Genomic DNA, 105,473 nt, shown 5'->3' on the forward strand with positions numbered 1-105,473 from the left:
GCGCCCCCCCCCCCCGGGGCGCCCCCCCCACCCGCCCCCTCCTGCAGCCCCGCGGGGGGGGGGGCCCCACCCGAGTGCGGGCCCCCCCCCCCGTCGTCGTGAGTCGGGGTGGTGTTGAGCTCAGATACTCAGCGGAAGTTCACGAACTGGAGGTCAACCTCCACGTCTGAGGACTTCAGCAGGTTGATGGTCTCCTGGAGGTCATCGCGGGACTTGGAGGAGACGCGCAGTTCATCTCCCTGGATGATGGCCTTGACGGACTTGGGGGCTTCATCGCGGATGATCTTGGAGATCTTCTTGGCCTGGTCCTGGGCAATGCCCTCCTTGATGGAGGACTCGATGCGGAACTCCTTGCCGGATGCGTAGGGCTCCCCGGCATCCAAGGACTTCAGGGAGATGCCGCGCTTGACCAGCTTGGACTGGAAAACGTCCAGAACGGCTTCCGCCCGCTCTTGGGAGTTGGCCTTGATGAGGATCTTCTCCCCGGAGAAATCGATCTCAGCGCCAACTCCCCGGAAGTCGTAACGCTGCGCAACTTCCTTCTGCGCCTGATTCAGGGCGTTGGAGACCTCCTGCTTGTCCACCTTGCTGACAACATCGAACGTTGAGTCGCTGGCCACGGGTTTTGCTCCTTTGTAGGGGGTCGGGGCCTGGTAGGTCCCGGGTTTCTCACCAGCCAGTCTAAAGGTGTGATGGATTTGTGATGAGAGTCTGAGGACTTCCGCAGACAGATCCGGCACACTGCATGACATGAGCGAATCGTCGTCAAAGGTGTCGCCGGATCTGCAGCGTCGCTCGCGGATCGCCAGCGGTGTCTCACACCTGAACCGCCAAGCTGCCCGCACGGGCAAAGCTGCTGTTGGCACGGTCCTGGCTGCCGCCCTGCTCTCCGGAATGGGCGCCTCACCGGCTGCCGCCTTGGAGACAACCGGCGAGCTGCCGGTGGTCAGTCCGGACCAAGGTGTCCTGTGGGACAACGCGCCGGTGGCCACAGAGCCAACCGTTACGGAGCGGCTGGGCGGGGTCGCTGAAGAACTGGACCGCGCCGTCAGCCGCGGAGAAGTGACCTTGGACCAGGCCCTGGCGTTCTTCGCCCAGATCCAGGCCCGGGCAATCGGTCAGTGACCCACGGATTTGGCCGATCGGCCGTGATTCAGTAGGGTTGTACCGCTCCCGTCCAGGGGCACGTTTGACTCCACCCACGGTGGATCGAACGGACTCGGCAGATTACCCGAGCGGCCAAAGGGGGCTGACTGTAAATCAGCTGGCACTGCCTACGGGGGTTCGAATCCCTCATCTGCCACAAAATCCCGGAACCACGCGGTTCCGGGATTTTTTCTTGCTACTTCCACTTCTGGTGAACGCACAAGACACCTCCACGCAGGGTCCGTAGGGTGGAGCGCATGGCTACGGTTGAAATCACTCAGGAGAACCTGCAGGAAACCATCACCGGTAATGACATCGTCTTGCTGGACTGGTGGGCTGACTGGTGCGGTCCGTGCAAGCAGTTTGCACCCACCTTTGAGTCCGCCTCGGAGAAGAATCCGGAGATCGTCTTCGGCAAGGTGGACACGGAGGATCAGCAGGCGCTTGCCGCCTCCGCCCAGATCTCCTCCATCCCCACGCTCATGGCCTTCCGTGAGGGCATTCTGGTGTTCTCCCAGGCCGGTGCGCTGCCCGAATCCGCATTGGATCAGGTGGTTGAAGCCGTGAAGAACCTGGACATGGACGAGGTCCGCAAGCAGGTTGCCGAGCAGCAGGCCGGGGAAGCCCAGCAGTGATGCGCTGAGAACGCAAACAACACGTGGGGCGGGTCCGATGGACCCGCCCCACGTGTGTTGATGTGGGCTCAGCCGACTGCTCCGGTGCCCAGCATGGAGCCGATGGCGAAAGTGGCAGCCAGAGCCAGCGCGCCGCCGATCACCAGGCGAAGTGCTGCCCGCATGCGGTGAGGGGAGCCACCCAGCAGTGCCCCCAGCCACCCCGTGATGGCCAACGCCACCAAGACCACGCCGAAGGTGAGGGGAATCGCGATTCCCGCAGGCGGGAGCAAGATGGCCAGAATCGGCAGCATGGCCCCGGCCACAAAGGCCAGGGCGGAGGCGATGGCAGCGCCCATGGGGGAGGGGATGTCGTCCTCGTCGATCCCCAGCTCAAAGGACAAATGGGCCTTGAGGGCGTTGTGTTTGGTCAGATCAACTGCAGCAGCACGAGCAATGTTGGGTGACATTCCCCGTTCCTCAAGAATCTCCACCAGCTCTTCAAGCTCTTGTTCCGGCATTTCTTCAAGTTCCCGCGTCTCCAATTCGATCAGAGCCTTCTGGGAGTCTTTTTGGGAGGAGACGGACACGTATTCGCCCAGGGCCATGGACAGGGCGCCTGCGGAGAGAGCTGCGGCAGCCACCAGGAAGATGGCTCCACGATCGGCCGAGGCTCCGGCCACCCCCACCACAGTGGCTGCCACGGACACAATGCCGTCATTGGCACCCAGCACGGCAGCACGCAGCTTGTTCAGGCGCTCGCTGTAGTTTCCACTCTGGGGTTCGATGTGCACTCGCTGCTGACGAGTTCGGAAAATGTCCGGGCTGGTGTCCGGAGTTCTGGTTTTTGCGGCGTTCATGGAATGCATTAAACGCCTGTCCGTGAACACTTTCCAGGCAGGAAAGGCTGTGCTTACTTTTGGCAGCTTCCGGGCGGCTCAAAGAAAAGGAAAGCCTCACCTCATTTGTGGCGGTGATCCTCAGGGGTCAGTCGAGGTCCCTTGGCCTGGGAACGCCATCCTGAGGCGTACATCAGCCGCACGGCTCGCTGCCGATTGCCTCGCCACGGCTCCAGCAACTCCATCATGCGGGAATCATCCCCGCGGTGCCCGTCAAAGAACTCCGTGACGTGATGGGCCAGGTGATAGTCGTAGATGCTCACCGAATCGGGGTCACCGTGGGTGATCTGCAGGGTTTCGGCAATGGTCCAGGGCCCCACACCCTTCAGTGATGCCAAGGCGCGGCTCAGATTATTATCCAGCGGAGCACGGTTCCAGCGGTTGAGGCCCGAAGCCCGTGCCACCACTGCCTGCACAGTGGCTGCTCGGGCTGGATCAACTCCGGCGCGGTGCCAGGCCCAGGACGGGATGGATCGGATGGTTTCCGGGGCGGGAAACACTCGCATCCCGCTGGGGGCCGGCCCGGGAGCCGGATCTCCGTGAGATCGGCTCAACCACCGCTGGGCACGCACGGCCTCCCCGCCGGTGACTTTCTGCTCCAGGACCGTACACACCAGCGTGTCCACCAGACGCCCGGTGGCGATCAGCCGTACGCCCGGGTGCTCGCGGTGAGCGCGACGCCAGGATGCAGGCAACTGCTCCCAGGACGGGGATGAGGTGAAGACATCCCAACTGTCCGCCTCGCCGGTCCACAGCGGAGCCTCCTGCAGAAACGCCTGTGCACCCGGGCCCCACGCATGGACCGCAATGTCTCTGTGCAACGTCGGGCCTGGGCCCACACGGGCGAACCGGGCCGTCACCGGAGCTGAACCGACGCGGGTGGTGACCCACACGGCGTCGTCGTCCGTGATGCGTGCTGTGGGATGGGTGGTGCCACGGGTCAGCCCCCGCATGGTGGCACGCAGATTCACCGGGGTGGACGGGGTCCACCGGAGGTGAGCGGGGTTCTGCTGGGCCATGCGGACATTTTTGCACCCGGGGCCGACGCCGCCGTAGGCGACATCAGCCCAAGGGCGCAGCCGTGGTCAGTGGTGAAATGCGCGGTGTGCGTGGTCACCATCCGTACCCACGCCGGTGCCCCTGAGATAGGGTGGGGGTATTCATTCCGGTCCATTCCCTGGATCTTCTTGGCTCAACGGCACACCCGTCCCTGTGTGTGGATGTGGTGGCCTGCGGTCCATTCACTCAAGTTCTGCCGCCTCTGACCAGCTGTGATGCTGAAGCGTTGTGCGGCTCATGACGTTCGAACTCCCGATTGCGGGTGGTTCATGTTGGGGAGCACCGGAGCCACAAGAGCACCGCACCCATCCCTCAAGGAATGGGTGAATCGTGCCCTGAGACCGTAGGGAGCCCCCTGACATGACCGAATTCACACCCAACGAATCCCAACTTGAGACCGAACAGGACCTGCAGGAAGCTCAGTCGGGCCACCAGCAGGAAGCTGCTGCAGCGGAACCGGCCGGTCCCACCTTTGCCGACCTCGGTATTGACGGCTGCGTGTTGGCCGCACTGGAAAACATCGGGTACGAAAAGCCCTCACCCATCCAGGAAGCCACCATCCCTCTGCTGCTGCAGGGCCGCGACGTGGTGGGCCTGGCCCAGACCGGCACCGGCAAGACCGCGGCCTTTGCCGTGCCCGCGCTGTCCCGCCTGGCCGAACTGGCAGACCTCAACGGTCCCAGCTCCACCACCAAGGTCCTGGTGCTGGCACCCACCCGCGAACTTGCCTTGCAGGTTGCTGAAGCCTTCAGCTCTTACGCCGTGAACCTGGAGGACTTCACCGTGCTGCCGGTCTACGGCGGCTCCTCCTACGGGCCCCAGCTGGGTGGTCTGCGCCGTGGCGCCCAGGTTGTGGTGGGTACGCCTGGCCGTGTGATCGACCACCTCAAGCGCGGATCCCTGCAGCTGGAAGACCTCCAGTACGTGGTGCTGGATGAGGCTGACGAAATGCTGCGCATGGGCTTTGCCGAGGACGTGGAGACCATCCTGTCCCAGACCCCGGAGGAGAAGCAGGTTGCCCTGTTCTCCGCCACCATGCCGCCTGCCATCCGCAAGATTGCCCAGAAGTATCTGCGCAATCCGGAAGAGGTCACGGTCAAGGCCAAGACCACCACGGCCAAGAACATTCGCCAGCGCTACCTTCAGGTCATGGGCCCCCACAAACTGGAGGCCATGACCCGGTTGCTGGAAGTCGAGGAGCACGACGGCATCATCGTGTTCGTGCGCACCAAGGCCGCCACGGAGGAAGTGGCCGAGAAGCTGCGCGCTCGCGGTCACGCCGCAGCCGCCATCAACGGTGACATCCCGCAGCAACTGCGCGAGAAGACCGTCGACCAGCTGCGCGAGGGCAAGATCGACATCCTGGTCGCCACCGACGTCGCCGCCCGCGGCCTGGACGTCGAGCGCATCTCCCTGGTGGTCAACTACGACATCCCCCACGACACCGAGTCCTACGTTCACCGCATCGGCCGCACGGGCCGTGCCGGGCGCACCGGGGACGCCGTGTTGTTCATGACCCCGCGGGAGAAGTACCTGCTGCGGGCCATTGAGCGCACCACGCGTCAGCCCGTGGAGCAGATGCCCATGCCCACGGTCGACGACGTCAACGCCACCAGGCGCCAGACCTTTGCCCAGGGCATCACCGATGCCATCGAGGGTGAGGACCTGGGCTTGTTCCGGGACCTGGTGGACTCCTACGTGGCTGAACATGACGTCGACCCCGTCGAGGTGGCTGCAGCACTTGCCGTGATCGCTCAGGACGGACGCCCGTTCTTTGCCGAGGAACTGCCGGAGCTGTCCAAGCGCAAGGACCGCGAGCGTCGTCGTGACGACCGCGACGGCGAGTCCGGTGGCCGCAACCGGGCGCCGCGTTCCGAGGAGGGCAAGGCCACGTACTGGATGGCCGTGGGGCACAAGCACCGCGCTGCCCCCGGGGCGATCGTGGGTGCCTTGACCAACGAAGGCGGATTGGACGGCAGCGACATCGGCGCCATTGAAATCCGTCCGTCCTTCACCCTGGTGGGGCTACCTGATGACCTTTCCCGTGATGACCTCAAGCGTCTGGGCGAGATCAAGATCAACGGGCAGAGCCTGGACATCCGCATGGATCGTGGCCCCAAGGGCGGCGGCGGTTCCGGTGCGGGCCGTCCGCGCGGCGGTGGCTACGGTGACCGTCCCCCGCGTTCTGGTGGCCGCGGCCCCAAGGGCAAGCAGAGCTTCCGCGGCAATGACCGTTTTGGCGGTGACCGCTTTGGCGAGGGCCGTGACAAGCGCAAGCCCAAGTTCAAGAAGAACTACTGAGCCCGGGGTCCTCTGAGCAGGACCTGAGGGCAGCATGAAGCCGCCTGTTCGGCAGTGATCCAGGGATTTTACGCCCCGGTGCAGCTGCTGACAGGCGGCTTCATACTTGTCTCATGACTCGCCAGTACGCTGGCCGTATGGCTGCGCCAGGCTGGTTGACGCGATGGACCACGGTGCGGGCGGGGCTTCAGTCCGTCCGTGCCCGTGTGCTGGCCGCCACCATCATCTGCATGGCGCTGACCCTGACCCTGGTGGGTGGAGTGACCCACTATCTCCGCCTGCTGGACCTTGATGAACAAATCCAGGGGGACATCGAGCAGGAGGTCAGTCAACTCCAACGCCTGGCCGAGCGTGGTCCGTTGGGGCCGGAGACCACTGTCCCGGAAGGCCCCGGCCCCGTGGAGGGTGAGCCGTTCCAGGACGTCGATCAACTGCTCTACACCTACATGACCACTACGGTTCCGGGTGAGTACGAGAACTTCATGGTCATCCTGGACGGACAGCCCGCCTACGAATATTTGGGGGAGTCCCGCTTCCAATTGGACCACCCGGAACGCATCCGCGCGGTCCAGGACCGAGCCCAGGCGCGGCAGACCGTGATCTTTGACCACCAGATGGACGGGGAGAACCTGCGGCTGGGAGTCATTGACGTTTCCCTGCCCACCGATGACCGCACGGCCTATCTGGTCATCGGGACCGACCGGGGTGCCCAGCGGGAACTCATCTACGAATCCTTGTGGCGTTATCTGGGCATCTCCGCAGTGATGCTGGTGCTGGGAAGTCTGATCGCGTTCTTCCTGGTGGGTAGGGTCACCGCCCCCATCACGCGGCTGCGGGAGGCTGCGCAGAAGATCACCGTGGACGACCTCACCCAGCGCGTCCCGGTGGCCCAGGAGGACTCCGACGTCGGTCAATTGGCCCGTCACTTCAACTACATGCTGGACCGCATTGAAGACGGCTTTGACCAGCAGCGGCAGTTCTTGGACGACGCCGCCCACGAGCTGCGAACGCCGCTGACCATCCTGCACGGCAACCTGGAGCTCATGGATGCCGATGACCCCGGGGACGTGGAGGAGACCCGGGCCATGCTGCTGGATGAGATCGAGCGCATGAATCGCCTGGTGGAGGATCTGTTGCTGCTGGCCAAGTCCCAGCGCGCAGACTTCATCCGGGCCGAGTCGGTCAACGTCTGGGAGTTCCTGGAAGCCACCATGGAACGTCTGCCGGCGTTGGGGCAGCGTGACTGGCGGCTGGAAGGTGCTGCCGGCGGACGGGCAGTGGCCGACCGACAGCGTCTGACACAGGCCGTGGTGCAGTTGGCGGCCAATGCCGTGAAGTTCTCCCAAGAGGGGGATGTGATCGCTCTGGGCGCGGCCTGGTCTGCGGCTCCCGACGACGTCCTGGCCGCCACCGGGGCAACCTCCCGTCGCTTCTTGGAGCTGTGGGTGCGTGATACGGGCATGGGGATCAAACCGGAGGACCAGAAACGCATCTTCGAGCGATTTGGTCGCGCGGAGGCCGGGCGCTCGGTGGAGGGCTCCGGGTTGGGGCTTGCGATCGTGACCGCCATTGCCGAGGGCCACGGTGGTGTGGTCAGGCTGCGGTCCCACCCGGGGCGCGGCTCGACTTTCACATTGTGGTTGCCCGAACGGCCGCCGTCGGAATCCGACCGCGCCGTGGCAGGTAGCGCAGAGAACTGAACGAAAGGACCAGCAATGGCCAACATCCTCATTGCCGAGGACGAGGAGCGGATCTCCCGCTTCATCCAGAAGGGGCTGCGTGCCTCCGGGTTCACCACCACCGTGGTGGAGGACGGCGTGACGGCCCTGGACTACGCCGCCACGGGGGAGTTCGACTTGTTGATCCTGGACGTTGGGCTGCCGGGAATGGACGGGTTCAAGGTGCTCTCCGTGCTGCGCAGCATGGGTTCCACCATGCCGGTGATCATGTGCACGGCCCGTGATTCCGTGGAAGACACCGTGCAGGGCCTGGACAAGGGTGCCGATGACTATCTGGCCAAACCCTTCCGGTTCCAAGAACTTCTGGCCCGGGTGAAAGCACGCTTGCGAAACGCCACACCGGCGGTGGCGGAGGAGGAACTGCGCTACGGCACGTTGTCCTTGGACATCGGCAAACGCTGCGCCGTGCTGGCCACGGAGTCCGGGGCCGAGGAGTACGTGGAGCTCTCCGCACGCGAGTTCAGCATTGCCACCGTGTTCCTGGAGAACGCTGGCCAGGTGCTCACCCGGGACCAACTGCTCACCAAGGTGTGGGGTTACGACTTCGACGGCGCCTCCAACGTGGTGGACGTCTACGTCCGGTACCTGCGCAACAAGCTGGGTCCAGAGAGGTTCGTCACCGTGCGAGGGGTGGGCTACCGCTTGGCGGAGGTCTGAGGTCGTCGTCGTGCTGCGGCCGGTGTGGACCGTCGCGGATAGACGACGCCGCCGCAAGGCCTGTTGGTGCGTAGGCAGATGAGAGTCTCCTCATGAACGGCTCATAGGGTCTTCATCCTGCCCCGAGACAGTGGGTGCAGTGCAGCGATGACGACTGAGCGAGGGGACGGGTCATGGAGACCGAAGAGTTGCGGGTGGTGTTCTACTCGCACGACTCCCAAGGGTTGGGCCACACCCGACGCAATGTGGCTTTGGCGCACGCCCTGGTGAATCACCTTCCCGGTCTGACCGGACGGGCGGTGACGGGTCTTCTGCTCACCGGCGTGGACAACGCCACGGCTCATGACAAACCGGAGGGCTTTGACTGGGTGGTGCTGCCCGGAGTGGCCAAGGACACCGGCACTTACGAACCGCGCAACCTGTCCGTGGGCATGGATCATCTGACCAATCTGCGCTCTGGGTTGATCGAGGCCGCGTTGTTGGGCTTCCATCCGCATCTGGTGGTTGTGGACCGCCACGCCTGGGGTGTGCAGCGCGAGCTCCAGGCACCGCTGCTGCGACTGCGTGCCGAGTTCCCGCAGACCCAGATCATTCTGGGGTTGCGTGAAGTCCTGGATTCCCCGGAGGCGGCTGCCCGTGAATGGGAGAATCTGGGAGAGCTGGAGACCTTCCGCGCCGTCTACAACCACATCTGGGTCTACGGTGACCGCGATGTCCATGACCCCGTCAGCAGTGGAGAGATCCCCGCGGAGCTTGGGGACATGATTCAGCACACCGGTTACCTGGCGGCGGGGCGTCCCGTGGGGGAGCGGACCTCTGGCATGAGCCGTCCGTACATCGTGTCCATGGCAGGCGGTGGATCGGACGGTGTGGACCTGCTCACCGCCGCCGCCCGCGCGCGGGTGCCGCACGGGTACCGTCACCTGGTGATCACCGGTCCACAGATGGACCCGGCGCAGGTGCAACGCATTCAGACCGTGGCCAGTGAACGCACCATTGTGGTCAACGCGGTGCCTGATGCCTTGGCGGAGGTCCTGGCGGCTGACGCCGTGATCTCCATGGGTGGGTACAACTCCACCACGGAGATTCTGACCACCAACACCCCGGCCTTGATTGTGCCGCGAGAGCATCCGCGTCAGGAACAGTTGATCCGGGCCACCGCGCTGCGGCAAGTGGGCGCCGTGGATCTCTTGCGGGCCCGGGACCTCACGGCCCAGGCGATCTCAGCGTGGATGCGCCGGGCGGTGGGAACGGTCAGGCTGCGCCACCACCTGAACCTCAGCGGCCTTCAGACCGCTGCCCATCTGGCCGCACAGGCTTTGACCGCAGCACACCCGCTGCCCTCGGGCATCTGCGGTCAAGGGGCTCTGTCCCGATGACCCAGCACAGAATCGGCTACGTCCTCAAGGTTTATCCACGGTTCTCGGAGACGTTCATTGTCACGGAGATCCTGGCCCGTGAGGCCCAGGGGGAGCACCTTGAGATCTTTGCGCTGCGCCACACCACGGACACCCGTTTCCACCCGGAACTGGCCCGCGTCCAGGCCCCTGTGACCTACATCCACCGCCCGTTCAAAGCCTCAGAGGCCTGGGAGGTGATGGCTCAGGCTCAGCGCGTGGTTCCAGACTTCGGCAACCGATGGGCCCAGCTGTTGCCGGATCTGGTGTCCACGGAAGCCTCCGAGGTTCATCAGGGCATCGAGTTGGCCTGTTCCGTGGTCACCCACGGGATTACACACCTGCACTGTCACTTTGCCAACCTGTCCGTGAAGGTGGCGGAGATCGCCTCCCGGCTCACCGGTGTCCCGTTCTCCGTGACCACCCACGCCAAGGATTTGTTCCATGGATCCGTGAGCCACCACCGTTTGCAGCGCACCTTCAGGTGGGCCGAGCACGTGGTCACCATCTCCGAGTTCAACCGGCAGTTCCTTCTGCGCAATTTCCCGCAGTCCTTCACCCCCACGGGCACGCCGTTGCACCTGGTCCACAACGGATTGGAACTGAGCAGATTCCCCTACGCACAACCCGCGGCCCCGGCAGGCCCGTTGCATGTGGTGGGCGTGGGACGCCTGGTGGAAAAAAAAGGTTTTGACGTCTTGATCCGAGCCGCTGCCGCAGCACTGGCTGATGGTTTGGAACTGAAGGTCACCGTGGCCGGGGGTGGTGAACGTGAGGCCTCCCTGCGTGAGCTCGCCGTGGCTCTGGGCATCACGGAACACATCGAGATCTTGGGCCCACGGACCCAGGGTGAGATCGTGGACCTGCTGCGTCGGGCTGATGTGTTTGCAGCCCCCTGCGTGGTGGGCGCGGACGGCAATGCCGATGGCTTGCCCACCGTGTTGCTGGAGGCCATGGCCATGGGGGTGCCGGTGATCGCCACGTCTGTCACCGGCATTCCGGAGGTGGTGCGCAACGGGGAACCGGGGGCAGCCGTACAGACCGGAATCCTGTTGGAACCCGGTGACGTCGACTCCCTGGCACAGGCTTTCCGGACCGTGGCTGAACCCGGGTGGGACCGTGTGGCCGTGACCCGGGCCGGTCGCGACGTCGTGGAGACCCATTTCGATTCGCGCAGACAGGCTCAGCGGCTGGGGGAACTCATGCCGAGTCGTCAGATCGTCCAACCCACTGAGCCCACACAGAGATCGAAGGAAGGTGTTACCTGATGCGTCTGGCCTACATCAGTGCAGACCCCGGCATCCCGGTATTCGGGTCCAAGGGCGCCTCTGTGCACGTGCAGGAAATCATCCGGTGTTGGCGTGCCCTGGGGTGGGAGGTCACCGTCTACGCCACCCGTGTGGGTGATCAGGTTCCCCAGGACCTGGCGGACCTTGAGGTGGTGCACGTTCCCGTGCCCAAGGCGCCGGCAGCCCAGGCTGAGGATCGGATGGAGCGTGTGGCCGCTCGCGAACAGGCACAGCAGAAGGCTGCGCAGGAGATTGCCGCGCAGGTGGTGGCGGCCGGTGCCGATGCCGTGTACGAACGCTATTCGCTGTTCTCCACTGCTCTGGCGGAGGTCTGCCAGACCCTGTCCATTCCGGGTTTCCTGGAGGTCAACGCTCCGCTGATCGATGAACAGCAGACGCACCGTGACCTGATTGACCACCACGGCGCCCATGCCGCGCTGAAGCATCAGGTGAGCCACGCCACGCGCATCGCGTGCGTTTCCGAACCCGTGGCTGACTGGGTGCGCAGCACAGCAGGCGCAGGCCTCACCCCGCAGCAGATGCAGGACCGCGTGGTGGTCACACCCAACGGTGTCAATGTTGAGCGCATCCGCCCCTCCAAGGATTCACAGGGCTGCCTGGAGGCCGGGCGCAGCCCCGTTGTGGTTTTCGTGGGGACTCTGAAACCTTGGCACGGCGTGGAACACCTGGTGGAGGCCCGCGCACTGGCGACCACCTCATGGCGGTTGCGTCTGGTGGGGGATGGTCCCCAAGGGCAGGCCCTGGCCGAACAGGCCACCCGGTTGGGGATTGAGGTCGAGTTCACCGGGGCCGTGGCCCCGGAGCACATCCCCGGCCACCTGGAGGACTGCGCTGTTGCCGTGGCCCCTTATCCGCGCACCGAGCAGAGCGCGGACCAGTACTTTTCACCGCTGAAGATCTATGAATACTGTGCGGCTGCACTGCCCGTGGTGGCCTCCCGCGTGGGGCAGGTTCCCCAGATCATCGACGACGGCGTGACCGGGTTGCTGGTTGAACCCTCCGACCCGGTGGATCTGGCTCGGGCGGTGGATGACCTGGTCGGGGACCCGCGGCGTCGTCGTGCCTCGGGCCGGGCGGCACGTGAGATGGCCGAACGCGAACGCTCCTGGGATCGGGTGCTGGAAGCCATCCTGGACGGCACCGGTGTAGGCACCGCGGACGGTCGCCCATGAGCGCGGTGGCAGATGAATCCCGCGGCGGGGACCGGGACAAGCGCGTCACGGCCAGGACCGCCCGAAAATCCAAGGTCACCAAGATCGAGAAGCAGGCGCTGGGCCGAACCCTGAACCTCATTCGACCCCATCTTGGGGAACACCGCTGGTTGATAGCCGGCGGTGTTGTGGCGTTGCTGTTGGAAGTGGCCTTCCGGGTCTTGGAACCCTGGCCGTTGAAAATCCTGATTGACTCCATCACCCGCTCCCTGGGGGCGGATGCCACAGCGGTGGACCCGTGGATCCCGGAAGCCTCGTGGCAACTGCTTTTGGCAGCCGGTCTGGCCACCGTGTGCATCGTGGGCTTCCGTGCTCTGACCAACTATCTGGCCACCGTGGCCTTCGCCTTGGTGGGCTCACGGGTTTCCACGGTGCTGCGCGGGCGGCTGTTCCGCCATGTCCAAAGCCTCTCCGATCGCTTCCATTCGAGCTCCCGGGCGGGGGACACGGTTCAGCGCATCGTCTCCGACATCGGGAAGTTGCAGGAGGTGGCCGTCACCGCAGGCCTGCCCCTGCTGGCCAACGTGATCACCCTGGTGGTCATGTGCATCGTCATGTTGGTCCTGGACTGGATGTTGGCCCTGGTGGTGGTGGGAGCCATCCTGGCGTTCTGGTTCATCAGCCGCGGGTCATCGGGCAAGATCACGGAAGCCTCCCGCAAGACGCGGAAAGGTGAGGGTGCACTGGCCAACACCGCCCATGAATCGCTGGGTGCCATCCGCGTGGTGCAGGCCTACGGTCTGGAGGATCGCATGGCGGCCTCTTTCGAGAAGTCCAATCAGATGGCCCTGACCCAGGGGGTCCAGTCCCGGCGTCTGGCTGCCGGGTTGGAACGGGCCACGGATGTGATTGTGGGAGTGGCCACCGCCGTGGTTCTGGTGGGTGGTGGCTGGCGGGTGCTTCAGGAGCAGATGACCCTGGGGGACCTGGTGTTGTTCACCACCTACCTCAAGACCTGCATGAAGCCCCTGCGTGACATGGCCAAGTACACCGGACGCATTGCCCGTGCAACGGCCTCCGGCGAGCGGGTGGCTGATCTGATGGAGACCACCCCGGAGATCCGGGACACTGCGGAGAGCACACCGTTGCAAGCCGTGCGGGGTGAGATCGCGTTCCGGCGGGTTGATGCCTCCTACGGTGACCCGGCAGATCCTCACCATGGGTTGGTGCTCCAGGACATTGACGTGGTGATCCGTCCCGGGCAACACGTGAGTGTGATCGGGCCGTCCGGTTCTGGAAAGTCCACTCTGGCCTCCCTGTTGGTGCGGGCCATGGATCCGGTCCACGGCTCTGTGGCGGTGGATGGGCAGGACCTGCGGTTGCTGTCCGTGGCCTCCGTGCGCTCCAACGTGGCGTTGTTGCTGCAGGAATCGGTGCTCTTCCACGGAACCATTCGGGAAAACATCCGGATGGGGCGTGAAGATGCCACGGATGCCCAGGTGGAGGCGGCGGCCAAGGCCGCCCAGGCACATGAGTTCGTGACCGGTTTCCCCCAGGGATACGACACCGTGGTGGCCGAACGTGGCTCCACACTCTCCGGTGGTCAGCGCCAGCGGATCGCCATTGCCCGCGCTCTGCTGCGCGATGCTCCTGTGGTGGTTCTGGACGAGGCAACCACCGGGCTGGATCCCCAATCCACCCAAGCGGTGGTGGATGCCATTGCCGAACTGATCCAGGGCCGAACCTCCGTGGCCGTCACGCACGATGCCGCCATGGCATTGGCCTCGGACCGTGTGTTGTGGGTTCAAGAGGGTCGCATCCTGTTGGACGGCACCCCGGAGGACCTGCTGGCTGATCCCGACGGCGTGTTCGCCGCCTGGGTGGCACAACAACAAGCCCGGGACCAGGCGGAGGTCCACGCTGCGGATTCAACGGAGGGGCAGCGGCCATGAACGTGGACCTCACTGATACCCCGGTCTCAGCCGAGCACCTTCCCGGAGTGAACTGGATCCTGAATCCACACCGATTGTGGGACCTGCCGTTGGCACACTCTGCACCACTTGGCGGTGGGGCTGCCGATGGTCTGCATCTGCGCACCTCTTACTTGCGCTACAAGCCGTCTGTGGCGGCCGTGGCCAGGCTGGATCTTTCCGCGACGGGCCACGGAAACCGGGTCACGGCCGGCGGTGGGCCCGCCCGGAGCCAAGTGCTCTGGGTGGCCACATACTCGCCACAGGCGGGTGGAAAACTGGAAAAGCTGCGCATCACGTTGCAGCAGCTCTACGGGGTGGCCGGGCAGGAGATGGTGGCCACCTGTCAGATTCCAGGCCGCCCTGGGCACGTGCTGGCCGTGGGGTTGCCCGCCGCAGATCCCAAACTGGTCAAGGTGCTGCACAAGGTACTGGGGGCATCGGCTGCCGGGCTGGGCACGGCGCACAGCCCGTGGCGGGTGCTGCGTTTCAACCCTCAGCGTCGGATGGTTTTGGCCGGTGGGCCCGGTGGCTCAGCGCCGGAAACGGTGGTCAAGATCTCCGCGAAAGCCCCTGCCGTTTCCGAATCCACGCTGGCCGTGCTGGCCTCGGACGCGGTGCCGATACAGGTCACCACCACCGCCCCGGGCATCTGCCCGGATCCTCACGTGCGCTGCTATCCCTGGTACGGCGACGGTGACCTCACGGACCACGCCGTGGACACGTCAACCGTTGAGGCTGCCCGGAAGGCTGGCCGCGGCCTGGTGCGTTTGCACTCCTGTGCTGATCGTCTGGCCGAGAAGATCGTGAACCGGATTCCCGATTCACCGGACCCAGTGGCCCGTATGGAGGTCATGGCCACCGACCTGATGGCTGTGGATCCGGACGTGGCAGCACAGTTTCGCGCGGTGGCAGACCGGATCACCGTGAATCTTGAGATCACCGCAAGCCTTGGCACCGGCACCGCGCTGCGTGTGCTCCACGGGGATTTCTCCGCCGATCAAGTCCTGGTTAACAGCACAGCGTTCAGCCCCGGCCACAGCTCCTCCAACCCACACAGCGACGACGACGGCGTGATGATCACGGACTTGGACCGGATGCGTCTGGGTCAGGCCGCAGATGATCTGGGCAATGCAGTGTCATCGGGAATCATGACCCAGCTGGCCCAGATGGCACCATCCCAGGACTGGGAACCGGTCCTGGATTCGGTGACGGCGGCCATGGTGGAGGGGTATCGAGAACTCAGTGGTGCTCCATCCGATCACCAGATCCGCACCTGGGCGGGGTTCCACCTGCTCATGCGGGTCATGACGGCCTTCCGGGACTGCAGCCCGCACTGGCCCCAGCGGATGCACCAGGTGGTCCAGGCAGCTGGCGCGCTGGTGCCGGAAGCCGTGCCCACCACACTCACGGTGCAGCAGCCAGGCGGTGACCTGGAGACTTTCACCGTCAAACGGGCTTGGCCCAAGGCAGACGGTCGACTCAACGCTGAAGTGATCGACTCCACGGGCCGAGTCCGGGCGGCGGCAGCAACACCGAATCCGCACAGGCTGGGCCTCACCGAGTGGAAGGTCAACACCGTTGGCTCGGATCACAAACTGCCGGGACTCGAGGAGTTGTCCCGTCACGGCCAGGTGGTGGTGCACCGGCGGGGCAGGCGAGCTGTGGTGGCAACCGCGGATCGGTACGTTAAGTTGCTGGCCGCGGACAAGGTGCCGGAGACGGCACGGCTCTCCCACGAAATTCACCACCTGGCAACCGCGGCAGGATTCGTCGTTCCGCGCGTTGTGAGCAGTGGTACTGACCGCGTGGAGTTCTCCGTGGTGGCGGGGCAGAACCTGCACAGTGTGGGCGCGGCCGGGCAGGAGGAGAACTACGCGGCAGGAATTCGCGCCTGGGCGCACCGGTGGCCGAATCTGGTGCGCGCCGATTTGGCCTCCAGCACGTTGCCCATCTACACCGCAGCAGATGAGATCCGGACGTTGGAGACCTGGCGGCAGCGTCTGGCCGCTTTCCCCGCAGCGTCGGATGTTGACCCCGCAGCCTGGGCCGATGCCGTCACCAAAGTTCAGCAGATGCTTGCAGATCTTCCCGCGGGTCCGTCCTGGCGGCCCGGTGTCCTGCACCGCGACCTCCATGAAAAACAACTGTTGCTGGATGCCGTCTCCGGCAGCATCGGACTGCTGGACTTCGACACTGCGGCCATCGGTGATCCAGCACTGGATCTGGCCAATCTGGGGGTGCACCTGGACCTGCACAGCGCCCAAGGTGTGCTCAGCGCGCAGCTGCACACCGTGGCCACCAGAACCGTGACAGAGGTGGCCTGTGAGCTGGCGGTCACCGCACAACGCATGGAGGCCTACCGGGCTGCCACCCGCGCACGGCTGGTCTGTGTTTACGCCTTCCGTCCGCAATGGAAGCACCTTGCGCGCACGTGGGCACAAGACCTCATTCGAGACCTGTGAACGGGAGCCCCGGCGCAGTCGTGGAGTTGGTCACGATTCGGTGACATCCACCCCAGGTGACCTCGTTCTCATCTTGGTCTTATCTGGACCGGCAACCATGTGCGGCATGAAGGTTTTGTGGTCGACTCTCAGCTTGGTGGTGGTGGGCGCGCTCGCGGTCTTCTTGTGGATCGCAGCCGCCTCCCCGTCCGATTCCCAGATCCTGCGCGATGGTGTTGTGGTGGAGGGCGGCCCGGCGTCGTCGTCCCCCCGGCCGTCAGGCACCGTGAGCACGCCCTCCGGGGACGACGACGGGGAGGACGAGCAGTCGGCGTCCCCGGACTCGGAGGGAGACACAGAAGCCGGGGGTGATACCGCCCCAGTGGCAGAAGCTCCCGTACCCGCCCCGGCCCCAGAGGCACCCGCGCAGGCCCCGGCAGCCCCCGCCCAGGTGCCCGTTCCGGTCCAGCCGGCACCCAACTACGCCTACAGCGGCGACTGGGACGACGACGACTGGGATGACGATGATTGGGACGACGACCATGACGACTGGGATGACGACTGAGCTCGTTTTTGACTGAGCCTGAACCCCTGTTACAGTATTCCGCGTTGCCCCGATAGCTCAGTGGTAGAGCGCCATCTTGGTAAGATGGAGGTCCCGGGATCGATTCCCGGTCGGGGCTCTCGTGATGAGGGCCCGTGGCTCGCGTTGAAAAGCGCGAGTGCACGGGTTTCCCCATCCGTCCTGGCGGTGTAGCTCAGCTGGTTAGAGCGCACGACTCATAATCGTGAGGTCGACGGATCGAGCCCGTCCACCGCTACGGAATCGAAAGCCCGTGATCCGAGTTCAAGGATCGCGGGCTTTCTGCATTGTGGTTGTTGGTCGAACTGACAAGGAGCACCAGCGTGAGTGTCAATCCTGACGTCGCGGGCCGGACGTATCCGTCCATCCCTCCGTACCAGGTCTCCCGGGAGGCCATCCGGGCTTTTGCCCAGGCGGTCGGCGGAGAGAATCCCATCCACCAGGACCTTGAGGCCGCGCGCGCTGCCGGTCACGCGGATCTGGTGGCGCCGCCCACGTTCGCGATCATCGTGGCCCAGAAGGCCGAGGCCGCCGTGGTCGCCGATGGAGAAGCCGGAATCGACTTCTCCCGCGTGGTCCACGCAGATCAGCGCTTCACTCACCACCGCGCCATCGTGGCCGGGGACAACCTCACAGCAGCCACCACGGTGGACACTGTGCGTGCCGTGGGCACCGGAGCCATGGTGACCTTCCGCACCGAAATCATTGACGACGACGGACAGGCGGTATCCACCGCGTTGTCCTCACTGCTGGTGAGGGGAGAAGACCAGTGAGCACCAACACCACCCGCCCTGAGTTCGAGGCCTTGGAAAAGGGCCAGGAAGTCGCCACCCGCACGGTGGAGCTCTCCCGTGCGGACCTGGTTCGCTACGCTGCGGTCTCCGGGGACTTCAACCCGATCCACTGGAACCAGGACTTTGCCACCTCTGTGGGTCTGCCCAACGTGATCGCCCACGGCATGCTGACCATGGGTGCTGCCATGCAGGTGGTGGTGGACTGGGCAGGGGATCCCTCCGCCGTGATTGACGTCCAGACCCGGTTCACCAAGCCCGTGGTGGTGCCCAACCAGTTCGACACTGAGGTCCGTGCCTCCACGGCCTTGACCGTGTCCGCCAAGGTGGCCGCCCTTGATCCAGAAGCCCGCACAGCACGCGTGGATCTGACCGTGACCGCACCGGATCTCACGGACCCGGAGGCCACTGCCGACTCGGCTGCCGCGCTGAAGGTTCTGGTCAAGGCACAAGCTGTGGTGGCCTGCGCTTGAGGTGACTCGTCGCGGCGTCGTCGGCGCTGGAGGTGGGGCGTAAGTGCAGCGTCCGCTCCAGGCTGACCCGTCACCGGCGCCCACCGTGGCTCGTTAGGATGACGGTCATGACCGCCGAACCCACTGTGACCCTGGCCGAACTCACCACCACCGCTGTGGGCGGCCCGGTGGGCCACTATGTGCGCGCCGAAACCGAGGACCAGATCGTGGCAGCCGTGAAAGCTGCAGACGAGGCCGGTCAGCCCCTGCTGGTGGTGGGCGGTGGCTCCAACCTGTTGGTGGGAGATGCCGGATTCGACGGCACCGTGGTGCACGTGGCCACACGGGGAATCCACGTGGACCACTCCTCCGACTGTGCGGGAACCTTGGTGAGCGTGGCTGCGGGGCATCCGTGGGATCAGGTGGTGGCCTGGGCCGTGGAGAACGACCGCGTGGGCATTGAAGCCCTCTCCGGCATCCCCGGGACCACCGGGGCCACCCCCGTGCAGAACGTGGGTGCTTACGGGCAGGAGGTCTCCCAGACCATTGCCCGGGTCAAGGTCTATGACCGTGAGGCCGGGCGCCGCACCTCCTTTGCCTTTGCGGATCTGAAGTTCGGGTACCGCGATTCCATGCTCAAGCGCAGCACCGTGAACGGATCCCCGCGCCACGTGGTGCTTGAGGTCCAGTTCCAGTTCACCCACGGGGATTCGTCCAAGCCGATTCGCTACGGCCAGCTGGCACAGCACCTGGGGGTGGAGATCAACCAGCGTGCACCCATGACAGCGGTACGGGAAGCCGTTTTGGCGCTACGCGCCGGTAAGGGCATGGTCCTGGACGCCTCCGACCGTGACACGTACAGCACGGGTTCGTTCTTCACCAACCCGATTGTGGAAGAACATCAGGCCGATCAGGTGGTGCCGCCGGAGGCTCCACGATTCCCGGTGGTGGATGCCGCCGGTGAGCCCGTGGCAGGCCGGGTGAAGCTTTCGGCCGCCTGGCTGATCGAGAATGCAGGCTTCACCAAGGGTTTCGGATTGGAGGCCACCACCAACTCACGTCTGAATGTGAGTGGCTCCAGTGTTTCGGACGGGCGATCCTCCCTGTCGACCAAGCACACGCTGGCGCTGACCAACCGAGGTCAGGCCACCTCATCCGACATGGCCGCACTGGCCCGGACCGTGCGGGACGGGGTGCGTGAAGTCTTTGGGGTGGAGCTGGTGCCGGAGCCCGTGACCGTGGGCATGGATCTGTGACAGAACAGGTTGGTCCATGACTGAGCGTGGCCGGGTGGCACCCGATCCTGCAGAGTCTGAGCTTGCCGATGAACTGCGCCGGGGCCAGGACCGCAGTCACCCCATCCGGCGTCGCATTGAACGGTTCCAGGCCTGGTCACACAAGGGAACCAGGCTGCGCCGCGTCATGGTTCGGGGATCCATCGCCCTGATCGGATTCGCCCTGTTCATCGCCGGTGTGGCCATGCTGGTTCTGCCTGGCCCCGGATGGGTGTTCATCTTCCTGGGGATCGGCGTGTGGTCCATGGAATTCGACTGGGCGCATCGCCTGAACCAATGGGCGTTGAGGAAGCTCAGCGTGGTGTGGGCCCGCTGGCAGGCCACCCCGTTGATGCAGTGGTGGCGCTGGTGCCGCTCAGGTCCCCGTCGGCAAGCGGCAGACAACATCCACGGTGCGCAGCTCCAGGCCAGGGGAGAACCCGTGACCTTTTCAGCGCGCAACAGCTTCCCAGGTCACTGAAACAGCCCAGAAAAGTGACGAGATCATGCGTTGATGCACTCTTTCACCGCAAACAGTGCATCAACGCATGATCTCGATGGATCAAAGGGTGGAGCTCAGAGTGTGCCCACCGCGATCTTGAGCATGCGCCGCAGCGGCTCGGCAGCACCCCACAGGAGCTGATCGCCCACGGTGAAGGCGGAGATGTACTCCGGACCCATCTCCAACTTGCGGATACGGCCCACCGGAACCTCCAAGGAACCGGAGGAGGCCACCGGGGTCAGATCCACGGAGGAGGCCTCCTTGGTGTTGGGCACCACCTTGGCCCATTCGTTGTCGGCATCCAGGAGGCGCTCGATCTCCTCCACGGAGATGTCCTCCGTGAGCTTGAGCGTCATGGCCTGGGCATGGGAGCGCATGGTGGCGATCCGCACGCACAGACCGTCAATCGGAATGCGGTTCTCAGCGGTGCGGCCCAGGATCTTGTTGGTCTCGTCCCCGGCCTTCTTCTCCTCCCGGGACTGGCCGTTGCCCAGGTCGGAGTCGATCCACGGGATCAGGGAACCGGACAGCGGGGCGCCGAACTGCGTGGTGTCCAGTTCACCGGAACGCTGCTTGGCCAGGATCTTCTTGTCGATCTCCAGGATGGCGGAGGCGGGATCCGCCAGGCCCTCGGCAACCTCGGTGTGGAGGTCACCGAACTGCTGAAGGACCTCACGCATGTGCCGGGCACCGCCGCCGGAAGCGGCCTGGTACGTCATGGAGGTCGCCCATTCGACCAGTCCGTTGCGAAAGAGCCCGCCCATGCCCATGAGCATGCAGGAGACCGTGCAGTTGCCGCCCACAAAGTCCTTGACACCGGAATCCAGCCCGGCATCAATCACGTTGCGGTTCACGGGGTCCAGCACAATGATGGAGTCGTCATTGCCACGCAAGGTGGAGGCGGCGTCGATCCACAGGCCGTCCCATCCACGTGCGCGCAACTGGCCGTGAACAGCGGAGGTGTAGTCACCACCCTGGGCAGTCACGATGATCGGCAGCGCTGCGAGCTTGTCCAGGTCGTGGGCGTCCTGCAAGGTTCCGGTGTCACCCAGACCCTCAATGGTGGGAGTCTGCGCGCCGGGGGAGGACGTGGTGAAGAAGACCGGGTTGATGTCGGCAAAGTCGCCTTCGGTCTTCATCCGGTCCATCAGCACGGAGCCGACCATGCCGCGCCAGCCGACCAGGCCGACGGAAGGGGTGGAGTTGGCGGTGGAAATCATGCTGTCCAGTCTACGGACCGCATCCTTGGGCTTCGAGGCGTGGTTAACGGATGTGAGACAGCTCGCAATCCGTGTGACCTCCGGCCAGGTTCAGGCCACCAGACCGGCGTACTGGGGAAAGCGTTTGAGGTAGTCCTGGACGTAGGTGCACGTGGGATGGATCAACGTCCCTGAGGCCCGGCAGCTGTCCAAGACCAGGGTGATCAACGTGCGGGCGTAACCCTGGCGGCTGAAGCGTTCGTCAATGATGGTGTGCTGCAGCTCCACGGCACCGTCGTTGCGGCGTTCCACGGCCACAAAACCGATGAACGTCTGCCCGTTCCACAGTTCAACCCGGTTCTTCTCCTGGTTGTCCGTCAGCTTCAGTTCAGGGTCCTCCCGGACCTGGGGCTCGGTGTACTCGGTGTTCTCCGTGCTCATGCGGGCCTCCTGTGTGGATTGTGGTGCATCCCACTCTAAATGGTGCTGCGCCGATCCAAACGGTGCTGCGCCGACAGCTCAGCTGGAACTGGCCTGGTCCTTCACCCATGTCTGCACTCGCCAGGCCACCCCGGTTCGGGACCGCGCCTGGTCCTGGTCCTCCGTCAGACGCCATCCGTTGCCCAGCTGGGGTGCGTGGGTGTCACCGTCAGCTGCGAGCTCCAGCACGGAGACCAAAGCGCGGGTCACCGGGTGCTGCGGGTGCTGCAGCGCGTGCCGGTAGAGCTGGCCTCCGCCGATCACCCAGATCAACTCACCACCATCAGCCGCCTGTGCCCTCTCAACAGCTTCCTCATAAGAGCTCACCACGACGACGTCGTCGGGGCCCACCGCTGCCCTCACGGACTCCGGTGCGGAGGTGATCACAATGTTGGTCCGCCCAGGAAGCGGTCGGAATGTGGGGGGAAAGGACTCCCAGGTGCGGCGGCCCATGATGACCGGATGGCCCATGGTGGTGTCACGGAAGTGGGCAAAGTCCTCCGGAACGTGCCACGGCATGGTGCCGTCGTTGCCGATCACCCCGTCCACGGTCTGCGCCCAAATGGCCGCGATCTGCGGTTGTGCCGATTCTCCGCCCTGCATCAGACCGCAACCGGGGCCTTGATGGTGGGGTGATGCTGGTAGTTCACCAGCTCGATGTCGTCGAGCTCGTAGTCGAAAATGGTCGCCGGCTTGCGCTTGAACTGCAGCTGCGGATACGGGAAGGGCTCGCGGGTCAGCTGCTCGGCCACCTGCTCCTGGTGGTTGTCGTAGACGTGGACGTCCCCGCCCGTCCACACGAACTCCCCGGGTGCCAGGTCCGTCTGGTGAGCCACCATGCGAGTCAGCAATGCGTAGGCCCCGATGTTGAACGGCACCCCCAAGAACATGTCCGCGGAGCGCTGGTAGAGCTGGCACGAGAGCTTGGCCGGGCCGGACTCCTGGGGCTCCACCCAGAACTGGAACATGGTGTGGCAGGGCGGCAGCGCCATGTCATCAACCTCGGCAGGATTCCAAGCGGTCACGATGTGCCGGCGCGAATCCGGGTTGGTTCTGATCTGCTCGATCACCTTGGCGATCTGATCGATCGTGCCACCATCCGGTGTTGGCCAGGATCGCCACTGGACACCGTAGACGGGACCCAGTTGCCCGTTCTCATCCGCCCATTCATCCCAGATGCTCACGCCGCGTTCCTGCAGCCAGCGGACGTTGGAGGAGCCTCGCAGGAACCAGAGCAGCTCCAGAGCAACGGACTTGAAGTGCACCCGCTTGGTGGTGATCAGAGGGAAGGACTCGGAGAGGTCAAAGCGCAACTGGCGCCCGAACACGGAGCGGGTGCCGGTGCCGGTCCGATCTGACTTGTGTGCGCCGGTGGAGGCCACCTGGGCCAAGAGGTCCTCGTAAGGGGTGGGAATGGCTGGTGTGGTCACAGGGGTGCTCCTTGGGTCCGCGTGGTCGCGGCGATGGTTCATGTGCTCTGCTGAGCACAACACCTTGAGGGGGTTGGGTATTCGGCCGGCTCAGGGGTCAAACGGTTTGACGATCTCCAGGGACACAGCACGACGCCGATGCCGACGGGAGACCTGAAGCACAATCATCTGCCCCGGGGCCAGATAAGGGTCCTCACCAGGCAACATGTCCCGCAGCTCGGCGGGCAGATGGTGACACAGAACCTTCAAGGCAGTGGGCAGCACCGGGCGGTGTGTGCAGATAGCTGCTGACTTGTCCTTGTCGAACAACGTTTCCACCACGGCGGCAGCCTTGCGCGGGCTGCGCTTGTGGGAAGCCTCCGTCAGTGCGGGGCGTTCCTTGACTTTGATCCCGGCGTTCTTGGCATACGGCGTCACGGTGGAGAGGCAACGCAGCCAGGGGGAGGAGATGACGCGCCCTGGTGACCAGGTCTGCAGCAGCTTGGTCACAGCCAGCGCCTGGCGTTTGCCGGTGGCAGCCAGGGGCCGGTCACCTTCGGCCCGGGACCAGGAGGAACGCGGCTTGGCCTTGGCATGACGCACCAGCAACACCGGGCGGACGGAAAGATCCCCTGCCTGGTGCAACTCGATCAGCCGCTTGAGTGGCTCGACGTCCGTGGTGTTGGTCAGCATCCGCCCGGCCTGCTCCGGGCTGACCCACCGCAACTCGTCCACTTCGTTGCCATCAGGCCGCCCATTGGTGAAGGCGGGCAGCTCGGCACTCCAGTAGTAGACGTGCTTGACGCCCGCTTTGACCTTGTAGGAGATGGCAGGCAGCGGGACACCCAATCGCACCTTCAGCCCGACTTCCTCCATGACCTCGCGGTACGCCGCCTCGGGGAGGGTTTCGTCGTCGTCAACCTTGCCCTTGGGCCAGGACCAGTCGTCATAGCGAGGACGGTGAATGACCAGCACCTCGATGCTGCCATCGGATGCGGGACGCCAGCAGAGGCAACCGGCTGCGCGGACGTCAGGGGAGGAGTCGGGGACCTGCGCCGAAGTGCGGTAAGCAGATTTGGGCATGAGGTTCCCTGTTTCCTCTCTGCAAGGCGGGCCACCCCGGTTCAGGGTGGGCCGCGCGCGGTTGGCTGGGCCAAGACATGCTAACCCGTCCCGGCGCATCGATCGCGCCCGGAGCGCTGCCCTGGGCCGTCATGAACGGCTGAACATCACGTCCACGTGCCACGGCTGAAAACCCAGGGCGCGGTAAAGGTTGAAGGCCACCGTGTTCTCCGCGTCCACGTAGAGCAAGACCTCATCCAGGCCCTGGTCAGCCAAATGGTGCAAACCTGCCGCGGTCAAGGCTTTGCCCAGACCTCGCCCTTGCTGGTCAGGCGCTGTTCCAACCACATGCACTTCACCCCGGGCCGGTTCCGTTGAGGTGGCCGGGTGGACCTTGGTCCAGTGGAACCCGGCAATGGTGTCCGGATCATCCACGGGGTGAGCCAGCAAGAAACCCTGGGGGTCGAACCAGTCCTCGGACTCCCGCGCTCGCAGGTCCTCAAGGGTCATGCGTCCCTGCTCGGGGTGGTGGGCAAAGGCGGCGGCATTGACGCTCAGCCACGCCTCCTCGTCGCGGCCCACCTCGAAGGCGCGCAGCGCCAGGCCCTCCGGGAGAGTTGCATCGAGTGCCTCCCGCACACCATCCAGCGGCATCAGCAGGCGGTGGAGTTCGCGAACGGGGGTGAAGCCCAAGGAATCAGCCAGTGAGCGGGCAGCTGCGTGGTCACCGTGCGCCCAGGCATCCACGGCCGTGTCCTTGACCGCCGAGGTGGACAGTGCTGCTTCAATCAGCGCCCGCCCCACCCCGGTGCCGCGGTGTTCCGGTGCCACCACGGCTTCCAGGACGGCCGGTTGCCCCCGGTGATCAGCCGACTCATCTGTTGGCCCGGTTTCATCTGCTGCACCGGCACCCGCGTTCCCGTGAATCACGACGGCGGCACCCACCAGTGCGTCATCGCACCCCGGGGCGGCGGATCGGGCGCCGATCAGCGTGACCGTCTCAGGGGCTGAGCGCAGCTGAACCAGCGTTTGATCCGAGAACGGGGGATCGCCGTCGTGATCTGCGGCCTGATTGCCCAGGGCAACCACCGCTTGAACGGTGAGCGGTCTCAGGTCTTCGCGGGCAACGGAAGGGCTGGGGTTGGTGTTCACGGTGGCCTGCCTTCCCCGTGGCCGGGTTCAGGCTTCGCCGCCGAACCTGTGCTCGGAGGAGCGGTCGGCGGACAAGCTGTAACCCACGTTGCGCACGGTGGTGATCATGTGTTCGTGGTCCGAGCCCAGTTTGGAGCGCAGACGCCGAACGTGGACGTCAACGGTTCTGGTTCCACCGTAGTAGTCATAGCCCCAGACCTCGGAGAGCAACTGGGAGCGGGTGAAGACTCGTCCCTGGTTCTGTGCCAAGAACTTCAACAGCTCGAATTCCTTGTAGGTCAGATTCAGGGCTTCGCCGTTGACGTGGGCGGAGTAGGCGGCCTCGTCAATGATCACGGAGCCCACGTGAATGCGCTGGTCATCCGTGTCCTCGGGGACCAGCACACGGGCTGAGGCCAGTCGCAGGCGTGCCTCCACCTCAGCGGGGCCTGCAGAATCCAGGACAACGTCATCCACCATCCAGGTGGAGGCCACGGCGGCCATGCCACCTTCCGTGAGCACCATGATCACTGGAGCTTCCAGGCCCTTTCCCCGCAGCAGTTGGGCAAGGTTGCGTGAGGAGATCAGATCTTTGCGGCCGTCCACCAACACCAGATCCGCAGTCACGGCCTCCACCGGTCCGGAGACCATGCGAGTGGGCTGGACGGAGATCCTGTGGTTCAACAGGTCAAGGGCAGGCAGGACCGTTGCGGAAGGTTCCGTGGAGTCGGTGAGCACAAGGATCTCTAACAACCGGTTCACTCCTGAACTTTTTGGTGAGGCTTGAGGTGCCCGCCGACTGGTGGTGACCAGTATAGAAAACCGTGTTTCCGCCAGATTGCGGGTGGTTTCAACCGGATTGCGCAGGGATGACCCCGGCTGCCGCTATCGTGGGGCAGAACATTTCCGCCTTGCGGCCTCCCATTCGTTCGTGCGCCGCAGGCGCTGCCGTCCAGCTCCCTTGTGGTGGCGGCACCTTCTGCACCCGCTGTCCCCAATCCCTCACCCAGGAATCACTGCATGCGCTACACCAAGATCATCGTCACGTCCGTGGTGGCCCTGATCCTCGCCCTCGTAAGCGCGGCTGTGGGTGGAGCCGCGCCAGTGATCGTGGTGGTGGCCATGAGCGTTGTGATCGGACTGGGCTGGTCCCTGGCGGTGGGAGTGCCCGCGCGTTACCGCCACAACGTGATCATCTTGATCAGCGGCATCCTGGCAGCTCTGCTGTCCTGGTTGCACCCGGAACAGCGGTTCGTGTGGCTGCCGGCCATCGTGGGCGTGGCGCTGATCGCCACGTTCATCGCGGAGCTGGTGCGTGGAGAAGGCGCCAAACACCGGCTGGAGTCCACCATTTCCTCTGTGGTGGCTGTTCTGGCCGTGGTCTCCAGCTCCGGGTGGATTGCGCTGTCCCAGTCCTTGCACGCAAGCGGACAGTCCCCGCTGACAGCTGTGCTGATCTCCGGTTTGGTCAGTTTTGTGGTCATTGGCGTCATCGGGGCCCGCTTGGTGGCCTCAGCGCCCCAGGAAGGACCCAAACGAGGCATTGCATCCTTGGCGGTGACACCCGTGGCCCTGTTGGGCCCGGCCGTTCTGTTCACCTCGCACTGGGTCGGCATCGTGGTAGCTTGAGGCCATGCTTGCTCTTGAGATTTTCTTCCTTGTTCTGCTGGTTCTGGCTTCCCTCTGCATCGCAGGCATCGCCGCGATCGTCCTGAAGGGTCTGTACAAGGGCCAGAAGTAATCGTGCCGGTCGAAATCCCCACAGACCTCACACCTGAACTTGTTCCCTTCGCCTGGTTGTTAGGTGAATGGGAGGGGGACGGATTCCTGGGCTACGCCGATGTTGACCAGCGCCCGTTCCGCCAGCACGTTCACTTTGTTCACCATGGACTGCCCTTCCTGGAGTACCGCGCTGAGACGCACCTGATCGACGACGGCCTTCCCTCGCGTCTGATCGCCGTGGAAAGCGGTTTCTGGCAGCTGGACCGCCGATTCGAGGACGGGGACTTGGGCCCCGGACTCATGCCGCCGGACGTTGTCCCCGTGCTGCGGGACGCCGAATCCGTGGAGCGACTGCGAACAGGCTCAGGCGGTTTCCCCGTGTTGGCCACCATCAGCAGGCCCGGGGGTGTCAGCGAACTCTACGTCGGAGAAATCAACGGCCCGCGGATCCAGCTCGGCACCGATGCCGTGATGCGCGCGGCCGGAGCCATGACGTACACGGCCGCCACCCGCATGTTCGGATTGGTCAACGGAGACCTCTTCTGGGCTTGGGACATGGCTGCTGAAGGCCATGAGCTGGCCACACACGCATCTGCAGAGTTGAAAAAGAAGGACTGATCGCCGTGGCAGAGGCCGCCCAACTCTCGCCCGTGATGAATGCTGTCCACGGTGCCGTGCAGGCCACCGGGGCGGATACAGGCGTGGCAGCCCACTACGGAGATCCCCTGCGTGAACAACGCGCGTTGGTTCGCGGCCAGGCCGTGGTGGACCAGTCCCATCTGGGAGTGCTCACGGTCCAGGGCCCGGACCGTCTCACCTGGTTGACCACGTTGAGTTCTCAGGTGCTGACCGCCCTGGCTCCGGGCCAGAGCGCAGAAACGTTGTTCCTCTCCGTGCAGGGGCGGGTTGAATTCGCTCCGCACGTCCTGGATGACGGAACGCGGACCTGGTTGATCGTCGAAGCCCATGAGCTCCAGCCGCTCAAGGACTGGCTGGAGCGGATGCGCTTTGCCCTGCGGGTTGAGATCGCCGACCGCAGTGCTGACGTGGCCGTTGTTGCTGCCGTTCAGATGCCGGAGCATGTGCGCGCTGCATCTGCACGGCTCTCGGCAGTGGAGGAGGGTCTCCCGGAAACCGAGGCCAATGCGGGCATCGTCCTGATGTGGACGGATCCTTGGCCGGGTGTGCTCAACGGGGGGTGGGCCTACGGGATCACCGACGGGCATCCGGCGGCCGGTCGGTGCTGGCACCAGGCTCTGGTGGCGCGCACGGAACTCGTGGACGTGCTCACAGGACCGGCTGCAGACGGTATGCAGCTGGCCGGATCCTGGGCTGCCGAGGCGCTGCGCATAGAAGCCTGGCGGCCCCGTCCGGGCGTGGACACGGATGACCGTTCCGTGCCCCACGAGCTGGACTGGCTGCGCACCGCCGTCCACCTGGAGAAGGGCTGTTACAAGGGCCAGGAGACTGTGGCCCGTGTGCACAACCTGGGGCATCCGCCACGGCGCTTGACCTTCCTGGACCTGGACGGTTCCGAACACACCGTGCCGCCAGCAGGTTCTGAGGTGCTCCTGGGGGACCGTGTGGTCGGTCGAGTGACGGCAGCACAGTTGCATCACGAAGCCGGCCCCGTGGCCCTGGCCGTCCTCAAGCGGGCCGTCGATCCAACGGCTGACCTGACGGTGCGGGCCGTGCCATCCACATCGGCTCAGCAGCCAGATGACGATTCTCACGACGACGCCCCGCTCGAACACTGGGCGGCGGCGCAAACCGTCGTCGTGCCGCCTGAAGCCGGCCAAACTGTTCAGCGTGAGAAGGGTTTCCTGCGCGGGCCGCGCTGAGGCGGCCACACAAGCCTTGGGGGCGGTCACCACACTGTGGTGACCGCCCCCAAAGCATCTTCGCGACCCTGCTTGAGGACCGCTGCCAACTCAGCGGCCGAAGAGGATCTTGGCCTCGTCGTACCGGGCCTCCGGGACGGTCTTGAGGCCGTCCAACGCCTCGGAGAAGTCCACGCGCTGAACATCGGTGCCGCGCAGAGCCACCATCTGGCCCCATGCGCCATCGCGCACCAGATCCACGGCACCCATGCCGAACCGGGTCGCCAGCACACGGTCAAAGCTGGTGGGGGCGCCGCCGCGCTGAATGTGGCCCAGGATCGTGTTGCGGGTCTCGATCCCGGTGAGGCGCTCGATCTCCTGGGTCACGTAGTCACCGATTCCGCCCAGGCGCGGGCGGCCATCGGCTTCCAGACCCTTGTTGTGCAGAACCTCGTCAAAGCCTTCCGGAATGAAGCCCTCAGCAACCACCACCAGGGGGGAACGCCCGCGCTCGTGGACCTCGGAGACCCAGGCGGCAACCTGTTCCATGGGGACCTCCTGCTCCGGAATCAGAATGGCGTGGGCGCCGGCGGACATCCCGGAGTGCAGGGCGATCCAGCCCACGTGACGTCCCATGACCTCGGCCACCATGCACCGGTGGTGGGAGTCGCCGGTGGTGCGCAGACGGTCCATGGCGTCGGTGGCGATCTGCACGGCGGTGTCGAAACCGAAGGTGTAGTCGGTTGCCTGGAGATCGTTGTCGATGGTCTTGGGCACACCCACCACGGGCAGTCCGGCATCTGCCAAACGCTTGGCACCTGCCAGGGTGCCCTCGCCGCCGATGGCCACAATGGCGTCCACGCCGAGCTTCTCAATGGTCTTGGCAATGTTCTCCGGGCCACCGTTGGGGCCGTCAAACGGGTTGGTGCGGGAGGTACCCAGGATGGTGCCACCCACGCGGGCCAGACCACGCACGGAGGAACGCGGAAGATCCATGATGTCGCCTTCAACAACACCGCGCCAGCCGTCCAGGAAGCCCACCAACTCGTAGTCATAGGACTTGATGCCGTGCAACACGGCACCACGGATCACAGCGTTCAAACCGGGGCAGTCGCCACCGCTGGTCAGCAGACCGATCTTCATGTTTGCTCCTCCATGAGGTTGAGAAAGAGATCGAGGGAGGGGGTCGACCGGCGCTTGACGGCCACCCCGTGGTGGAGTGCCTCTCACGCCCACCCCCAGGTGAACTCCCCACCAGTCTAGGAGTTGATGCAACCTTCACCTTGCTTGTTGGCACCAGATGCCTCGCCCTGCGCAATGGTGCCGTGAACCCGCGGTGAACGGGGCGATCCCGGTGCCCAGGAGCATTAGGATGAGTGGTGAGTCACAGCACGCGGTGGGGGCTCGCCTCCTCACCTGCCTGCGTCATCCCCGCGTCACGCGGACACTGCAAAGGAGTGGTCGATATGGCAGAAGCCCCCAAAGAAAACCTCAGGGAGTTCATCGACAAGCTCGTGGAGCAGGGATACACCGTCCAGGAGGGCCACTCACCTGATCCCGATCTGATCGATCCCGGTGGATCGGCGGTGGAGACCTGGCGTGAGGGCTACCCGTACCAGGAGCGGATGTCCCGGGATGACTACGAGATGGAGAAGTACAAACTCCAGATCGAACTGCTCAAGTTGCAGTACTGGACCCAGGACAACAACCTGCGCCACATCATCGTGTTCGAAGGCCGTGACGCTGCAGGCAAGGGCGGCACCATCAAGCGCTTCATGGAGCACCTCAACCCGCGTGCTGCCCGGACCGTGGCACTGAACGCCCCCACCGAGCGAGAGCGGGGCCAGTGGTACTTCCAGCGCTACATCCAGCACTTCCCCACGTTCGGGGAAATGGTGATGTTCGACCGCTCCTGGTACAACCGCGGCAACGTGGAACGTGTCATGGGTTTCTGCTCGGATGACGAGTACGAAGACTTCATGAACCAGGCGCCGGCCTTTGAGAAGATGCTGGTGGATTCCGGCATCCACCTGACCAAGTTCTGGTTCTCCGTGACCCAGCACGAACAGCGCACCCGTTTTGCCATTCGCCAGATCGACCCGGTGCGCCGATGGAAGCTCTCCCCGAACGACCTCGCCTCCCTGGACCGCTGGGACGACTACACCTTGGCCAAGGAAGAGACCTTCCGGCGCACGGACGCGGACCACGCCCCGTGGATCACCATCAAGTCGAACGACAAGAAGCGCGCTCGCCTCAATGCCATGCGTTACTACTTGAACCAGTTCGATTACGACGACAAGGACACCTCGGTGGTCTATGAGGCCGATCCCTTGATCGTACGCCGGGGCCGGGACGCCGTCGACGACTGACACGAACCCCACCCGCCATGAAGCCGAGACCTCCGTTACGCCCCATCCCACACGGGATTTTGGGCCGTAACGGAGGTGTCGGCTTGTGGGGACGGGGGCTGCAGCTCAGGTGCGGTCGGCCAGTGCCCAGGCGGCTGCGGCGTTCACACCGGTGACCGTGAGCACGGAGGGCCAGGCGCCCATCTTCTTGGCCAACGGGTGGGAGAGGCCAAAGCCCAGCAGGTACGTGGTGCTGAGGGCTGCCGTGGTGATGGGTCCGGACTTGCGCCACCAGTTGTGCGCTGCGGCGGCACCTGCGGCGAACAACACCGCGCCACCCAGCGGGCGCACGCCCGTCCACCGGGCCACACCGTAGCCACCGATCAGCCCCACCGTGACCAGTGCAGATGTGGGGATCTGCTCGGTGGCAGCCTGTGCTCCCGTGTAGAGATCTGTGAGGTCTTCCCGCAGAGTCACCTGCGGGGCCGTGGACTTCTTGGACATGTGAACCTCTTCCGACGTACTGAGATCTGCGGGCGGGATGGCTGTGCTGCCATCCCGCCCCATGGTCACTTGGCTGAGCCCAGGAACTTCTGCAGGCGCTCGATGCCTTCGGCAAGGTCGTCGTCGCCCAGGGCGTAGGAGAGACGGAAGTAGCCTGACGGACCGAAGGCCTCGCCCGGGACCACGGCAACCTTGGCCTGGTTGAGCACCAGCTCGGCAAGTTCCGCCGAGGTCTGGGGCGTGACACCACCGAATTCCTTGCCCAGCAGGTTGCGAACGTCCGCGTAGGCGTAGAACGCACCTTGCGGGGTGGGCACCTCAACGCCCTCAATGGCGTTGAGGCCGTCCACAATCTTTCGACGACGACGGTCGAAGGCCTCCTTCATCTTCCCCACCTGGTCCATCGGGCCCGTGAGGGCTGCCAGGGCTGCACGCTGCGCGATGTTGTTGACGTTGGAGCTCAGATGTGACTGCAGGTTGCCGGCCGCCTTGATGACGTCCTTGGGGCCGATCATCCAACCCACTCGCCAACCGGTCATGGCGTAGGTCTTGGCCACGCCGTTGAGCACGATCACGTTCTCGGCCAGTTCGGGGCAGGCCCCCGCAATGGAGGTGAACTCCAGGCCGTCGTAGACCAGGTGCTGGTAGATCTCATCCGTGATGACCATCAATCCCTTGGCCGCAGCCCAGGCGCCCAGTGCCTTGATCTCCTCTGCCGTGAACACGGAGCCAGTGGGGTTGGAAGGGGAGCACAGCAGCAGCACCTTGGTGCGCTCCGTGACGTGTTCCTCCAGCATCTCCGGGTTGACCTTGTAACCACGCTCGGGGCCTGCGAACACCTCCACGGGCACACCACCGGCCAGGCGGATGGCTTCCGGGTAGGTGGTCCAGTAGGGGCTGGGCAGCAGGACTTCGTCGCCGTCGTCCACCACGGTCTGGAAGGCCTGGTACACGGCCTGCTTGCCGCCGTTGGTCACGATCACCTGGGAAGGATCCACGCTCCAGCCGGAGTCCCGTGCGGTGACATCGGCAATCGCCTGACGCAGTTCGGGCAGGCCCGATCCGGCCGAGTAGCGGAAGTTGGCGGGGTTCTTCAGTGCTTGCGCAGCAGCTTCCACGATGTAGTCGGGGGTGGGGAAATCCGGTTCGCCTGCACCGAAGCCGATCACCGGCTCACCGGCAGCCTTGAGTTCCTTGGCCTTGAAATCCACCGCCAATGTGGCCGACGGTGCAATGGCACCGATCCGGCGCGAAATACGGGATGACGTGGTGGGAGCGGTCTTGGACGTTGGGTCTGACATGACCTTGGGGACCTCCTTGTGCCCTCACAGGCTGGCCGCGTGAGCAGTGCCTCTTTGGGGGCTGTGGCTGTAACAGGCGGGCGTGGCCCATGCTACCCGTGGGCGCCCTTGCCCTGGCATCGGGTGGCGGCCGTTCAATTGCCAGCCGTCGCGCGGTGGCTTATACTCTGGCGCTGGTGTTCAACCACCATTGGTTCGTGATGCCCACAAGCGTTTCGTGATGACTGCAACGTTCAAGGCGTAGCGGGTGGCAACCAGTGGTAAGGTCTTTCACCGGTGTTCGACCCGGAAGCCAGCAATCCGCACGTGTGCGGCGGGGCTACGGGGTGGCATCACCTAGGGCAGTGGCGCAATTGGTAGCGCAGCGGTCTCCAAAACCGCAGGTTGCAGGTTCGAGTCCTGTCTGCCCTGCGTCGCACCATTGCGGGTGTGGCGCCGGAAGAATCGAATGTTCGGTGCTTCGGCCCACGCCCGTGTGGCACATCGACCCACACCGAGGGCAACGCGCGCAGTGCCTGGAGGAGAATGAATGTCGCAGACAACAGCCACCGATCGCCCCGGCGGCGAACCGGACGAAGCCCCCTCGGGGATCTTCGGCCGGATCTTGCTGTTCCTGCGCCAGGTCCTCGGCGAACTGCGCAAGGTGCACACCCCCACGCGCGCGGAACTTGTGCAGTACGTGCTGGTGGTTCTGGTTTTCGTGGCCTTCATGATGGCGCTGATCTCCGTCTTGGACCTCGGCTTCGGACAGCTGGCCATGCTGGTTTTCGGTGAGGGCACGATCGCCAACTAGAGCGCGGTTCGGCCGCACCGGCACCCCAAACAGATGCCTGCGGGAGTGCACTGATTCCATCCGGTCCTCGGAAGTTCAAGAAATCAGGCTCACCCGTAGGACTCACGGAGACCCTTGGGTCTCATACAGAGCAGAGGAAAGCAGGACACCTGAAGTGACCGAGCACCAGGCTGAGAACGACGTCGAACTCAACGCCGACTCCCCGGCCGAACAGCCCGTGGCTGAGCCGGCCGATCAGGCTGCCCAGGAGCCCACTGACTCCCTTTCCGTCCAGGAAGCGGACCTGCAGTTCGCGGATGACGCTCAGGCGTCCCCGGAGGTCGCCGCAGCCCAGGCCCCTGCGCACGAGCAGGACGCTGAGGCCGCCGATCCCCGCGCCGAATTCGCTGCCAAGCTGCGGCGCCAGGAGGGCGACTGGTTCGTCATCCACACCTACGCCGGTTACGAGAACCGCGTGAAGACCAACCTGGAGACCCGCATCCAGTCCTTGAACATGGAAGAGGACATCTTCCAGATCGAGGTCCCCATGGAAGAGGTCGTGGAGATCAAGAACGCCCAGCGCAAGACCGTGCGCCGCGTCCGGATCCCCGGTTACGTGCTGGTTCGCATGAACCTGACCGACGCCTCCTGGGGCGCTGTCCGCCACACCCCGGGTGTCACCGGGTTCGTGGGTCAGGACGCCTACAACCCCAACCCGCTGCGGATCGATGAAGTGGTTGACATGCTCAACCCGGTCTTCGAGACCCCGCAGACCGCTGCCGACGGCGAGGCTCCCGCCGCCGCTGGTGGTGTCCCTGCAAAGGCTGCTCCGGCTGTGACCGTGGACTTCGAGGTCGGGGAATCCGTGATCGTCAAGGAAGGCGCATTCGCAACCCTTCCGGCCACGATCTCCGAGATCAAGGTCGAGTCCCAGCAGCTGGTGGTTCTGGTTTCCATCTTCGAGCGCGAAACCCCGGTCACCATCGCTTTCGATCAGGTCTCCAAGATCTGATCATTCCCGCCGCCTCCTTGATAGGGACGCACCGCGGTCGACGACGACCGCCACGGCCGGCTTGCTGGCCCCAAAACTTCGGCCAGCCCCGGGACACGCTTTGCCCAGGGCTGTGCCGTCCGGTCACCGCGCCACGGTGACCACCCGCCGTCGTACGCTCCTGTGCGGCGGTACGTTCAGCAGAAAAGGACCATCACCATGGCTCCCAAGAAGAAGGTCTCTGGCCTGATCAAGCTGCAGATCCAGGCTGGTGCCGCCAACCCGGCTCCGCCCGTTGGCCCCGCGCTCGGTGCGCAGGGCGTCAACATCATGGAGTTCTGCAAGGCCTACAACGCGGCCACCGAGTCGCAGCGCGGCAACATCATCCCCGTGGAGATCACGGTCTACGAGGACCGTTCCTTCACCTTCATCACCAAGACCCCTCCGGCCGCTCAGCTGATCAAGAAGGCTGCCGGCATCTCCAAGGGTTCCGGCGTCCCGCACACCCAAAAGGTCGGCAAGATCACCTGGGACCAGGCACGTGAGATCGCCACCACCAAGCAGGAAGACCTCAACGCCAACGACGTTGAGCAGGGCGCCAAGATCATTGCCGGCACCGCCCGCTCCATGGGCATCGAGGTCGAGTGATTCGGGTTCTCCCGAACACCTGAGCTCCACCCGCTGGCAACAGCAGACAGACAACACGTGGCAGGGCCGAGCGCGGTCCGTAACGACCACGACTGCACAAGGAGAAGAAGCAGATGGCCAAGCGCAGCAAGGCGTACAAGGCAGCAGCAGCCAAGATCGAAGAGGGCAAGCTCTACACCCCCGCTGAGGCGGTTGCCCTGGTGAAGGAGATCAACTCGTCCAAGGCAGATGCAACCGTTGAGGTTGCCATGCGCCTGGGTGTTGATCCCCGTAAGGCAGACCAGATGGTTCGCGGCACCGTGAACCTGCCCAACGGCACCGGCAAGACCGCCCGCGTGGTGGTTTTCGCCCAGGGTGACAAGGCAGCAGCGGCTGAGGCCGCAGGCGCTGACTTTGTGGGTTCCGATGACCTCATCGCCAAGGTGGCCGGTGGCTGGGTGGACTTTGACGCCGCCGTGGCAACCCCGGACATGATGGGCAAGGTGGGTCGCCTGGGCAAGGTCCTGGGTCCCCGTAACCTCATGCCGAACCCCAAGACCGGCACCGTGACCATGGACGTGGCCAAGGCTGTTGAAGACATCAAGGGCGGCAAGATCGACTTCCGCGTGGACAAGCACTCCAACCTCCACTTCATCATCGGCAAGTCCTCCTTCGACCAGAAGGCTCTGGCGGAGAACTTCGGTGCAGCTCTGGAAGAGGTGCTTCGTCTGAAGCCGTCCTCCTCCAAGGGCCGTTACGTCACCAAGATGACCGTGGCCTCCACCTTCGGCCCCGGCGTCCCGGTTGACCCGAACGCAACTGAGGTTTCGACCGACTGATTTCGGTCGACTCATCGAGCTGGTGGCAGTTCGGTACGGCATCATCACCTGATGGCGTACCGAACTGCCACCAGCTTTTGTGTGCCCTGTGCCGGGTGACGCCGCAGGGCTCGGTCCGGAGTGCGGCCTGCCGGTAGTGTGGACGGACGTCGCAGTCGTCACGAAAGGTCCGTTGTGAGCATCCCGCAGCCGGTGGTCATTCAGCAGGTCCGCATCCCGGACACCTTTGACGACGACGCCGCCCAGGTCTTGGGTGAAATCGCTGAACTGGTGCGCCGCTCCCGCGAGTCCGTGTGGGGCACGGGGGATCTGGTCAACGATGCCGAGGACCTGTTCCGGGATCTGCATGACCCGTGGGAACGGGTGGTGTTGCTGACCGCTCGAACTGACGGACAGTTGGCGGGGCGCGCGGAGGTGCGGCTGCCGTTGATCGTGGAAACACGCAGCGCCCAGATCTTCCTGGCAGTGGACCCGGATCATGAGACCGGGGGAGTGGGATCCGAACTGTTGGCGGCTGCCGAGTCCGTGGCACAGTCGGAGGCCCGCCGCGTGATGGTGATTCATTCCGAACACCCGGGCCCGCAAGACATCCAAGGCGATGGCCGAATCGGCTCGGCCACGGGTGCCTTGCCGATCATTGATCCTGATGCCTGGATTTCAGCAGCTGACGGGTCGGGGCGCTTGCCGGTGGCCAACCGCCAGACACGGTTCGCCGTCAGGTTCGGCTATGAACTGCAGACCGTCAGTGACGTCAGCCGCATCCGCGTGCCGCTGGACCCACACGAGCATGAGCGCCTGAGTTCTGAAGTCGAATCGCATCCAGGCGCTGAGGACTACCGCATCCACACCTGGATGGGTGCAGCACCTCAGAACTGGTTGGACTCCCTGGCCAAGCTCCATGAACGCATCCCGTCGGACTCGTTCGTGCCGCCGCGGTTGTGGGCGGAGGAGCCGTGGGATGCAGACCGCGTGCGTCGCACGGAGGCGCTGCGGGAGGAGAACGGGGACATCTCCCTGATGTCCGTGGTGGAACACGTGCCGAGTAGAGAGCTGGTGGGCATGACCGAGGTTGTGCTGCCGGGCCCTGATGCCAGCATCTGCTTCCAGGACGAAACCGTGGTGCTGCGGGACCACCGGGGCCGCAGGCTGGGGTTGCGCCTGAAGTTGGCCAACCTGGCGGCACTCGAACGGCAGACACCCAACGTGCATTCCATCTACGTGTGGACACACAGCGGCAACATCCGGATGAACTGGGTCAACCGCAGGTTGGGAGCCCAGACCCTGGGCCGTTCGGCCGTCTGGTCACGCCGAGTCGGCATCGAATGAGACATGGGCGGCCTGTCCCGTCGTCGTCGTGATTCGGCCTTTTTGCGGCTGATCGGCGGTGCCAGATGACGCATCTCAAGCCGGTTGCCTCACATCAAGTTGCGTGGCGCGCACATGGCGGTTACTCTTGAGACATCCAAAGACCGTCGGTCGTGGTTCATCATGTATGCAGCACACCTGGTGCACACGTGAGGAACCGCCGTAAGAGCCCGCAAGGGCGTCCAACGCAGGTGTCCTGAACGTTTCTGTTCGTGCTTGATCTCCATGTCAAGTGTGTGCCTCAACGCCCTGGCTCCTGCCGGGGCGTTTTTTGTTGGGATTCGCACGGATGCGACCGGCCCACCAGGAAAGGAGTGCCATGGCGAACCCGGAAAAGGCCGCCGCGGTAGCAGAGCTCAAGGAGCAGTTCTCTGTTTCCAATGCTGCTGTGCTGACCGAATACCGCGGTCTCTCGGTGGCTCAGCTCAAGCAGCTGCGCCGCGCACTCGGTGAAGAAGCCGAGTACGCCGTGGTGAAGAACACGCTGGCCGGCATCGCCGCCCAGGAAGTCGGCATCGACGCGTTCGAGGGCAAGCTCAACGGCCCCTCAGCCATCGCGTTCGTTGCCGGTGACCCGGTCGCCGTCGCCAAGTCCCTGCGTGACTTTGCCAAGGAAAACCCGGAACTGATCCTCAAGGGCGGCTACATGGATGGCGCCGCACTTGATGAAGACGGAATCAAGAAGCTTGCGGACCTCGAGTCCCGCGAGGTTCTGCTGGCCAAGGTTGCCGGTGCCGCACAGGCATCGCTGTCCAAGGCTGCCGCACTGTTCCAGGCCCCGCTGTCCAAGACGGTCCGCACGGCCGAGGCCCTGCGCGCCAAGGTCGAGGAGACCGGCGAGGCTGCCTGACGTCTCTGACGTCCCACACACCGCAAGACCCCAGATCTGAACGGTCCATCACCCACCACGGGTACGGACGCAGACTCAAACCAAGAAGGAGCCATCACCATGGCAAAGCTTTCCACCGAGGAACTGATTGACGCTTTCAAGGAGCTCTCCCTCATTGAGCTCTCCGAGTTCGTGAAGGCCTTCGAGGAGACCTTCGACGTCACCGCTGCCGCTCCGGCTGCTGTTGCTGTTGCTGGCGCTCCGGCTGCCGGCGGCGAGGCCGCTGCTGAAGAGCAGACCGAATTCGACGTCGTCCTCGAGGCTGCCGGCGACAAGAAGATCGGCGTCATCAAGGAGGTGCGCGCCCTGACCTCCCTCGGCCTGAAGGAGGCCAAGGACCTCGTCGACGGCGCTCCCAAGCCGGTCCTGGAAGGTGCCTCCAAGGAGGACGCCGAGAAGGCCAAGGAGCAGCTCGAGGCCGCTGGCGCAACCGTCACCCTCAAGTGAGTTCCGCGGCTTGAGCCGCATCTTGCTGAACGAACCCCGTGCACTTCAGGTGCACGGGGTTCGTTCGTTTGTGCCGTTCTTCCCCGCCGAGCCGCGACTTGTACCGGTGATCTCGGCCGAGCAGTGACTTGTGCCGCCCATGAGCCCTGATGGGCGGCACAACCCACTGCTCGGCGGGTGGGGCGGGGTGCCCGGCGACGACGACGGGCGCGGAAGACTAGCAGGAAGTTCCATCCGGTGGTGGACACGGCGCGTTCTGTGGCCTATTCTGGATCTTTGCGTCGTCCCTGATTTCAGCGTGCCTTCATATAGCGGTGGGCGCCCCTTCGGAACCATCAACCCCGTACTTCCCCCTAGTCAGCATCACTGAGACCCCTGGTCCGGTGCATCGTTGAGCCGGAGTTGATGAGACCGTCACATCGGACGGGAACCGCGCGATTCACTTGCAGATCTGTGGAAGGAATCTCATCTTGGTCGCCTCGAGCACCGATTCGTCCGTCACCGCAAGCACGACAGGGAACAACACCCCGCGTCGTGTCTCTTTCGCAAAGATTCACGAGCCCCTGGAGGTCCCCAACCTCCTGGCGCTGCAGACCGACAGCTTTGACCGTCTGGTCGGCAACGAGAAGTGGCAGGAGCGCCTGCGCCAGGCACAGGACGCCGGCCAGACCGGTGTTCCCACCACCTCGGGGCTCTCAGACATCTTCGAGGAGATCTCTCCGATCGAAGACTTCCAGGGCACCATGTCCCTGTCCTTCACCGAGCCTGAGTTCTACGACCCCAAGTACACGGTCGAAGAATGCAAGGACCGTGACGCCACCTACTCGGCCCCGCTGTACGTCAAGGCCGAGTTCATGAACAACACCACCGGTGAGATCAAGCAGCAGACCGTTTTCATGGGCGACTTCCCGCTCATGACTGACAAGGGCACGTTTGTGATCAACGGCACCGAGCGTGTTGTTGTCTCCCAGCTGGTGCGTTCCCCGGGTGCCTACTTTGAAAAGGGCCAGGACCGGAACTCGGACAAGGACATCTTCTCCGCCAAGATCATCCCGTCCCGCGGTGCATGGTTCGAGCTCGAGATCGACAAGCGCGATCAGGTGGGCGTGCGTCTGGACCGCAAGCGCAAGCAGTCCGTGACTGTTCTGCTCAAGGCCCTGGGCTGGACCGAGTCCAAGATCCTGGAAGAGTTCGGCGAGTTCGACTCCATCCGTGCCACCTTGGAGAAGGACACCACGGAGACCCGCGAGGATGCCCTGCTGGACATCTACCGCAAGCTGCGTCCGGGCGAGCCGCCCACGGTTGATGCTGCCCAGCAGCTGCTGGACAACATGTACTTCAACCCCAAGCGCTATGACCTGGCCAAGGTCGGGCGCTACAAGATCAACCGCAAGCTCGGTATCGACAAGGGCTTTGACGACCCCGATGCCTCGGTGCTCTCCATCGAGGACATCGTGGCCATGATCCGTTACCTGGTCACCCTGCACGCCGGCGGCGACTCCATCCAGGGTGTCCGCGACGGCGAGGCACGCGAGATCCGGATCGACGTCGATGACATCGACCACTTCGGCAACCGTCGCATCCGTGCCGTGGGCGAGCTGATCGAGAACCAGATCCGTACGGGCCTGTCCCGTATGGAGCGTGTGGTGCGTGAGCGCATGACCACGCAGGACGTCGAGGCCATCACCCCGCAGACCCTGATCAACATCCGCCCCGTGGTGGCTGCGATCAAGGAGTTCTTCGGTACATCCCAGCTGTCCCAGTTCATGGACCAGAACAACCCGCTGGCCGGTTTGACGCACAAGCGCCGTCTCTCCGCGCTGGGCCCGGGTGGTCTCTCCCGTGACCGCGCCGGCATGGAGGTCCGTGACGTCCACCCGTCGCACTACGGCCGTATGTGCCCGATCGAAACCCCTGAAGGTTCCAACATCGGCCTGATCGGCTCGTTGGCCACCTACGCGCGGATCAACCCGTTCGGTTTCATCGAGACCCCGTACCGTCGCGTGATCGACGGTGTGGTGACCGACGACGTCGTGTACCTGACCGCCGATGACGAGCGCGGTGTCGTGATCGCCCAGGCCAACGCTCCGCTGACCGACGACCTCCGCTTTGCCGAGGACGCCGTGCTGGCCCGTGCCGCCGATGGTTCCGGTGAAGCTGTGCTGGTTGAGCCCGGTGACGTCGAGTTCATGGACGTCTCCCCGCGCCAGATGGTCTCCGTGGCCACTGCCCTGATTCCGTACCTGGAGCACGACGACGCCAACCGAGCCCTGATGGGTGCCAACATGCAGCGCCAGGCTGTGCCGCTGTTGGTGACCGAGGCCCCGCTGGTGGGCACGGGTATGGAGCGCTTTGCGGCCATGGACGCAGGCGATTCCGTGCTGGCCGTCAAGCCGGGTGTGGTGACCGAGGTTGCTGCCGACCACGTGACCGTGGCCAATGACGACGGCACCACCAAGGACTACGTGGTGGGCAAGTTCGTCCGCTCCAACCCGGGCAACACCTACAACCAGCGTGTGATCGTCTCCGAGGGTGACCGCGTGGAGAACCGTACGGTCATCGCCGATGGTCCCTCCACCGATCACGGTGAGTTGGCGCTGGGCAAGAACCTGCTGGTGGCCTACATGTCCTGGGAGGGCCTCAACTACGAGGACGCCATCATCCTCTCCCAGCGCATGGTCTCCGACGACGTCCTGACCTCGATCCACATCGAGGAGCACGAGATCGATGCCCGCGACACCAAGCTCGGTGCCGAGGAAATCACCCGTGACATCCCGAACGTCTCCGAGGAAGTGCTCTCCGCACTGGACGAGCGCGGCATCATCCACATCGGTGCCGAGGTCCAGGCCGGTGACATCCTGGTGGGCAAGGTGACCCCCAAGGGTGAAACCGAGCTGACCCCGGAGGAGCGCCTGCTGCGCGCCATCTTCGGTGAGAAGTCCCGCGAGGTTCGTGACACCTCCCTGAAGGTGCCCCACGGCGAGTCCGGAACCGTGATCGGCGTGCGTGTGTTCGACCGCGACGACGACGGCGATGACCTCCCCGCAGGTGTCAACCAGGTTGTGCGTGTGTACGTGGCGCAGAAGCGCAAGATCACGGACGGCGACAAGCTGGCCGGCCGTCACGGCAACAAGGGTGTGATCTCCAAGATCCTGCCGGTCGAGGACATGCCGTTCCTGGCTGACGGAACCCCCGTTGACGTGATCCTGAACCCGCTGGGTGTGCCCGGCCGTATGAACCTGGGCCAGGTGCTCGAGGTTCACACCGGTTGGTTGGCCAAGCAGGGCTGGGAGATCGAGGGAAACCCCGAGTGGCTGGATCGTCTGACCAACTTCCCCAAGTCCACGGGACAGGTCAACGTGGCCACCCCGGTGTTCGATGGTGCCCGCGAGGACGAGATCTTCGACCTGCTGGATCACTCCAACACCACCCGTGACGGGGATCGTCTGATCAACCACACGGGAAAGGCCCAGCTGTTCGACGGCCGTTCCGGTGAGCCGTTCCCGGACCCGATCTCGGTCGGTTACCAGTACATCTTGAAGTTGCACCACCTGGTGGACGACAAGATTCACGCCCGTTCCACCGGTCCGTACTCCATGATCACCCAGCAGCCGCTGGGCGGTAAGGCTCAGTTCGGCGGTCAGCGTTTTGGTGAGATGGAGGTCTGGGCCCTGGAGGCTTACGGCGCCGCTTACACGCTGCAGGAGATCCTGACGGTCAAGTCCGATGACGTTCACGGGCGCGTGAAGGTCTACGAGGCGATCGTGAAGGGCGAGAACATCCCCGAACCGGGTGTCCCCGAATCCTTCAAGGTCCTGATCAAGGAAATGAAGTCCCTGTGCCTGAACGTCGAGGTCCTCTCGGCCGACGGCCAGACCATTGAGATGCGCGATGCGGATGACGAGGTCTTCCGCGCAGCCGAGGAGCTCGGCATCGACCTCTCCCACTCCGAGCCCAGCTCGGTCGAAGAGGTCTGAGCCGGCGCCTGCGCCCAGGTGAGCCGCCGTCGTCGTTGTGCACTGAGTCAGTGACGACGACGGCGGGTCACCCCACCGACTTCATCCAGACAAGATTTCAAGAAGAATTCACAGAAAGAGATCAAGGATCCTTATGTCCAACGATTCTTCACTCAACCTCATGCGGATCGGCCTGGCCACGGCCGACCAGATCCGTAGCTGGTCCTTCGGCGAGGTCAAGAAGCCCGAGACGATCAACTACCGCACGCTCAAGCCGGAGAAGGACGGCCTGTTCTGCGAGAAGATCTTTGGCCCCACCCGTGATTGGGAGTGCTACTGCGGCAAGTACAAGCGCGTGCGCTACAAGGGCATCATCTGTGAGCGCTGCGGCGTTGAGGTGACCCGTGCCAAGGTGCGTCGTGAGCGCATGGGCCACATCGAGCTGGCAGCTCCTGTGACCCACATCTGGTACTTCAAGGGTGTTCCCTCCCGTTTGGGCTACCTGCTGGATCTGGCGCCGAAGGACCTGGAGAAGGTCATCTACTTTGCCGCCTACATGATCACCAAGGTGGACGAGGAGGCTCGTCACGACGACCTCCCCAACTTGCAGGCTGCCATCGACCGTGAGAAGAAGGCACTGGAGGACCAGCGCGATTCCGACGTCGTGGCCATCGCCGGTGACCTGGAGCAGGATCTGGCCACGGTTGAGGCCGAGGGCGGCAAGGCCGCTGAGAAGCGCAAGCTGCGTGACGCCGCAGACCGCCAGATGGCCAACGTGCGCAAGCGCGCCGACCGTGAGGTCGAGGCCCTGGAGCGCGTGTGGGACCGGTTCAAGAACCTGAAGGTCAACGACCTCGAGGGTGACGAGGCCCTGTACCGCCAGATGGTGGACCGCTACGGCATGTACTTTGAGGGCTCCATGGGTGCCGAGGCGATCAAAAAGCGCCTGGAGACCTTTGACCTGGCTGGTGAGGCAGAGACCCTGCGGGAGATCATCGCCACCGGCAAGGGTCAGCGGAAGTCCCGTGCGCTCAAGCGCCTGAAGGTGGTCAACGCCTTCCTGACCACGGACAACTCCCCGCTGGGCATGGTCCTGGACGCCGTTCCGGTGATCCCGCCGGAACTGCGCCCCATGGTGCAGCTGGACGGTGGCCGCTTTGCCACCTCCGACCTCAACGACCTCTACCGTCGTGTGATCAACCGCAACAACCGCCTGAAGCGTCTGCTGGATCTGGGTGCTCCCGAGATCATCGTGAACAACGAGAAGCGCATGCTGCAGGAGGCTGTGGACTCCCTGTTCGACAACGGCCGTCGCGGCCGCCCGGTCACCGGACCGGGCAACCGTGCGCTGAAGTCGCTCTCCGACATGCTCAAGGGCAAGCAGGGCCGCTTCCGTCAGAACCTGTTGGGCAAGCGTGTGGACTACTCGGGCCGTTCGGTCATCGTGGTGGGTCCGCAGCTGAAGCTGCACCAGGCCGGTCTGCCCAAGCAGATGGCTCTGGAGCTGTTCAAGCCTTTTGTGATGAAGCGCCTGGTGGATCTCAACCACGCTCAGAACATCAAGTCCGCCAAGCGGATGGTGGAGCGTTACCGCCCGCAGGTGTGGGACGTGCTGGAAGAGGTCATCACCGAGCACCCGGTGCTGCTCAACCGTGCACCAACCCTGCACCGTCTGGGCATCCAGGCCTTTGAGCCCCAGTTGGTGGAGGGCAAGGCCATCCAGCTGCACCCGTTGGTCTGCTCGGCGTTCAACGCGGACTTCGACGGTGACCAGATGGCTGTGCACCTGCCCTTGTCCCCGGAGGCCCAGGCCGAGGCCCGCATCCTGATGCTGTCCTCCAACAACATCCTGAAGCCCTCGGACGGCAAGCCGATCGCACTGCCTTCGCAGGACATGATCATCGGTCTGTACCACCTGACCACCGAGCGTGCCGACGAGGTCGGTACGGCTACCAGCTACTCCTCGGTGGCTGAGGCCATCATGGCTTTCGATGCCCACAAGCTGCACCTCAACGCCAAGGCCAAGATCGTGGTCAACGACTTTGTGCCGTACGCCGGTTGGGTTGCTCCTGAGGGTTTCGAGCAGGGCGATGCTGTCACGCTGGAGACCACGCTGGGTCGTGTGATCTTCAACCAGCAGCTGCCGGCCGACTACCAGTGGGTTGAAGGCGTTGCGGACAAGAAGTTCCTGTCCAAGCTGGTCAACGACCTTGCCGAGACCTACCCCATGGGTGTGGTTGCCCAGACCCTGGACAACCTCAAGGACGCAGGCTTCTACTGGGCCGCTTGGTCCGGGATCACCGTGGCGATCTCCGACATCGCCACGCCTCCCGCCAAGCCCGGCATCATGGAGGGCTATGAGTCTCAGGCCGCCAAGATTCAGGGCCAGTACGACACCGGTTTGATCGACGACGACGAGCGCCGCTCCGAGTTGATCGACATCTGGACCAAGGCCACCGATGAGGTTGCCGAGGCCATGCGGGAGAACCTGGGCGAGTTGAACACCATCAACCGCATGGTTTCCTCCGGTGCACGTGGTAACTGGATGCAGGTCCGTCAGATCGCGGGTATCCGTGGTCTGGTGGCCAACCCCAAGGGCGAGATCATGCCCCGTCCCATCAAGTCCTCCTACCGTGAGGGCTTGTCGGTTCTGGAGTACTTCATCGCCACGCACGGTGCCCGTAAGGGTCTGGCTGACACCGCTTTGCGTACCGCCAACTCGGGTTACCTGACTCGTCGTCTGGTGGACGTGTCCCAGGACGTCATTGTCCGTGAGGCGGACTGTGGCACGGATCGTGGTTTGACTCTGCCCCTGGCGGTTGAGGAAAACGGCGCCCGTGTGCTGCACGAAGAGGTCGAGAACACCGTGCACGGTCGTGTGCTGGCCATCGACGTCGCCGATGCCAACGGTGAGGTGCTGGCAGAAGCCGGTGCTGACATCTCGGATGCCTTGATCGCCTCCCTGTTGAACGCCGGCGTGGACGAGGTTCGTGTGCGCTCGGTGCTGACCTGTGAGTCCGCCGTGGGTGTTTGTGCTGCTTGCTACGGCCGTTCCTTGGCCACCAACAAGCTCGTGGACATCGGCGAGGCCGTGGGCATCATTGCCGCGCAGTCGATCGGTGAGCCCGGTACCCAGCTGACCATGCGTACCTTCCACACCGGTGGTGTGGCTTCCTCTGACGGTGACATCACCCAGGGTCTGCCCCGTATCCAGGAGCTCTTCGAGGCCCGTACCCCCAAGGGCGTGGCTCCGATCTCTGAGGTGGCCGGCCGTGTGAACATCGAGGACACCGACAAGGGTGTGCGCGTTGTGGTCACTCCGGACAACGGGGACGAAGAGTTCGCTTACCCGGTGCTGCGTCGCGCCAAGATGCTGATTGCTGATGGCGATCACGTGGAGGTCGGCCAGCAGCTTGTGGCCGGTGCCGTGGACCCCAAGGAGGTCTTGCGCATCCGTGGCCGCCGCGCTGCACAGAAGCACTTGGTGGATGAGGTCCAGGGCGTGTACCGCTCCCAGGGTGTGGGCATTCACGACAAGCACGTGGAGGTCATCGTCCGCCAGATGCTGCGCCGCAACACCGTGATCGAGTCGGGTGACACCGATCTGCTCCCGGGTGAGTTGGTGGATGACGTGCGCTACCGTGAGGCCAACCTCAAGGCTGTGTCCGAGCAGCAGCGTCCGGCCGCGGGCCGTCCTGAGCTGATGGGTATCACCAAGGCTTCCTTGGCCACGGATTCCTGGCTCTCGGCGGCGTCCTTCCAGGAGACCACTCGTGTTCTGACTCAGGCTGCCATGGAAGCCAAGTCGGATCCGCTGGTGGGCCTGAAGGAGAACGTGATCATCGGTAAGTTGATCCCGGCCGGTACCGGTTTGGCTCGTTACAACAACGTGAGCGTTGAGCCCACGGAAGAGGCCAAGGCGACTCTGTTCACCGATTCCGGTGCCTACGCGGACTTCTCGTACGCGGAGGAGAACTCCGGGTTGGGTTCTGAGTTCCAGGCCATCCCGTTGGAGGACTACGACTTCGGCGCCAACTGAGCGTGCTTGCGTCACTGACCACAGTGACCACGGCTGATGCTTGATCAGCCAGGGTGAGGGCCCTTTCCCCGTTGCTGCGGGGGAGGGGACCTCACCTTTTGTGCTGTCCCCTCGTGTGCGGACAATGCGGGTTCACCTGCATCCAAGGCAGGGTTCCGGGTCTACCATGATGCCCATGAACGCGCGCGCATTCGACAGGGCCGAAACGACATGGAACGTTCCTTCGGTTGACTGTGACGGCGTTGCCGGACCCCAAAGTGGCCACCTGAACCAGGGGGATGGTGTCGACCCGCAGCCCACCCGCAGACAAGTGGGCCAGTGGGGTGTGCTGGGAGTCATGACAGCTGCCACAGCAGGGGCAGCCACCACGGCCTCCGGGTTCACAGCAGCGCAGGCTGCTCCCACCCAGTGGGGCGGTGACCCCACCTTCTTGATCGGCCGTGCAGTCACGGACTGCACGGGACCGGCCGGTGGTGTGGGGTTCTTCGGCTACGGGGACACCCAGCAAACAGGCCGTGGGGTGCACATGCGCCAACGCGTACGCGCGTTCGTGATCGAGGACCAGAGCACCGGGGAACACGTGGCAATCGTGGTGGCGGAGATCCTCTCCCCGTCCAACGCCGTTCGCCAGGCTGTGCTCAGTCGACTCGGCCGGCGGGCACCCGGGCGTTGGTCTCAGGCGCAGGTGGTCATTTCCAGCACCCACACCCATGCCACTCCCGGTGGCGCCACGCATGACCAGTTGCACAACGTCACCACATGGGGTTTCCATCGGCGCAGCTTTGAGGCCCAGGTGGATGCCATGGTTCAGGCTGTTCTGGCCGCGGATGCGGACAAGGCCCCAGGGCATCTGCGCGTGAGCCGATCAGAGCTGACCGATGCCGGGGTGAATCGCTCGTCGGTGGCCTTTCAACGCAATCCCGTGGAACTGCAATCTGCTCTGCCGGGTGGGATTGATCCAGCCTCTGTGACCTTGCGATTCGAGCGGGACGGCCGCACGGACGCGGTCATCAACTGGTTTGCTACGCACTCCACCTCCCTGATGAACACCAACCGGTTGATCTCCGGGGACAACAAGGGCTACGCGCAGTACGCCTTGGAACGTATGGACCACGGTGTGGATCTGATGAGTGGGTCCCGCCCGGTGTTCGTGGCTGCTTTTGCCAATGCCAACTCGGGTGATATCACTCCCAACCTGAACTTGGCACCGGGACAGGGCCCCACCTCTGACCAGTTCGAGAACATGCGGATCATCGGCACCCGGCAGGCTGATGCGGTGCGCTCTCAGTTGGCCTCTGCCGGAGATCCGGTGGGCAGCGGTGTGGAAGCGCGGATCACCTACGTGGACATGCGCGGTTATGCCATCCGCCCGGAGTTCTCCGGGACGGGCAGAACCGAGCGCACGGGATGGGCCAGTCTGGGCACAGCTTTCGCCGCCGGAAGCACAGAAGACGGCGGGGGCGTCTCCATCTTCAGTGAAGGTCTGGGCGGCAACCCGTTGCTTTCCACACTGCAGGCCTGGCGCTACCGGGTGGATCGTTTTGACGCCGCCGTGCAGTCGCCCAAGGTTTGTCTGTTGTCCGTGGGCGCCATGGATTGGGTCCAGCAGCAGGTTCCCGTTCAGCTGATCCGACTGGGCAAGTATTGGATTGCGGCCATGCCGGGTGAGATGACTGCGGCCACCGGGGTGCTGTACCGCCGGGCCGTTGCAGCCGCCACCGGGGCTCAGGAGGCAGATGTCCTGGTGCACGGCACGTGCAACGCCTACACCCATTACGTGACCACGCCGGATGAGTACGATTCCCAGCAGTACGAGGGCGCTGCCACCATCTACGGACGCCACAGCGCCGGCGCTTTTTGTCAGGTTCTGGATCAGTTGGGCCGTGCAATGGTGAACGGGGCACCTGTGAGCCTGGGGTCCATGCCGCCGGACAAGTCCTGGACTGCACTGCCCTCCTTGCAGGGTGAACCTCCCACGGACCTTCCGGAGTTCGGACGGTGGTTCGGTCAGGTCATTGAGCAGCCCACCAATGTTGGCCCGGGCGCCACAGTGCGGGCGCGGTTCGTGGGGGCCCACCCCAACAATGATCAACGCCGCGGCAACACGTACATGGCTGTGGAGCGCAACGACGCCGGGGCCTGGGTTCGGGTGCGCGACGACCAGGACTTTGACACCCGCTTTGAATGGCAGGACCGCGGTCTGGGGGTCTCCCGGGTGACCTTGTCCTGGACCGTGCCGCAGGGTGCTGCAGGAACCTACCGCTTCGTCTACACCGGCAATCGAAAGACGGCCATCGGCACCTACCAGTCGGTGACGGGAACCAGTCGGAATTTCACGGTGGGCGGCTGAGGGCGCCGTCGTCGTGCGGGAGAGTGCCTTCATGGCCAATTCCCGCAGTGGCGAAACCGTGATTGAGCGCGTGGACAAGATTCTGGCGGTGTTCACGGCGCATCGCCCGCGGCTGACGGCAGCCGAGGTGGCAGACAGCAGTGGTCTGCCCAGCAGCACCGCCCACCGGCTGTGCGGGGAGCTGGCCCAACGTGGATGGTTGGAGCGCGACGGCGGGGCCTACGTGGTGGGAACCCGGCTGTGGGAACTGTCCACCCGTTCAGCCCAGGAATCTTCCTTGGCGGCTGTTGCCACGCCGTTCATGCAGGACGCCCACGCCGTGTTGGGACAGCACATTCAATTGGGCCGGCGCCAGGGCAGGGAGGTCTTGATCCTGCAGCGGCTTTCCGCCCGAGGTGCGCGCAGCATCAGTTCCGGTGTTGCGGGCAGACTGCCGTTGCACGTCTCAGCGGTGGGGCTGATCCTGCTGGCCTGGATGGATCCCCAGGCCCGTGAGGGGTACCTCCGGGACCTCCACGCGGCTCAGGAGAGCATTCCGCAGGGCACGGTCACACAGCTGGAACGCATCCTGGCTGCCATTCGGTCGGTGGGCCACACGGTCCAAACGGGCAACGTGGAACCAGACCGGACAGCCATTGCCGTGCCTGTGCGCAACCATCGGGGAGACGTGGTGGCGGGCCTGGGGGCGGTACTGGACCGGGCAGAGGTCTCCGTGGATGCGGAGGTCACCGTCCAGGTGCTGCGGGCAGCAGCCCACGGTGTGGAACGGACGCTGAAACGCAACGGGCGGCCGGTGTGATCGCTTGCACTCCGGTGAAATCCCATTGAACAGGATGTCTGTGGGCCCTGTCATAGCCAAGTGTCACACTGAGCGCACAGTTGTTCGGTAGGCGTTCAGGAGGTCAGCGGGATGGTTCAGCACACCCCAGGTCAAACAATCCAGACTCAGGTGGGCATTGTGGGTGGCGGGCCTGCAGGCCTGATGCTCTCCCACTTGCTGGCTCGGGAAGGAATCGAGTCCGTGGTGTTGGAGACCCGCGATCCGGACACCATCCGCAACACCCACCGTGCCGGCATTCTGGAAGCCGCCAGCGTGTGGATGCTCACGGAGACCGGCGTTCAGGGGCGTGTTCTCACGGAAGGTCACGAGCACCGTGGGACCACTTTGCGTTACGACGGTGAAAACCACCACATCGACTTCCAGGACAACGTGGGGCAGTCCGTGTGGTTGTACCCGCAGAACGAGGTCTTCTGGGATCTGGCTCAGGCGCGGGAGCGTGACGGGGGAGTGGTGTTCTGGTCCGTTGCGGACACGGCGGTGCACGGAATCGAGACCGATTCCCCGCGGATCACGTTCACAGACGCTGAGGGTGCGGGCCGGGAGATCCAAGCCCAGATCGTGGTCGGGGCAGACGGGTCGCGCTCCATGTGCCGCCAGTTGATCCCGGAGGAGGTGCGGACGGACAACTTCATCGAATACCCGTTCGCCTGGTTCGGAATCCTGTGTGAAGCACCTCCCAGCTGGCCGGAACTGATCTACGCCAACTCCGATGCCGGTTTCGCCTTGATCTCCCAGCGCTCGGACACGGTGCAGCGGATGTACTTCCAGTGCGATCCGGAGACCAACGCGGTTGACTGGACGGATGAGCAGATCTGGGCGCGACTGCAGGAGTGCATGCAGGGTCCTGATGGCTTTGAGCTCAAGGAGGGGCGGATCTTTGACGAGACCGTTCTGAAGTTCCGCTCCTACGTGTGTGAACCCTTGATCCACCACAATCTGGTGTTGGTGGGGGACGCCGGACACACGGTTCCGCCGACTGGCGCCAAGGGGCTGAATCTGGCGTTCTGCGACGTACGTGTGCTGGCGCCGGCACTGGTGGCATGGTTGCGTGACGGTGATGAATCCGGGCTGGCGGGCTACTCCGCCAAGGCGCTGGAGCGGGTCTGGAAGGCGCAGAACTTCTCCTACTGGGCCACCAACATGATGCACACCCGCCAGGATGAAAACCCGTTTGCCCAGAAGCGTCGTCGCGGAGAACTGGGTTCCATCACGGACTCGGAGCGCGGACGTGCGTACTTCTCCGAGTGCTACACGGGGTGGCAGGACTGACAAATTTGTGCGCATTGCGTACAAGTGTTCGCAATGCGTGTGATCTGCGCTATTCTCGTATCAGTCGATCAGGGCCGACGACGAGTGGCAGCAGTCGCCTGTGGGCGGGAACACCGGTACGTCCTTGACAAGTGGCCGCGTAGCGGCGCTTGAGCAACATCAAAGGAGATGATCATGGCTGAACCCGTTGTTTCATCGGATGCCGCCGCGAACTCTCAAGCGGAGATCTCTGCTGACATGCAGGAGATCCAGCGCAGTTACGCCGCCTCAGGCGTGCTGGAGACGCAGCCTCGAATCGACTATCCGCCGTATCGCAGTTCCATCCTGCGCCACCCCACCAAGGACCTTCACCACGCAGATCCGGAGACCATTGAGCTGTGGGCACCGGCCTTCGGCCAGCGGGACGTCCATGCGTTGGAAGCTGATCTGACCATCCAAGGTGGTGGTGAGCCGAGCGGTGAGCGCATGACCGTGCGTGGTCGCGTGCTTGATGGTGACGGTCGCCCCGTGCGCAATCAGTTGGTGGAAATCTGGCAGGCCAACGCGGCCGGGCGCTACATCCACAAGCGCGATCAACACCCCGCGCCCATCGATCCCAATTTCACCGGCGTGGGGCGGTGCCTGACGGATGCGGACGGCAATTACTCGTTCACCACCATCAAGCCCGGTCCGTACCCGTGGAAGAACCACCACAACGCGTGGCGTCCGGCGCACATCCACTTCTCCCTGTTCGGCACGGATTTCACGCAGCGGATGATCACCCAGATGTACTTCCCGGGTGACCCGCTGTTTGATCTGGACCCGATTTACCAGGCGATCATGGATCCCAAGGCCCGCGAGCGTTTGGTGGCCAACTACGACCATGACGCCTCTGAACACGAATGGTCCCTGGGCTACACCTGGGACATCGTGCTGACCGGTTCGCACCGCACGCCCACGGAGGATCACACTGATGTCTGATCAGCACACCAACACCTCGACCACTGCACCGGGTGAGCGGTTGATTCCCATCCCCGGTCAGACCATCGGACCGTTCTACGGGTTCGCCCTGCCCTACCCGGGGGGCGAAAACCTGGTGGATCGCTCCCACCCAGATGCTGTGCGCCTGCACGGCACCGTGTATGACGGTCACGGGGATCCCGTGCCCGATTCCATGCTGGAAATCTGGCAGGCGGACGCGCAGGGGCGGGTCTCCCAAGAGCCTGGTTCCCTGGTGCGTGACGGTTACACCTTCACCGGATTCGGCCGGGTGGCCGTGGACAACGTGGGCCATTACGACTTCACCACGGTCAACCCCGGGGCCACAGAGGACGGCAAGGCAGCATTCATCACCATGACGGTGTTTGCCCGCGGACTGCTCAACCGCCTGTTCACTCGGATCTACCTTCCGGAGGACCAGGCAGCACTGGATCAGGACCCGGTCTTGTCCTCCTTGGATCCGCAGCGACGCCGCACTCTGATTGCCCAGCGTGAGGAGGACGGTTCCTTGAGGTTCGACATCCACCTCCAGGGTGACGGTGAAACGGTCTTCCTGTCCTACCCGAACCACCGACTCGACCACTCGGCCTGAGTGGGCAGCTTCACCACATCTGAGTGCACCATGACTGACCACGGCCTCCTGACGCCCGGAACGCACCGTTTCCACAGCCTGACCGACGATGGCGCTTTTCTGCGTTGTCTTGTTGAGGTGGAAGCCGCGTGGGTCCGAGCCCAGGCCGTGGTCGGTTTGGTGCCGCAGGCCCATGCGGATGTGGTGGACGACGTCGTCGCGGGTCCGTTGTGGGTCGGAGGGCTCAACGTCGACGATGTGGCTGTTGCAGCAGAGGCGGGCGGCAACCCCATGATCGACCTGCTGGGGCACGTGCGCGCAGCAGTGCGGGCCGTGGATGCTGGTGCGGCCGGGAGCGTTCACCGTGGTTTGACCAGCCAGGACGCGATGGACACGGCTCTCATGCTGCTGGCCCGGCGTGCAGTGACCGCTGTGCAGGATCACCTTGATGCGGTGTTGCAGGCGCTGGGGAGGTTGGCCGCTGAGCACCGCACCACCAGTTGTGTGGCCAGGACCTTGACCCAGCACGCGGTGCCCTCCACGTTCGGGCTGCGCTGCGCGCGGTGGCTGCACAATGTGCTGGATGCCCGGCAGGCCGTGGCGGCTCTGAGGTTCCCGGTGGCCGTTGGCGGGGCGGCTGGAACGTTGGCCGGCACCTCCGCCCTGTTCGCGGATCGGCCTGCGTCTGAGCGTGCGGCCGCCGTGGATGAACTCAACCAGGCGTGGGCCGCCGAGCTCGGTCTGGACAAGGCGGGCCATGTGTGGCACACCGCCCGTGGTCCGGTTCTGCAGCTCGGTTCCGCCGTGGCGCAGAGTTGTGCAGCACTTGGCATGGTTGCCAACGACGTTCTGGTGCTGGCTCGCCCGGAAATCGGGGAGGTGCGGGAACCGAGCGCCCCCGGGCGTGGGGTCTCCTCTGCCATGCCGCAGAAGCAGAACCCCGTGCTCTCCGTGTTGATCAAACGAACCGCGCTGCGTACTCCGCAGATGCTGGCCCAGCTCTACCTGGCAGCCGGCGCCTTCGTGGACGAACGTCCGGAGGGGGCCTGGCACGCCGAGTGGCCGAGCCTGCGTGAGCTGCTCACCATGACCGGAACTGCTGCCATGCACGCCCGGGAACTCACGGAAGGTCTACGTGTGGACACGGAGGCCATGCGGCGCAATCTGGAACTCAGCGCCCCCGGGTTGGTCTCTGAACGTCTGGTGGCCGAGCTTGCGCCGGCATTGGCAGATCCATCCGATGCCAAGAAGACCATTCAGGCGGCCATCAGCACCGGAGCACAGGATGCAGCATCCGTGATCCAGCGTCTGGTGGAACTGACCAAGGGGCGGCCCCTGCCAGACGGAGGCACCGCGAACGCGGAGGTGATTGCCCAACTGTGCGATCCCGGTGAGTACGTGGGTGAGGCCCACGCCCTGGTGGATCGGGCTCTGAATCGACTGACCGAACTTTGACCATCATCGTTCAGACCAAGATCGCGAGGGAGACACCCATGGCCGTTCCTGAGATTCACATCGTGGGGCTGGGGGAGCCCACCGAGCAGGGCCCGGCAGCCCAGAGTGCGCGGTTGGCTGCTGTGCCGTTGCTGCTGGTGGGGCCCTCCCTGGGGACCTCGGTGACCAACCTGTGGGGGCCCGTTGCCCGTGAACTGGCAGGCAAGGCACGCGTGCTCGGTTGGGACCTGCCCGGACACGGCGTGACCCCTGCAGCTACCGAACAGTTCACCATGGCGGAGCTGGCCCAAGGCGTTGTGCGGGCAATGGACACGGTCCTGGCAGGGGAGAACATTTCAGAAACAGATCGATCGTTCTTTTATGCCGGGTGCTCGGTGGGCGGCTGTGTAGGGCAGCAGTTGCTGGTGGATGCACCCGAGCGGGTTCTGGGTGCAGTTCTGGTCACCACCTCTCAGAAGGTGGGCACCCCAGAGGGCTGGCGGGAACGCGCTGAGCTGGTGGCTCAGGCCGGTACCTCCACGCAGGTGATCGGCAGCGCCAAACGGTGGTTCGCAGAAGGGTTCATTGCCCGGGATGCCCACAGTGGCGCAGGCGTGTCCACCGGTTTGCTCCATGATCTCCAGGATGCAGACCGCCAAGGGTACGCCCAGGTGTGTGAGGCCCTGGCAGGCTTCGACATCCACGGTCAGCTGTCCCATGTTGTGGTTCCGGTGGTCGTCGTCGCCGGTGGGCAGGACGTTGCCACGCCACCGGAACAGCTGCGGGAACTGGCCCAGGCCATTGCCGGTGCCCAATACGTCGTGTACTACGACGTCGCCCACCTTCCCCCTGCCGAAGCCCCCGAGCGTGTGGCTCAGCAGATTGCCACCATCTTGGCCGCTCAGGGAACCGATCAGCGGCTAACGCCGGAGAGGACCGAGGCGTGAGTGCACATCCAGACCGTACTGAGTCCCAAACCCACGCAGACGGCATGGCCGTACGCCGCCAGGTGCTGTCCGATCAGCACGTGGATCGAGCCGAAGCGGGCAAGGACGAGTTTATCGAGGAGTGGCAGGACTTCATCTCCCGCTACGCCTGGGGGGAGATCTGGACCCGACCAGGCCTGGACCGACCCATGCGCAGCGCCATCACACTGACCGCCTTGATCGCAGGTGGCCACTGGGGTGAATTCGAAATGCACGTTCGTGCTGCCCTGCGCAACGGGTTGACGCGTGAGCAGATCAAGGAAGTTCTGCTCCAGTCAGCGATCTATCTGTCAGTACCTTCAGCCAACAACGCCTTTTCGCATGCCCGCGCGGTCTTTGACCGCCTGGATGCTCAGGAGGAGAGCACCTCGTGACTTCGTCCTACCTGTACGACGCCGTACGGACCCCGTTCGCAAAGATCGGTGGTGCCCTCTCCGGCCACCGCCCGGATGACCTGGCCGCCCTGGTGGTGCGCACCATGGTGGAACGTGCACCGGAGTTTGATCCTGCCCGGATCGATGAGGTGATTTTCGGAAACGCCAACGGTGCCGGTGAAGAGAACCGCAACGTGGCTCGCATGGCCACCCTGCTGGCAGGTTTGCCCACCTCCGTGCCGGGCACCACGGTGAACCGTCTGTGCGGATCCTCCCTGGATGCCGCCATGATCGCTTCCCGCCAGATCGAGGTGGAGGAAGCGGATGTGATGTTGGTGGGCGGTGCGGAGTCCATGTCCCGGGCACCGTGGGTCCTTCCGAAAACCGAACGAGCTTTCCCCATGCAGGACATCAAACTGGCCGACTCCACGCTGGGCTGGCGCCTGGTGAACCCACAGATGCCGGGGGAGTGGACCGTATCTCTGGGGGAGGCCACTGAACAACTGCGGGAGAAGCACGGCATCACCCGCGCTGAGCAGGACGAGTTCGCCGCACGGTCCCACCAGCTGGCGGCCGCAGCATGGGATCAGGGCCGCTACCAGGACCTGGTGGTCAGCGTTCCCGCCAACTCCAAACGGGGTACGGAGGTGACTCGGGATGAGACCATCCGTCCGGACTCCACGGCCGAGTCCCTGGGCGGACTGCGCACGGTCTTCCGTGCGGAGAACGGCACCGTGACCGCGGGCAACGCTTCTCCCATGAACGACGGCGCCTCCGCCGCCTGGCTGGGCTCTGCGGCTGGTGGTGACGTGCTGGGCCTTGATCCGCTGGCGCGCATTGCGGGGCGCGGCGCTGCTGCCAATGAACCCCAGTTCTTTGGGGAGGCCCCCGTGGAAGCCGGGAACATCGCTCTGCGGCGCGCTGGAATCACCTGGGACCAGGTTGGTGCCGTGGAGCTCAACGAGGCTTTCGCCGCACAGTCACTGGCCTGTGTCCGCCAATGGGGGATTGATCAGGAGATCGTGAACACCTGGGGCGGAGCCATTGCCATCGGCCACCCGTTGGGAGCCTCCGGCACCCGGGTGCTGGGCACCCTGGCGCGTCGCCTCAAGGCGGAGAACCAGCGGTGGGGTGTGGCCTCCCTGTGCATCGGCGTGGGTCAAGGCCTTGCCGTGGTGCTGGAAAACCAAGACGCGAACTGAAGGACTGCTGAACATGCTCAACGTCGTCGAATGCGCGGCAGCCGCCGTGGCACCCATCAAAAACGGATCCACCGTGATGATCGGTGGTTTCGGGGTGGCCGGTCAGCCGGTGGAACTCATTGATGCCCTGATCGAAGAAGGCGCCACGGACCTGACCGTGGTCAACAACAATGCCGGCAACGGGGATGTTGGGCTGGCCAAGCTCATCAGCCTGGGGCGCGTCCGGAAGATCATCTGCTCCTTCCCACGCCAGGCGGACTCCCATCACTTTGATGCCAAGTACCACGCCGGTGAGATCGAACTGGAAGCGGTGCCCCAAGGCAACCTTGCCGAACGCATCCGCGCCGCGGGGGCAGGCATCGGGGCGTTCTTCACGCCCACCGGTTACGGCACCCCTCTGGCTGAGGGCAAGGAGGTCCGTGAGCTGGGCGGAAAGATGCAGATCTTGGAGTTGCCCATCACCGCTGACTTCTCCCTGACCAAGGCCGTCACCGCAGACACGGCCGGGAACCTGGTCTACCGCAAGACGGCCCGTAACTTCGGGCCCATCATGGCGGCTGCAGCCACCCACTCCATCGTGCAGGTCAGCAACGTTGTGCAGCGCGGCCAGCTGGACCCCGAGGTGGTGGTCACTCCGGGCATCTACGTGGACACCGTGGTGGCCATTGACTCCCCAGCCGTGGGCCAGGCCTGATTCCGGGTACCTGGTGTGCAGATCAGCAACATGTAGGCCGGTCAGCAACATGCAGGCGGACCGAAACCATTGAAAGAGAGCACAGCATGACTCGCATGACTCGGGATCGCGCCCTGAGCCCGGAGGAACTGGCGGAAGTGGTGGCTGCGGACATCCCCGCCGGCGCTTACGTGAACTTGGGCATCGGCCAACCCACTTTGGTGTCCAACTACCTGACTCCGGAGGATGACGTCACTCTCCACACGGAGAACGGAATGTTGGGGATGGGGGCGCAGGCACACGGTGAGGAGGTGGATCCGGATCTGATCAACGCCGGGAAGATCCCCGTGAAGGAAACAGAGGGGTGCTCCTACTTCCATCATGCCGACTCGTTCGCCATGATGCGCGGCGGTCACCTGGACTGTTGTGTGCTGGGGGCCTTCCAGGTGGACCGCAACGGGAACCTGGCCAACTGGCACACGGGCAAACCCGATGCCATTCCTGCAGTGGGTGGAGCCATGGACCTGGCAACCGGTGCCAAGCAGACGTTCGTGATGATGACCCTGACCGCCAAGAACGGTCAGCCCAAGCTGGTGGAGGAGTGCACCATGCCCTTGACCGGCGTGGGGTGTGTCTCTCGCATCTATACTGACCAGGCAGTGTTCCTCATCGAGGGGGACGGGTCAGTGGTGGTCCGGGAGACGTTCGGGTGTGATGTTGAAGCCGTCCAGGAGCTCGTACCTTTTGCCCTTGAGCGCGCTTGATGGTACCTGACGCATCTCAAGGTCCTGAGGCAACCACGCGTGAGGGTGGTGGGTACTTCGTCCAGTCCCTGGCCCGCGGGTTGGCGGTCATCGCCGCATTCGATGACCGCCACCCAGCCATGACACTTTCCGACGTCGCACGGCGTACCGGACTGACCCGTGCCACTGCCAGGCGGTTCCTGCTGACCCTGGAGGAGCTGGGCTACGTGCGCAGCGACGGTCGCCAGTTCGAGCTCACGGCCAAGGTGCTGGAGCTCGGCTACTCCTATCTCTCTGCCCTCAGCCTCCCGGAGCTGGTCACCCCGCACTTGCGCAAACTCTCTGACCAGGTCCAGGAATCGTGCTCGGTGGCAGTGCTGGATGGCCCGGACATCGTGTACGTGGCACGGGTGCAGATGCGCCACATCATGAACGTTGCCATTTCCGTGGGTACCCGCTTCCCGGCGCACGCGACCTCCATGGGGCGGGTGCTGTTGGCGGATCTCAGCAACGACGACGCCGTGGCCCGCTGTGGGCAGCACCTGGGAGAACACCAGCTGGCTCGTACGGTGTCCACGCCGCACGAACTCATCAGGCGTTTGGATGAAGTACGCAGGCGGGGCTACGCCGTCGTCGATCAGGAACTGGAGGCCGGGCTGCGCTCCGTTGCCGTGCCGTTGAAGGATTCTGCGGGCAAAACCGTGGCCGCGGCCAACGTGTCCATGCGGGTGGGTGCAAGTCCCGCAGCCGATGACCCCGTGGGGCAGATCCTGCCCGCTCTGCAGCAGTGCGCAGCGGCAGTGCATCAAGATCTGGTGGCCAGCGCCGTCTGACGTGACCCAGGCGACCTCATGGGCCCGGTTCAAGGGCTGGTGGGCGCCGGTGGACTCTGTTAAGCTGGCTGAGATTGGCTCGATCACCCATGTGGACTTCTTGATGTCATAGTCAAGATCCACAAGATCGCATTCCAGTGGCAACTTGGACACCGTCCCGAGGATCGCAAGATGAACCTCAGTGCCACTTTTTTGTGTGTCTGCAAACCATTCGTCCCAGTGCGGATCACCCGCACGCCACCGGGATGCGTGAACGCCAGGTCCTGAGGCAGGGCACCACGGCGTCGTGGGTGACGAGTAGGCCGTCAAAAGCCGAAGACCAAACAAGAGCGGCGCCGTGTGAGCGGCCCGCCACCACCAGGAGACGAAGTGCCAACAATTCAGCAGTTGGTCCGAAAGGGCCGCAGCCCGAAGGTCGTGAAGACCAAGGCGCCTGCCCTGAAGGGCAGCCCCATGAAGCGTGGCGTGTGCACCCGTGTGTACACCACCACTCCCAAGAAGCCGAACTCCGCCCTCCGTAAGGTCGCCCGTGTGCGCCTCAACGGCGGCGTCGAGGTCACCGCTTACATCCCCGGTGAGGGCCACAACCTCCAGGAGCACTCCATCGTGCTCGTTCGCGGTGGTCGTGTGAGGGACCTCCCGGGTGTCCGCTACAAGATCGTCCGCGGCGCCCTGGACACCCAGGGTGTCAAGGGTCGCGGCCAGGCCCGCTCCCGCTACGGCGCGAAGAAGGAGAAGAAGTAATGCCTCGTAAGGGTCCCGCTCCCAAGCGCCCGCTCGTTGTCGACCCCGTCTACGGTTCGCCGGTCGTCACCCAGCTGATCAACAAGGTCCTCCAGGACGGCAAGAAGTCCACCGCAGAGCGCATCGTTTACGGTGCCCTGGCCGGTGTGGAGCAGAAGACCGGCTCCGAGCCGGTTGCCACCCTGAAGAAGGCCCTGGAGAACGTCAAGCCCGCTCTGGAGGTGCGCTCCCGCCGAGTCGGCGGTGCCACCTACCAGGTGCCGGTTGAGGTTCGAGCAGGCCGCTCCACCGCCCTGGCTCTGCGCTGGCTGGTCGGCTACGCCAAGGCCCGCCGTGAGAACACCATGACCGAGCGTCTCATGAACGAGATCCTCGATGCCTCCAACGGCCTCGGTGCCGCGGTCAAGCGCCGTGAAGACACCCACAAGATGGCTGACTCCAACAAGGCCTTCGCCCACTACCGCTGGTAATACCAGCCCCGCTGGTACCATCGGCCCGGTCTGCCGTCCACACAGCGACCGCTGCAAAGCGGCACGGACGGCAGACCACCGGCCACACCTCAGAAGGGATTCACCGTGGCACTTGACGTGCTTACCGACCTCAAAAAGGTCCGCAACATCGGCATCATGGCTCACATCGATGCCGGCAAGACGACCACCACCGAACGCATCCTGTTCTACACCGGCATCAACCACAAGATCGGCGAGACCCACGACGGCGCCTCGACGATGGACTGGATGGAGCAGGAGCAGGAGCGCGGCATCACCATCACGTCCGCGGCGACCTCTTGCTACTGGCACGACAACCAGATCAACATCATCGACACCCCCGGCCACGTGGACTTCACCGTTGAGGTGGAGCGCTCGCTGCGCGTGCTCGATGGTGCGGTAGCCGTGTTCGACGGCAAGGAAGGTGTTGAGCCGCAGTCGGAGACCGTGTGGCGTCAGGCTGACAAGTACGACGTCCCCCGTATCTGCTTTGTCAACAAGATGGACAAGCTCGGTGCGGACTTCTACTTCACCGTTGACACCATCATCTCCCGCCTGGGCGCCAAGCCCCTGGTTCTGCAGCTGCCGATCGGCGCCGAGTCCGACTTCGTCGGCGTGGTTGATCTGCTGACCATGAAGGCATTCGTCTGGGAGGGCGACTCCAAGGGCGACGTCACCATGGGCGCCAAGTACGAGATCCAGGAGATCCCCGCCGATCTTCAGGACCGTGCCGAGGAGTACCGCAACAAGCTGGTCGAGGACGTCGCCGAAGCCGACGACGACCTGATGGAGAAGTACCTGGGCGGTGAGGAGCTCACCGTGGAGGAGATCAAGGCCGGCATCCGCAAGCTGACCATCAACTCCCAGGCTTACCCCGTGCTGTGCGGCTCCGCGTTCAAGAACCGCGGTGTACAGCCCATGCTCGACTCCGTGATCGACTACCTGCCCTCCCCTCTGGACGTCCCGGACGTTCAGGGTCACGCCGTGAACGATGAAGAGGAAGTCATGACTCGCACCGCGAGCTCGACCTCCCCCTTCTCCGCTCTGGCGTTCAAGGTGGCAACCCACCCGTTCTACGGCACCCTGACCTACACCCGTGTTTACTCGGGCAAGGCCAAGGCCGGCGAGCAGGTGCTGAACTCCACCAAGGGCAAGAAGGAGCGCATCGGCAAGCTGTTCCAGATGCACTCCAACAAGGAGAACCCGGTTGAGGAGATCCAGGCCGGCCACATCTACGCGGCCATCGGTTTGAAGGACACCACCACCGGTGACACCCTGTGCGATCCCGCCAACCCGATCGTGCTCGAGTCCATGTCCTTCCCGGCACCCGTGATCTTCGTGGCCATCGAGCCCAAGACCAAGGGCGACCAGGAGAAGCTGTCCACCGCCATCCAGAAGCTCTCGGCGGAGGATCCCACCTTCACCGTTTCACTCAACGATGAAACCGGGCAGACCGAGATCGGCGGCATGGGCGAGCTCCACCTGGACATCCTGGTGGACCGCATGAAGCGCGAGTTCAAGGTCGAGGCCAACGTGGGCAAGCCCCAGGTGGCCTACCGCGAAACCATCAAGAAGGCCGTGGAGAAGGTCGACTACACCCACAAGAAGCAGACCGGTGGTTCCGGTCAGTTCGCAAAGGTGCAGGTCTCCTTCGAGCCGATCGCTCTGGATGCCGAGGAACTCTACGAGTTCAGCAACGCCATCACCGGTGGCCGCGTGCCCCGCGAGTACATCCCGTCCGTGGATGCCGGTATCCAGGACGCCATGCAGTTGGGCGTGCTGGCCGGTTACCCGGTCGTGGGCGTCAAGGCCACGCTGATCGACGGCGCCTACCACGACGTCGACTCCTCCGAGATGGCGTTCAAGATCGCCGGCTCCATGGTGTTCAAGGAAGGCGCCAAGCGCGCCAACCCGGTGCTGCTGGAACCGCTCATGGCCGTTGAGGTCCGTACTCCGGAGGAGTACATGGGCGATGTGATCGGTGACCTGAACTCCCGCCGTGGACAGATCCAGTCCATGGAGGACGTCACCGGCGTCAAGCTGGTCAAGGCCAACGTGCCCCTGTCCGAGATGTTCGGCTACATCGGGGATCTGCGCTCCAAGACCCAGGGTCGCGCGGTCTACTCGATGCAGTTCGACTCCTACTCAGAGGTCCCGAAGGCTGTGGCCGACGAGATCATCCAGAAGAACCGCGGCGAATGAGCCGTCAGCGGTTGCCTGAGCTGGTCTTAGGCAACCGCCGCCCGGGTCACCACCCGGCTTCCTGAGACTGTGTCCCGCTGCTTGTGGGCAGCGGGACACAATCTCCAATTTCGTTACGTACCACCACATGACTACACTTGCAGAGGTTTCTGTTCGCTTCAGCGCCTCTTCTGCCTGCGCGAGCGGGCAAGCAAGGTTTCCACTCACGTTCTAGGAGGAACAACCATGGCGAAGGCCAAGTTCGAGCGCACCAAGCCGCACGTCAACATCGGCACCATCGGCCACGTCGACCACGGCAAGACCACGCTCACGGCCGCCATCTCGAAGGTCCTGGCTGACAAGTACCCGGACTACAACGAGCAGCGCGACTTCGGCATGATCGACTCCGCTCCTGAGGAGCGCCAGCGCGGTATCACCATCAACATCGCGCACATCGAGTACCAGACCGAGAAGCGTCACTACGCACACGTGGACGCCCCCGGTCACGCCGACTACGTCAAGAACATGATCACCGGTGCCGCCCAGATGGACGGCGCAATCCTGGTGGTTGCCGCAACCGACGGCCCCATGGCTCAGACCCGCGAGCACGTTCTGCTCGCCCGTCAGGTGGGCGTGCCCACCTTGATGGTTGCTCTGAACAAGTCCGACATGGTCGACGACGAGGAGCTGCTCGACCTGGTCGAGATGGAGGTCCGCGAGCTGCTGTCCGACCAGGGCTTCGACGGCGATGAGGCTCCGGTCATCCGCGTCTCCGCTCTGAAGGCTCTGGAAGGCGACGCCGACTGGGTCAAGTCCGTTGAGGACCTGATGGAAGCTGTTGACGAGTACATCCCGGACCCCGTCCGCGAGACCGACAAGCCCTTCCTGATGCCCATCGAGGACGTCTTCACCATCACCGGTCGTGGCACCGTGGTGACCGGCCGTGCCGAGCGTGGCACCCTGCCGATCAACTCCGAGGTCGAGATCGTGGGCATCCGCCCCGTTCAGAAGACCACCGTGACCGGTATCGAGATGTTCCACAAGCAGATGGACGAAGCTCTGGCCGGTGAGAACTGTGGTCTGCTGCTGCGTGGCCTCAAGCGCGACGATGTCGAGCGCGGCCAGGTTGTCTGCAAGCCGGGTTCCATCACCCCGCACACCGACTTCGAGGCGAACGTCTACATCCTCTCCAAGGACGAGGGCGGCCGTCACAACCCGTTCTACTCGAACTACCGTCCGCAGTTCTACTTCCGAACCACCGACGTCACCGGCGTCATCACCCTGCCCGAGGGCACCGAGATGGTCATGCCCGGTGACAACACCGAGATGACCGTTGAGCTGATCCAGCCCATCGCCATGGAAGAGGGCCTCGGCTTCGCCATCCGTGAGGGTGGCCGCACCGTGGGCTCCGGCAAGGTCACCAAGATCAACAAGTGATCACTCACTGATTGATCTGGACCGCAGGTTCGAAAGGGCCTGACCCGGGACAGAGCTGAAGGCCCCGTACCGATCCGTTCGGTGCGGGGCCTTCTGCATGCTCCACCCCACTCCTCCTTGCGGGTGCTGGTGGTAGGGCGGGGGAGACCTCTACCACAGGGACACACCCGGGGTTGCGGGCGTGTGTGCCCGCGTGGCAGGATAGACGCTGTTGTTCGCAAGCCGTGGCATGTCCACGTGCGGTGATTCCGGTTGAATCGGAAGTGAAACCCACGTGAGCGTCGCGGACGAACCCAAGAACAGCCAACCCGTCTCCAGAACACGGCTTCGGCATGTGCAAAGCACATAGACGACACGCCCGAGTTCGGGGACCGGTGCTTCGGTGGGGCGAGGAACCCGGCACAGCCGGATTCGGTCCACGCGAAGGGGCACTGAAAGATGTGCCGAACACAAGGAGCTTCGAGCTCCGTCACAGGGAAGTACTTGAAGAAAGAGAGTCACGACGCCATGGCGGGACAGAAAATCCGCATCCGGCTGAAGTCCTATGACCACGAGGTCATTGACGTCTCGGCCCGCAAGATCGTCGAGACGGTGACCCGTGCCGGCGCGACCGTAGTCGGCCCCGTGCCGCTGCCGACCGAGAAGAACGTGTACTGCGTCATCCGCTCGCCGCACAAGTACAAGGACAGCCGTGAGCACTTCGAGATGCGCACTCACAAGCGGCTGATCGACATCGTCGACCCCACCCCGAAGGCCGTTGACTCGCTCATGCGTCTCGACCTTCCGGCCGACGTCAACATCGAAATCAAGCTCTGATAAGGACCGCAGACGTAATGACTACGACTTACGAACGCCAGATGAAGGGCATCCTGGGCAAGAAGCTCGGCATGACCCAGATCTGGGACGAGGACGGAAAGCTCGTCCCGGTCACCGTCGTGCAGGCCGACACCAACGTTGTGACTCAGCTGCGCACTGCCGAGACCGATGGCTACTCCGCCATTCAGATCGGCTACGGCCAGATCGATCCCCGCAAGGTGACCAAGCCCCTGGCCGGCCACTTCGAGAAGGCTGGAGTTGCTCCCCGTCGTCACGTCGTTGAGGTTCGCACCTCCGATGCCGGCGAGTACCAGCTCGGCCAGGAACTTTCCGTTGAGCTCTTCGAGGCCGGCCAGTTGGTCGACGTCGTGGGCACGACCAAGGGCAAGGGCACCGCTGGCGTCATGAAGCGCCACGGCTTTGCCGGTGTGGGCGCCTCCCACGGTCAGCACAAGAACCACCGCAAGCCGGGTTCGATCGGCAACGCGTCCTTCGCCGCCCGCGTGTTCAAGGGAATGCGCATGGCAGGCCGTATGGGCCACGACCGTCACACGACCATGAACCTCAAGGTCGTCGGCGTCGATGCCGAGAACTCCCTGCTTCTCATCAAGGGTGCCGTGCCCGGCCCCAAGGGTTCGGTCGTCCTCGTCCGCACCGCAGTGAAGGGAGCCTGATAAGTCATGGCAACTGAAACCATCAACGTGGAACTGCCCGCCGAGATCTTCGACGCTCGCACCTCCGTGCCGCTGATGCACCAGGTCGTCGTCGCTCAGCTGGCCGCTGCCCGCCAGGGCACCCACAAGACCAAGCGCCGCGGTGAAGTTTCCGGTGCAGGTCGCAAGCCGTTCAAGCAGAAGGGCACCGGCCGCGCCCGTCAGGGTTCGATCCGCGCCCCGCACATGACCGGTGGCGGCATCGTGCACGGTCCCGTGCCCCGCGACTACTCGCAGCGCACCCCCAAGAAGATGAAGGCAGCTGCCCTGCGCGGCGCCCTCTCCGACCGTGCTCGTCACGATCGCATCCACGTCGTGGCTTCCCTGATCGACGGGGACACCCCCTCGACCAAGGCCGCCAAGGCTGCACTGGCCGGTCTGACCGAGCGCAAGAACGTGCTCGTCGTGATCGACCGTCAGGACGACGTCGCCGCTCTGTCGGTGCGCAACCTGGGCAACGTGCACACCCTGTACGCCGACCAGCTCAACACCTACGACGTGCTGGTCAACGACGACGTGGTCTTCACCAAGGCCGCCTACGACGCCTTCGTCGAGGCAGCTCAGACCGGCAAGAAGCAGGAGGACGCCAAGTGAGCGTGACCTACAAGGACCCGCGCGACGTCATCATCGCTCCCGTGGTTTCCGAGAAGGCCTACGGCCTGATCGACCAGGGGCAGTACACCTTCTTCGTCGCCACCGATGCCAACAAGATTGAGATCAAGCAGGCTGTTGAGGCCATCTTCGATGTCAAGGTTGCATCCGTGAACACCGCCAACCGTGACGGCAAGCGCAAGCGCACCCGCTTCGGCTGGGGCCAGCGCAACCGCACCAAGCGCGCCATCGTGACCCTCTCCGAGGGCACCATCGACATCTTCGGAGGCCAGGGCTGAACGCCCTAAGGCCACACCTATCGAGGAACTTCAAACATGGCTATTCGTAAGCACAAGCCGACGACGCCGGGCCGCCGTGGCTCGTCCGTCTCGGACTTCTCAGAGATCACCCGGTCCACCCCGGAGAAGTCTTTGGTGCGCCCCCTGCCCAAGAAGGGCGGACGCAACAACCTGGGCCGCATCACCACCCGTCACAAGGGCGGTGGACACAAGCGCCAGTACCGCGTGATCGACTTCCGTCGTCACGACAAGGACGGCGTGAACGCCAAGGTCGCTCACATCGAGTACGACCCCAACCGCACCGCACGCATCGCACTGCTGCACTACGTGGACGGCACCAAGCGCTACATCGTGGCGCCCAACCGTCTCAAGCAGGGCGACGTCGTGGAGACCGGCCCCTCGGCTGACATCAAGCCCGGCAACAACCTGCCGCTGCGCAACATCCCGGTGGGTACCGTGATCCACGCCGTGGAGCTGCGTCCCGGTGGCGGTGCCAAGCTGGCCCGCTCCGCCGGCGCCTCCGTGCAGCTGGTGGCCAAGGAAGGCCGCTACGGTCAGCTCCGTCTGCCCTCCGGTGAAATCCGCAACGTCGACGTCCGCTGCCGCGCGACCGTCGGTGAGGTCGGCAACGCCGAGCAGGCCAACATCAACTGGGGCAAGGCCGGCCGTAACCGCTGGAAGGGCATCCGCCCGACCGTCCGCGGTGTGGTCATGAACCCCGTGGACCACCCGCACGGTGGTGGTGAAGGTAAGACCTCCGGTGGTCGTCACCCGGTCAACCCGAACGGTAAGCCCGAGGGCCGTACACGTCGCCCCAACAAGGAAAGCGACAAGCTCATCGTCCGCCGTCGCCGTACCGGCAAGAACAAGCGCTAAGGGAGCCTGAACCATGCCACGCAGCCTGAAAAAGGGTCCTTTCGTCGACCAGCACCTTTTTGTGAAGGTGGCCAAGGAAAACGAGAAGGGCACCAAGAACGTCATCAAGACGTGGTCGCGACGCTCGATGATCATCCCCGACATGCTCGGGCACACGATCGCCGTGCACGACGGCCGTAAGCACATCCCGGTGTTCATCACCGAGTCCATGGTTGGTCACAAGCTCGGCGAGTTCGCTCCCACGCGTACTTTCCGTGGCCATGTGAAGGACGACAAGAAGGGCAAGCGCCGCTGATCCTTCGGATCCAGCAGCGTTTAGCACTTCGTCAAGAGACGAGAAGAGGAAAGCAATGGAAGCCAAGGCATCCGCGCGATATGTCCGCGTGACGCCGATGAAGGCCCGGCGCGTCGTCAACCTGATCCGTGGCCAGCAGGCCCACGAGGCACTGGCCATCCTGAAGTTCGCCCCCCAGGGTGCTTCGGAGCCGGTGTTCAAGGTTCTGTCGTCCGCAGTGGCCAACGCCCGTCAGGCGGCTGACCGCCAGGGTCTGCCGTTCCGCGAAGAGGACCTGTTCGTGTCCGAGGCATTCGTGGACGAGGGACCCACCATGAAGCGGTTCCGTCCGCGTGCCCAGGGCCGCGCCTACCGGATCAACAAGCGCACGAGCCACATCACCCTGGTCGTGGCCACCCCGGAGAACGAGGAGGTCCGCTAAGTGGGACAGAAGATCAACCCCAACGGTTTCCGCCTTGGAATCACCACGGACCACGTTTCGCACTGGTTCGCTGATTCCAACAAGGAAGGCCAGCAGTACAAGGACTACGTCCGCGAGGACGTTCAGATCCGCAAGCTCATGGACACCGGCATGGAGCGCGCCGGCATCTCGAAGGTTGAGATCGAGCGCACCCGTGACCGCGTGCGGGTGGACATCCACACCGCTCGTCCGGGCATCGTGATCGGCCGCCGTGGCGCTGAAGCAGACCGCATCCGCGGCGAGCTCGAGAAGCTCACCGGCAAGCAGATCCAGCTGAACATCCTCGAGGTCAAGAACCCCGAGGCCGACGCCCAGCTGGTTGCCCAGGGTGTTGCCGAGCAGTTGGCCTCCCGTGTGGCCTTCCGCCGTGCGATGAAGAAGGCCATCCAGTCCGCACAGCGCGCCGGCGCCAAGGGTATTCGTATCCAGTGCGCAGGCCGTCTGGGTGGCGCTGAGATGTCCCGCTCCGAGTTCTACCGCGAAGGCCGTGTGCCCCTGCACACGCTGCGCGCGAACATCGACTACGGCTTCTTCGAGGCCAAGACCACCTTCGGCCGCATCGGTGTGAAGGTCTGGATCTACAAGGGCGATCTGACGGACAAGGAACTGGCAGCTCAGGAAGCTGCTGCTCCTTCCCGCGGCCGTGGCGGCAATGACCGTCGTGGCGGTGGCGAGCGTCGTCGTCGCAACGACCGTAATGACCGTGGGGGCCGCCGCGGGGAGCGCAACGAGCGTTCCGGCGAGGCTCCTGCCGCTGAGGCCCAGGCCTCGGCGTCCAACGCAGAGGGTGGTAACTGATGCTCATCCCCCGTCGTGTGAAGTACCGCAAGCAGCACCACCCCAAGCGGAGTGGTATGGCCAAGGGCGGCACCGAGGTGACCTTCGGTGAATGGGGAATCCAGGCACTGACTCCGGCATATGTGACCAACCGGCAGATCGAGGCAGCTCGTATCGCCATGACCCGCTACATCAAGCGTGGCGGCAAGGTTTGGATCAACATCTACCCGGACCGTCCCTTGACCAAGCGCCCCGCCGAAACCCGTATGGGTTCCGGTAAGGGCTCTCCCGAGTGGTGGGTTGCCAACGTCAAGCCCGGCCGCGTGATGTTCGAACTCGGCGGCGTGTCCGAAGAGGTCGCTCGCGAGGCCCTGCGTCTGGCCATCCACAAGCTCCCGATGAAGGCACGCATTGTGCGTCGCGAAGGCGGTGAATGATCAATGGCTTTTGGATCCAAGGATCTGAGCATTGACAAGCTCGACGAGCTCGAAAACGACGCTTTGTACACCGAGCTGAAGAAGGCCAAGGAAGAGCTGTTCAACCTGCGCTTCCAGTCGGCCACCGGGCAGCTCGAGTCGAACGGCCGCCTGAAGGCCGTCAAGCGTGACATCGCCCGCATCTACACGGTTCTGCGCGAGCGTGAGCTCGGCATCCGTGCCACGAACACCACTGATGAGGATGATGCCAAGTGACCGAGCAGGCACAGAAGACCGAAGAGCGCGGCTACCGCAAGACCCGCCGTGGCTACGTCACCTCGGACAAGATGGACAAGACCGTGGTCGTCCAGCTGCAGGACAACGTCAAGCACGCCCTGTACGGCAAGGTCATGCGTCGCTCCAAGAAGGTCAAGGCTCACGACGAGGAGAACTCGTGCGGCATTGGCGACTTGGTGCTGATTTCCGAAACCCGCCCGCTGTCAGCTGACAAGCACTGGCGCGTTGTGGAGATCATCGAAAAGGCCAAGTGAGCCTTTCCTGATCGATCGAGATGCCGTGGTCACCCGCAAGGGTGGCCACGGCATCTTGCTGTGCGGCCAGGTTCCCCGCCCTCAGCGCGGGGGAGCCTGGCCGTTGTGCTGCTCACACCGCCCGTCCTGGTATGGGCGACGACGCCGCTCGCGTGGTAACGTTGGTGTCTTGTGTGGGCATCACTATGCCCTCACCCCTCTGCTCTTTCGTGCCAGCGCATAATGCCCGCAGCTTGACCATGCGCCCTGACGGGCAGCAATGAATCCACTGCGAGTTCAGATGCTTCTGGCACGAATAGGCCGAGCCCCTGCCGCAGCGTGCGCTTGATGCGCGCGGATCTGGTGGAGGGGAATCTATCCGACTAGCTGTTCCGCTAGGCCCGCCCCTGAAGCTTTTGAATCGAAGGGTGCTGGAACCGGCGTGACGACAGGAGACAACAAGTGATTCAGCAGGAGTCGCGGCTGACCGTCGCCGACAACTCGGGTGCGAAGGAAATCCTGACCATCCGTGTTCTCGGTGGTTCAGGTCGCCGCTACGCAGGCATCGGTGACACCATCGTGGCCACCGTCAAGGATGCCACCCCCGGCGGAAACGTGAAGAAGGGCGACGTCGTCAAGGCCGTCGTCGTTCGCACCAAGAAGCAGCGTCGCCGCCCGGATGGTTCCTACATCCGTTTCGACGAGAACGCCGCAGTGATCCTCAAGACCGACGGTGACCCCCGCGGTACCCGCATCTTCGGCCCCGTGGGCCGCGAGCTGCGCGACAAGAAGTTCATGAAGATCATCTCTCTGGCACCGGAGGTGCTCTGATGCCCAAGTTCAAGATCAAGACCGGTGACCTGGTTCAGGTCATCTCCGGCAAGAAGGACAACAAGGGCAAGCAGGGCAAGGTCCTGCGTGTCATCCCCGAGACCGAGCGTGTGGTCGTCGAGGGCGTCAACGTCGTGACCCGCCACAAGCGCGCCACGATGCAGGGTGAAGCCGGCGGCATCGAAAAGGTCGAGGCCCCGATCCACATCTCGAACGTGGCCCTGGTTGACCCCGAGACCAAGAAGCCGACCAAGGTTGGCTACCGCACCGAGACTGTCGAGCGCAACGGTCGCACCAAGACCATCCGCGTTCGCGTGTCCAAGAGCACGGGTAAGGATCTGTGATGACCGAAACCAACGCCCCCAGCTTCAAGACCAAGTTCCAGGACGTCGTGGTTCCCGCACTGCAGGAGCAGTTCAACTACGGCAACGTCATGGAAACTCCCCGGATCGTCAAGGTTGTCGTCAACATGGGTGTGGGCGACGCAGCCAAGGACTCCAAGCTCATTGACGGCGCTGTTCGCGACCTGACCGCCATCACCGGTCAGAAGCCCGTGATCAACCGCGCCAAGAAGTCCATCGCGCAGTTCAAGCTGCGTGAAGGAATGCCCATCGGTTGCCACACCACGCTGCGTGGCGACCGCATGTGGGAATTCCTGGACCGCTTGGTGAGCCTGGCTCTGCCCCGTATCCGCGACTTCCGTGGTCTCTCCGACCGCCAGTTCGACGGCAACGGCAACTACACCTTCGGTCTGACCGAGCAGTCCATGTTCCACGAAATCGATCAGGACAAGATCGATCGCGTGCGCGGTATGGACATCACCGTGGTGACCACGGCCAAGACCGACGACGAGGGCCGCGCGCTGTTGAAGGCGCTCGGTTTCCCCTTCAAAACCAACTGACGACTACGTCTCAGGTCCTCAACTCCCGGTGGTGAACCGGGCGGAGGAAACCAAGACGAGGAAGGGCACGAGCCCACATGACCATGACAGATCCTGTCGCAGACATGCTGACCCGTCTGCGCAACGCAAACTCTGCCTACCACGAGACCGTGAGCATGCCGTACTCCAAGCTCAAGGCACGTGTTGCAGAGATTCTGAAGGCCGAAGGCTACATCGCCGACTGGTCCGAGGAGCCCGCCAAGGTCGGCAAGACCCTGGTGCTGACCCTGAAGTTCGGCCCGCAGCGCGAGCGTTCGATCGCCGGCGTGCGCCGTATCTCCAAGCCGGGCTTGCGCGTTTACGCAAAGTCCACCAACCTGCCGCGCGTGCTGGGCGGGCTGGGCATCGCCATCCTCTCGACCTCCTCGGGTCTGCTGACTGACAAGCAGGCTTCCAAGAAGGGCGTGGGCGGCGAGGTCCTGGCCTACGTCTGGTGATTCGGTAGCAGAGAAAGGAAGGAAGAGAACATGTCACGTATTGGACGTCTCCCCATCTCTGTGCCCGCCGGCGTCGAGGTGAAGATTGACGGCTCCCAGGTTTCCGTGAAGGGACCCAAGGGCGAGCTGAACCACACCGTGGCCGCACCGATCGAGTTGTCCCAGGAGGACGGCACGATCACGGTCACCCGTCCCAATGACGAGCGCGAGTCCCGCTCGCTGCACGGCCTGACCCGCACCCTGATCCAGAACATGATCGTGGGCGTGACCGATGGCTACAGCAAGGGCCTGGAAATCGTCGGCACCGGTTACCGCGTGCAGGCCAAGGGCCAGAACCTGGAGTTCGCTCTGGGTTACTCGCACCCGATCACCTTCGACGCTCCTGAGGGCATCGAGTTCGCCGTCGAAGGCGCGAACAAGTTGACCGTCAAGGGCATCGACAAGCAGCAGGTCGGCCACGTGGCCGCCAAGATTCGCGGGCTGCGCGCTCCCGAACCCTACAAGGGCAAGGGCGTCCGCTACGCGGGCGAGCAGATCCGCCGCAAGGCCGGAAAGGCAGGTAAGTGATCATGGCTCTGAACATCAAGGGCAAGTCCAAGGCCGCACAGCGTGCGCGTCGGCACGCCCGCGTTCGCAAGTACATCACCGGCACTGCCGAGCGTCCGCGCCTGGTTGTGACACGTTCGACCCGTCACATGTTTGTGCAGGTCATCGACGACGCCCGCGGCGTCACCCTGGCTTCCGCTTCCACCATGGAAGAGGAGCTGCGTGGCTCCGAGGCGGACAAGTCCGCAAAGGCAAAGCGCGTCGGCGAATTGGTTGCTGAGCGCGCCAAGGCTGCCGGCATCGAGGCCGTCGTGTTCGACCGCGGTGGCAACAAGTACCACGGTCGTGTGGCTGCCGTCGCCGACGGCGCCCGTGAGGGAGGTCTGGCACTGTGAGCGAGCAGAACACCGAGAACACTGAGAACGTGACGGCTGAGGCCGGCGCGGAGAACAACACCGAGCAGCGTGGCGGTCGCTCCGACCGCAACGATCGCGGTGGCCGCAACAACGAGCGCGGCGGCCGTGGTGGCCGTGGCGAGCGCGGTGGCCGTGGTGGCCGCGAGCGTGACGAGGAGAAGGACAAGTTCCTCGAGCGCGTCGTGACCATCAACCGTGTGGCCAAGGTGGTCAAGGGTGGTCGTCGCTTCAGCTTCACCGCCCTGGTTGTTGTCGGCGACGGCGACGGCATGGTCGGCGTCGGCTACGGCAAGGCCAAGGAAGTTCCCGCCGCCATCTCCAAGGGCGTCGAGGAAGCCAAGAAGAACTTCTTCCGCGTTCCCCGCGTGGAGAAGCGCACCATCCCGCACCGTGTGCAGGGTGAGGCCGCTGCCGGCGTGGTCATGCTGCGTCCGGCAACCCCGGGTACCGGTGTTATCGCCGGCGGTCCGGTGCGTGCGGTCCTGGAGTGCGCAGGCATCCACGACGTTCTCTCGAAGTCCCTAGGGTCTTCCAACCAGATCAACATCGTGCACGCGACCATCGAGGCCCTCCGCCAGCTCGAAGAGCCCGCGGCCGTCGCGGCTCGCCGTGGCTTGCCCATGGACGAGGTCGTCCCCGCCCCGCTGCTGCGCGAACTCCAGCAGAAGGCAGGTGCGTGAGATGACGCAGAAGCGAATCCAGGCTGATGGTCGGGAGCTGAAGATCACCCAGATCCGCTCCCAGGTCGGCCAGAAGCAGAACATGCGCGACACCCTGCGTTCGTTGGGCCTCAAGCGGCCCGGCAACGTGGTGGTTCGCAAAGCCGATGAGGCAACCGCGGGCATGATCAACACCGTGGCTCACCTCGTGACGGTTGAGGAGGCCTGAGCATGGCTGAGAACACTGAGAACGTTGCCGTTGACGGCAGCACCAAGGATGCCCTGAAGATCCACCACCTCAAGCCGGCTCCCGGCGCGAAGAAGGCTCGCACCCGTGTGGGCCGTGGTGAGGGCTCCAAGGGCAAGACCGCAGGTCGCGGTACCAAGGGAACCAAGGCTCGTTACCAGGTGAAGCCCGGCTTCGCCGGTGGCCAGCTGCCCTTGCACATGCGCCTGCCCAAGCTGCGCGGTTTCCACAACCCGTTCCGGGTCGAGTACCAGGTGGTCAACCTGGACCGCCTGGGCGAGCTGTTCCCGCAGGGTGGCACCGTGAGCATCGAGGACCTGGTGGCCAAGGGCGCGGTTCGCAAGAACCAGCCGGTCAAGGTCCTGGGTGACGGCGAGATCTCCGTTGCGGTCAACGTGACTGCCAACAAGTTCTCGGCCTCTGCTGCAGAGAAGATCGACGCTGCCGGTGGTTCCACCACCACGGTGTGATCATCCAGGCGTCGTCGGGAATTTCCTGACGTGAGGCAAGGCCCTCACTTCCCACACCGGGGAGTGGGGGCCTTCCTCATACCTCCTCACCCGCCGAGTAGGCCGTTTGATCGCCCCTGACATACTCAGCAGCGATCAAACGGCCTATTCGGCGGAGAGACTGGGGGGAGAACTGTGAGACTTCACTCCGCCCCCAGATGCTGCGATTTGTCACCGTTTCGTTAGACTTGCCGGGGCCAAGACGGCCTCCAGCAACAACAGCACCGACACCCGCTCGGGACGGATCCGCACAGGACGTGCAGGTCACCGGGATGGGGCCGGCGATCTGACCGGCCGGCCCACGGTCGAAAACCAAGACCCAAGGAGAGATCTGTGCTCAGCGCTTTCGGTCGTGCGTTCACGACCCCCGAGCTGCGGAACAAGATTCTGTTCACCATCGGGATCATCATGATCTACCGGCTGGGCACCTTTGTGCCTGCCCCCGGCGTGGATTACGGCAACGTCCAGCAGTGTCTGGCGCTCGGCAACACCTCCGGTGGTGTCTATGACCTGGTGAACTTGTTCAGCGGTGGTGCCCTGCTCCAGGTTTCGATTTTTGCCCTGGGTGTGATGCCGTACATCACGGCAAGCATCATTGTGCAGCTGCTGCGTGTGGTGATTCCGCGGTTCCAAGAACTGCATGAGGAAGGCCCCCAGGGGCAGGCCAAGCTCACCCAGTACACCCGTTACCTGACCATCGGCCTGGCACTGTTGAACGCCACCACGGTGGTTTCCCTGGCCCGCAGCGGCCAGTTGCTGGCCGGCTGCCCCCTCCCGGTGATCCCCAACGACACCATCTTGACCATCCTGGTCATCATCATCACGCTGACCGCCGGCACCACCGTGATCATGTGGCTGGGCGAGCGGATCACGGACAAGGGTGTTGGCAACGGCATGTCCTTGTTGATCTTCACCTCGATTGCGGCCACCTTCCCGTCCGCTCTGGGGCAGATCTTCAACACCCAGGGCTGGGGTCCTTTTGCTCTGGTGCTGCTGGTGGGCCTGGTGGTCATCATCTGTGTGGTGTTCGTGGAACAGTCCCAGCGCCGCGTGCCCGTCCAGTACGCCAAGCGCATGGTGGGCCGCCGCACGATCGGTGGCACCACCACCTACATCCCGTTGAAGGTGAACATGGCGGGCGTCATCCCGATCATCTTTGCCTCTTCCATGCTGATGCTGCCCGGTCTGGTCTCCCAGTTCGCCATGCCCACGGACGGTTCACCGGTGCCGGCCTGGATCAACTGGATCAACACTTACTTGGCTTCCGGTGATCACCCGGTCTACATGGCCACCTACTTCCTGCTGATCGTGTTCTTCACGTACTTCTACGTGTCCATCACGTTCAACCCGGAGGAAGTGGCCGGCAACATGAAGCGCTACGGCGGTTTCATCCCGGGGATCCGTGCAGGCAAGCCCACGGAGTCCTACCTGCGCTACGTCATCAACCGCATCACGCTGCCTGGAGCGCTGTATCTGGGTATCGTGTCGATGATCCCGTTGATCGCCCTGGTGCTGTTCAACGCCAACCAGAACTTCCCGTTCGGTGGTCCGTCCTTGCTGATCATGGTGGGCGTGGGCCTGGACACGGTCAAGCAGATCGATGCGCAGCTTCAGCAGCGCCATTACGAAGGGTTGCTGCGCTGAGCAGCACCGTCTGACCCCGAGTTGTCAGCCAGACCAGCTGACGGCCACGTAGTACTCAAAGGAGAGTGGACATGACACGTATGTTGATCATCGGCCCGCCCGGTGCAGGCAAGGGCACACAGGCTGTGCGCATTTCGGAACGCCTGGGAATACCTGCGATCTCCACTGGTGACATCTTCCGGTTTAACATCAGCAACGGCACGGAGCTGGGCAAGGAAGCTCAGTCCTACACCGACGCCGGCAACCTGGTTCCCGATTCGGTGACCAACCGCATGGTGCGGGGGCGTGTGGCCGAGGATGACGCCCAGAACGGCTTCCTGCTGGACGGTTACCCCCGCAACGCGGCTCAGGTCGAGGAGCTGGACGCCATCCTGGCTGAGCGTGGTGAGAACCTGGACGTGGTTCTGCAGCTGACGGCCGACACCGAGGAACTCGTGTCCCGCCTGCTGGGCCGGGCCGCCGAGCAGGGCCGTGCGGATGACACCGAGGACGTCATCCGGCACCGCCTGGATGTCTACGAGCAGGAGACGGCGGTCGTCGTCGATCTCTATGCGGCCCGTGGAATCGTCCACCAGGTGGATGGACTGGGTTCCATCGACGAGGTCACCGAGCGGATCATGACCGCCCTGTCCTGATCACCTGATCTTGACCTGACGGCAACGCCGTTGGAGAGAGTCGAGGCCCCCGGGATTCCGGGGGCCTCCTTCATGAGACCATCAAGACCACACCCGTCCCCCAGAGGAGCCCCATGTTCGGCCGACGCCGCATTGAGTACAAGAACGATTCCCAGTTGCGCACCATGGTGCGTGCCGGTGTGGTGACCTCCCGTGCCTTGGACGCTGCGGTGGCCGCAGCGGTGCCCGGGGCGACGACGGCGCAGCTGGACGCCGCCTTCCGTGAGGTGTTGGCTGCCAACGGTGCGACCTCGAATTTCCTGGGCTACCACGGGTATCCGGCCACCGTGTGTGTTTCCGTCAATGACGAGGTGGTCCACGGCATCCCCGGGGAGCGAGTGCTGAAGGTGGGGGACATCCTCTCCATCGACGGCGGGGCGATCGTGGACGGGTTCAACGGTGATTCCGCCCGCACTGTCATTGTGGGAGAGCCCACGCCCGAGGACCAGCGTCTTTCGGAGGTCACCCGGGATGCCATGTGGCACGGGATTGCCGCCATGGCCACGGGCACTCATGTGGGTGACATCGGCGCGGCCATTGAGGACCGCGTTCGGGAACTTGCGGGGGAGAAGTTCGGCATCCTGGAGGACTACGTGGGTCACGGCATCGGCTCCCAGATGCACATGGCACCGGATGTGTTGAACTACCGCACCGCGCAGCGGGGGGCTGCGCTGAAGCCCGGTATGTGTCTGGCGATCGAACCCATGCTGGTCACCGGTGGCATCGAGACCACGGTCTTGGAGGACGATTGGACCGTGGTGACCAACGACGGCGGGCGCGCCTGCCAGTGGGAGCATTCCGTGGCCCGCCACAAGGGTGGCATCTGGGTGCTGACGGCTGAGGACGGCGGCGCTTCAGCGCTGGAGCCCTTGGGCGTCACCCCGGTTCCCGTCCCCTGAGCGGGACCCGACCTTTGCGTACCCGTACCCTGATTCTTGACCGGCTGATTTGATGGATGCACCAGGAGTTGCAGTGAGTGAGAACCGTACGCCGTTGCCCGACCCCACCGTGGGGCCGGCTGCGGAGGACAATTCAGCAGCCCAGGCGGCAGTCGACGTCGTCAACGATTTTGAGAACACCGATCCTGATGCCGGTACACCGGACACGCCGCGGCCGGTGCCGGGGCAGCTGGTGTTCAAGGCTGCCAGGCGCGGCAAGCCTCCCCGGCATCTGGCAGATACGGACATGGCAGGCCGGCGTGAGATGTTGGCCGAGATGGGGCACAAGCCGTTCCGGGCCCAGCAGCTCTCCCGGCACTACTTTGAACGGTTCGCCTCCAAGGCCGAGGACATGACGGACTTGCCCCAGGACGGCCGGGACAAGCTGGTTCAGGACACCATGCCTGAACTGTTGACCACGGTGCGCACCTTGCAGGCAGACGGCGGGGACACCGTCAAACGCGTCCACCGGTTGTTCGACGGCGCCTTGGTGGAATCAGTCATGATGCGTTACCCCAACCGGGTGACCATGTGCATCTCCTCCCAGGCCGGGTGTGGCATGAACTGCCCCTTCTGCGCCACGGGCCAAGCCGGTTTGACCCGAAACCTGTCTGCCGCAGAAATCGTGGGTCAGGTGGTGGAAGGCATCCGCATGCTGCGTGACGGCGAGGTGGGGCGCAAGGAGCAGGATCCGCTGCGTGTGTCCAACATCGTGTTCATGGGCATGGGGGAGGCCCTGGCCAACTACAAGGCCACCATGCAGGCCGTGCACCGTCTGATCGATCCCGCCCCGGAAGGGTTGGGGATCTCCGCCCGCGGGTTGACCATGTCCACCGTGGGCCTGGTTCCCGGGATGCGGAAGTTCACCCAGGAGGGGCTGCCCATCACCTTGGCCCTGTCCCTGCACGCCCCCGACGACAAACTGCGTGACGAGCTGATCCCCATCAACACCCGGTGGAGGGTGGATGAAGCATTGGATGCCGCCCGTGAATACTTTGACGCCACGGGTCGGCGCATCTCCATCGAGTACGCATTGATCCGCGACATCAACGACCAAGGCTGGCGGGCAGATCTTCTGGGGGAGAAGCTCAACGCCCGTGGCCGCGGTTGGGTTCACGTCAACCCCATTCCGCTCAACCCCACGCCGGGGTCCAAATGGACGGCCTCACGCCGCGGCGTCGAACAGAATTTTGTGGAGCGTCTGCGTGCCCACGGGATCCCCACCACGGTGCGGGACACCCGCGGCTCGGACATCGACGGCGCCTGCGGTCAGTTGGCTGCAGCCAGCTGACCCGGAAGTGGGGGCCGGGATCCAACGGGCGACGCCAAGGTCACACCGTTGGATCCCGGCCCCGTCTTGTCCAACCCGGCTTCGGCGCGTATTCTTGACTGCTGGTTGTCTGCGCCCACCCATGCGCGATTTCAGGAACCTGTCCCACCATCAATGTCCCACTCACGTGAGGCGGAGATTGGCGTGCACAGGAACCATGAGGGTGTCGCATGATGCGGGCGCCATAAGAACCGAACCCCGTCCGGTGTTGAGCCGGGCACAGAAGTGAGCGGAGTACATGGCTAAAAAAGACGGAGTCATCGAGATCGAAGGCGCTGTGGTCGAAGCTCTCCCGAACGCAATGTTCCGGGTGGAGTTGGATAACGGACACATCGTTCTTGCCCACATCTCCGGAAAGATGCGCCAGCACTACATCCGGATCCTCCCCGAGGACCGGGTTGTGGTGGAGCTAAGCCCCTATGACCTCTCACGGGGTCGGATCGTCTACCGCTACAAGTGAGCTGTTGGGTCGTGCAACCGCACGGCACAGTCAACTCGAAGAGCTAACGCGAAGGAATGCGATGAAGGTCCAGCCGAGCGTGAAGCAGATCTGCGACAAGTGCAAGGTGATTCGCCGTAACGGGCGAGTCATGGTGATCTGCGAGAACCCGCGCCACAAGCAGCGTCAGGGCTGACACAGCCCTGAAGCACCAACCCGCCCACGGTGGCGGGTGACATTGCACCGCTCCCGTCCGGCAAGATCCGCGACGGGCACCCCCGGACTACAGAGGCCGGGGACCACGGGCAGGTGAAAGCCAGCCCATGTGGAAAGCGATGCTTCAGACCTCTGGAAGAACCAAGGAGAACCGCCAATATGGCTCGTCTCGCAGGCGTTGATCTTCCCCGCGAAAAGCGGATCGAGATCGCCCTTACCTACATCTACGGCGTGGGTCGCACCCGTGCGCTGGCCACACTCGAGGCCACCGAGATCTCGGGTGACATCCGGGTCAAGGACCTCACTGACGCTCAGCTGGTCGAGCTGCGCGACTACATCGAGGGCAACTACAAGGTGGAGGGTGACCTCCGCCGTGAGGTGGCCGCTGACATCCGCCGCAAGGTCGAAATCGGCAGCTACCAGGGTCTGCGCCACCGCCGGGGTCTGCCCGTGCACGGTCAGCGCACCAAGACGAACGCGCGTACCCGCAAGGGCCCCAAGCGCACCGTCGCCGGCAAGAAGAAGTAATCACCCGAAGTTTTCGGGCGACTCATCTCGCCCCAGGCACAAGACCATCACGGTCTGGCTGCAACAGCCAGACATGTAGCAGGAGAAGCTAAATGCCCCCAAAGACTCGCGCGACTGCCGCTCGCAAGCCGCGTCGCAAGGACAAGAAGAACATCACCTCGGGCCAAGCCCACATCAAGTCCACCTTCAACAACACCATCGTCTCCATCACCGATCCGTCCGGGGCAGTGCTGTCCTGGTCCTCGGCCGGTGAGATGGGCTTCAAGGGCTCGCGTAAGTCCACTCCTTACGCCGCTCAGATGGCCGCTGAGGCCGCTGCAAAGCGCGCCCAGGAGCACGGTGTCCGCAAGGTTGACGTTTTTGTGAAGGGCCCCGGGTCCGGACGCGAAACCGCCATCCGTTCGCTGCAGGCCACCGGCCTCGAGGTCGGCTCCATCCAGGATGTCACCCCCAGCGCACACAACGGTTGCCGCCCGCCCAAGCGTCGTCGCGTTTGATCACTTGCACGGTTCGCTGATTGCCACGCCCGCCCCGGGTCACGGCAATCAGCGGCCGTGCCTCACGCGGTTCTGGCCTTCCGCCCTCAACCGCACACTTGAGAGTGCTCCACCACCTGCGTGTGTCATATAGCGGAGACACGCTGAAAGGAACCATCAGTGCTCATCGCACAGCGCCCCACCCTTTCCGAAGAGGTCGTGGCCGACAACCGGTCCCGGTTCGCCATCGAACCCCTGGAGCCCGGCTTCGGCTACACCCTTGGTAACTCTCTCCGTCGCACCCTGCTCTCCTCGATCCCCGGCGCTGCTGTCACCAGCATCCGGATCGACGGCGTGCTCCACGAGTTCTCCACCGTGGAGGGTGTCAAGGAAGACGTCACCGAAATCATCCTCAACATCAAGAAGCTGGCCGTTTCCTCCGAGGAGGACGAGCCGGTGATTGCCTACCTGAACAAGCAGGGCCCCGCTGAGGTCACCGCTGCTGACATTCAGGTCCCGGCCGGTGTTGAGATCCACAACCCGGATCTGCACATTGCCACGCTCAACTCGAAGGGCAGCTTGGAACTCGAGCTGACCATCGAGCGCGGCCGCGGCTACGTGACTGCTGCCCAGAACAAGTCCGCCGACGCCGAGGTCGGCCGTATTCCGGTTGACTCCATCTACTCGCCGGTGCTGAAGGTGACCTTCCGCGTGGAGGCCACCCGTGTTGAACAGCGCACCGACTTCGATCGTTTGATCCTGGACGTCGAGACCAAGGAAGCCATTTCACCGCGCGACGCCGTCGCATCGGCAGGCACCACCTTGGTTGAGCTCTTCGGCCTGGCCCGTGAGCTCAACGCCGAGGCTGAAGGCATCGAGATCGGGCCGTCCCCGACCGATGCCGCGATGGCTGCCGACATGGCCTTGCCGATCGAGGACCTGGAACTGACCGTACGGTCCTACAACTGCCTCAAGCGCGAGGGCATCCACACCGTGGGTGAACTGGTGACTCGTTCCGAGGCCGATCTGATGGACATCCGCAACTTCGGTGCCAAGTCCATTGACGAGGTCAAGGTCAAGCTCGTGGAGCTGGGCCTGGCGCTCAAGGACTCGCCCCCAGGGTTTGAGGCTGCGGCTCGTCCCGCCTCGATCGACGACGAGAACCCGTTCGACATCCAGCAGTAATTCGTTTCGACTTCCTGTCCACTGCCTGGCACCGGTGATTTCCACCGGGCCGGTGTGGCCGGGATCCATTCAGGAGACCAACCACTATGCCTACTCCCACCAAGGGTGCACGCCTCGGCGGCAGCCCCGCTCACGAGCGTCTGATGCTGCGTAACCTCTCGCAGCAGCTGTTCGAGCACAAGCGCATCACCACCACGGTGACCAAGGCCAAGCGCCTGCGTCCGCACGCAGAGCGCCTGATCACCTTTGCCAAGCGCGGTGACCTTGCGGCACGCCGTCAGGTGCTCAAGCAGCTGACCGACAAGTCCGTGGTGCACGAGCTGTTCACCACCATCGCCGCTGCAATGGAGGACCGTCCGGGTGGTTACACCCGCATCACCAAGATCGGCAACCGCAAGGGCGACAACGCCCCCATGGCCGTGATTGAACTGGTCATGGAGCCGGTGGCCACCAAGGCCACTGTTGCTGAGGCCGAGGCCGCCACCCGCGCCAAGGCCCCCGCCGCTGCCCCGGCAGCCGAGGAAGAGACCGTGACCGAGGACGTCGTGAGCGATCCCTCTGCCTCCTTGGCAGATGAGGGTGGCGCATCCGCTGCCGAGACCACGGATGAAGCCACTGCCGCTGATGCCTCCACTGCAGATGCTTCCGTTGAGGCCGACGAGTTCGCCGGTTCCGCCAAGCCGCTGGAGTCCGGGGATGCCCCGGAGGGCTTCACCATCAAGGGCAACAAGCAGTCCATGAAGTACCACGTGCCCGGTTCACGCTGGTACGCAAGCACCAAGGCTGAGGTCTGGTTCGACACCAAGGCCAACGCCGAGGCCTCCGGGTTCTCCCCGGCCGGCGGTGCTGCCGCTCAGAAGATGGACGGCGAGTGATCACTGTGTGATCACGGTTCCGGTGGCTTGACCGCCTTGACCGATGACCCGTGGCCCGCTGAATCTCCACGATTCGGCGGGCCACGGGTTTATCCTTGTCCAGCCCCCCTTGTTCCACGTCAGAAGGCTTGTCCGTGTCTGAAACTCCTGCCGCCCCGGTGCCGAACACCCCCAGCGCCGTCGTGACACCGGAGCCAATGCCCACCGTTCGGGTGCGGGTGGATCTCAGCTACGACGGCGGGCCGTTCGACGGCTGGGCACGTCAGCCCGGGCGGGAAACGGTCCAGGGAAGTGTGGAGGCGGCCCTGTCCATGTTGGTCCGGCAGCAGGTGCGCACCGTGGTGGCAGGCCGAACGGATGCGGGTGTGCATGCCCGTGGGCAAGTTCTGCATTTTGATGTGGATGCCCAGGACTGGGTACGCCTTGGGGGAGGACGCGCCGAGGGGCCGGCTGGAGTGCTCCAGCGCCGGCTGGTCGGCGTTCTGGCGCGCGTGCTGGGCACCGAACGGCGCCAGCGGGGTCTTTCGGAGATACCCGGTGCAATCGTGGTCCAAGCGGTGCGGGAGGCGCCAGCAGGATTTGACGCACGGTTCTCCGCGGTGGCCAGGCGTTACACGTACCGGATTCACGACGGCGCCTGTGGGCACGATCCCTTGACCCGGAACTCCACCTGGTGGATCAAGGAGGAACTGGACGTGACCGCCATGCAGGAGGCGGTGGCCGCGTTGCCGGGTCTTCAGGACTTCCTGAGCTTCTGCAAGCCCCGACCTGGTGCCACCACGGTGCGTGAGGTCCGAGACGTTCAGGTGAACCGGACTGGGCAGGGTGTGATCGAACTGCAGATCGAGGCGGATGCGTTCTGCCACAACATGGTCCGTTCCATCGTGGGTGCCAGCGTTCGGGTTGGCCGGGGTGAGCGTCCGGTGGAGTGGATGGCCCAGCGTGTCGCGCAGCGGGAACGCTCCTCGGACATGCTCTTGGCGCCTCCACAGGGGCTGGTGTTGGAGCAGGTCCTCTACCCGGATGACCTGGGCCTGGCAGCTCGCGCCGAGCAGACCCGGGCGCGCCGGGAGCCCCCTGAAGTGTGAGATTCAACAGGTCGGCTTCCTGCGCTGGAATCGTCGGCCCAACTCCGGTATCCTTGTCAGCTGTTGTGCATGTCCCACCTCGGTTCACGTGTACCCTGATCCGTCGCCCAGTTGCAGGGCCCATGATGGTCTGGTGCTCCGGGGCCTGTGGACCCGGTTGCTGCTCGGCCCTCACCCGAGCCCCGGTCTAAGCACACAGGACCCGATCTGAGGAGACCCTCAGATCCATGAATCGAACCGAAACGAAGGCAGATCAACGTGCGTACGTATACTCCGAAGCCCGGTGACGTCCAGCGTGACTGGTACGTCATCGACGCCAGCGACGTCGTCCTCGGTCGCCTGGCCAGCCACGCTGCAACTTTGCTGCGCGGCAAGCACAAGGCAACCTTTGCTCCCCACGTGGACACCGGCGACTTCGTGATCATCGTCAACGCGGACAAGGTTGCCCTGACCGGCGACAAGCTGCGTAAAAAGATGGCCTATCGCCACTCGAACTACCCCGGTGGTCTCACCGCAACCTCCTACGCGGAGTTGCTGGAGAAGAACCCGGTGCGTGCTGTGGAGAAGGCCATCCGTGGCATGCTCCCCAAGAACAAGCTGGCTGCTCAGCAGCTGTCCAAGCTCAAGGTCTACGCGGGTCCCGAGCACCCGCACGCTGCCAACCAGCCCAAGACCTTCGAATTCAACCAGGTCGCCCAGTAATTCCGGGCCTTTCGAGATCGACTAACTAGGAGACATCGTGGCTCAGAACACTGAAGAGAACTACGTTGCCGAAGGTGAGGAGATGACCTCCTACACCTCCGAGTCCGCCCCCGCAGGCGAGTCCGTTGCCGCTTCCGAGCGTCCCGCGCTGACCGTCCCCGGTCAGGCTGTCGGCCGCCGTAAGGAAGCCGTGGCGCGCGTCCGCTTGGTGCCGGGTTCCGGCAAGTGGACCATCAACGGCCGCACCTTGGAGAACTACTTCCCCAACAAGCTGCACCAGCAGGAGGTCAACGACCCCTTCAAGCTGCTGGAACTGCAGGGCGCTTACGACGTCGTCGCTCGTATCGACGGCGGCGGCCCCTCCGGCCAGGCCGGAGCCCTGCGGTTGGGTGTGGCCCGCGCGTTGAACGAGATCGACGCCGAGCACAACCGTCCGGCCCTGAAGAAGGCCGGCTTCTTGACCCGTGACGCCCGCGTCATCGAGCGCAAGAAGGCTGGTCTGAAGAAGGCTCGCAAGGCTCCTCAGTACTCCAAGCGCTGATCCAGCGCCGTTGTACGGCACACACCCCGTGTCCTACGGTTCAACCGCAGGGCACGGGGTGTGTTCATGTCCAGACAGTTTCACCTGCTGAGCAGGTGTGAGCCCAGTCTGGACCTACCATGGAGTACTACGAGAACCGCTAGGCGGGTGGGTGCGGACCACGTCCTTTGTCCCCCGATGCCCCCACCACAGTGCGCACCACCGCCTGTGGGGCCCGCCCTTAGGATGGATGATCGATGACACGTATTTTCGGAACTGACGGTGTTCGCGGGCTGGCGAACGAACTTCTGACAGCGGACATGGCGCTGGACCTGGCTCAGGCGGCCGCCATTGTGCTGGGGCACCAACACGCCCAGGACGGTGAACGTCCCCGCGCCGTCCTGGCCCGTGACGGCCGTGCTTCAGGTGAGTTCCTGGGTGCTGCGGTGGCAGCGGGCCTGGCAGGATCCGGGGTGGATGTCCATGACGCCGGCGTGATGCCAACCCCTGCGCTGGCTTACCTGGTGGGGGACATGGGCGCTGACTTCGGCGTGATGATCTCCGCCTCCCACAACCCGGCCCCGGACAACGGGATCAAGTTCCTGGCCCACGGCGGCAAGAAGTTGCCCGATGCCGTGGAGGACCAGATCCAGGCGGTTTATGAATCCCGGGACTTCAAGCGTCCCACGGGTGCTGGTGTGGGACGTATCTCCACCCTCTCCGATGCCGAGGACCGCTACATCCTGCATCTGGTGGGCGCCATCCCGCACCGTTTAGAAGGCATCAAGGTGGTGCTGGACTGTGCGCACGGGGCTGCGGCCGGGGTGTCCCCGGATGCTTTCCATGACGCCGGTGCGGAGCTGGTCAAGATCATCGGCTCCGAGCCGGACGGCTTGAACATCAACGACGGCGTGGGTTCCACTCATCTGGGTCCGCTCAAACAGGCCGTGATTGAGCACGGTGCCGATTTGGGCATTGCCCACGACGGCGACGCCGACCGCTGCCTGGCCGTGGATGCTGAAGGTAACGAGATCGACGGCGATCAGATCATGGGGATCTTGGCGCTGTCCATGCACGAGAAGGGCCGTCTGGCGCAGGACACCTTGGTGGTGACCGTGATGTCCAACCTGGGCCTCAAACTGGCGCTGAAGGACCGCGGCATCAACATCTGTGAGACCAAGGTGGGGGACCGCTACGTCCTGGAGGCCATGAATCAGGACAGCTACAACCTGGGTGGTGAGCAGTCCGGGCACGTGATCATGTCCGACTGGGCCACAACGGGCGATGGGTTGCTGACCGGTCTCATGTTGGCCTCCCGTGTGGCGGAGACCGGTTTGCCGCTGTCTGAACTGGGCAAGGTCATGACCCGTCTGCCGCAGGTGCTGATCAACGTCAAGGGCGTGGATCGCGCAGCGGCTTCATCAGAGTCCGGCGTGGCCGAAGCCGTGGCGGCCACGGAATCTCGACTGGGGGAGACGGGCCGGGTGTTGTTGCGCCCCTCTGGCACGGAGCCCGTGGTGCGCGTGATGGTTGAGGCAGCTACACAGGCGCAGGCGCAGGAGGAAGCCGAACACCTGGCTGCCGTGGTGGCTGACCGCTTGGCGCTGTGATGGGACGGCTCATGCCACGGCAATAGATCGTGGGCCCTGGTGCCCCCTGAATAGACGGTGGGCACTGGTGCTCCCGAATAGGCGGTGGGTAATAGGAAAAGGCCCCGCATCCTGATGGATGCGGGGCCTCGTTCGTGAATGGTTATGAGCTGGGGGACCTCAGCGGAGGGCCTGGATCAGGCGTTGGGGTCCTTGGCGGCTGCGGAGCCCGGAGCCGGGTTGCCTGGCTGGCCGGCCAGCAGGTCGCGGATCTCGGTCAGCAGAGCAACGTTGGGCTCCACCTCTTCCTCGTCGGGGTCGATGCCCAAACGACGGTTGCGAGCCTCGATCATCTTGTTCATCGGCATGACGACGACGAAGTACAGGGCAGCTGCGATGATCAAGAAGTTGACGATCACGGTCAACCAGGCGCCGAAAGCAACGTAGTTGCTACCTTCGCCGACCTGGAAGCGGAGGAACTCGTCAAAGCTGGGGAAGCCGATCAGGCCGGAGATCAGCGGCATGATGATGGAGTCCACCAGAGTGGTGATGACGGGGGCGAATGCACCACCGATGATGACCGCGACGGCCAGATCGATGACGTTGCCCTTCATGATGAATTCTTTGAAACCCTGAAGCATGTGCCAAAGATTAGCGTGCCCTGGTAGGGGTTTCTAGAAATTTCCCATCAATTTTTCAGTGATTCCCGCCACTGTGGCTTGAATCGCTGGCGAATTGCATTTGCATCAAAATCTTCAGACGATCTTCTGTGGACTCAACAGGCTGAGTTGTCACTCGTAATCCGGCGCCGGGCCGGTTCCGTAGAACTCTTCCAGGGTACTGGCGCTGCTGGACTGATACGCCTGTGCCTGGTCAGGGCCCACATAGCGGAAGTGCCACGGCTCATAGGTGTAGCCCGTGACACTTTCCTGGCCTTCCGGGAAACGCAGAACAAATCCGTACTGATCCGCATTCTCAACAGCCCACTGAGCTGCCTCAGTGTCCGCGAAACAAGCCTGTAGATCGCATCCCGTACCGTCCGCCAGGTCCAGCGCCAATCCGGTTTGATGTTCCGAGAAACCGGGTCGAGCGGAAACTCGATCAGCAGTAACCTGACCATTTTGTTGAACCCAATGGTCATAAGTGGACACCTGCGTGTCATAGGAGCGATAGGCGGAGGTGATGGTGACGTCTATGCCGTCCGCGCGCATGTCCCGCAGCATGTTCTGGGCTGCACCGGCGGCTTCTGCCCGCAGTTGGTGGCCTTCGATTTCCTGCAGGTCTGCCGGGACATAACTCTGCGGGTCCAGCGGGTTGTGTTTGTTGACCATCACGGTCAGGGAGCCGGCGGACGTGATGTCCACACCTGATGAGCTGTCCGTACGAGGCTCAGCATCAGCTCCCTGAGGTGATGCCTGCGCGGAAGCTGGGTCGGCCGACTCGGTGGCCATGAGCTCAGCACTGGCTTGTGGTCCGGGCTCGGAACCCTCACCGCAGCCCGTCAGAAAGAGTGCTGCGCACAGGGGCAGTGCGCTGATGGTCAATCCACGGTTCACGGGTCCTCCCAGCCTCAAGAACGCTCAGGTCAATTCTTGCGGACCAGGACCCTGCGAATCGAGTGATCTGAGGACTTGGACAGAATCAACTGCGCCCGCCCACGAGTGGGGCGCACGTTCTGCAGCAGATTGGGCTCGTTGATCCGGCGCCAGATACTGGTGGCGGTCTCCACCGCTTCCTGATCGCTGAGCCCCGCGTAGCGGTGGAAGTAGGAAGCCGGATCCGCGAAGGCGCTGTGCCGCAGGGCTTGGAACCGCTCGATGTACCACCGCTCGATGTCCTGGGTCCTGGCATCCACATAGATCGACACGTCGAAAAAGTCACTCAGCGCCAGGGAGCCGCGGTCGCCGTCGCCGATCTTTGCCGGAGCCAGCACGTTCAGGCCCTCCACAATCACGACGTCGGGGCGGGTCACCACAATCTCTTCACCAGGGAGGATGTCGTAGGTGACGTGTGAGTACTTGGGGGCGCACACCTGATCCGCACCTGACTTGATGGCAGCCACAAAACGGAGTAGGGCGCGGCGATCATAAGACTCCGGGAAGCCCTTGCGTTCCATGAGCCCGCGGCGTTCCAGCTCAGCATTCGGATACAGGAACCCGTCCGTGGTGACCAGTTGAACCCGGGGTGTGGAGGGCCATCGGGCCATCAGCTCACGCAGCAAACGCGCCGTCGTCGATTTACCCGCAGCCACGGAACCCGCAATGCCGATCACGAACGGAGTACGAGCGTGCTCCTGCCCCAGGAAGTCGTTGGTGGAGGTGTTCAGGGAGGTGGCCGCGGCGTCATAAAGGGTCAGCAGCCTGGACAGCGGGAGGTAGACCTCCCGGACCTCGTCCACGTCCAAGTGGTCGCCCAGGCCACGGAGGGCTTCAATTTCGTCTTCGGTCAGGGGGACGTCGATCTCCGTTGACAGACGTGACCAAGTGTCCCGATCCAGTTCCACGAAAGGTGACACCCGGCTGTTCCCAGGCATTGTGCTCATCGCAGCACAGTTTATGACTGCCCGCTCTCGGCGACCGAATCAGGCTCTGTGCAGCGCCATCGCCAGGACCCAGGAGCAATCGGCAACTGTTGGTCAGAGCACTGTTCAACTCATGAGACCATTCTGAGCACACAACCCGTGTGATGGGTCTGACGGAGGCCGCCGGAACCGTCACACGGGCTGAATCGGACAGCGACGCCCTCCACAATGTCGCTGCCCGATCCGTCACCACTCACAGTCCGTCGGGGTAGCAGGGAACGGCCAATTCTGAGAAGGCAGTTGTGGTTCCTTCATTCCCCATCCACGGAGCGATCCAAAGAGGGATGCTTTGACAACTACAACTTCTCCACAAACGGGGGATGAGAAGACGGGCGGCGTACGCGTTGCCGTCCAGCGCTTCGGTACATTCCTGTCCTCCATGATCATGCCCAACATCGCGGCGTTCATTGCCTGGGGTCTGATCACTGCGCTGTTCATTCCGGACGGGTTCTTCCCGAACGAGCACATCGGCACCTTGGTGGGACCGATGGTCTTCTACCTGTTGCCCCTGTTGATCGCCTACACCGGGGGCAAGTTGGTCTACGACGTCCGTGGTGGTGTGGTGGGTGCCATTTCCACCATGGGCGTGATCATGGGAACGTCGTCGCCGGTGTTCATCGGGGAAGACGGTGCGGGATCCCCCATGTTCCTGGGTGCCATGATCATGGGCCCGCTGGCCGCATGGTGCATGAAGAAGCTGGACTCCCTGTGGGACGGCAAGATCCGCCCCGGCTTCGAGATGCTGGTCAACAACTTCTCCGCCGGTATTTTTGCAGCCATTGCCGCCATCGGCTCCATGTTCTTGCTGACCCCGGTCATGAACCTGTTCACCCGCGTGGCCGGCGCGATCGTGGAGTTCCTGGTCAACACCGGGCTGCTGCCCTTGACCTCGCTGATCATTGAGCCTGCCAAGGTGCTGTTCCTGAACAACGCCATCAACCATGGCCTGATCACCCCGCTGGGCAGCGCCCAGGCACTTGAGCAGGGCAAGTCCATCCTGTTCCTGCTGGAAGCCAACCCCGGCCCCGGCCTGGGCATCCTGCTGGCTTACATGGTCTTTGGCCGCGGCACCGCCCGCGCCACCGCGCCCGGGGCTGCCATCATCCACTTTGTGGGTGGTATTCACGAGATCTACTTCCCGTACGTGTTGATGAAGCCCCAGCTGATCCTGGCCGCCATTGCCGGTGGCATGTCCGGCATTGCCGTGTTCCAGATCTTCGACGTCGGCCTGCGTGCCCCGGCTGCCCCCGGCTCCATCATCGCCATCCTGGCTCAGACCGCCACCGACTCCTACGTGGGTGTGATCCTGGGTGTGCTGGCCGCAACAGCGGTCTCCTTTGCCGTGGCCTCCGTGATCCTGCGTTTCTCCAAGCAGACCGAGGACGACATGGCTGCAGCCACCGCCAAGATGGAAGGCATGAAGGGCAAGAAGTCCTCCGTGTCCTCCGCCCTGACCGGTGGGGCAGCAGCTGCACAGAACACCATCTCCAAGATCGTCTTCGCCTGCGATGCCGGCATGGGATCCTCCGCCATGGGTGCTTCTGTGCTGCGCAACAAGATCAAGGACGCCGGTTTCGGCAACGACGTCTCCGTGGTCAACTCCGCGATCAACAACCTGCGGGATGACTTTGACCTGGTGGTGGTCCACGAGGACCTGCTCAACCGCGCCCAGACCCCCACGCCCTCGGCCATGCACGTGTCCGTGGACAACTTCATGGGTTCGCCCCGCTACGACGAAATCGTGGAGCTGATCCGCGAACAGCGTGAGGGTGGTGCTCCCGGTTCAGACGGTGCGGGTGATTCCGCTGCCGTACCTGCTGCCGCTGCAGCAGGAGCCGGTGCCACTGCTGCGGCTGGTTCTGCCGGTGGTGCAGGATCCTCCGCTCATGCCGGCGACGCCGCTCCCACGGGTCGGCACGCTGCAACCACTGGCGCGGACTCTGCAACCTTTGGAGCAGGCGCTGCAACGAGTGGCGCAGACTCGACCACCACGTCGTCGTCGTCGAACACCGCGGCCGCTGATGATTCCAAGCAGATCCTGTCCGTTGACTCGATCCGTCTAAATGCCTCGGCCGGTTCCCGTAGTGTGGCCATAGATCAGGCCGGTGACCTGCTGGTGGACACCGGTGCAGTGGACCGCGCGTATGTGAACGCCATGCATGAGCGAGAGTCCTCCGTGTCCACGTTCATGGGCAACGGCTTGGCCATCCCGCACGGCACCAACGAGGCCAAATCGGCCATCCACGATTCCGCCATGTCATTCATCCGCTACGGACAGCCGGTGGACTGGGGTGGCCAGGAGGTCAAGTACGTGATCGGCATTGCCGGTGCGGATGGTCAGCACCTGGGTCTGCTGGCAAAGATCGCCAAGATCTTCTCCAAGAAGGAATCTCTTGCTCAACTGGAGGCAGCACAGACTCCGGAGGAGATCTTGGAGATCTTCGGAAAGGTGAATGGATGAAAGCCCTGCACTTCGGCGCCGGCAACATCGGCCGCGGATTCGTAGGTGTTCTGCTGCACGAGGCCGGTTACGAGTTGGTGTTCGCCGATGTGGCCGCACCGCTGATCGATGCTCTCAACGCCCAGGACTCCTACGCCGTCCACGAGGTCGGGTTCGAGGCGCGGGATCTGACAGTCACCGGATTCTCCGGAGTGAACTCCGCGGCAGATCCGCAAGGTTTGCTGGAGCAGATCAAGACGGCTGATGTGATCACCACGGCTGTTGGCCCCACGGTCTTGCGGATCATTGCCCCGACCTTGGCCGAGGGCCTGCGTGCCCGGGCTGAAGCCGGTGGGTCCACCGTGGCCGTGATGGCGTGTGAAAACGCCATCAACGCCACCGATGGCCTGGCTGAGTCCATCCGGGAGGTTTACCCGGAAGTGGACCAGATCGCGATTTTCGCCAACACCGCCGTGGACCGGATCGTTCCCAACCAGGCGCCCGGACAGGGCCTGGACGTGACCGTGGAGACCTACTACGAGTGGGCCGTGGAATCCCCGGCCTTCGGTGAGAGCGGCCCGGAAATCCCTGGTGTCACATGGGTGGAGGATCTGGCTCCCTACATCACCCGCAAGCTGTTCACGGTCAACACCGGCCACGCTGCCACCGCGTACTTTGGCTACCAGGCCGGGATCTCCAAGATCTCGGATGCACTGGAGGACTCCCAGGTGCGCGCCAAGGTGGAAGCAGTTCTGGGGGAAACCAAGGCGCTGCTGGTGGAGAAGTTCGGCTTTGCCCCGGAGGTCCAGCAGGCCTACGTGGACAAGATCCTCACCCGCTTCTCCAACCCGCACCTGCCGGACACGGTGGAGCGGGTTGGGCGAGCTCCGTTGCGCAAGATCTCCCACAACGAGCGTTTTGTGGGCCCGGCAGCGGAACTGGCCGAACGCGGAATGGACGCATCGGCATTGGTCTCGGCAGTGGGAGCCGCACTGGGCTTCGACGTCGCTGATGATGCCGAGGCGCAAGAGCTCCAGACCAAACTGGCCGCATCCCGCGGTGATGGTGCGGCCACGGAGCTACTGGTTACGGAACTGACCGGAGTGGCTGCGGATCACCCGCTGTTTCCCAAACTGTTGGAGGTGTTCACCGCGGTTTGATCCGCGGCCTCAGATCAGCAGTTCTGACCCCACGAAACCCCCGGCTCCTGTGTGGAGCCGGGGGTTTCCTTTTCTTGAAGCGAACTACTTCCGCACCCGTTGGCGGCGTGACCGGTATGACTCCTCGGTGGCGCAGCTCAGCCGGTTTTCGCTGACCCCGGTGGGTTAGGCTGAGCGCATGTGTGGAATCGTTGGATATGTGGGTCTGCCCGAGACGCCGGACCGTGAACTTTATGCCCTGGACTATGTGCTGGAAGGCCTGCGCCGACTGGAATACCGCGGGTACGACTCCGCCGGTGTGGCCGTGGTGGCAGACGGCAAGGTCGATTACCGCAAAAAGGCGGGCAAGGTCTCCAGCCTGGACGTGGAACTGGAAGTCAGCCCGCTGCCGAACGCAGTCCTGGGCATCGGCCACACCCGTTGGGCAACCCACGGTGGACCCACGGACTCCAACGCTCACCCGCACGTGGTGGACAACGGCCGGCTTGCCGTGGTGCACAACGGCATCATCGAGAACTTCGCTGAGCTCAAGAACGAGCTGAGCGCCAAGGGCTACTCGTTCGTCTCCGAAACTGACACTGAAGTGGCCGCCACTCTGCTGGGGGACTTCTACAACAAGGAGGCCGGCCGGGACCTCAGCCGTGCCATGCAGCTGGCCGCACAGCGGTTGGCAGGTGCTTTCACCCTTCTGGCCGTTCATGCCGATCACGCCGACCGAATTGTGGCCGCCCGCTACAACTCCCCGTTGGTGATCGGCCTGGGCCAGGGCGAGAACTTCCTGGGTTCGGACGTCTCCGGGTTCATCCAGCACACCAAGAGTGCTGTGGAGATGGATAACAACCAGATTGTCACCATCACGGCCACGGATTACTCCATCACCGACTTTGAAGGCAACCCGGTTGAGGGCAAGCCCTTTGATGTCACCTGGGATGCAGCCGCAGCCGAAAAGGGTGGATTCAACTCCTTCATGGAGAAGGAGATCCACGACCAGCCCTCCGCCGTCCACGACACCCTCCTGGGCCGCCTGGATGAAACCGGCCAGCTGACCCTGGATGAATTGCGCATTGACGAGTCCCTGCTGCGTTCGGTGGACAAGATTGTGGTGATCGCCTGCGGCACCGCCGCCTACGCCGGTCACGTTGCCCGCTACGCCATCGAACACTGGTGCCGCATCCCCACCGAGGTGGAGCTGGCCCACGAGTTCCGCTACCGGGATCCGATCGTCAACGAGAAGACCCTGGTGGTTGCCCTCTCCCAGTCCGGCGAGACCATGGACACCCTCATGGCCATCCGTCACGCCCGGGAACAGGGTGCCAAGGTGATTGCCATCTGCAACACCAACGGCTCCTCCATCCCGCGTGAGTCCGACGCCAATCTCTACACCCACGCCGGTCCGGAGATTGCCGTGGCCTCCACCAAGGCCTTCCTGGCGCAGATCACCGCGGCCTACCTACTGGGTCTCTACCTGGCTCAGCTGCGCGGCAACATGTTCTCCGATGAGATCGGTGAGGTCCTGCGCGAGCTGCAGGCCATGCCGGAGAAGATCCAGACCGTGATCGACGGTGCTGATGCCATCAAGGCCATGGGCACGGAGATGGGCAACACGGAATCCGTGCTGTTCCTGGGCCGTCACGTGGGCTTCCCGGTGGCTCTGGAAGGTGCACTGAAGCTCAAGGAGATCGCCTACATCCACGCTGAAGGCTTTGCCGCAGGCGAGCTCAAGCACGGTCCGATCGCTCTGATCGAACCGGGCCAGAAGGTGATCGTGGTGGTTCCCTCCCCACGTGGCCGCAACTCGTTGCACTCCAAGGTGGTCTCCAACATCCAGGAGATCCGCGCTCGCGGTGCCGAGACCATTGTGATTGCTGAAGACGGTGACACCGCTGTTGAGGCCTACGCCAACCACATCATCCGCATCCCGCAGTCGCCCACGCTGCTGCAGCCCTTGCTGGCCACCGTTCCGCTGCAGATCTTTGCCTGCGCCATGGCGGAGGCAAAGGGATACGACGTCGACCAGCCCCGTAACCTGGCCAAGTCCGTCACGGTGGAGTGACTTTTCGCTTCCACTGATTCCTGTGTCCGGCAGGGGATCAGGTGAGCTCATGACCATGCGGTCGGGGTGTCTGACTCAGGCAGTACCCTGGCCGCATGATCATTGGTACCGGAATTGACGTGGTGGACATCCAACGGTTTGAACGCCAGTTGGAGCGCACACCCCGGTTGATCGAGCGGCTGTTCGTGCCGTCCGAACGTGAGCTCCCGGTGCAGTCCTTGGCCGCGCGATTTGCTGCCAAGGAGGCCACTGCCAAGGCCTTGAAGGCACCTCCGGGCATGATCTGGCAGCACTGCTGGATTGAGAAGACCGAGTGGGGTGCCCCGGTGCTGCGCATGGAAGGCACGGTGGCTGCGGAGGCGGCCAAACAAGGCATTGACCGTTGGCATCTGTCCATGTCTCACGACGGCGGTATGGCCATGGCTTACGTCGTGGCCGAAGGCTTTCCGGTGGACGCTTTGCCTGATGCACAGGGGGAGTCTGCATGATTGCCGCCTGGACCGGTCAGCAGATCAGAGATGCTGAACGCCCATTCTTGGAGGACGGTGACGGCCCCGCGCTCATGGGCCGGGCCGCACACGCCTTGGCGCTGGAATGTGTGAGGGTGCTTCGCGCAGGTGTCGGTGTGATGGGCGCCCGCGTGGTGGCACTGGTGGGGACCGGCAACAACGGCGGGGATGCCCTGTGGGCGGCAGCCCATTTACGACGCCGCGGCACCACCGTTCACGTGATCACCACCGGTGATGCGCTCCATCCTCAGGGCGGGCAAGCAGCACGGGCAGCAGGTGCCCGGTTTGACTCCTTGAACCACCTGGGGGTTGCTGAGGCAGCCCAGTTGTGCCGGGAAGCAGACCTGGTCCTGGACGCAGTGCTGGGCACGGGGGCCCGCGGTGGGTTACGCGGGGAGTTCCAGGAGCTGGTGTCGGATCTTCTGGATCTCCGTGCGTCAGCGCCAGCGGGGCAAGGACCTACGGTGGTGGCGGTCGACGTCGTTTCTGGCGTGGAAGCGGACACGGCACATGCACCGGGCACGGTGCTGAATGCCGATCACACGGTGACTTTCGGCGGGGCCAAAGTGGCTCACGTGGTGCCGCCCGGCTCGCAGCTCAGCGGCCACGTCACGGTGGTGCCCATCGGGATCGAGGACGTCTTGCCCGCGCCCCAGGTGGTGCAGATCGAGCCGGAAGACATTCAGGCGTTTTGGCCACGGCCGGTGGCAGGTGACCACAAGTACACGCGCGGAGTCCTGGGTGTGGTGGCGGGCAGCCGCCAGTATCCGGGGGCGGCACTGTTGTGCACCCGTTCCGCTGTGGCAGCCGGTGTGGGCATGGTGCGCTATCTGGGGGATGCGGAAACGTGCACGTTGGTCACGTTGACCTCACCGGAGGTCGTTTCCAGCGGGGATGATCCGGGGGACGTTCACGTCCAGGCCTGGGTGGCCGGCCCCGGGGCTGTGGACCAGGAACAGAGTGCACGCATCCGTGCCGTCCTGGAACAGGATGAACCGGCGGTTCTGGACGCCGGTGCTTTTGAACCGGTGGGTCAGCTGCTGGGGGATCGTTCGTTGGGGCCCCGCCACATCCTCACACCGCATGCGGGTGAGCTGGAGCAACTGCTCACGTGGTGCCAGGCCTGGGGGCGGACCGAGTCCGCACCAACTCGTGGGCAGATCGAGGCGGCCCCTTTGACCTGGGTCCGGGAGGCAGCGCGTGCCACCGGAGCTACCGTGCTGCTCAAGGGTGCTGTCACAGTGGTGGCCGCACCCGGTGCAGGCCCGGTGTTCACGGTTTCGCACGGAAGTTCGTGGTTGTCCACGGCGGGATCGGGTGACTGCCTGGCCGGAATCGTGGGCACACTTCTTGCACACGTACAGGGCCGCCCGGAGGGCTTTCAGGCCGCAGTCCAGGCGTGGGTGACTGCCAGTCCGCTGCCTGATGGTGCGCGTGGGCAGCTGCTGGAGCAGCTGCAGCCCGAGAACCTCTGGGCCCTGGTGGCCGCGGTGGGAGCGGGCCTGCACGCCTCGGCCTCTGTGGTGGCCGGTCATGGACCGCAACCGTGTCTGCCGGAGCACATCAGGGCGGTTCTGACCCGCGACGTGACTTTTCCCTCGGCATAACTCAGGGTGCTTAGGACTGGAGGCTGAGTGGGGCTAGTAAGCTCGAACCCGTGTGGTCTGTACTGGGCCATGCCCACACCCGCCTGACAGGAGAACTGATTCGTGACCGAAGTATGGCCTGGTAACCCGTACCCCCTGGGTGCAACCTACGACGGCGCCGGAACCAACTTTGCCTTGTTCAGCGAGGTCGCAGATCGCGTGGAGTTGTGCTTGTTCGACGAGGACGAGAACGAAACTCGCATTGAACTGACCGCCGTTGACGGCTACGTGTGGCACTGCTTCCTCCCCGAGGTCCAGCCCGGTCAGCGCTACGGGTACCGAGTGCACGGTCCCTGGGACCCGGCCAACGGACACCGCTGCAACCCCGCCAAGCTTCTGCTGGACCCCTACGCCAAGGCCGTTGACGGCTTTGTCCGCGAGTGGGGCCAGCCGCTGTTCTCCTACAACTTTGGCGACGAGGACTCCTTCAACCAGGAGGACTCGGCCGAGCTGATGATGAAGGGCGTGGTCATCAATCCGTACTTCGACTGGGAAGGCGACCGTTCTCCCGGGCGTCAGTACCACAAGTCCGTGATCTACGAGGCCCACGTCAAGGGTCTGACCAAGCTGCACCCTGAGGTCCCGGAGAACATGCAGGGCACCTACGCCGGTGTGGCTCACCCCGCGGTGATCTCCCACCTGAAGAAGCTGGGTATCACGGCTATTGAACTGATGCCCGTGCACGAGTTCGTGCAGGATTCCACGTTGTTGGAAAAGGACCTGCGCAACTACTGGGGTTACAACACCATCAGCTTCTTTGCCCCGCACCACGACTACAGCTCCTCCACCACGCTGGGTGGCCAGGTCCAGGAGTTCAAGGCCATGGTGCGTGCCCTGCACCGTGCGGACATCGAGGTCATCCTGGACGTGGTCTACAACCACACGGCTGAGGGCAACCACATGGGCCCCACGCTGTCCATGAGGGGGATCGACAACAATGCCTACTACCGTCTGGTGGAGGACGATCCCAAGTTCTACATGGACTACACGGGCACCGGTAACTCCTTGAACGTGCGCCACCCGCACTCTCTGCAGCTGATCATGGACTCCCTGCGTTACTGGGTGACGGAAATGCACGTGGACGGCTTCCGCTTTGACTTGGCCTCCACCTTGGCCCGCGAGTTCTACGACGTGGACAAACTCTCCACCTTCTTCGAGCTGGTGCAGCAGGATCCGATCGTCTCCCAGGTCAAGCTGATTGCTGAGCCCTGGGACGTTGGCCCCGGTGGTTACCAGGTGGGCAACTTCCCGCCCCAGTGGACCGAGTGGAACGGTAAGTACCGTGATGTCCTGCGCGATTTCTGGCGCGGTGAGCCCTCCACCCTGGGTGAGTTCGCCTCCCGCATCACGGGTTCTGCTGATCTGTACGAGAACAGCGGCCGCCGCCCGTATGCCTCCATCAACTTTGTGACCGCTCACGACGGTTTCACGTTGCGGGACCTGGTCTCCTACAACGACAAGCACAACGACGCCAACGGCGAGGACAACAACGACGGCGAGTCCCACAACCGCTCCTGGAACTGCGGTGTGGAAGGACCCACGGATGACCCCGAGGTGTTGGCCTGGCGCGCGCGTCAGCAGCGCAACTTCATTGCCACGTTGATGCTCTCCCAGGGCACGCCCATGTTGTTGCACGGCGATGAGCTGGGCCGCAGCCAGGGTGGCAACAACAACACCTACGCCCAGGACAACGAGATCTCTTGGATCAACTGGGACACTGCGGACACTCCGCTCATGGAGTTCACCTCTGCGCTGATCCACCTGCGCCGGGACCACCCCACGTTCCGCCGTGGCCAGTTCTTTGACGGCCGTCCGGTGGAAATGGGGGAGCTGCGTGCAGGGGATCCCATGCCGGACATTGTCTGGTTGGACAAGGACGGCACCCCCATGTCCCCGGGTGACTGGGATGAACCCCTGTCCCGGACACTGGGCATGTGGCTCAACGGTCACGGCATCTCCGGTGTGGACCGCCGGGGACGTCAGATCACGGATGTGGACTTCATCATCTGGTTCAACTCCTCACCAGAGGACGTGGAGGTCACGGTCCCCGCAGCCCCCTACGGCACCAAGTGGGAGGAGGTGCTGGACACCGCCGGTGAGCACGGGGACGGTTCCGTGCTGGAGCACTCGACCGTCTTCACGCTGAAGGCCAAGTCCGTGGTGGTCCTGCGGCAGTGGGAGGAGCCGGAGGAGGAGCCGGACGTGTCCGTGGCCGCCTCCGTGGCTGCTTACTCCGCACAGTCCCAGCCCGACCAGTGATTGTGTGCCGTGTCCGCATTTGCCGTTGGCGCAGGTGCGGACACGGCCATCAGCACCCCTCACAGCATCATTAACAGGAGAGTCCCACCGTGCGTATCCCGGCTTCCACCTATCGCTTGCAGATCACCCAGGACTTTGACCTGGACCAGGCGGCCGAGCAGATCGAGTACCTGCGCAACCTGGGGGTGGATTGGCTGTACCTCTCACCGGTTCTGCAGTCCACGGAGGGTTCCCAGCACGGGTACGACGTTGTGGATCCCACGGTGATCGACCGTGCTCGCGGTGGCCGGGACGCTTTTGATCGCCTGTGCCGGGCTGCGCACCAGGCCGGTATGGGCGTGATTGTGGACGTGGTTCCCAATCACCAGGGTGTGGCCGAACCCCGGCAGAACCCGTGGTGGTGGTCCCTGCTCAAGGAGGGTGCGGGGTCCCCGCATGCGGACGCTTTTGACGTCGACTGGGAGGCCTTTGGCGGCAAACTCATGATCCCTGTGTTGGGAGACGACACCGACGACGACGGCGCCCCGGTGCCCGGTCAGGCTCACCAGGCACTGTCTGATCTGACGGTCCGTGTTGAGGACGGGGAGCCCGTGTTGGCCTATTGGGACAACCTCTACCCGCTGGCCGATGGCACGTACACCCTGGATGAAAGCGGCAACGTGGCCGAGGACGCTTCCGCGGTCCACGAGCGGCAGCACTATCAGCTGGTGAACTGGCGCACTGGGGATGCTGCGCTGAACTACCGGCGCTTCTTCACCGTCACCACGCTGGCCGGGATCCGTGTGGAGGACCCCCAGGTGCTGGAGGAGTCCCACACGGAGATCAAGCGTTGGTTTGGTGACCAGCTGGTGGACGGTCTGCGCATCGACCACCCGGACGGTTTGCGGGATCCGGGCCGTTACCTGAAGGACCTGCAGGGCATCACCGGTGGGGCTTACGTGCTGATCGAAAAGATCTTGGAGCCGGGGGAAAAGCTGCCCCACGAATGGTTGGAAAACGGCTCTACGGCCGGGACCACGGGCTATGACGCACTGGGCACTGTGGATCGGTTGTTGGTTGATCCCGCCGGTGCCTACCCGCTGACCACCCTGGAAGCTGCGCTCCGTCAGGGGTCCACGGCAGACGGTACGCAAGAGGGCAACTGGGCGAGGATGATCCACGGCACCAAGCGCGCGGTGGTGGATGGCGCCCTGCATGCCGAGGTGGAGCGCCTGGCACGGGAGGCGGCCGGGGAGTCGGCGCTGACCGAGTTCAGCCACGATCAGCTGGTGGATGCCCTCAGCGAGATCCTGGCGAACTTTGACGTCTACCGGACCTACCTGCCGGACGGTGTGGAGCATCTGGAGGCCGCATTGCAGAGCGCCATCGCACAGCGGGGCGACCTTGAACCTGTAATTACACAACTGGGCCCGGTGCTGGGGCTCAACGCCTTGGAATCGGAGCTGACTCCGGTGGCCCGGCGCTTCCAGCAGACCTCCGGCATGGTCATGGCCAAGGGCGTGGAGGACGCGGCTTTCTACCGGTTCTCCCGGTTGACCTCGCTGACCGAGGTGGGCGGGGATCCATCGGTTTTTGCCCTGAGCCCGGCGGACGTGCACGCGGAAATGCAGCGCCGCCACCAGGAAGAACCCCTGGCCATGACCACGCTGTCCACTCACGACACCAAGCGTTCCGAATCGGTGCGCGCGCGGATCTCCGTGTTGGCTGAAGCTGCCAATGACTGGGCTTCCACCGTGGCCTACGTTCAGAAACAAGCCGCTGCGGCCGGGGTGGGCCCGCTGGCCGACCGCACCCTGGCCAATCTGGTACTGCAGGCACTGGCCGGGGCCTGGCCGATCGAACGCGAGCGGGCTGTGGACTACGCACTCAAGGCCGCACGGGAAGCACAGACCGCAACAGCGTGGGTAGACGGTTCCGAGGACTTTGAACAAGAGCTGACCCGGTTTGTTGAGGTGGTCCTGGACGAGCCCTCCGTCCGTGGAGCTTTTGAAGGACTGGTCCGCAAGATCGAACACCCGGGATACGTCAACGCCTTGAGCCAGAAGCTGGTGCAGCTGACCATGCCCGGTGTTCCGGATGTGTACCAGGGCAGCGAGCTGTGGGCCCCGGCCCTGGTGGATCCGGACAACCGCCGTCCCGTGGACTACAAGGACTTGGCGCAGCGCCTGGAGGCTGTGGACACGCGGCGCGATGATCCGGGCATTGCCCGCGCCCACTCAGTGCCTGCAGTGGATGACTCCGGGGACGCCAAGTTGCTGGTGACCTCCCGAGCACTGCGCCTACGCCGTGACCATGCGGAGCTGTTCACGGACTACACGCCTGTTGCTGCCGAAGGCCCCGCAGCAGACCACCTGTTCGCCTTCAACCGCGGCGGCGCCATCACCCTGGTCACCAGGCTTCCCCTGGGGCTGGCCCAAGCCGGCGGCTGGGCAGAGACCAGCGTGGAACTGCCTGAGGGCGCTTGGGTGGATGAACTCACCGGAGGCCGATTCGAGGGAACGGTCCAGGTCGCCCAGATCTTGGACCTGCTCCCGGTGGCCTTGCTGCGCCGGGCCTGAGCGGCGTCGTCGTCAACCAATCCCAAAAACCGTCCCGCACTGCGGGAACCGCTGCCAACCTGCGAAAGCTGATTGCACCATGACTGATACCCGCCGCCGGCACCTGGACCGCTTTGATGTGTTCGCCCCGCACGCTGCAGGGGTGACCGTGCGCATTGATGGCCAGGACTTTGCCATGATTCCCGCCACGGAGCTGGAGGACCACCACCCGCGGGGACTGGACCCCAAGCCGCTCTACAGCACCGGTGAACGCGGGCTGCAGGGATGGTGGACGCTGCCGGACTCGGCGGCAGGCCAGGTACCGGAGACCACGGTGCGCTACGGCTACGTGCTGTCCAAGACCAAGGATCCGGGCACCAAGAAGGAACAGAAGATCACCTCTGAGGTGCTGCCGGATCCGCGTTCCCCCCGCCAACCGCAGGGTGTGCACGATCTGTCCTGCACGTTTGATGCCCACGAGTTCCAGTGGAGTGACGGACAGTGGAACGGCAAGCCACTGGAGGGGGCGATCCTCTACGAGCTGCACGTGGGGACGTTCACCCCGGAAGGCACGTTCGAGGCTGCCATCGAGCACCTGGACGAGCTGGTGGAGCTGGGCGTGGACACCATTGAGCTGCTGCCCGTCAACGGTTTCAACGGGCACTACAACTGGGGTTACGACGGCGTGGCCTGGTACACCGTCCAGGAGGAATACGGCGGACCTCTGGGTTACCAGCGCTTTGTGGATGCCTGTCACGCCCGCGGTCTGGCCGTGGTGCAGGACGTGGTCTACAACCACCTGGGCCCCTCCGGGAATTACCTGCCGCAGTTCCTGGAGATCTTCACTGCCGGCAATTCCTCCTGGGGTGAGCAGATCAACCTGGATGCCTGGGGCTCGGACGGGGTGCGGGATCTGATCCTGGACAACGTGCGCATGTGGGTGGAGGACTACCACGTGGATGGTTTCCGCGTGGATGCGGTGCACGCCCTCAAAGACGAGCGGGCCCGGCACATCCTGCAGGAGATGTCCCAAGTGGCGCACCAGACGGCCGCCCGGTTGGGACGCTCCAGTTACCTGATCGCGGAATCGGACATGAACGATCCCCGAATGATCGAACCCGTTGCTGACAACGGTCTGGGCATGGACGCCCAGTGGCTGGATGACTGGCACCACGCCGCTCACTGGGCACTGACCGGTGAGGAGCAGGGCTATTACGAGGACTTTGCCGGGTTGTCCTCCCTGGCCAAGAGCTACCGTGCGGGCTACTACCACGATGGCTCGTTCTCATCCTTCCGGGGCCGCTCACACGGGCACCCGGTGGATGCTGACACCCACAAGCCGTGGCAGTTTGTCAGCTACATCATGAACCATGACCAAGTGGGCAACCGCGCTGCCGGTGACCGCTTCTCCCAGTACCTCTCCACGGACCAGCAGGTGCTTTCGGCAGCCGTGCTGCTGACCCAGCCGTTCACCCCCATGCTGTTCATGGGGGAGGAGTGGGGCGCCTCCACCCCGTGGCCGTTCTTCACCTCCCACCCGGAGCCAGAGCTTGCCGAGGCTGTACGCAAGGGACGGATCGGCGAGTTCGCGCGGATGGGCTGGCAGGAATCGGAGATCGCCGATCCCCAGGACCCGGCCACTTTTGACTCGGCCGTTCTGCAGCGCTCAGAACGCGACGACGACGCCGATCACGCCCGGGTGCACACCGCCTATGGCGAGTTGATCGCGTTGCGCCGCTCCACGCCTGAGCTGACCGAACAGGATTTCCGTTCCATCAGGGCTGTTGCGGATGAGGCCAGCAGAACGCTGGTGCTCTACCGCGGAGAGCTGGGACGGGTGGCCGAAGGGGAGCCTCGTGAGGGGCTGAACGGGGTGGCCGTGGTCTTCAACTTCTCCGATGCGGAAGCCAAGGTTCCTGCCGAAATTTCCACCCAAGCGCAGACTCTCTGGTCCAGCGGTGATGTCCAGCTCTCTGCCGGTGAGTTGGGCGGCGCCGTCGTGAATCTGCCGGCCTATGGAGCCGCGGTGCTGCGCGTGTGACCCAGACGTGGCGACACTGTGCCTGCGTGCCCACGGGGGTACGCAGGCACAGTGCTGTGTGGAGTGGGCGAGTTTTGAGGCTCTTCATGAACGAGGGTGTAGTCGAGGTCTGAAACCGCCGGCTTCGAGCAGACTCCTGTCGATGTAGTGCCTCAGGTTCCGGAACCCAAGCGCGATCCCGCGCAGATGCTCGAGTCGGCCATTGATCGCCTCCGTCGGGCCGTTGCTGGTCCCGGGCCGATCGAAAGAGCCGAGGACGTCAGCGGCTCGTTGCTTGAGCGTACGAGCGAGCTTGCGGACCTCGACCAGCTGCACGGGCACCCCCGCGGAAATCCGGTCGATCGTGTGCTGCAGGAAGAACCTCCCCAGCCCGCGGTCCGTCTCCCGATACGCGGTGATCATGTCCTGATACACACCCCAGGTCGCTTCAACCTCGACATGGCGCTGGTCGGCGAACACCTCCTCGAGTCGCGCATGCTGCTTCTCGGTGAGAAGACCCGCTCCTGTCAGCAGAGTCCGGCGGACCCGGTAGAGCGGATCACCAGTCCTACCCCGACGACCGAACACATCGCGCTGAACACGGCGCCGACAGTTCTCCAGCGCGTCCCCGGTAAGCCGGATCACATGGAATGGATCCATGATCGGAGCAGCGTCGGGAAGCTCTTCGGCGGCGGCGGTCTTGAACCCAGTGAATCCGTCCATCGCAACGACCTCGATCCCGTTCTGCCACTGCTGCGGGCGTGCAGCCAGCCACCGCTTGAAGACTGCTTTGGAGCGGCCTTCGACCATGTCCAGCAGCCGGGCAGGTCCGGCCTTCTCACGCACCGGGGTCAGATCGATGATCACGGTCACGTACTTGTCGCCACGCTTCGTGTGGCGCCACACGTGCTCGTCGACACCGATCGTGGTGACACCGTCGAAGCGGTGGGGGTCATCGATCAGTTGTCGTGTGCCTTCAGCGAGGATCGCGTCGTTCGCGGCCGACCATGACACGGCCAATCCTGCCGCGACGCGGGAGATGGACAGATGGTCCACCACGAGTCCTTCCAGTCCCCATCGCAGACCGCCGCGGGAGATCTTCGCCCGCGGCGGCGCCGCTGCGGTCGTGTCCTGGCGCCACACCCGGCCGCATCCTGAGCACTTGTAACGACGCACGCGGATCAGCAGCGTCGTGGGTCGGTGTCCGAAGGGTTCGTGCGCGAGCCTGCGCACCACCGTGTCCCGTGGCGTCCCCTCACATCCGCAGTGCTGGCACCACTGGTCTGGTTCAACGACTCGGCATTGGAGCATCGCTCGGTCGGGTTCCAGGTGTTGTCCGACTGGGCCGCCCCCTTCATTCGGTCCGGTCGCTCTGTGAGTCGTCGGTTTCGATTTGATGGGTGCACTGCCGA

The 105,473-nt window shown here is 64.0% G+C and carries 102 protein-coding genes, 4 tRNA genes and 1 pseudogene; 90 read left to right on the forward strand and 17 right to left on the reverse strand.

What is annotated here, in order from left to right:
* Nucleotides 1-128 precede the first annotated feature (128 nt).
* On the reverse strand, nt 129-620 hold the full coding sequence (locus tag GTW58_RS05865; protein ID WP_119932857.1) for a YajQ family cyclic di-GMP-binding protein: 492 nt from the start codon (nt 618-620) through the stop codon (nt 129-131).
* 130 nt (nt 621-750) lie between these two features.
* Between GTW58_RS05865 and GTW58_RS05870 the strand changes: the two genes are divergently transcribed.
* The 3 genes from GTW58_RS05870 (at nt 751) to trxA (ending at nt 1,781) form a co-directional block, all read left to right on the forward strand.
* Nucleotides 751-1,125 (forward strand): hypothetical protein, encoded by a 375-nt coding sequence (locus tag GTW58_RS05870; protein ID WP_157980479.1) that lies wholly within the window; start codon nt 751-753, stop codon nt 1,123-1,125.
* Nucleotides 1,126-1,221: 96 nt separating this feature from the next.
* Nucleotides 1,222-1,303: transfer RNA gene (locus GTW58_RS05875), tRNA-Tyr, on the forward strand.
* 91 nt (nt 1,304-1,394) lie between these two features.
* Nucleotides 1,395-1,781: a thioredoxin gene (gene trxA / locus GTW58_RS05880; protein WP_255349601.1), complete on the forward strand. Its 387-nt coding sequence runs from the start codon at nt 1,395-1,397 to the stop codon at nt 1,779-1,781.
* 68 nt (nt 1,782-1,849) lie between these two features.
* Here the strand turns inward: trxA and GTW58_RS05885 are convergent, their stop codons facing one another.
* The gene (locus tag GTW58_RS05885; protein ID WP_081994144.1) at nt 1,850-2,620 is read right to left on the reverse strand and encodes a VIT1/CCC1 transporter family protein; all 771 of its coding nucleotides are present in this window, start codon (nt 2,618-2,620) and stop codon (nt 1,850-1,852) included.
* Between the two features lie 101 nt (nt 2,621-2,721).
* Nucleotides 2,722-3,678, reverse strand: coding sequence for a DNA-3-methyladenine glycosylase family protein (locus GTW58_RS05890; RefSeq protein WP_209436393.1), 957 nt, complete (start codon nt 3,676-3,678; stop codon nt 2,722-2,724).
* Nucleotides 3,679-4,078: 400 nt separating this feature from the next.
* Here GTW58_RS05890 and GTW58_RS05895 point away from each other — a divergent pair, with 400 nt between their 5' ends.
* The 15 genes from GTW58_RS05895 to GTW58_RS05965 all read left to right on the forward strand — a co-directional run bounded on the left by GTW58_RS05895 (nt 4,079) and on the right by GTW58_RS05965 (nt 20,268).
* Nucleotides 4,079-6,019 (forward strand): DEAD/DEAH box helicase, encoded by a 1,941-nt coding sequence (locus tag GTW58_RS05895; RefSeq protein WP_119932859.1) that lies wholly within the window; start codon nt 4,079-4,081, stop codon nt 6,017-6,019.
* A 113-nt stretch (nt 6,020-6,132) separates the two neighbouring features.
* Nucleotides 6,133-7,719, forward strand: coding sequence for a sensor histidine kinase (locus GTW58_RS05900; protein WP_119932860.1), 1,587 nt, complete (start codon nt 6,133-6,135; stop codon nt 7,717-7,719).
* Nucleotides 7,720-7,734: 15 nt separating this feature from the next.
* Complete coding sequence (locus tag GTW58_RS05905; RefSeq protein WP_047691222.1) at nt 7,735-8,415, forward strand: response regulator transcription factor; 681 nt, start codon at nt 7,735-7,737, stop codon at nt 8,413-8,415.
* Between the two features lie 173 nt (nt 8,416-8,588).
* Nucleotides 8,589-9,794 (forward strand): glycosyltransferase family protein, encoded by a 1,206-nt coding sequence (locus GTW58_RS05910; protein WP_119932861.1) that lies wholly within the window; start codon nt 8,589-8,591, stop codon nt 9,792-9,794.
* A complete protein-coding gene (locus GTW58_RS05915; RefSeq protein ID WP_119932862.1) occupies nt 9,791-11,080 on the forward strand; it encodes a glycosyltransferase family 4 protein in 1,290 nt (429 codons plus the stop codon). Before GTW58_RS05910 ends, GTW58_RS05915 begins: the two co-directional genes overlap by 4 nt.
* On the forward strand, nt 11,080-12,294 hold the full coding sequence (locus GTW58_RS05920) for a glycosyltransferase family 4 protein (protein WP_119932863.1): 1,215 nt from the start codon (nt 11,080-11,082) through the stop codon (nt 12,292-12,294). Before GTW58_RS05915 ends, GTW58_RS05920 begins: the two co-directional genes overlap by 1 nt.
* Nucleotides 12,291-14,225 carry an ABC transporter ATP-binding protein gene (locus GTW58_RS05925; protein ID WP_119932864.1) on the forward strand — a complete coding sequence of 645 codons (1,935 nt, stop codon included), beginning with the start codon at nt 12,291-12,293 and terminating at the stop codon, nt 14,223-14,225. Before GTW58_RS05920 ends, GTW58_RS05925 begins: the two co-directional genes overlap by 4 nt.
* Nucleotides 14,222-16,708, forward strand: a complete 2,487-nt coding sequence (locus GTW58_RS05930; RefSeq protein ID WP_119932865.1) for a phosphotransferase — start codon at nt 14,222-14,224, stop codon at nt 16,706-16,708. Before GTW58_RS05925 ends, GTW58_RS05930 begins: the two co-directional genes overlap by 4 nt.
* A gap of 106 nt (nt 16,709-16,814) precedes the next feature.
* Entirely contained in the window at nt 16,815-17,252 is a 438-nt protein-coding gene (locus GTW58_RS05935; RefSeq protein ID WP_119932866.1) for a hypothetical protein, read from the forward strand.
* A gap of 46 nt (nt 17,253-17,298) precedes the next feature.
* Nucleotides 17,299-17,370, forward strand: a tRNA-Thr gene (locus tag GTW58_RS05940).
* Between the two features lie 64 nt (nt 17,371-17,434).
* Nucleotides 17,435-17,508 (forward strand) — tRNA-Met (locus GTW58_RS05945).
* Between the two features lie 85 nt (nt 17,509-17,593).
* Complete coding sequence (locus GTW58_RS05950) at nt 17,594-18,043, forward strand: FAS1-like dehydratase domain-containing protein (protein ID WP_047688114.1); 450 nt, start codon at nt 17,594-17,596, stop codon at nt 18,041-18,043.
* A complete protein-coding gene (locus tag GTW58_RS05955) occupies nt 18,040-18,534 on the forward strand; it encodes a MaoC/PaaZ C-terminal domain-containing protein (protein ID WP_119932867.1) in 495 nt (164 codons plus the stop codon). Before GTW58_RS05950 ends, GTW58_RS05955 begins: the two co-directional genes overlap by 4 nt.
* Before the next feature lie 98 nt (nt 18,535-18,632).
* Entirely contained in the window at nt 18,633-19,769 is a 1,137-nt protein-coding gene (locus GTW58_RS05960) for a UDP-N-acetylmuramate dehydrogenase (RefSeq protein WP_370448273.1), read from the forward strand.
* 16 nt (nt 19,770-19,785) lie between these two features.
* Nucleotides 19,786-20,268 carry a PGPGW domain-containing protein gene (locus tag GTW58_RS05965; RefSeq protein WP_232818026.1) on the forward strand — a complete coding sequence of 161 codons (483 nt, stop codon included), beginning with the start codon at nt 19,786-19,788 and terminating at the stop codon, nt 20,266-20,268.
* Nucleotides 20,269-20,363: 95 nt separating this feature from the next.
* Here the strand turns inward: GTW58_RS05965 and asd are convergent, their stop codons facing one another.
* The 7 genes from asd to GTW58_RS06000 form a co-directional block, all read right to left on the reverse strand.
* Nucleotides 20,364-21,509 (reverse strand): aspartate-semialdehyde dehydrogenase, encoded by a 1,146-nt coding sequence (gene asd / locus GTW58_RS05970; RefSeq protein WP_119932869.1) that lies wholly within the window; start codon nt 21,507-21,509, stop codon nt 20,364-20,366.
* Nucleotides 21,510-21,599: 90 nt separating this feature from the next.
* The gene (locus GTW58_RS05975; protein WP_119932870.1) at nt 21,600-21,929 is read right to left on the reverse strand and encodes a GNAT family N-acetyltransferase; all 330 of its coding nucleotides are present in this window, start codon (nt 21,927-21,929) and stop codon (nt 21,600-21,602) included.
* 78 nt (nt 21,930-22,007) lie between these two features.
* Nucleotides 22,008-22,571: a dihydrofolate reductase gene (locus GTW58_RS05980; RefSeq protein WP_119932871.1), complete on the reverse strand. Its 564-nt coding sequence runs from the start codon at nt 22,569-22,571 to the stop codon at nt 22,008-22,010.
* Nucleotides 22,571-23,440: a thymidylate synthase gene (locus GTW58_RS05985; protein ID WP_189587245.1), complete on the reverse strand. Its 870-nt coding sequence runs from the start codon at nt 23,438-23,440 to the stop codon at nt 22,571-22,573. Before GTW58_RS05985 ends, GTW58_RS05980 begins: the two co-directional genes overlap by 1 nt.
* A 48-nt stretch (nt 23,441-23,488) precedes the next feature.
* On the reverse strand, nt 23,489-24,460 hold the full coding sequence (locus GTW58_RS05990; RefSeq protein WP_119932873.1) for an NUDIX hydrolase: 972 nt from the start codon (nt 24,458-24,460) through the stop codon (nt 23,489-23,491).
* A gap of 129 nt (nt 24,461-24,589) precedes the next feature.
* Nucleotides 24,590-25,591 carry a mycothiol synthase gene (mshD, locus tag GTW58_RS05995; protein ID WP_119932874.1) on the reverse strand — a complete coding sequence of 334 codons (1,002 nt, stop codon included), beginning with the start codon at nt 25,589-25,591 and terminating at the stop codon, nt 24,590-24,592.
* A gap of 27 nt (nt 25,592-25,618) precedes the next feature.
* Nucleotides 25,619-26,323, reverse strand: coding sequence for a response regulator transcription factor (locus GTW58_RS06000; protein WP_119932875.1), 705 nt, complete (start codon nt 26,321-26,323; stop codon nt 25,619-25,621).
* Nucleotides 26,324-26,590: 267 nt separating this feature from the next.
* Between GTW58_RS06000 and GTW58_RS06005 the strand changes: the two genes are divergently transcribed.
* The 3 genes from GTW58_RS06005 (at nt 26,591) to ygfZ (ending at nt 29,133) form a co-directional block, all read left to right on the forward strand.
* Nucleotides 26,591-27,199: a hypothetical protein gene (locus tag GTW58_RS06005; protein WP_119932876.1), complete on the forward strand. Its 609-nt coding sequence runs from the start codon at nt 26,591-26,593 to the stop codon at nt 27,197-27,199.
* A 114-nt stretch (nt 27,200-27,313) separates the two neighbouring features.
* Nucleotides 27,314-27,910, forward strand: a complete 597-nt coding sequence (locus GTW58_RS06010) for a heme-binding beta-barrel domain-containing protein (RefSeq protein WP_119932877.1) — start codon at nt 27,314-27,316, stop codon at nt 27,908-27,910.
* 35 nt (nt 27,911-27,945) lie between these two features.
* Entirely contained in the window at nt 27,946-29,133 is a 1,188-nt protein-coding gene (gene ygfZ / locus GTW58_RS06015) for a CAF17-like 4Fe-4S cluster assembly/insertion protein YgfZ (protein WP_119932898.1), read from the forward strand.
* Between the two features lie 90 nt (nt 29,134-29,223).
* Here ygfZ and GTW58_RS06020 read toward each other — a convergent pair whose 3' ends face one another.
* A complete protein-coding gene (locus tag GTW58_RS06020) occupies nt 29,224-30,255 on the reverse strand; it encodes a 6-phosphofructokinase (RefSeq protein ID WP_119932878.1) in 1,032 nt (343 codons plus the stop codon).
* A 323-nt stretch (nt 30,256-30,578) separates the two neighbouring features.
* On the opposite strand from GTW58_RS06020, the gene ppk2 reads away from it, so the two are divergent.
* Complete coding sequence (gene ppk2, locus GTW58_RS06025; RefSeq protein ID WP_052209278.1) at nt 30,579-31,481, forward strand: polyphosphate kinase 2; 903 nt, start codon at nt 30,579-30,581, stop codon at nt 31,479-31,481.
* 105 nt (nt 31,482-31,586) lie between these two features.
* Here ppk2 and GTW58_RS06030 read toward each other — a convergent pair whose 3' ends face one another.
* Nucleotides 31,587-31,964 carry a hypothetical protein gene (locus GTW58_RS06030; RefSeq protein ID WP_231559330.1) on the reverse strand — a complete coding sequence of 126 codons (378 nt, stop codon included), beginning with the start codon at nt 31,962-31,964 and terminating at the stop codon, nt 31,587-31,589.
* 65 nt (nt 31,965-32,029) lie between these two features.
* Nucleotides 32,030-33,265 carry a pyridoxal phosphate-dependent aminotransferase gene (locus GTW58_RS06035; RefSeq protein WP_119932879.1) on the reverse strand — a complete coding sequence of 412 codons (1,236 nt, stop codon included), beginning with the start codon at nt 33,263-33,265 and terminating at the stop codon, nt 32,030-32,032.
* 338 nt (nt 33,266-33,603) lie between these two features.
* Here GTW58_RS06035 and GTW58_RS06040 point away from each other — a divergent pair.
* The 60 genes from GTW58_RS06040 to glmM all read left to right on the forward strand — a co-directional run bounded on the left by GTW58_RS06040 (nt 33,604) and on the right by glmM (nt 86,877).
* A tRNA-Trp gene (locus GTW58_RS06040) sits at nt 33,604-33,676 on the forward strand.
* Nucleotides 33,677-33,794: 118 nt separating this feature from the next.
* A complete protein-coding gene (gene secE, locus GTW58_RS06045) occupies nt 33,795-34,058 on the forward strand; it encodes a preprotein translocase subunit SecE (protein ID WP_119932880.1) in 264 nt (87 codons plus the stop codon).
* Between the two features lie 154 nt (nt 34,059-34,212).
* On the forward strand, nt 34,213-35,049 hold the full coding sequence (gene nusG, locus GTW58_RS06050; protein WP_119932881.1) for a transcription termination/antitermination protein NusG: 837 nt from the start codon (nt 34,213-34,215) through the stop codon (nt 35,047-35,049).
* Nucleotides 35,050-35,247: 198 nt separating this feature from the next.
* On the forward strand, nt 35,248-35,676 hold the full coding sequence (rplK, locus tag GTW58_RS06055) for a 50S ribosomal protein L11 (protein ID WP_047688090.1): 429 nt from the start codon (nt 35,248-35,250) through the stop codon (nt 35,674-35,676).
* 113 nt (nt 35,677-35,789) lie between these two features.
* Nucleotides 35,790-36,494, forward strand: coding sequence for a 50S ribosomal protein L1 (rplA, locus tag GTW58_RS06060; RefSeq protein ID WP_119932882.1), 705 nt, complete (start codon nt 35,790-35,792; stop codon nt 36,492-36,494).
* 174 nt (nt 36,495-36,668) lie between these two features.
* Nucleotides 36,669-37,820 carry a GNAT family N-acetyltransferase gene (locus tag GTW58_RS06065; protein ID WP_119932883.1) on the forward strand — a complete coding sequence of 384 codons (1,152 nt, stop codon included), beginning with the start codon at nt 36,669-36,671 and terminating at the stop codon, nt 37,818-37,820.
* Between the two features lie 358 nt (nt 37,821-38,178).
* On the forward strand, nt 38,179-38,709 hold the full coding sequence (gene rplJ, locus GTW58_RS06070; protein WP_119932884.1) for a 50S ribosomal protein L10: 531 nt from the start codon (nt 38,179-38,181) through the stop codon (nt 38,707-38,709).
* 99 nt (nt 38,710-38,808) lie between these two features.
* Nucleotides 38,809-39,195 (forward strand): 50S ribosomal protein L7/L12, encoded by a 387-nt coding sequence (rplL, locus tag GTW58_RS06075; protein WP_047691264.1) that lies wholly within the window; start codon nt 38,809-38,811, stop codon nt 39,193-39,195.
* A gap of 470 nt (nt 39,196-39,665) precedes the next feature.
* Nucleotides 39,666-43,172 carry a DNA-directed RNA polymerase subunit beta gene (gene rpoB / locus GTW58_RS06080; RefSeq protein WP_168023474.1) on the forward strand — a complete coding sequence of 1,169 codons (3,507 nt, stop codon included), beginning with the start codon at nt 39,666-39,668 and terminating at the stop codon, nt 43,170-43,172.
* Between the two features lie 133 nt (nt 43,173-43,305).
* Nucleotides 43,306-47,190 (forward strand): DNA-directed RNA polymerase subunit beta', encoded by a 3,885-nt coding sequence (locus tag GTW58_RS06085; protein WP_119933482.1) that lies wholly within the window; start codon nt 43,306-43,308, stop codon nt 47,188-47,190.
* 337 nt (nt 47,191-47,527) lie between these two features.
* Nucleotides 47,528-49,540: a neutral/alkaline non-lysosomal ceramidase N-terminal domain-containing protein gene (locus GTW58_RS06090; RefSeq protein WP_168023475.1), complete on the forward strand. Its 2,013-nt coding sequence runs from the start codon at nt 47,528-47,530 to the stop codon at nt 49,538-49,540.
* A gap of 31 nt (nt 49,541-49,571) precedes the next feature.
* Entirely contained in the window at nt 49,572-50,339 is a 768-nt protein-coding gene (locus GTW58_RS06095) for an IclR family transcriptional regulator (RefSeq protein ID WP_119933484.1), read from the forward strand.
* A gap of 111 nt (nt 50,340-50,450) precedes the next feature.
* Nucleotides 50,451-51,650 (forward strand): 4-hydroxybenzoate 3-monooxygenase, encoded by a 1,200-nt coding sequence (locus GTW58_RS06100; RefSeq protein ID WP_119933485.1) that lies wholly within the window; start codon nt 50,451-50,453, stop codon nt 51,648-51,650.
* 174 nt (nt 51,651-51,824) lie between these two features.
* A complete protein-coding gene (gene pcaH / locus GTW58_RS06105) occupies nt 51,825-52,610 on the forward strand; it encodes a protocatechuate 3,4-dioxygenase subunit beta (RefSeq protein WP_119933500.1) in 786 nt (261 codons plus the stop codon).
* Nucleotides 52,603-53,220 (forward strand): protocatechuate 3,4-dioxygenase subunit alpha, encoded by a 618-nt coding sequence (pcaG, locus tag GTW58_RS06110; protein ID WP_119933486.1) that lies wholly within the window; start codon nt 52,603-52,605, stop codon nt 53,218-53,220. The genes pcaH and pcaG overlap by 8 nt, the downstream gene beginning before the upstream one ends.
* A gap of 30 nt (nt 53,221-53,250) precedes the next feature.
* On the forward strand, nt 53,251-54,654 hold the full coding sequence (locus GTW58_RS06115) for a lyase family protein (protein ID WP_119933487.1): 1,404 nt from the start codon (nt 53,251-53,253) through the stop codon (nt 54,652-54,654).
* A 38-nt stretch (nt 54,655-54,692) separates the two neighbouring features.
* A complete protein-coding gene (locus GTW58_RS06120; protein ID WP_157980547.1) occupies nt 54,693-55,580 on the forward strand; it encodes an alpha/beta fold hydrolase in 888 nt (295 codons plus the stop codon).
* Nucleotides 55,581-55,624: 44 nt separating this feature from the next.
* The gene (locus GTW58_RS06125) at nt 55,625-55,993 is read left to right on the forward strand and encodes a carboxymuconolactone decarboxylase family protein (protein ID WP_119933501.1); all 369 of its coding nucleotides are present in this window, start codon (nt 55,625-55,627) and stop codon (nt 55,991-55,993) included.
* Nucleotides 55,990-57,195 (forward strand): thiolase family protein, encoded by a 1,206-nt coding sequence (locus tag GTW58_RS06130; protein WP_119933489.1) that lies wholly within the window; start codon nt 55,990-55,992, stop codon nt 57,193-57,195. Before GTW58_RS06125 ends, GTW58_RS06130 begins: the two co-directional genes overlap by 4 nt.
* Nucleotides 57,196-57,208: 13 nt before the next feature.
* On the forward strand, nt 57,209-57,889 hold the full coding sequence (locus GTW58_RS06135) for a 3-oxoacid CoA-transferase subunit A (RefSeq protein WP_119933490.1): 681 nt from the start codon (nt 57,209-57,211) through the stop codon (nt 57,887-57,889).
* A gap of 95 nt (nt 57,890-57,984) precedes the next feature.
* Complete coding sequence (locus GTW58_RS06140) at nt 57,985-58,632, forward strand: 3-oxoacid CoA-transferase subunit B (RefSeq protein ID WP_189587247.1); 648 nt, start codon at nt 57,985-57,987, stop codon at nt 58,630-58,632.
* Nucleotides 58,632-59,444: an IclR family transcriptional regulator domain-containing protein gene (locus tag GTW58_RS06145; RefSeq protein ID WP_119933492.1), complete on the forward strand. Its 813-nt coding sequence runs from the start codon at nt 58,632-58,634 to the stop codon at nt 59,442-59,444. The genes GTW58_RS06140 and GTW58_RS06145 overlap by 1 nt, the downstream gene beginning before the upstream one ends.
* A gap of 369 nt (nt 59,445-59,813) precedes the next feature.
* Nucleotides 59,814-60,188 carry a 30S ribosomal protein S12 gene (gene rpsL / locus GTW58_RS06150; protein ID WP_119933493.1) on the forward strand — a complete coding sequence of 125 codons (375 nt, stop codon included), beginning with the start codon at nt 59,814-59,816 and terminating at the stop codon, nt 60,186-60,188.
* A complete protein-coding gene (rpsG, locus tag GTW58_RS06155; protein ID WP_047691286.1) occupies nt 60,188-60,658 on the forward strand; it encodes a 30S ribosomal protein S7 in 471 nt (156 codons plus the stop codon). The genes rpsL and rpsG overlap by 1 nt, the downstream gene beginning before the upstream one ends.
* Before the next feature lie 105 nt (nt 60,659-60,763).
* Complete coding sequence (gene fusA, locus GTW58_RS06160; RefSeq protein ID WP_047691961.1) at nt 60,764-62,878, forward strand: elongation factor G; 2,115 nt, start codon at nt 60,764-60,766, stop codon at nt 62,876-62,878.
* Between the two features lie 225 nt (nt 62,879-63,103).
* The gene (gene tuf / locus GTW58_RS06165) at nt 63,104-64,294 is read left to right on the forward strand and encodes an elongation factor Tu (RefSeq protein ID WP_047691962.1); all 1,191 of its coding nucleotides are present in this window, start codon (nt 63,104-63,106) and stop codon (nt 64,292-64,294) included.
* A gap of 507 nt (nt 64,295-64,801) precedes the next feature.
* Nucleotides 64,802-65,110, forward strand: coding sequence for a 30S ribosomal protein S10 (rpsJ, locus tag GTW58_RS06170; RefSeq protein WP_013349689.1), 309 nt, complete (start codon nt 64,802-64,804; stop codon nt 65,108-65,110).
* A gap of 17 nt (nt 65,111-65,127) precedes the next feature.
* On the forward strand, nt 65,128-65,784 hold the full coding sequence (gene rplC / locus GTW58_RS06175; protein ID WP_047691964.1) for a 50S ribosomal protein L3: 657 nt from the start codon (nt 65,128-65,130) through the stop codon (nt 65,782-65,784).
* A gap of 6 nt (nt 65,785-65,790) precedes the next feature.
* Nucleotides 65,791-66,417, forward strand: coding sequence for a 50S ribosomal protein L4 (gene rplD / locus GTW58_RS06180; RefSeq protein WP_119933494.1), 627 nt, complete (start codon nt 65,791-65,793; stop codon nt 66,415-66,417).
* Entirely contained in the window at nt 66,414-66,713 is a 300-nt protein-coding gene (rplW, locus tag GTW58_RS06185) for a 50S ribosomal protein L23 (protein WP_047691966.1), read from the forward strand. The genes rplD and rplW overlap by 4 nt, the downstream gene beginning before the upstream one ends.
* Before the next feature lie 36 nt (nt 66,714-66,749).
* Complete coding sequence (gene rplB, locus GTW58_RS06190; protein WP_047691967.1) at nt 66,750-67,589, forward strand: 50S ribosomal protein L2; 840 nt, start codon at nt 66,750-66,752, stop codon at nt 67,587-67,589.
* A 13-nt stretch (nt 67,590-67,602) separates the two neighbouring features.
* Nucleotides 67,603-67,884: a 30S ribosomal protein S19 gene (gene rpsS / locus GTW58_RS06195; RefSeq protein WP_047691968.1), complete on the forward strand. Its 282-nt coding sequence runs from the start codon at nt 67,603-67,605 to the stop codon at nt 67,882-67,884.
* 55 nt (nt 67,885-67,939) lie between these two features.
* Nucleotides 67,940-68,305 (forward strand): 50S ribosomal protein L22, encoded by a 366-nt coding sequence (rplV, locus tag GTW58_RS06200; protein ID WP_047691969.1) that lies wholly within the window; start codon nt 67,940-67,942, stop codon nt 68,303-68,305.
* A complete protein-coding gene (rpsC, locus tag GTW58_RS06205) occupies nt 68,306-69,142 on the forward strand; it encodes a 30S ribosomal protein S3 (protein WP_119933495.1) in 837 nt (278 codons plus the stop codon).
* Nucleotides 69,142-69,558 carry a 50S ribosomal protein L16 gene (rplP, locus tag GTW58_RS06210; protein WP_047691971.1) on the forward strand — a complete coding sequence of 139 codons (417 nt, stop codon included), beginning with the start codon at nt 69,142-69,144 and terminating at the stop codon, nt 69,556-69,558. Before rpsC ends, rplP begins: the two co-directional genes overlap by 1 nt.
* A gap of 3 nt (nt 69,559-69,561) precedes the next feature.
* Complete coding sequence (gene rpmC, locus GTW58_RS06215) at nt 69,562-69,813, forward strand: 50S ribosomal protein L29 (RefSeq protein ID WP_119933496.1); 252 nt, start codon at nt 69,562-69,564, stop codon at nt 69,811-69,813.
* Nucleotides 69,810-70,088: a 30S ribosomal protein S17 gene (rpsQ, locus tag GTW58_RS06220; protein WP_047691973.1), complete on the forward strand. Its 279-nt coding sequence runs from the start codon at nt 69,810-69,812 to the stop codon at nt 70,086-70,088. The genes rpmC and rpsQ overlap by 4 nt, the downstream gene beginning before the upstream one ends.
* Nucleotides 70,089-70,529: 441 nt before the next feature.
* The gene (rplN, locus tag GTW58_RS06225) at nt 70,530-70,898 is read left to right on the forward strand and encodes a 50S ribosomal protein L14 (RefSeq protein ID WP_119933497.1); all 369 of its coding nucleotides are present in this window, start codon (nt 70,530-70,532) and stop codon (nt 70,896-70,898) included.
* Entirely contained in the window at nt 70,898-71,242 is a 345-nt protein-coding gene (rplX, locus tag GTW58_RS06230; protein WP_119933498.1) for a 50S ribosomal protein L24, read from the forward strand. The genes rplN and rplX overlap by 1 nt, the downstream gene beginning before the upstream one ends.
* Nucleotides 71,242-71,799: a 50S ribosomal protein L5 gene (rplE, locus tag GTW58_RS06235; protein ID WP_119933499.1), complete on the forward strand. Its 558-nt coding sequence runs from the start codon at nt 71,242-71,244 to the stop codon at nt 71,797-71,799. The genes rplX and rplE overlap by 1 nt, the downstream gene beginning before the upstream one ends.
* Nucleotides 71,800-71,876: 77 nt before the next feature.
* On the forward strand, nt 71,877-72,275 hold the full coding sequence (rpsH, locus tag GTW58_RS06240) for a 30S ribosomal protein S8 (protein WP_047691977.1): 399 nt from the start codon (nt 71,877-71,879) through the stop codon (nt 72,273-72,275).
* A 30-nt stretch (nt 72,276-72,305) separates the two neighbouring features.
* Nucleotides 72,306-72,842: a 50S ribosomal protein L6 gene (rplF, locus tag GTW58_RS06245; RefSeq protein WP_047691978.1), complete on the forward strand. Its 537-nt coding sequence runs from the start codon at nt 72,306-72,308 to the stop codon at nt 72,840-72,842.
* Between the two features lie 2 nt (nt 72,843-72,844).
* A complete protein-coding gene (gene rplR / locus GTW58_RS06250; protein WP_047691995.1) occupies nt 72,845-73,216 on the forward strand; it encodes a 50S ribosomal protein L18 in 372 nt (123 codons plus the stop codon).
* Nucleotides 73,213-73,917 (forward strand): 30S ribosomal protein S5, encoded by a 705-nt coding sequence (rpsE, locus tag GTW58_RS06255; protein WP_425338834.1) that lies wholly within the window; start codon nt 73,213-73,215, stop codon nt 73,915-73,917. The genes rplR and rpsE overlap by 4 nt, the downstream gene beginning before the upstream one ends.
* A gap of 1 nt (nt 73,918) precedes the next feature.
* Entirely contained in the window at nt 73,919-74,125 is a 207-nt protein-coding gene (gene rpmD / locus GTW58_RS06260; RefSeq protein WP_047691979.1) for a 50S ribosomal protein L30, read from the forward strand.
* A 2-nt stretch (nt 74,126-74,127) separates the two neighbouring features.
* Nucleotides 74,128-74,613 carry a 50S ribosomal protein L15 gene (gene rplO / locus GTW58_RS06265; protein ID WP_052209741.1) on the forward strand — a complete coding sequence of 162 codons (486 nt, stop codon included), beginning with the start codon at nt 74,128-74,130 and terminating at the stop codon, nt 74,611-74,613.
* 372 nt (nt 74,614-74,985) lie between these two features.
* Nucleotides 74,986-76,296, forward strand: coding sequence for a preprotein translocase subunit SecY (gene secY, locus GTW58_RS06270; protein WP_119933503.1), 1,311 nt, complete (start codon nt 74,986-74,988; stop codon nt 76,294-76,296).
* Nucleotides 76,297-76,367: 71 nt separating this feature from the next.
* Entirely contained in the window at nt 76,368-76,931 is a 564-nt protein-coding gene (locus GTW58_RS06275; RefSeq protein ID WP_119933504.1) for an adenylate kinase, read from the forward strand.
* 113 nt (nt 76,932-77,044) lie between these two features.
* Nucleotides 77,045-77,869, forward strand: a complete 825-nt coding sequence (map, locus tag GTW58_RS06280) for a type I methionyl aminopeptidase (protein WP_047691982.1) — start codon at nt 77,045-77,047, stop codon at nt 77,867-77,869.
* A 217-nt stretch (nt 77,870-78,086) separates the two neighbouring features.
* Complete coding sequence (gene rlmN, locus GTW58_RS06285; RefSeq protein ID WP_052209742.1) at nt 78,087-79,199, forward strand: dual-specificity RNA methyltransferase RlmN; 1,113 nt, start codon at nt 78,087-78,089, stop codon at nt 79,197-79,199.
* 277 nt (nt 79,200-79,476) lie between these two features.
* Nucleotides 79,477-79,698 (forward strand): translation initiation factor IF-1, encoded by a 222-nt coding sequence (gene infA / locus GTW58_RS06290; RefSeq protein ID WP_047691983.1) that lies wholly within the window; start codon nt 79,477-79,479, stop codon nt 79,696-79,698.
* 61 nt (nt 79,699-79,759) lie between these two features.
* Nucleotides 79,760-79,873, forward strand: a complete 114-nt coding sequence (gene rpmJ, locus GTW58_RS06295; RefSeq protein ID WP_012397712.1) for a 50S ribosomal protein L36 — start codon at nt 79,760-79,762, stop codon at nt 79,871-79,873.
* 179 nt (nt 79,874-80,052) lie between these two features.
* Nucleotides 80,053-80,421, forward strand: a complete 369-nt coding sequence (rpsM, locus tag GTW58_RS06300) for a 30S ribosomal protein S13 (RefSeq protein ID WP_047691984.1) — start codon at nt 80,053-80,055, stop codon at nt 80,419-80,421.
* Nucleotides 80,422-80,513: 92 nt separating this feature from the next.
* A complete protein-coding gene (gene rpsK / locus GTW58_RS06305; RefSeq protein WP_047691985.1) occupies nt 80,514-80,918 on the forward strand; it encodes a 30S ribosomal protein S11 in 405 nt (134 codons plus the stop codon).
* 159 nt (nt 80,919-81,077) lie between these two features.
* Complete coding sequence (locus GTW58_RS06310; protein ID WP_047691986.1) at nt 81,078-82,082, forward strand: DNA-directed RNA polymerase subunit alpha; 1,005 nt, start codon at nt 81,078-81,080, stop codon at nt 82,080-82,082.
* Nucleotides 82,083-82,168: 86 nt separating this feature from the next.
* Nucleotides 82,169-82,957 (forward strand): 50S ribosomal protein L17, sunset domain variant, encoded by a 789-nt coding sequence (gene rplQ, locus GTW58_RS06315; RefSeq protein WP_119933505.1) that lies wholly within the window; start codon nt 82,169-82,171, stop codon nt 82,955-82,957.
* Nucleotides 82,958-83,154: 197 nt separating this feature from the next.
* Nucleotides 83,155-84,045: a tRNA pseudouridine(38-40) synthase TruA gene (gene truA / locus GTW58_RS06320; protein ID WP_119933506.1), complete on the forward strand. Its 891-nt coding sequence runs from the start codon at nt 83,155-83,157 to the stop codon at nt 84,043-84,045.
* A gap of 258 nt (nt 84,046-84,303) precedes the next feature.
* Nucleotides 84,304-84,747 carry a 50S ribosomal protein L13 gene (gene rplM, locus GTW58_RS06325; RefSeq protein WP_119933507.1) on the forward strand — a complete coding sequence of 148 codons (444 nt, stop codon included), beginning with the start codon at nt 84,304-84,306 and terminating at the stop codon, nt 84,745-84,747.
* 37 nt (nt 84,748-84,784) lie between these two features.
* Nucleotides 84,785-85,288, forward strand: coding sequence for a 30S ribosomal protein S9 (rpsI, locus tag GTW58_RS06330; RefSeq protein ID WP_047691990.1), 504 nt, complete (start codon nt 84,785-84,787; stop codon nt 85,286-85,288).
* 236 nt (nt 85,289-85,524) lie between these two features.
* A complete protein-coding gene (gene glmM / locus GTW58_RS06335) occupies nt 85,525-86,877 on the forward strand; it encodes a phosphoglucosamine mutase (RefSeq protein WP_119933508.1) in 1,353 nt (450 codons plus the stop codon).
* A gap of 176 nt (nt 86,878-87,053) precedes the next feature.
* Here glmM and mscL read toward each other — a convergent pair whose 3' ends face one another.
* From mscL to coaA, 3 genes are all read right to left on the reverse strand, one after another.
* On the reverse strand, nt 87,054-87,497 hold the full coding sequence (gene mscL / locus GTW58_RS06340; protein ID WP_047691992.1) for a large conductance mechanosensitive channel protein MscL: 444 nt from the start codon (nt 87,495-87,497) through the stop codon (nt 87,054-87,056).
* 150 nt (nt 87,498-87,647) lie between these two features.
* The gene (locus GTW58_RS06345; RefSeq protein ID WP_232818107.1) at nt 87,648-88,412 is read right to left on the reverse strand and encodes a M15 family metallopeptidase; all 765 of its coding nucleotides are present in this window, start codon (nt 88,410-88,412) and stop codon (nt 87,648-87,650) included.
* A 29-nt stretch (nt 88,413-88,441) separates the two neighbouring features.
* Nucleotides 88,442-89,398 (reverse strand): type I pantothenate kinase, encoded by a 957-nt coding sequence (coaA, locus tag GTW58_RS06350; RefSeq protein WP_119933509.1) that lies wholly within the window; start codon nt 89,396-89,398, stop codon nt 88,442-88,444.
* Between the two features lie 418 nt (nt 89,399-89,816).
* On the opposite strand from coaA, the gene GTW58_RS06355 reads away from it, so the two are divergent.
* The 8 genes from GTW58_RS06355 to treZ all read left to right on the forward strand — a co-directional run bounded on the left by GTW58_RS06355 (nt 89,817) and on the right by treZ (nt 104,082).
* Complete coding sequence (locus tag GTW58_RS06355; RefSeq protein ID WP_119933510.1) at nt 89,817-91,898, forward strand: PTS mannitol transporter subunit IICBA; 2,082 nt, start codon at nt 89,817-89,819, stop codon at nt 91,896-91,898.
* Nucleotides 91,895-93,037, forward strand: a complete 1,143-nt coding sequence (locus tag GTW58_RS06360; RefSeq protein ID WP_119933511.1) for a mannitol-1-phosphate 5-dehydrogenase — start codon at nt 91,895-91,897, stop codon at nt 93,035-93,037. The genes GTW58_RS06355 and GTW58_RS06360 overlap by 4 nt, the downstream gene beginning before the upstream one ends.
* A gap of 178 nt (nt 93,038-93,215) precedes the next feature.
* Nucleotides 93,216-95,090 carry a glutamine--fructose-6-phosphate transaminase (isomerizing) gene (gene glmS / locus GTW58_RS06365; RefSeq protein WP_119933512.1) on the forward strand — a complete coding sequence of 625 codons (1,875 nt, stop codon included), beginning with the start codon at nt 93,216-93,218 and terminating at the stop codon, nt 95,088-95,090.
* Nucleotides 95,091-95,185: 95 nt separating this feature from the next.
* Entirely contained in the window at nt 95,186-95,578 is a 393-nt protein-coding gene (locus GTW58_RS06370; RefSeq protein ID WP_119933513.1) for a holo-ACP synthase, read from the forward strand.
* Nucleotides 95,575-97,206, forward strand: coding sequence for an NAD(P)H-hydrate epimerase (locus GTW58_RS06375; RefSeq protein ID WP_119933514.1), 1,632 nt, complete (start codon nt 95,575-95,577; stop codon nt 97,204-97,206). The genes GTW58_RS06370 and GTW58_RS06375 overlap by 4 nt, the downstream gene beginning before the upstream one ends.
* 102 nt (nt 97,207-97,308) lie before the next feature.
* Entirely contained in the window at nt 97,309-99,504 is a 2,196-nt protein-coding gene (gene glgX / locus GTW58_RS06380; RefSeq protein WP_047690724.1) for a glycogen debranching protein GlgX, read from the forward strand.
* 89 nt (nt 99,505-99,593) lie between these two features.
* On the forward strand, nt 99,594-102,062 hold the full coding sequence (treY, locus tag GTW58_RS06385) for a malto-oligosyltrehalose synthase (protein WP_047690722.1): 2,469 nt from the start codon (nt 99,594-99,596) through the stop codon (nt 102,060-102,062).
* Between the two features lie 79 nt (nt 102,063-102,141).
* On the forward strand, nt 102,142-104,082 hold the full coding sequence (treZ, locus tag GTW58_RS06390; RefSeq protein WP_119933515.1) for a malto-oligosyltrehalose trehalohydrolase: 1,941 nt from the start codon (nt 102,142-102,144) through the stop codon (nt 104,080-104,082).
* Between the two features lie 84 nt (nt 104,083-104,166).
* Here the strand turns inward: treZ and GTW58_RS06395 are convergent.
* A pseudogene (locus tag GTW58_RS06395) lies at nt 104,167-105,402 on the reverse strand (ISL3 family transposase); the annotation flags it as partial.
* Between the last annotated feature and the right edge of the window lie 71 nt (nt 105,403-105,473).

The sequence above is a fragment of the Kocuria subflava genome (assembly GCF_012163155.1).
GTDB classification, from domain to species: domain Bacteria; phylum Actinomycetota; class Actinomycetes; order Actinomycetales; family Micrococcaceae; genus Kocuria; species Kocuria subflava.

Bases quoted from the DNA above. Each gene is read 5' to 3' on its own strand.
- rplQ (WP_119933505.1), top strand. From the start codon at position 82,169: ATGCCTACTCCCACCAAGGGTGCACGCCTCGGCGGCAGCCCCGCTCAC.
- pcaH (WP_119933500.1), top strand. From the start codon at position 51,825: ATGGCTGAACCCGTTGTTTCATCGGATGCCGCCGCGAACTCTCAAGCG.
- GTW58_RS05925 (WP_119932864.1), top strand. From the start codon at position 12,291: ATGAGCGCGGTGGCAGATGAATCCCGCGGCGGGGACCGGGACAAGCGC.
- rpmC (WP_119933496.1), top strand. From the start codon at position 69,562: ATGGCTTTTGGATCCAAGGATCTGAGCATTGACAAGCTCGACGAGCTC.
- GTW58_RS05905 (WP_047691222.1), top strand. From the start codon at position 7,735: ATGGCCAACATCCTCATTGCCGAGGACGAGGAGCGGATCTCCCGCTTC.
- rplX (WP_119933498.1), top strand. From the start codon at position 70,898: ATGCCCAAGTTCAAGATCAAGACCGGTGACCTGGTTCAGGTCATCTCC.
- ppk2 (WP_052209278.1), top strand. From the start codon at position 30,579: ATGGCAGAAGCCCCCAAAGAAAACCTCAGGGAGTTCATCGACAAGCTC.
- GTW58_RS06275 (WP_119933504.1), top strand. From the start codon at position 76,368: ATGACACGTATGTTGATCATCGGCCCGCCCGGTGCAGGCAAGGGCACA.
- rplD (WP_119933494.1), top strand. From the start codon at position 65,791: ATGGCAACTGAAACCATCAACGTGGAACTGCCCGCCGAGATCTTCGAC.
- rpsG (WP_047691286.1), top strand. From the start codon at position 60,188: ATGCCTCGTAAGGGTCCCGCTCCCAAGCGCCCGCTCGTTGTCGACCCC.
- GTW58_RS05870 (WP_157980479.1), top strand. From the start codon at position 751: ATGAGCGAATCGTCGTCAAAGGTGTCGCCGGATCTGCAGCGTCGCTCG.
- GTW58_RS05980 (WP_119932871.1), bottom strand. From the start codon at position 22,571: ATGCAGGGCGGAGAATCGGCACAACCGCAGATCGCGGCCATTTGGGCG.
- GTW58_RS06115 (WP_119933487.1), top strand. From the start codon at position 53,251: ATGACTGACCACGGCCTCCTGACGCCCGGAACGCACCGTTTCCACAGC.
- GTW58_RS05920 (WP_119932863.1), top strand. From the start codon at position 11,080: ATGCGTCTGGCCTACATCAGTGCAGACCCCGGCATCCCGGTATTCGGG.
- rpmJ (WP_012397712.1), top strand. From the start codon at position 79,760: ATGAAGGTCCAGCCGAGCGTGAAGCAGATCTGCGACAAGTGCAAGGTG.
- GTW58_RS05885 (WP_081994144.1), bottom strand. From the start codon at position 2,620: ATGAACGCCGCAAAAACCAGAACTCCGGACACCAGCCCGGACATTTTC.
- GTW58_RS06100 (WP_119933485.1), top strand. From the start codon at position 50,451: ATGGTTCAGCACACCCCAGGTCAAACAATCCAGACTCAGGTGGGCATT.
- rpsS (WP_047691968.1), top strand. From the start codon at position 67,603: ATGCCACGCAGCCTGAAAAAGGGTCCTTTCGTCGACCAGCACCTTTTT.
- rpsM (WP_047691984.1), top strand. From the start codon at position 80,053: ATGGCTCGTCTCGCAGGCGTTGATCTTCCCCGCGAAAAGCGGATCGAG.
- GTW58_RS06020 (WP_119932878.1), bottom strand. From the start codon at position 30,255: ATGAAGATCGGTCTGCTGACCAGCGGTGGCGACTGCCCCGGTTTGAAC.
- secE (WP_119932880.1), top strand. From the start codon at position 33,795: ATGTCGCAGACAACAGCCACCGATCGCCCCGGCGGCGAACCGGACGAA.
- rplC (WP_047691964.1), top strand. From the start codon at position 65,128: ATGACTACGACTTACGAACGCCAGATGAAGGGCATCCTGGGCAAGAAG.
- GTW58_RS06085 (WP_119933482.1), top strand. From the start codon at position 43,306: ATGTCCAACGATTCTTCACTCAACCTCATGCGGATCGGCCTGGCCACG.
- GTW58_RS06095 (WP_119933484.1), top strand. From the start codon at position 49,572: ATGGCCAATTCCCGCAGTGGCGAAACCGTGATTGAGCGCGTGGACAAG.
- rplB (WP_047691967.1), top strand. From the start codon at position 66,750: ATGGCTATTCGTAAGCACAAGCCGACGACGCCGGGCCGCCGTGGCTCG.
- GTW58_RS05910 (WP_119932861.1), top strand. From the start codon at position 8,589: ATGGAGACCGAAGAGTTGCGGGTGGTGTTCTACTCGCACGACTCCCAA.
- rpsH (WP_047691977.1), top strand. From the start codon at position 71,877: ATGACCATGACAGATCCTGTCGCAGACATGCTGACCCGTCTGCGCAAC.
- rplF (WP_047691978.1), top strand. From the start codon at position 72,306: ATGTCACGTATTGGACGTCTCCCCATCTCTGTGCCCGCCGGCGTCGAG.
- GTW58_RS06135 (WP_119933490.1), top strand. From the start codon at position 57,209: ATGCTCAACGTCGTCGAATGCGCGGCAGCCGCCGTGGCACCCATCAAA.
- GTW58_RS06125 (WP_119933501.1), top strand. From the start codon at position 55,625: ATGGCCGTACGCCGCCAGGTGCTGTCCGATCAGCACGTGGATCGAGCC.
- GTW58_RS05965 (WP_232818026.1), top strand. From the start codon at position 19,786: ATGACTGAGCGTGGCCGGGTGGCACCCGATCCTGCAGAGTCTGAGCTT.
- GTW58_RS05985 (WP_189587245.1), bottom strand. From the start codon at position 23,440: ATGAACCATCGCCGCGACCACGCGGACCCAAGGAGCACCCCTGTGACC.
- rplA (WP_119932882.1), top strand. From the start codon at position 35,790: ATGGCCAAGCGCAGCAAGGCGTACAAGGCAGCAGCAGCCAAGATCGAA.
- mscL (WP_047691992.1), bottom strand. From the start codon at position 87,497: ATGCTTCAGGGTTTCAAAGAATTCATCATGAAGGGCAACGTCATCGAT.
- GTW58_RS05890 (WP_209436393.1), bottom strand. From the start codon at position 3,678: ATGGCCCAGCAGAACCCCGCTCACCTCCGGTGGACCCCGTCCACCCCG.
- GTW58_RS06120 (WP_157980547.1), top strand. From the start codon at position 54,693: ATGGCCGTTCCTGAGATTCACATCGTGGGGCTGGGGGAGCCCACCGAG.
- GTW58_RS06145 (WP_119933492.1), top strand. From the start codon at position 58,632: ATGGTACCTGACGCATCTCAAGGTCCTGAGGCAACCACGCGTGAGGGT.
- infA (WP_047691983.1), top strand. From the start codon at position 79,477: ATGGCTAAAAAAGACGGAGTCATCGAGATCGAAGGCGCTGTGGTCGAA.
- rplO (WP_052209741.1), top strand. From the start codon at position 74,128: ATGGCTGAGAACACTGAGAACGTTGCCGTTGACGGCAGCACCAAGGAT.
- rplV (WP_047691969.1), top strand. From the start codon at position 67,940: ATGGAAGCCAAGGCATCCGCGCGATATGTCCGCGTGACGCCGATGAAG.
- rplJ (WP_119932884.1), top strand. From the start codon at position 38,179: ATGGCGAACCCGGAAAAGGCCGCCGCGGTAGCAGAGCTCAAGGAGCAG.
- tuf (WP_047691962.1), top strand. From the start codon at position 63,104: ATGGCGAAGGCCAAGTTCGAGCGCACCAAGCCGCACGTCAACATCGGC.
- GTW58_RS06005 (WP_119932876.1), top strand. From the start codon at position 26,591: ATGCGCTACACCAAGATCATCGTCACGTCCGTGGTGGCCCTGATCCTC.
- treZ (WP_119933515.1), top strand. From the start codon at position 102,142: ATGACTGATACCCGCCGCCGGCACCTGGACCGCTTTGATGTGTTCGCC.
- GTW58_RS06375 (WP_119933514.1), top strand. From the start codon at position 95,575: ATGATTGCCGCCTGGACCGGTCAGCAGATCAGAGATGCTGAACGCCCA.
- pcaG (WP_119933486.1), top strand. From the start codon at position 52,603: ATGTCTGATCAGCACACCAACACCTCGACCACTGCACCGGGTGAGCGG.
- truA (WP_119933506.1), top strand. From the start codon at position 83,155: ATGCCCACCGTTCGGGTGCGGGTGGATCTCAGCTACGACGGCGGGCCG.
- GTW58_RS06370 (WP_119933513.1), top strand. From the start codon at position 95,186: ATGATCATTGGTACCGGAATTGACGTGGTGGACATCCAACGGTTTGAA.
- GTW58_RS05895 (WP_119932859.1), top strand. From the start codon at position 4,079: ATGACCGAATTCACACCCAACGAATCCCAACTTGAGACCGAACAGGAC.
- coaA (WP_119933509.1), bottom strand. From the start codon at position 89,398: ATGAGCACAATGCCTGGGAACAGCCGGGTGTCACCTTTCGTGGAACTG.
- GTW58_RS06035 (WP_119932879.1), bottom strand. From the start codon at position 33,265: ATGTCAGACCCAACGTCCAAGACCGCTCCCACCACGTCATCCCGTATT.
- rplE (WP_119933499.1), top strand. From the start codon at position 71,242: ATGACCGAAACCAACGCCCCCAGCTTCAAGACCAAGTTCCAGGACGTC.
- rpsJ (WP_013349689.1), top strand. From the start codon at position 64,802: ATGGCGGGACAGAAAATCCGCATCCGGCTGAAGTCCTATGACCACGAG.
- GTW58_RS06030 (WP_231559330.1), bottom strand. From the start codon at position 31,964: ATGTCCAAGAAGTCCACGGCCCCGCAGGTGACTCTGCGGGAAGACCTC.
- rpsK (WP_047691985.1), top strand. From the start codon at position 80,514: ATGCCCCCAAAGACTCGCGCGACTGCCGCTCGCAAGCCGCGTCGCAAG.
- asd (WP_119932869.1), bottom strand. From the start codon at position 21,509: ATGATTTCCACCGCCAACTCCACCCCTTCCGTCGGCCTGGTCGGCTGG.
- GTW58_RS05990 (WP_119932873.1), bottom strand. From the start codon at position 24,460: ATGCCCAAATCTGCTTACCGCACTTCGGCGCAGGTCCCCGACTCCTCC.
- glmS (WP_119933512.1), top strand. From the start codon at position 93,216: ATGTGTGGAATCGTTGGATATGTGGGTCTGCCCGAGACGCCGGACCGT.
- rplK (WP_047688090.1), top strand. From the start codon at position 35,248: ATGGCTCCCAAGAAGAAGGTCTCTGGCCTGATCAAGCTGCAGATCCAG.
- GTW58_RS06090 (WP_168023475.1), top strand. From the start codon at position 47,528: ATGACAGCTGCCACAGCAGGGGCAGCCACCACGGCCTCCGGGTTCACA.
- rplR (WP_047691995.1), top strand. From the start codon at position 72,845: ATGGCTCTGAACATCAAGGGCAAGTCCAAGGCCGCACAGCGTGCGCGT.
- GTW58_RS05900 (WP_119932860.1), top strand. From the start codon at position 6,133: ATGACTCGCCAGTACGCTGGCCGTATGGCTGCGCCAGGCTGGTTGACG.
- rplL (WP_047691264.1), top strand. From the start codon at position 38,809: ATGGCAAAGCTTTCCACCGAGGAACTGATTGACGCTTTCAAGGAGCTC.
- rpmD (WP_047691979.1), top strand. From the start codon at position 73,919: ATGACGCAGAAGCGAATCCAGGCTGATGGTCGGGAGCTGAAGATCACC.
- GTW58_RS06355 (WP_119933510.1), top strand. From the start codon at position 89,817: ATGATCATGCCCAACATCGCGGCGTTCATTGCCTGGGGTCTGATCACT.
- GTW58_RS05930 (WP_119932865.1), top strand. From the start codon at position 14,222: ATGAACGTGGACCTCACTGATACCCCGGTCTCAGCCGAGCACCTTCCC.
- GTW58_RS06360 (WP_119933511.1), top strand. From the start codon at position 91,895: ATGAAAGCCCTGCACTTCGGCGCCGGCAACATCGGCCGCGGATTCGTA.
- rplP (WP_047691971.1), top strand. From the start codon at position 69,142: ATGCTCATCCCCCGTCGTGTGAAGTACCGCAAGCAGCACCACCCCAAG.
- GTW58_RS05975 (WP_119932870.1), bottom strand. From the start codon at position 21,929: ATGAGCACGGAGAACACCGAGTACACCGAGCCCCAGGTCCGGGAGGAC.
- GTW58_RS05915 (WP_119932862.1), top strand. From the start codon at position 9,791: ATGACCCAGCACAGAATCGGCTACGTCCTCAAGGTTTATCCACGGTTC.
- map (WP_047691982.1), top strand. From the start codon at position 77,045: ATGTTCGGCCGACGCCGCATTGAGTACAAGAACGATTCCCAGTTGCGC.
- glmM (WP_119933508.1), top strand. From the start codon at position 85,525: ATGACACGTATTTTCGGAACTGACGGTGTTCGCGGGCTGGCGAACGAA.
- GTW58_RS06140 (WP_189587247.1), top strand. From the start codon at position 57,985: ATGACTCGGGATCGCGCCCTGAGCCCGGAGGAACTGGCGGAAGTGGTG.
- GTW58_RS05935 (WP_119932866.1), top strand. From the start codon at position 16,815: ATGAAGGTTTTGTGGTCGACTCTCAGCTTGGTGGTGGTGGGCGCGCTC.
- ygfZ (WP_119932898.1), top strand. From the start codon at position 27,946: ATGAATGCTGTCCACGGTGCCGTGCAGGCCACCGGGGCGGATACAGGC.
- GTW58_RS05960 (WP_370448273.1), top strand. From the start codon at position 18,633: ATGACGGTCATGACCGCCGAACCCACTGTGACCCTGGCCGAACTCACC.